The 115,343-nt window shown below is 51.9% G+C and carries 106 protein-coding genes, 1 tRNA gene, 2 pseudogenes and 2 riboswitches (2 of these 111 running past the window's edge); of the genes and pseudogenes, 81 read left to right on the top strand and 28 right to left on the bottom strand.

Going from position 1 to position 115,343, the window contains the following annotated elements; all coding sequences use genetic code 11:
* Positions 1-430, bottom strand: the beginning of a protein-coding gene (gene gcvT, locus AC3ZPD_RS04765; protein ID WP_490983122.1) for a glycine cleavage system aminomethyltransferase GcvT. The gene continues 692 nt to the left of window position 1, outside the view; only the first 430 of its 1,122 coding nucleotides appear in the window; its start codon is at positions 428-430; its stop codon lies off the left edge, out of view.
* 106 nt (positions 431-536) lie between these two features.
* Positions 537-652, bottom strand: a riboswitch (glycine riboswitch).
* A 3-nt stretch (positions 653-655) separates the two neighbouring features.
* A riboswitch (glycine riboswitch) is annotated at positions 656-760 on the bottom strand.
* 262 nt (positions 761-1,022) lie between these two features.
* Here gcvT and gcvH point away from each other — a divergent pair.
* The gene (gene gcvH / locus AC3ZPD_RS04760; protein WP_490983121.1) at positions 1,023-1,415 is read left to right on the top strand and encodes a glycine cleavage system protein GcvH; all 393 of its coding nucleotides are present in this window, start codon (positions 1,023-1,025) and stop codon (positions 1,413-1,415) included.
* Positions 1,416-1,653: 238 nt separating this feature from the next.
* On the opposite strand, the pseudogene AC3ZPD_RS04755 reads toward gcvH, so the two are convergent.
* The 4 genes and pseudogenes from AC3ZPD_RS04755 to proB all read right to left on the bottom strand — a co-directional run bounded on the left by AC3ZPD_RS04755 (position 1,654) and on the right by proB (position 6,289).
* Positions 1,654-2,873 (bottom strand): annotated as a pseudogene (locus tag AC3ZPD_RS04755) (2,3-diketo-5-methylthiopentyl-1-phosphate enolase).
* Positions 2,870-3,730: a pyrroline-5-carboxylate reductase gene (gene proC / locus AC3ZPD_RS04750; protein ID WP_490983120.1), complete on the bottom strand. Its 861-nt coding sequence runs from the start codon at positions 3,728-3,730 to the stop codon at positions 2,870-2,872. Before proC ends, AC3ZPD_RS04755 begins: the two are co-directional and overlap by 4 nt.
* A gap of 127 nt (positions 3,731-3,857) precedes the next feature.
* A complete protein-coding gene (locus AC3ZPD_RS04745; protein ID WP_490983119.1) occupies positions 3,858-5,105 on the bottom strand; it encodes a glutamate-5-semialdehyde dehydrogenase in 1,248 nt (415 codons plus the stop codon).
* A gap of 80 nt (positions 5,106-5,185) precedes the next feature.
* Positions 5,186-6,289, bottom strand: coding sequence for a glutamate 5-kinase (proB, locus tag AC3ZPD_RS04740; protein WP_490983118.1), 1,104 nt, complete (start codon positions 6,287-6,289; stop codon positions 5,186-5,188).
* A gap of 500 nt (positions 6,290-6,789) precedes the next feature.
* On the opposite strand from proB, the gene AC3ZPD_RS04735 reads away from it, so the two are divergent.
* Complete coding sequence (locus AC3ZPD_RS04735) at positions 6,790-7,602, top strand: carbon-nitrogen family hydrolase (RefSeq protein WP_490983117.1); 813 nt, start codon at positions 6,790-6,792, stop codon at positions 7,600-7,602.
* A gap of 27 nt (positions 7,603-7,629) precedes the next feature.
* On the opposite strand, the gene AC3ZPD_RS04730 is transcribed toward AC3ZPD_RS04735, so the two are convergent.
* Entirely contained in the window at positions 7,630-8,544 is a 915-nt protein-coding gene (locus AC3ZPD_RS04730; protein WP_490983116.1) for a LysR family transcriptional regulator, read from the bottom strand.
* Between the two features lie 326 nt (positions 8,545-8,870).
* Here AC3ZPD_RS04730 and lepB point away from each other — a divergent pair, with 326 nt between their 5' ends.
* From lepB to mglC, 21 genes are all read left to right on the top strand, one after another.
* The gene (gene lepB / locus AC3ZPD_RS04725) at positions 8,871-9,425 is read left to right on the top strand and encodes a signal peptidase I (RefSeq protein ID WP_490983115.1); all 555 of its coding nucleotides are present in this window, start codon (positions 8,871-8,873) and stop codon (positions 9,423-9,425) included.
* A 267-nt stretch (positions 9,426-9,692) separates the two neighbouring features.
* A complete protein-coding gene (leuC, locus tag AC3ZPD_RS04720; RefSeq protein ID WP_490983114.1) occupies positions 9,693-11,117 on the top strand; it encodes a 3-isopropylmalate dehydratase large subunit in 1,425 nt (474 codons plus the stop codon).
* A 47-nt stretch (positions 11,118-11,164) separates the two neighbouring features.
* Positions 11,165-11,767 (top strand): 3-isopropylmalate dehydratase small subunit, encoded by a 603-nt coding sequence (gene leuD / locus AC3ZPD_RS04715; protein ID WP_490983113.1) that lies wholly within the window; start codon positions 11,165-11,167, stop codon positions 11,765-11,767.
* Between the two features lie 114 nt (positions 11,768-11,881).
* On the top strand, positions 11,882-12,553 hold the full coding sequence (gene ung, locus AC3ZPD_RS04710; protein ID WP_490983112.1) for a uracil-DNA glycosylase: 672 nt from the start codon (positions 11,882-11,884) through the stop codon (positions 12,551-12,553).
* 201 nt (positions 12,554-12,754) lie between these two features.
* A complete protein-coding gene (locus tag AC3ZPD_RS04705; protein WP_490983111.1) occupies positions 12,755-14,287 on the top strand; it encodes an N-acetylmuramoyl-L-alanine amidase family protein in 1,533 nt (510 codons plus the stop codon).
* Between the two features lie 204 nt (positions 14,288-14,491).
* Positions 14,492-15,937 (top strand): N-acetylmuramoyl-L-alanine amidase family protein, encoded by a 1,446-nt coding sequence (locus tag AC3ZPD_RS04700; protein WP_490983110.1) that lies wholly within the window; start codon positions 14,492-14,494, stop codon positions 15,935-15,937.
* Between the two features lie 27 nt (positions 15,938-15,964).
* On the top strand, positions 15,965-16,609 hold the full coding sequence (locus tag AC3ZPD_RS04695) for a GerMN domain-containing protein (RefSeq protein ID WP_490983109.1): 645 nt from the start codon (positions 15,965-15,967) through the stop codon (positions 16,607-16,609).
* 65 nt (positions 16,610-16,674) lie between these two features.
* Complete coding sequence (locus AC3ZPD_RS04690; RefSeq protein WP_490983108.1) at positions 16,675-19,419, top strand: S-layer homology domain-containing protein; 2,745 nt, start codon at positions 16,675-16,677, stop codon at positions 19,417-19,419.
* A gap of 76 nt (positions 19,420-19,495) precedes the next feature.
* On the top strand, positions 19,496-20,173 hold the full coding sequence (gene nth, locus AC3ZPD_RS04685) for an endonuclease III (protein WP_490983107.1): 678 nt from the start codon (positions 19,496-19,498) through the stop codon (positions 20,171-20,173).
* A gap of 24 nt (positions 20,174-20,197) precedes the next feature.
* A complete protein-coding gene (locus AC3ZPD_RS04680) occupies positions 20,198-20,476 on the top strand; it encodes an NAD/NADP transhydrogenase alpha subunit (RefSeq protein WP_490983106.1) in 279 nt (92 codons plus the stop codon).
* Between the two features lie 229 nt (positions 20,477-20,705).
* The gene (locus tag AC3ZPD_RS04675; RefSeq protein ID WP_490983105.1) at positions 20,706-24,614 is read left to right on the top strand and encodes a dynamin family protein; all 3,909 of its coding nucleotides are present in this window, start codon (positions 20,706-20,708) and stop codon (positions 24,612-24,614) included.
* Between the two features lie 371 nt (positions 24,615-24,985).
* The gene (locus tag AC3ZPD_RS04670) at positions 24,986-26,746 is read left to right on the top strand and encodes an ABC transporter ATP-binding protein (protein WP_490983104.1); all 1,761 of its coding nucleotides are present in this window, start codon (positions 24,986-24,988) and stop codon (positions 26,744-26,746) included.
* Positions 26,747-26,750: 4 nt separating this feature from the next.
* A complete protein-coding gene (locus tag AC3ZPD_RS04665) occupies positions 26,751-28,625 on the top strand; it encodes an ABC transporter ATP-binding protein (RefSeq protein ID WP_490983103.1) in 1,875 nt (624 codons plus the stop codon).
* Positions 28,626-28,780: 155 nt separating this feature from the next.
* Positions 28,781-29,959, top strand: a complete 1,179-nt coding sequence (gene purT, locus AC3ZPD_RS04660) for a formate-dependent phosphoribosylglycinamide formyltransferase (protein WP_490983102.1) — start codon at positions 28,781-28,783, stop codon at positions 29,957-29,959.
* Between the two features lies 1 nt (position 29,960).
* Positions 29,961-30,416, top strand: coding sequence for a GNAT family N-acetyltransferase (locus AC3ZPD_RS04655; protein WP_490983101.1), 456 nt, complete (start codon positions 29,961-29,963; stop codon positions 30,414-30,416).
* Positions 30,417-30,664: 248 nt separating this feature from the next.
* Entirely contained in the window at positions 30,665-32,341 is a 1,677-nt protein-coding gene (locus AC3ZPD_RS04650) for a response regulator (protein ID WP_490983100.1), read from the top strand.
* Positions 32,338-34,119 (top strand): sensor histidine kinase, encoded by a 1,782-nt coding sequence (locus AC3ZPD_RS04645; RefSeq protein ID WP_490983099.1) that lies wholly within the window; start codon positions 32,338-32,340, stop codon positions 34,117-34,119. The genes AC3ZPD_RS04650 and AC3ZPD_RS04645 overlap by 4 nt, the downstream gene beginning before the upstream one ends.
* Before the next feature lie 3 nt (positions 34,120-34,122).
* Positions 34,123-35,100, top strand: coding sequence for a substrate-binding domain-containing protein (locus AC3ZPD_RS04640; RefSeq protein WP_490983098.1), 978 nt, complete (start codon positions 34,123-34,125; stop codon positions 35,098-35,100).
* Between the two features lie 208 nt (positions 35,101-35,308).
* On the top strand, positions 35,309-36,331 hold the full coding sequence (locus AC3ZPD_RS04635) for a galactose ABC transporter substrate-binding protein (RefSeq protein WP_490983097.1): 1,023 nt from the start codon (positions 35,309-35,311) through the stop codon (positions 36,329-36,331).
* A gap of 19 nt (positions 36,332-36,350) precedes the next feature.
* Positions 36,351-37,853, top strand: a complete 1,503-nt coding sequence (locus tag AC3ZPD_RS04630; protein WP_490983096.1) for a sugar ABC transporter ATP-binding protein — start codon at positions 36,351-36,353, stop codon at positions 37,851-37,853.
* Between the two features lie 25 nt (positions 37,854-37,878).
* Positions 37,879-38,886, top strand: coding sequence for a galactose/methyl galactoside ABC transporter permease MglC (gene mglC / locus AC3ZPD_RS04625; RefSeq protein WP_490983095.1), 1,008 nt, complete (start codon positions 37,879-37,881; stop codon positions 38,884-38,886).
* Positions 38,887-39,016: 130 nt separating this feature from the next.
* Here mglC and AC3ZPD_RS04620 read toward each other — a convergent pair whose 3' ends face one another.
* Both AC3ZPD_RS04620 and AC3ZPD_RS04615 read right to left on the bottom strand, forming a co-directional pair.
* Entirely contained in the window at positions 39,017-39,985 is a 969-nt protein-coding gene (locus AC3ZPD_RS04620) for an NAD-dependent epimerase/dehydratase family protein (protein ID WP_490983094.1), read from the bottom strand.
* A gap of 121 nt (positions 39,986-40,106) precedes the next feature.
* A complete protein-coding gene (locus AC3ZPD_RS04615; RefSeq protein WP_490983431.1) occupies positions 40,107-40,634 on the bottom strand; it encodes a TetR/AcrR family transcriptional regulator in 528 nt (175 codons plus the stop codon).
* A gap of 425 nt (positions 40,635-41,059) precedes the next feature.
* Between AC3ZPD_RS04615 and AC3ZPD_RS04610 the strand changes: the two genes are divergently transcribed.
* The 5 genes from AC3ZPD_RS04610 (at position 41,060) to AC3ZPD_RS04590 (ending at position 44,836) form a co-directional block, all read left to right on the top strand.
* Positions 41,060-41,731 carry a PspA/IM30 family protein gene (locus AC3ZPD_RS04610; protein WP_490983093.1) on the top strand — a complete coding sequence of 224 codons (672 nt, stop codon included), beginning with the start codon at positions 41,060-41,062 and terminating at the stop codon, positions 41,729-41,731.
* A 152-nt stretch (positions 41,732-41,883) separates the two neighbouring features.
* Positions 41,884-42,390 carry a DUF4178 domain-containing protein gene (locus AC3ZPD_RS04605; RefSeq protein ID WP_490983092.1) on the top strand — a complete coding sequence of 169 codons (507 nt, stop codon included), beginning with the start codon at positions 41,884-41,886 and terminating at the stop codon, positions 42,388-42,390.
* Positions 42,391-42,400: 10 nt separating this feature from the next.
* The gene (locus AC3ZPD_RS04600; protein WP_490983091.1) at positions 42,401-43,162 is read left to right on the top strand and encodes a DUF4247 domain-containing protein; all 762 of its coding nucleotides are present in this window, start codon (positions 42,401-42,403) and stop codon (positions 43,160-43,162) included.
* Between the two features lie 167 nt (positions 43,163-43,329).
* Positions 43,330-44,217 carry a GNAT family N-acetyltransferase gene (locus AC3ZPD_RS04595; RefSeq protein ID WP_490983090.1) on the top strand — a complete coding sequence of 296 codons (888 nt, stop codon included), beginning with the start codon at positions 43,330-43,332 and terminating at the stop codon, positions 44,215-44,217.
* 91 nt (positions 44,218-44,308) lie between these two features.
* Entirely contained in the window at positions 44,309-44,836 is a 528-nt protein-coding gene (locus AC3ZPD_RS04590; protein WP_490983089.1) for a CAP domain-containing protein, read from the top strand.
* 192 nt (positions 44,837-45,028) lie between these two features.
* On the opposite strand, the gene AC3ZPD_RS04585 is transcribed toward AC3ZPD_RS04590, so the two are convergent.
* Positions 45,029-45,101: transfer RNA gene (locus AC3ZPD_RS04585), tRNA-Lys, on the bottom strand.
* 178 nt (positions 45,102-45,279) lie between these two features.
* On the opposite strand from AC3ZPD_RS04585, the gene AC3ZPD_RS04580 reads away from it, so the two are divergent.
* The 6 genes from AC3ZPD_RS04580 to AC3ZPD_RS04555 all read left to right on the top strand — a co-directional run bounded on the left by AC3ZPD_RS04580 (position 45,280) and on the right by AC3ZPD_RS04555 (position 53,309).
* The gene (locus AC3ZPD_RS04580; protein WP_490983088.1) at positions 45,280-46,095 is read left to right on the top strand and encodes a GDSL-type esterase/lipase family protein; all 816 of its coding nucleotides are present in this window, start codon (positions 45,280-45,282) and stop codon (positions 46,093-46,095) included.
* 61 nt (positions 46,096-46,156) lie between these two features.
* Positions 46,157-47,209 carry an ABC transporter ATP-binding protein gene (locus AC3ZPD_RS04575; protein ID WP_490983087.1) on the top strand — a complete coding sequence of 351 codons (1,053 nt, stop codon included), beginning with the start codon at positions 46,157-46,159 and terminating at the stop codon, positions 47,207-47,209.
* Positions 47,202-48,191 (top strand): ABC transporter permease, encoded by a 990-nt coding sequence (locus tag AC3ZPD_RS04570; protein ID WP_490983086.1) that lies wholly within the window; start codon positions 47,202-47,204, stop codon positions 48,189-48,191. Before AC3ZPD_RS04575 ends, AC3ZPD_RS04570 begins: the two co-directional genes overlap by 8 nt.
* Positions 48,192-48,275: 84 nt before the next feature.
* Positions 48,276-50,255, top strand: coding sequence for a DNA topoisomerase IV subunit B (gene parE, locus AC3ZPD_RS04565; protein WP_490983085.1), 1,980 nt, complete (start codon positions 48,276-48,278; stop codon positions 50,253-50,255).
* A gap of 13 nt (positions 50,256-50,268) precedes the next feature.
* The gene (gene gyrA / locus AC3ZPD_RS04560) at positions 50,269-52,728 is read left to right on the top strand and encodes a DNA gyrase subunit A (protein ID WP_490983084.1); all 2,460 of its coding nucleotides are present in this window, start codon (positions 50,269-50,271) and stop codon (positions 52,726-52,728) included.
* A 173-nt stretch (positions 52,729-52,901) separates the two neighbouring features.
* Positions 52,902-53,309 (top strand): MarR family winged helix-turn-helix transcriptional regulator, encoded by a 408-nt coding sequence (locus AC3ZPD_RS04555; RefSeq protein WP_490983083.1) that lies wholly within the window; start codon positions 52,902-52,904, stop codon positions 53,307-53,309.
* A gap of 130 nt (positions 53,310-53,439) precedes the next feature.
* Here the strand turns inward: AC3ZPD_RS04555 and AC3ZPD_RS04550 are convergent, their stop codons facing one another.
* From AC3ZPD_RS04550 to AC3ZPD_RS04540, 3 genes are all read right to left on the bottom strand, one after another.
* Complete coding sequence (locus AC3ZPD_RS04550; protein WP_490983082.1) at positions 53,440-54,171, bottom strand: RluA family pseudouridine synthase; 732 nt, start codon at positions 54,169-54,171, stop codon at positions 53,440-53,442.
* Between the two features lie 2 nt (positions 54,172-54,173).
* Complete coding sequence (locus AC3ZPD_RS04545; RefSeq protein ID WP_490983081.1) at positions 54,174-55,037, bottom strand: class I SAM-dependent methyltransferase; 864 nt, start codon at positions 55,035-55,037, stop codon at positions 54,174-54,176.
* Positions 55,038-55,197: 160 nt separating this feature from the next.
* The gene (locus AC3ZPD_RS04540; RefSeq protein WP_490983080.1) at positions 55,198-56,049 is read right to left on the bottom strand and encodes a GNAT family N-acetyltransferase; all 852 of its coding nucleotides are present in this window, start codon (positions 56,047-56,049) and stop codon (positions 55,198-55,200) included.
* A 217-nt stretch (positions 56,050-56,266) separates the two neighbouring features.
* Here AC3ZPD_RS04540 and AC3ZPD_RS04535 point away from each other — a divergent pair, with 217 nt between their 5' ends.
* The 12 genes from AC3ZPD_RS04535 to AC3ZPD_RS04480 all read left to right on the top strand — a co-directional run bounded on the left by AC3ZPD_RS04535 (position 56,267) and on the right by AC3ZPD_RS04480 (position 69,229).
* The gene (locus AC3ZPD_RS04535) at positions 56,267-56,569 is read left to right on the top strand and encodes a PHP domain-containing protein (RefSeq protein WP_490983079.1); all 303 of its coding nucleotides are present in this window, start codon (positions 56,267-56,269) and stop codon (positions 56,567-56,569) included.
* Positions 56,570-56,881: 312 nt separating this feature from the next.
* Positions 56,882-57,661 carry an ABC transporter ATP-binding protein gene (locus AC3ZPD_RS04530; protein ID WP_490983078.1) on the top strand — a complete coding sequence of 260 codons (780 nt, stop codon included), beginning with the start codon at positions 56,882-56,884 and terminating at the stop codon, positions 57,659-57,661.
* Between the two features lie 270 nt (positions 57,662-57,931).
* Positions 57,932-58,219, top strand: a complete 288-nt coding sequence (locus tag AC3ZPD_RS04525; RefSeq protein ID WP_490983077.1) for a PilZ domain-containing protein — start codon at positions 57,932-57,934, stop codon at positions 58,217-58,219.
* Positions 58,220-58,230: 11 nt separating this feature from the next.
* Positions 58,231-59,901: a putative bifunctional diguanylate cyclase/phosphodiesterase gene (locus AC3ZPD_RS04520; protein WP_490983076.1), complete on the top strand. Its 1,671-nt coding sequence runs from the start codon at positions 58,231-58,233 to the stop codon at positions 59,899-59,901.
* Positions 59,902-60,116: 215 nt separating this feature from the next.
* Positions 60,117-60,806, top strand: a complete 690-nt coding sequence (locus AC3ZPD_RS04515; protein WP_490983075.1) for a hypothetical protein — start codon at positions 60,117-60,119, stop codon at positions 60,804-60,806.
* A 119-nt stretch (positions 60,807-60,925) separates the two neighbouring features.
* Positions 60,926-61,117 carry a hypothetical protein gene (locus AC3ZPD_RS04510; RefSeq protein WP_490983074.1) on the top strand — a complete coding sequence of 64 codons (192 nt, stop codon included), beginning with the start codon at positions 60,926-60,928 and terminating at the stop codon, positions 61,115-61,117.
* A 193-nt stretch (positions 61,118-61,310) separates the two neighbouring features.
* Positions 61,311-62,075: a response regulator gene (locus AC3ZPD_RS04505; RefSeq protein ID WP_490983073.1), complete on the top strand. Its 765-nt coding sequence runs from the start codon at positions 61,311-61,313 to the stop codon at positions 62,073-62,075.
* Complete coding sequence (locus tag AC3ZPD_RS04500) at positions 62,068-63,225, top strand: sensor histidine kinase (protein WP_490983072.1); 1,158 nt, start codon at positions 62,068-62,070, stop codon at positions 63,223-63,225. Before AC3ZPD_RS04505 ends, AC3ZPD_RS04500 begins: the two co-directional genes overlap by 8 nt.
* A gap of 95 nt (positions 63,226-63,320) precedes the next feature.
* Positions 63,321-64,262, top strand: coding sequence for an ABC transporter ATP-binding protein (locus AC3ZPD_RS04495; protein ID WP_490983071.1), 942 nt, complete (start codon positions 63,321-63,323; stop codon positions 64,260-64,262).
* 11 nt (positions 64,263-64,273) lie between these two features.
* A complete protein-coding gene (locus AC3ZPD_RS04490) occupies positions 64,274-65,398 on the top strand; it encodes an ABC transporter permease (RefSeq protein ID WP_490983070.1) in 1,125 nt (374 codons plus the stop codon).
* Positions 65,399-66,547: an ABC transporter permease gene (locus AC3ZPD_RS04485; RefSeq protein ID WP_490983069.1), complete on the top strand. Its 1,149-nt coding sequence runs from the start codon at positions 65,399-65,401 to the stop codon at positions 66,545-66,547.
* Between the two features lie 252 nt (positions 66,548-66,799).
* Positions 66,800-69,229 carry a bifunctional diguanylate cyclase/phosphodiesterase gene (locus AC3ZPD_RS04480; protein WP_490983068.1) on the top strand — a complete coding sequence of 810 codons (2,430 nt, stop codon included), beginning with the start codon at positions 66,800-66,802 and terminating at the stop codon, positions 69,227-69,229.
* Positions 69,230-69,344: 115 nt separating this feature from the next.
* Here AC3ZPD_RS04480 and AC3ZPD_RS04475 read toward each other — a convergent pair whose 3' ends face one another.
* The gene (locus AC3ZPD_RS04475; RefSeq protein ID WP_490983067.1) at positions 69,345-70,121 is read right to left on the bottom strand and encodes an alpha/beta fold hydrolase; all 777 of its coding nucleotides are present in this window, start codon (positions 70,119-70,121) and stop codon (positions 69,345-69,347) included.
* A gap of 8 nt (positions 70,122-70,129) precedes the next feature.
* On the bottom strand, positions 70,130-70,612 hold the full coding sequence (locus tag AC3ZPD_RS04470; protein WP_490983066.1) for a DinB family protein: 483 nt from the start codon (positions 70,610-70,612) through the stop codon (positions 70,130-70,132).
* 124 nt (positions 70,613-70,736) lie between these two features.
* Between AC3ZPD_RS04470 and AC3ZPD_RS04465 the strand changes: the two genes are divergently transcribed.
* From AC3ZPD_RS04465 to AC3ZPD_RS04455, 3 genes are all read left to right on the top strand, one after another.
* Positions 70,737-71,708 carry a helix-turn-helix transcriptional regulator gene (locus AC3ZPD_RS04465; protein ID WP_490983065.1) on the top strand — a complete coding sequence of 324 codons (972 nt, stop codon included), beginning with the start codon at positions 70,737-70,739 and terminating at the stop codon, positions 71,706-71,708.
* Between the two features lie 38 nt (positions 71,709-71,746).
* Positions 71,747-72,106, top strand: a complete 360-nt coding sequence (locus AC3ZPD_RS04460; protein WP_490983430.1) for a DUF6886 family protein — start codon at positions 71,747-71,749, stop codon at positions 72,104-72,106.
* 78 nt (positions 72,107-72,184) lie between these two features.
* Positions 72,185-72,793 carry a TetR/AcrR family transcriptional regulator gene (locus AC3ZPD_RS04455; protein WP_490983064.1) on the top strand — a complete coding sequence of 203 codons (609 nt, stop codon included), beginning with the start codon at positions 72,185-72,187 and terminating at the stop codon, positions 72,791-72,793.
* A 73-nt stretch (positions 72,794-72,866) separates the two neighbouring features.
* Here the strand turns inward: AC3ZPD_RS04455 and AC3ZPD_RS04450 are convergent, their stop codons facing one another.
* From AC3ZPD_RS04450 to AC3ZPD_RS04420, 7 genes are all read right to left on the bottom strand, one after another.
* Positions 72,867-74,621: an adenine deaminase C-terminal domain-containing protein gene (locus AC3ZPD_RS04450; protein WP_490983063.1), complete on the bottom strand. Its 1,755-nt coding sequence runs from the start codon at positions 74,619-74,621 to the stop codon at positions 72,867-72,869.
* A 19-nt stretch (positions 74,622-74,640) separates the two neighbouring features.
* A complete protein-coding gene (locus tag AC3ZPD_RS04445; protein WP_490983429.1) occupies positions 74,641-75,705 on the bottom strand; it encodes an ABC transporter ATP-binding protein in 1,065 nt (354 codons plus the stop codon).
* A gap of 15 nt (positions 75,706-75,720) precedes the next feature.
* Entirely contained in the window at positions 75,721-76,509 is a 789-nt protein-coding gene (locus AC3ZPD_RS04440) for an ABC transporter permease (RefSeq protein ID WP_490983062.1), read from the bottom strand.
* Between the two features lie 6 nt (positions 76,510-76,515).
* On the bottom strand, positions 76,516-77,337 hold the full coding sequence (locus tag AC3ZPD_RS04435; protein WP_490983061.1) for an ABC transporter permease: 822 nt from the start codon (positions 77,335-77,337) through the stop codon (positions 76,516-76,518).
* Positions 77,338-77,366: 29 nt separating this feature from the next.
* A complete protein-coding gene (locus tag AC3ZPD_RS04430; RefSeq protein ID WP_490983060.1) occupies positions 77,367-78,299 on the bottom strand; it encodes a nucleoside hydrolase in 933 nt (310 codons plus the stop codon).
* Between the two features lie 235 nt (positions 78,300-78,534).
* A complete protein-coding gene (locus tag AC3ZPD_RS04425) occupies positions 78,535-79,629 on the bottom strand; it encodes an ABC transporter substrate-binding protein (protein WP_490983059.1) in 1,095 nt (364 codons plus the stop codon).
* Between the two features lie 304 nt (positions 79,630-79,933).
* Entirely contained in the window at positions 79,934-80,281 is a 348-nt protein-coding gene (locus AC3ZPD_RS04420) for a DUF2294 domain-containing protein (protein WP_490983058.1), read from the bottom strand.
* Positions 80,282-80,528: 247 nt separating this feature from the next.
* Between AC3ZPD_RS04420 and AC3ZPD_RS04415 the strand changes: the two genes are divergently transcribed.
* From AC3ZPD_RS04415 to AC3ZPD_RS04280, 28 genes are all read left to right on the top strand, one after another.
* Positions 80,529-82,136, top strand: coding sequence for a spore germination protein (locus AC3ZPD_RS04415; RefSeq protein ID WP_490983057.1), 1,608 nt, complete (start codon positions 80,529-80,531; stop codon positions 82,134-82,136).
* Between the two features lie 13 nt (positions 82,137-82,149).
* Entirely contained in the window at positions 82,150-83,310 is a 1,161-nt protein-coding gene (locus tag AC3ZPD_RS04410) for a Ger(x)C family spore germination protein (protein WP_490983056.1), read from the top strand.
* 10 nt (positions 83,311-83,320) lie between these two features.
* Positions 83,321-84,427, top strand: coding sequence for a GerAB/ArcD/ProY family transporter (locus tag AC3ZPD_RS04405; protein WP_490983055.1), 1,107 nt, complete (start codon positions 83,321-83,323; stop codon positions 84,425-84,427).
* On the top strand, positions 84,424-84,642 hold the full coding sequence (locus AC3ZPD_RS04400; protein WP_490983054.1) for a hypothetical protein: 219 nt from the start codon (positions 84,424-84,426) through the stop codon (positions 84,640-84,642). Before AC3ZPD_RS04405 ends, AC3ZPD_RS04400 begins: the two co-directional genes overlap by 4 nt.
* Before the next feature lie 724 nt (positions 84,643-85,366).
* Positions 85,367-86,362: an SPL family radical SAM protein gene (locus AC3ZPD_RS04395; protein ID WP_490983053.1), complete on the top strand. Its 996-nt coding sequence runs from the start codon at positions 85,367-85,369 to the stop codon at positions 86,360-86,362.
* Between the two features lie 162 nt (positions 86,363-86,524).
* On the top strand, positions 86,525-87,085 hold the full coding sequence (locus tag AC3ZPD_RS04390; protein WP_490983052.1) for a DEAD/DEAH box helicase family protein: 561 nt from the start codon (positions 86,525-86,527) through the stop codon (positions 87,083-87,085).
* 45 nt (positions 87,086-87,130) lie between these two features.
* Positions 87,131-87,274 (top strand): DUF2569 family protein, encoded by a 144-nt coding sequence (locus tag AC3ZPD_RS04385; protein ID WP_490983428.1) that lies wholly within the window; start codon positions 87,131-87,133, stop codon positions 87,272-87,274.
* Positions 87,275-87,301: 27 nt separating this feature from the next.
* Positions 87,302-87,820 carry a GNAT family N-acetyltransferase gene (locus tag AC3ZPD_RS04380; RefSeq protein ID WP_490983051.1) on the top strand — a complete coding sequence of 173 codons (519 nt, stop codon included), beginning with the start codon at positions 87,302-87,304 and terminating at the stop codon, positions 87,818-87,820.
* 21 nt (positions 87,821-87,841) lie between these two features.
* Positions 87,842-88,024, top strand: a complete 183-nt coding sequence (locus AC3ZPD_RS04375) for a hypothetical protein (RefSeq protein WP_490983050.1) — start codon at positions 87,842-87,844, stop codon at positions 88,022-88,024.
* Positions 88,021-88,614: a DJ-1/PfpI family protein gene (locus tag AC3ZPD_RS04370; RefSeq protein WP_490983049.1), complete on the top strand. Its 594-nt coding sequence runs from the start codon at positions 88,021-88,023 to the stop codon at positions 88,612-88,614. The genes AC3ZPD_RS04375 and AC3ZPD_RS04370 overlap by 4 nt, the downstream gene beginning before the upstream one ends.
* Before the next feature lie 403 nt (positions 88,615-89,017).
* Positions 89,018-90,031: a glycoside hydrolase family 130 protein gene (locus AC3ZPD_RS04365; RefSeq protein WP_490983048.1), complete on the top strand. Its 1,014-nt coding sequence runs from the start codon at positions 89,018-89,020 to the stop codon at positions 90,029-90,031.
* 438 nt (positions 90,032-90,469) lie between these two features.
* The gene (locus AC3ZPD_RS04360) at positions 90,470-91,783 is read left to right on the top strand and encodes an extracellular solute-binding protein (RefSeq protein ID WP_490983047.1); all 1,314 of its coding nucleotides are present in this window, start codon (positions 90,470-90,472) and stop codon (positions 91,781-91,783) included.
* A gap of 100 nt (positions 91,784-91,883) precedes the next feature.
* Entirely contained in the window at positions 91,884-92,756 is an 873-nt protein-coding gene (locus tag AC3ZPD_RS04355) for a carbohydrate ABC transporter permease (RefSeq protein WP_490983046.1), read from the top strand.
* Positions 92,757-92,777: 21 nt separating this feature from the next.
* Positions 92,778-93,608 carry a carbohydrate ABC transporter permease gene (locus AC3ZPD_RS04350; RefSeq protein ID WP_490983045.1) on the top strand — a complete coding sequence of 277 codons (831 nt, stop codon included), beginning with the start codon at positions 92,778-92,780 and terminating at the stop codon, positions 93,606-93,608.
* A gap of 43 nt (positions 93,609-93,651) precedes the next feature.
* Positions 93,652-95,439: a sensor histidine kinase gene (locus AC3ZPD_RS04345; RefSeq protein ID WP_490983044.1), complete on the top strand. Its 1,788-nt coding sequence runs from the start codon at positions 93,652-93,654 to the stop codon at positions 95,437-95,439.
* Between the two features lie 11 nt (positions 95,440-95,450).
* Positions 95,451-97,037 (top strand): response regulator transcription factor, encoded by a 1,587-nt coding sequence (locus tag AC3ZPD_RS04340; protein WP_490983043.1) that lies wholly within the window; start codon positions 95,451-95,453, stop codon positions 97,035-97,037.
* Between the two features lie 8 nt (positions 97,038-97,045).
* Positions 97,046-99,358 carry a glycoside hydrolase family 3 N-terminal domain-containing protein gene (locus AC3ZPD_RS04335; RefSeq protein WP_490983042.1) on the top strand — a complete coding sequence of 771 codons (2,313 nt, stop codon included), beginning with the start codon at positions 97,046-97,048 and terminating at the stop codon, positions 99,356-99,358.
* Between the two features lie 214 nt (positions 99,359-99,572).
* Complete coding sequence (locus AC3ZPD_RS04330) at positions 99,573-100,064, top strand: tetratricopeptide repeat protein (RefSeq protein WP_490983041.1); 492 nt, start codon at positions 99,573-99,575, stop codon at positions 100,062-100,064.
* A gap of 56 nt (positions 100,065-100,120) precedes the next feature.
* Positions 100,121-100,435, top strand: coding sequence for a hypothetical protein (locus AC3ZPD_RS04325; protein WP_490983040.1), 315 nt, complete (start codon positions 100,121-100,123; stop codon positions 100,433-100,435).
* A gap of 2 nt (positions 100,436-100,437) precedes the next feature.
* Positions 100,438-100,971, top strand: a complete 534-nt coding sequence (locus AC3ZPD_RS04320) for a GNAT family N-acetyltransferase (RefSeq protein WP_490983039.1) — start codon at positions 100,438-100,440, stop codon at positions 100,969-100,971.
* A 48-nt stretch (positions 100,972-101,019) separates the two neighbouring features.
* Complete coding sequence (locus AC3ZPD_RS04315; RefSeq protein WP_490983038.1) at positions 101,020-101,568, top strand: GNAT family N-acetyltransferase; 549 nt, start codon at positions 101,020-101,022, stop codon at positions 101,566-101,568.
* A 155-nt stretch (positions 101,569-101,723) separates the two neighbouring features.
* On the top strand, positions 101,724-102,617 hold the full coding sequence (locus AC3ZPD_RS04310) for a helix-turn-helix transcriptional regulator (protein WP_490983037.1): 894 nt from the start codon (positions 101,724-101,726) through the stop codon (positions 102,615-102,617).
* Between the two features lie 92 nt (positions 102,618-102,709).
* Positions 102,710-103,510, top strand: a complete 801-nt coding sequence (locus tag AC3ZPD_RS04305; protein ID WP_490983036.1) for an SDR family oxidoreductase — start codon at positions 102,710-102,712, stop codon at positions 103,508-103,510.
* Positions 103,511-103,537: 27 nt separating this feature from the next.
* Entirely contained in the window at positions 103,538-103,879 is a 342-nt protein-coding gene (locus tag AC3ZPD_RS04300) for a nuclear transport factor 2 family protein (RefSeq protein ID WP_490983035.1), read from the top strand.
* 27 nt (positions 103,880-103,906) lie between these two features.
* Positions 103,907-104,194: a Dabb family protein gene (locus AC3ZPD_RS04295; protein ID WP_490983034.1), complete on the top strand. Its 288-nt coding sequence runs from the start codon at positions 103,907-103,909 to the stop codon at positions 104,192-104,194.
* Positions 104,195-104,412: 218 nt separating this feature from the next.
* A complete protein-coding gene (locus AC3ZPD_RS04290; RefSeq protein ID WP_490983033.1) occupies positions 104,413-105,162 on the top strand; it encodes a nucleotidyltransferase family protein in 750 nt (249 codons plus the stop codon).
* Positions 105,163-105,333: 171 nt separating this feature from the next.
* Complete coding sequence (locus AC3ZPD_RS04285; RefSeq protein WP_490983032.1) at positions 105,334-105,837, top strand: GNAT family N-acetyltransferase; 504 nt, start codon at positions 105,334-105,336, stop codon at positions 105,835-105,837.
* A complete protein-coding gene (locus AC3ZPD_RS04280) occupies positions 105,838-106,182 on the top strand; it encodes a GNAT family N-acetyltransferase (protein ID WP_490983427.1) in 345 nt (114 codons plus the stop codon). It abuts the gene before it with no gap.
* A 36-nt stretch (positions 106,183-106,218) separates the two neighbouring features.
* On the opposite strand, the gene AC3ZPD_RS04275 is transcribed toward AC3ZPD_RS04280, so the two are convergent.
* Genes AC3ZPD_RS04275 through AC3ZPD_RS04265 form a run of 3 tightly spaced genes read right to left on the bottom strand, consistent with a single transcriptional unit; the run spans position 106,219 to position 109,733 of the window.
* Positions 106,219-107,298 (bottom strand): Ger(x)C family spore germination protein, encoded by a 1,080-nt coding sequence (locus tag AC3ZPD_RS04275; RefSeq protein WP_490983031.1) that lies wholly within the window; start codon positions 107,296-107,298, stop codon positions 106,219-106,221.
* A 19-nt stretch (positions 107,299-107,317) separates the two neighbouring features.
* Positions 107,318-108,391: a GerAB/ArcD/ProY family transporter gene (locus AC3ZPD_RS04270; protein ID WP_490983030.1), complete on the bottom strand. Its 1,074-nt coding sequence runs from the start codon at positions 108,389-108,391 to the stop codon at positions 107,318-107,320.
* Positions 108,384-109,733, bottom strand: coding sequence for a spore germination protein (locus tag AC3ZPD_RS04265; RefSeq protein ID WP_490983029.1), 1,350 nt, complete (start codon positions 109,731-109,733; stop codon positions 108,384-108,386). Before AC3ZPD_RS04265 ends, AC3ZPD_RS04270 begins: the two co-directional genes overlap by 8 nt.
* 276 nt (positions 109,734-110,009) lie before the next feature.
* Between AC3ZPD_RS04265 and AC3ZPD_RS04260 the strand changes: the two genes are divergently transcribed.
* Positions 110,010-110,447, top strand: a complete 438-nt coding sequence (locus tag AC3ZPD_RS04260) for a MarR family winged helix-turn-helix transcriptional regulator (protein ID WP_490983028.1) — start codon at positions 110,010-110,012, stop codon at positions 110,445-110,447.
* Positions 110,448-110,653: 206 nt separating this feature from the next.
* A complete protein-coding gene (gene trxA, locus AC3ZPD_RS04255) occupies positions 110,654-110,965 on the top strand; it encodes a thioredoxin (RefSeq protein WP_490983027.1) in 312 nt (103 codons plus the stop codon).
* 157 nt (positions 110,966-111,122) lie between these two features.
* Here trxA and AC3ZPD_RS04250 read toward each other — a convergent pair whose 3' ends face one another.
* From AC3ZPD_RS04250 to AC3ZPD_RS04240, 3 genes are all read right to left on the bottom strand, one after another.
* Entirely contained in the window at positions 111,123-111,641 is a 519-nt protein-coding gene (locus AC3ZPD_RS04250) for a hypothetical protein (RefSeq protein ID WP_490983026.1), read from the bottom strand.
* A complete protein-coding gene (locus AC3ZPD_RS04245; protein WP_490983025.1) occupies positions 111,641-111,985 on the bottom strand; it encodes a hypothetical protein in 345 nt (114 codons plus the stop codon). Before AC3ZPD_RS04245 ends, AC3ZPD_RS04250 begins: the two co-directional genes overlap by 1 nt.
* A gap of 110 nt (positions 111,986-112,095) precedes the next feature.
* A complete protein-coding gene (locus AC3ZPD_RS04240; RefSeq protein ID WP_490983024.1) occupies positions 112,096-112,581 on the bottom strand; it encodes a CBO0543 family protein in 486 nt (161 codons plus the stop codon).
* 163 nt (positions 112,582-112,744) lie between these two features.
* Here AC3ZPD_RS04240 and AC3ZPD_RS04235 point away from each other — a divergent pair, with 163 nt between their 5' ends.
* Entirely contained in the window at positions 112,745-113,704 is a 960-nt protein-coding gene (locus tag AC3ZPD_RS04235) for a metallophosphoesterase (RefSeq protein WP_490983023.1), read from the top strand.
* A 58-nt stretch (positions 113,705-113,762) separates the two neighbouring features.
* Here AC3ZPD_RS04235 and AC3ZPD_RS04230 read toward each other — a convergent pair whose 3' ends face one another.
* The gene (locus AC3ZPD_RS04230; RefSeq protein ID WP_490983022.1) at positions 113,763-114,758 is read right to left on the bottom strand and encodes a serine hydrolase domain-containing protein; all 996 of its coding nucleotides are present in this window, start codon (positions 114,756-114,758) and stop codon (positions 113,763-113,765) included.
* A 460-nt stretch (positions 114,759-115,218) separates the two neighbouring features.
* Here AC3ZPD_RS04230 and AC3ZPD_RS04225 point away from each other — a divergent pair.
* Positions 115,219-115,343 (top strand): annotated as a pseudogene (locus AC3ZPD_RS04225) (aminopeptidase) (its annotated part continues 250 nt past the right edge of the window); the annotation flags it as partial.

The raw sequence follows: 115,343 nt of genomic DNA, 5'->3' as shown, positions 1-115,343 counted from the left end.
TTTCAGAGGAAATGTCGGTCATCTGCACCTGCTCGGGCTGGTGATCGCGCAGCCAGTTCCAATCCTTTTGGATATTGGAGGCGTTGACGACCAGCATGTAACGATTTTCCGAGAGGTAATACACAAGCAGGTCATCCACCACGCCGCCGTCCGGGTAACACATCAGCGTATATTGGGCGGCGCCGGGTTTCAATACGGAGACGTCGTTAGTCAGCGTGTTTTGCAGAAAAGCAAGCGCGCCTTTGCCTTCGACAAGAAACTCGCCCATGTGGGAAACGTCAAACAGGCCGGCTTGCTGGCGAACGGCATCATGTTCTTTCTGGATGCCTTCGAATTGAACCGGCAGCTCCCAGCCGCCAAAATCGATGCATCGGGCGCCGGAAAAATCGGCATAACAGGGGAAAAGCGGTGTTCTCAACAATTCTGACATTTTCTCACCTCATGAATGCTTATTCAAATTTTAAGGCAGCACAAAAAGGACAGGCCCAAGAATCCGTGTCACATGCGGCTCATTCCGCAGTTACGGATTCTGAAGGCTCTGTCCTTGGTACCTGAGAGTGTCCCTTGCGGCAGCGGAAGTCAGCCGACTTCCGAGCTTCCAGGTTTCCCCTTGGGTGATCCGGCGGCTTCCGCTGCCGAATGCTCTCCAGAGATGCGTCCGGTAAAAGTCCTTTTGCCTGAGAGATTCACTCCAGCGCTTGGCAAGAGCTTGCTCCTTCGGCGTCGCCGCTTGCGCGGCAATCTCTCCCTTTACGTTCACCCGCTCTTCATAATCTCATTAAAACGGGTAAACCCGAAGGATGTCAACAAATTTATCTTTAAATTTTCGGATTATCGGCAGGGAATGTCGAATTATAGCGTTATCATTGGGAGACAAGTCGGGAAAACGAAAAAGTGTAAGCTATATTGACATTTGCTAGGGAAATGAATAACCTAGACTTGTAAATCTATGCCCTGGATAAAGCTTGGATCAAACAGAGTGATTAAAAATTAAGTTCACAAGATTGGAGCGAAAGAAAGCGATGAGCGAAATTAAACAAGGACTTTGGTACAGCGAGGAACATGAATGGGTACAAGATATGGGAGACGGCACCGTGCTTGTCGGCATTACGGATTTTGCCCAGGACCGGTTGGGGGACATCGTATTTGTCGAGCTGCCTGAAACCGGAACCGAGGTAGGCGCGGAAGACGGCATCGGCACCATCGAATCTGTGAAGACGGTATCCGATTTGTTCTCTCCGGTCAGCGGCACGATCGTCGAAGTGAACGAAGAGCTGACAAATGCTCCTGAACGCGTGAACGAAGAGCCATTTGGCAGCGGCTGGATGGTCAAAATCAAATTGTCCGCTCCCGCCGAAGAAGCTTTCGCCAAGCTGCTGAACGCAGAAGCCTACGGGAAACACACCGAAGAATAATCGATCATCCGATATAAGTTAAAGAGCCCTTGCTGATTCGCTGGCGAACAGAAGGGCTTTTGTTAATGGAATCAGGCCAGCCGGAAACTCCCGGCTGGCCTTTTTTTGCAGGGTTTATAAATCCTAAATTAGTCTGGTAAATGCCCGAAAGAGCGCTGATGATAGATTATGAGCTAGCACGAGAACTGGGTTTGTTAAGCCTGTTAAGTCTACTAATTTTGCTAAGCCTGTAAGCTTGTTACGCCCGGTTTCCCCAAAGCTCAAGCGCCTGTTTCAGTTCCGGCAGCTTTTGCGCAGCTTCTTCGAGCGGAACGCCGTTCACAGCGGCGTCAATCGCCTGTAGGAAAGCTTGTCCTCCGGCTTGGATGCCGCCGGGATGAGCCTGTATGCCGCTGCTGCCGTCCAGGATCACATCAGGCCATAATCCTGCAGAATCTGCGGGACGAGACCTGGATGGACCGATCAGCAAGGCGCCGGAAAGCTGGCGGGAAGCGGCAGGCTGGTGCGGGTCAGCTCCTCTTTGACCTCGAAGCTGTCCTCACGCGTCAGGTTGGATGAACCCCTGTACGGAGAAGGGAACAAAACAAGATCCGCTCCCGCTACGCGCATCAGCTTTCCTAGCAGCAGGGCCGGAGCAATGCCGAAATGCCTGGACGGATAAAGCGCTCCGGCCAAAGAAGGATAAGCCATGATGGGCACGTGAATATCCGGATCGGCGGCCAACTCCTGAAGCACATCGATGCCGTAGGCGAGGGGGCTGAAGAGCAAAGCGGCGGCTCCTGCATCGACGGCCCGTTTGGCCCTGCCCCTCAGCTCCGAAGGTTTGCCGGTGAGGTTCACGGCGTACAGCAGTTTTTTGCCGGTAAATTTCTCGGCTTCCTCCGCCGCCAGCTTGGATACCTCCGCTCTCCGCTCTAATGAATCCGCATGCTCAAACCGGGTTTCCTCATCCAGGATCAGATCCGCTCCGCCGAGCGCCTGCACCATAAACTGGGTTTTCATGCTGTTCAAATCAAATGCGGCGTCCGGCTTTACCCGGCTCATCAGCAGAGGAAGGGACGGACGGCCGAGCATCTCCCGGATGCCCGAAATGCCGAATTTGGGCCCTGCAAAGGCGGACAGGAAAGATTCGGACAAACCCAAATTCAGCAGACGGATGCGGCCATCCATCGAAAGATTGCCGAAAGCGGCCAGCAGCAGGGCGGTAAGGTCTTTGGTGAACCAATTATCCGGAAAAGCGATGAGCATGTCGGCATAACGTTCACCGGGAGCCGCTCCTTCAGGCTCAAAAATAGAAATGTTTTCAACCCGGCCCTCGCGATCAAGCGAAGTTTCCCGCTTGAGCTCCGCAAGCCCGGCCCAGCTTCGAGCAGTCAGCCCGGCGGCTATCGATTCGGCTTTGCTGTGGAAATCGGCTTGGTCGTCATGAATGCGATAGGTTGCCGTGCAGTAGCTCATTTCAGATCCTCCTCGATTGCCGCCCCCATTTCGCGAGACCGTGATGCGGCGCGGTTGACGGCGGCCTTGACCGCTTCGGTGAACTGATATTGCGCCAGCACTTCCAGCGCGGCTTGGGTAGAACCGTTCGGAGAGGTAATCGCCTTCCGCAGATCGGCCGGCTTTTCCCCGGTTTCCTTCATCATGGTTGCGGCTCCAAGCACCGTTTGCACGGTTAATTCGCGGGACTGCTCCGGAGAAAGGCCTCCTTCAATGCCGGCTGCAATCATTGCTTCCATCATGTAATAAACATAAGCGGGACCGCTGCCGGAAACGCCTGTCAAAGTTTCCATTTGCGCTTCGGGAATGATGCTGACGATACCGACGGCTTCAAAAATAGCCAACGTCCGTTCGCGCAGTTCCAGCGTCACTTCCCCGGAGAAGGAAATTCCCGTTGCGCCAAGTCCGATCGTGCTGGACGTATTCGGCATTGTGCGGGCAACGGGAAGTTTATGCCCCAGCAGGGCTTGAAGGGTAGGGATGGACAAGCCGGCAATGACGGATACGATAAGCTGGCTTTCGTTAACGAGCGGGGTCAGGCGTTTGATTGCGGCGCCTGCATCTTTGGGTTTCATGGCGAGAACTATAATGTCGGCTTTGGCGAGCAGTTCATTTTGGGCTTCCGTTTCCGAAGCGGTTTGTACCCCGTATTGGGACGACAGGCGTTCCAGGCGTTCGGCATTGCTACGGTTAAACATGGCGATTTCGCCCGGCTGGGCCGCAGAAGTGGAGATAAGTCCGCGGACAATGGCTTCAGCCATGGAACCCGCGCCGTAAAAGACGATCGTTGGAGTAGAGGAAACGTTTGAATTTGACATGTTAAAAAAACCTCCTGCTCAAGTCTCTGATATGGATTTGGAGAAAAAAATGGCCGGACGCGCCCCGGCAAACGAAAGTTTGGGTGTTCTGGAGCTTGTCCGGTGAGGGGAAGAGGGCCGCGGCGGGTTATCCGCGGATTTGCCCTGATCCCTTAATCGTGTATTTGGTTGACGTCAGCGCAGGGAGGCCCATCGGTCCTCTGGCATGAAGCTTTTGCGTGCTGATCCCGATCTCGGCACCGAAGCCGAATTCGAATCCGTCGGTAAAGCGGGTCGAAGCATTGTGATAAACGGCGGCTGCGTCAACCTCGTTGAGGAAACGGGCGGCAAGCTCTTCGTTTTCGGTTACGATGCACTCCGAATGTTTGGTGCTAAATTTGGCAATGTGATCCAAAGCATCCTGCAGTTCATCCACTATTTTAACATTTAAAATGTAATCGTTGTATTCCGTGGCAAAATCCTGCTCCGCAACCGGCTTGGCTTCCGGAAGCAGCCGGCGGGTTCGCTCGCAGCCTCTTAGCTCCACGCCGGCGGCTTGAAAAGCTTCGCCCAGCTCAGTCATATGCCCTGCCGCAAAATCCCGGTGCACCAGCAGCGTTTCCATCGAATTGCAGACGGATGGGCGCTGGGCTTTGGCGTTAACGGCAATGCGGACGGCCATTTCCGGATCGGCGGAAGCGTCCACATAGGTATGGCAGATCCCTGCGCCCGTTTCGATAACGGGAACGGTTGCATTTTTAACTACATGCTGAATCAGCGAACTGCCGCCCCGCGGAATGATGACGTCCAGCAGGCCGTTCAGCTTCAGCATTTCATCGACGGAGGACCGCTCCGAGTCATGGACCAGCTGCAGCGCCTCTTTCGGGAGCCGGTTTTTTTCAAGCGCCTGTTGAAACAACTCGGCGATTTTGACGTTGGAAGAAAGGGCAGCGGATCCGCCGCGCAGCAGGACGGCATTGCCCGTCTTAAGGCAAAGACCGGCGGCGTCGACGGTAACGTTGGGCCGCGCTTCGTAGATGATGCCGATCACGCCGATCGGCACGCGTTTTTTGACAATGTGCAGACCGTTAGGCCGATCCATGGTTTCCAGCACCTCGCCGACGGGGTCGGGCAGCTCCGCGATTTGACGGAGGCCTTCAGCCATGGCCGCGATCCGCTCCGGATTTAAGGCCAGCCGGTCGAGCAGGGAAACGGAAGTGCCGTTTTGTCTGCCGCGTTCCAAATCCTCCCTGTTTGCGGCGAGGATGTCCTCCGTTCCTGTAACTAAGGCGTCTGCGACCGCCAGCAGGGCGCGGTTTTTATGCTCGGTGGTCAGCCAGGCCAGCTGGGGAGCGCTTGCGGCCGCAAGCGCCGCTTTTTCTTTTACTTCACTCATCACGGCAACCTCCATTCGGCGTATTTCGCCTTTGTTTATAAAAAGGATTTGGATCCATCTTTATTTCTTCTAAGCTCTGTCTATTTCAAAGAGATCCATTCATCGCGGTGAATGACCTCAAGCCGGTGGACAAGGTCGATCTGCTTGACGACGTCGGCGCTGCTGAGCCCCTTGATCGTATCGAGTTCCTCCGCGTCGTAGTTGATGATGCCCCGGCCGAGCATGGACTCATCAAGCCCGTAAACCTCTACGACATCTCCGGCGTGAAAAGAGCCTTGAACCCGCTTCACGCCTACCGGCAGCAGGCTCCGCCCGCCGTGGATCAGCGCTTCGGCGGCTCCTTCGTCCACGTAAAGCCGGCCCAGCGGGGTGGACAGAAAGCCGAGCCACTGCTTTTTCCGGGGCAGGTTGGACAGGGAAGTGCTGAAGTAGGTGCCGTGGCCGTCGCCGCGGACGGCGGCAAGCATTTCGCCCGGGCTCTTCATGCGGCCCACAAAAACGGGAATCCCGCCGCGGGTGGCGATGCGCGCCGCATCCAGCTTGGAGCGCATGCCGCCCGTGCCGATGCTGCTGCCGGCCCCGCCAGCCGCATGGTACATCTCGTCGGTGATTTCTTCGACCCGGCTGATTCGCACCGCTGCCGGATCGATCCGGGGATCCTGGGTGTATAATCCATCCATATCCGTCAGGATGAGGAGATGATCGGCCTTCAGCAAATTGGCCACAAGCGCGGAGAGCGTGTCGTTATCGCCGAATTTCAGCTCGTCGACGGAAACCGTGTCATTTTCGTTGATGATCGGTATGACGTTTTGCTTCAGCAGCTCTTCCAGCGCCATGCTGGCATTGCCCATGCGCTTGCGGCTGTTGAAATCCGCCCGGGTGAGCAGCACCTGGGCCGACCGCACCTCATGCAGGGCAAACGCTTCGCGGTAGGCCTGCATCAGCAGCGCTTGGCCGACTGCGGCTGCGGCCTGTTTCTCGTGCAGCAGCTTCGGCCGCTGCGCGTAGCCGATTTCCCGGAACCCGGCGGCTACGGCCCCGGACGTGACGAGCACAGGCTGATAGCCCGCAGCTGCGAGCGAAGCCAGCTCGGCCGCGAAAAAACGGGTGGCGTGTTCGTTCAGCCCGCCTTCCTCAGAAGTAAGGGAGCTGCTGCCGATTTTGACAACAATTCTGTGCAGCATAAGCGTAACCTCCTGATTTTTCTGGAAAATGATTAATCCGGCATGCGGGGCGATGGGGAGGCAAACAACAAAAAAAGCCTCCGTCCTCCGCATGCAAATGCAAAGGACGAAAGCTTGGCTTCCGCGGTACCACCTTTATTGATGAACAGCTCCGTTCATCCGACTCAGGGCCTGTTAACAGCTGGCGGCTGTCCGGCATGAGCCGGCCGTTCGGGGGTAGGTTTCCGCAGCAGCTCCGGCAAATTCTTGCAGCCCAAGGAATTTGCTCTCTGAGAACGGAGTATTGTCCGCGTACTGGTCCCGTCATCACGTTTCCTAAATTTATTTATTGCTAGGATAACATGAGCTTTCTGACTTTGCAAAGGTGAATAAGCCTTGAAACCCCGTAATTATGCCAATTCTTTCGGACAGCTTCATATTAAAAAATGAATTCGACCTTTTCTGAGAAGGCAAATAAAATAGAGGAAGAAGGACGAACGAAACGGAAAGGATAGGTGCCTATGGGACAACATCCCGATTATTGGAATCTGGCCCTCATTCAGGCGGACATCAGGCTGGGCCAGCCTGAACGAAACCGGAAACACTTGGAAGCCCTGATGAAGCAAGCGGTTCAAGCAGTGCCCAAACCCGATGTTATTATGCTGCCGGAGATGTGGAACACCGGGTATGCCCTTGACCGCATTCAGGACCTGGCCGATCCGGGGGCAAGGACTGCAAGCGCCTGGTTGAGCCGATTTGCGGCCGAGCATGGGGTTCACGTTGTCGGCGGTTCGGTGGCCGAAAAAGGCGATGACGGCCTGATCCGCAATACGATGCTGGTCTTCGACAGAAACGGCCGGGAAGCTGGCCGGTATTCAAAAATCCATTTATTCCGTTTGATGCAGGAAGAAAAACATCTGGCGGAAGGTCTGGACACCGTTACTTTTCATCTGGAAGGGATACTGTCGGGCGCTTCGATCTGCTACGATCTCCGTTTCCCCGAGCTGTGCCGGAAGCTGGCTTTGGCCGGGGCAAAAATATGGTTTGTGCCGGCGGAATGGCCGCATCCCCGGCTTCACCATTGGCGGACGCTGCTTCAGGCCCGGGCAATTGAAAACCAGATGTATGTAGTCGCCTGCAACCGGGTGGGAGAAGATCCCGATAACCGCTTCTTCGGCCATTCGCTGATTATTGATCCTTGGGGCGAAATCGTGGCCGAAGGCGGAGAACGGGAAGACATTGTGACGGGGCGGATCCGTTTGGCGCTGGTTGACGAGGTGCGCGGGCGGATTCCGGTCTTTGAGGACCGCCGTCCGGATTTATACCGGTTTTAAATGCCGCTGAGCGCTTCGAATCCTGAGCTATTCTTCTTCCTTCCAGCGGTTGTTGAAGGTTTGCTTGAAGGTTTGAATAAAAGCTTCGGCGGCTTTGGACAAATACCGTCCTTTCCGGTAAGCGATTACCAGCGTCCGGCTGGGGGCGGGCTCGGCCAGCGGGACATAAACCGGGATCAGCTCGCTCCGCTTGGCCCTGGCGATAAAACGGGGCACCAGCGTAATGCCCATGCCGGCGGCGACCAGGGACTGAACGGTTTCAATGTTGTTGCTTTCAAAGACAACGTTTGGCTCAAAACCGGCTTCCTGACAAAGTCCCACAGTCAGCTTGCGGAAGCCTTGGCCCTTTTTCAGAACGACAAAAGGCTCCTCGCGCAGCTCCTCAATTCGGACGCCGTCGTCTTCGCTCCGTCCGGCCAGCCTGTGTCCGGGGGGAACGGCTAGCAGAATACGCTCTTCGCCTATTTCCTCATACGCGAGGGAAGTCTCCTGAAGCGGCAGCGAAAGCAGGCTCAGGTCAGTCCCGCCGCTGGCGGTGAGCTTTTCCAGATTCAGGGACGTATCCTCCAGCAGTGAAATTTGAATGCCCGGAAATGCTTCCTTAAATTCGGGGAGCACGTAAGGGAGCAGGTGCGAACCCGTAATTGGCATGCTTCCGACGACCACCCGGCCGCTGCGCATCTGCGAGATGTCGTCCATCTCCTGGCGCAGCTCCTCCACCGCGTCCATGATCCGGCGCGCATGGACTACAAAACTTTCGCCGGCGTGCGTCAGCTCGACGGAACTTGTGTTGCGCTGAAACAGCAGCACGCCGAGTTCTTTTTCCAGCTTGGACAGCTGCTGGCTGAGGGAAGGCTGCGCGATGTGCAGCTTGTCCGCCGCCCTTGAGAAATTCCGTTCCTCCGCAATCTGCAGCGTATATTGAAGTTGTCTGAATTCCATGAAGGCCTCCTGAGATTTTAAATTACTTATAATTTTAACCTATAAATGAGGTGAGATAAATAGTTATTGCTCGTATGCCCGTTCATCTTTCAGGGATTAAACTCAGATGAAGAAAAAGGACATGCGCCGCTCACTGAGGAGAGCAAAAAATTCAATAGAGAGCCCCTGCGTTTCCTGCAGACCGGGAATTTTTCCTTATGAAGCGGTTTGGCCGATGATAGGCCGAGAGAGTCACACGGCGTGTTTCCTGGCTTAAACCGCATGATTTCCCATGTCTTGTGAGAGTGTGCTATAATGGCCCCATGATAGATGTGGAGGTTGTATGAATGAAGGTGTGGAAGGAAATCCGCGGATGGCTTTTTTCCATCGGGATCGCATTTGTACTTAGTTTAATCATTGGCATCTTTGTGATTCAGCCTTACAAGGTAGACGGGCATTCCATGGATCCTACTTTGCATGACAAGGAACGCATTTATGCCGAAAAATGGTCGCATGCGCTCGGCAAGGTTCCCGACTACGGGGATATCGTCATTATCGACAGCCGCGTTGACCGCTCCCGCTCTTTCTGGGACGATCTGAAGGAACACCCTTTGATTGCGCTCCTGACGGGAGAAAATAAACAGGAAATCTTTTTCGTAAAACGCTTGATCGGCAAACCCGGTGATAAAATCGAAATCAAGCAGGGCAAGGTTTACCGCAACGGCCAGCTGCTCGATGAGCCTTACATCAAGGAGCCTATGCGGATCGAGCCCGATCAGGAATACGATGTTCCTGCAGGCAGCGTTTTTGTCATGGGGGATAACCGCAACAACAGCAAGGACAGCCGCATGATCGGCTTTGTTCCTATTGATCATGTAATGGGGATCAAAGGACTGAAATAAAGATTGGAAGTTTGGAAGTTGAAGGACAAATAAGAGTTTTTCCGGCAGTCCGCTGCCGGGGAAGCTCTTTTTTGCTGCGCTTTTTTAGGGCTTTGGTCAACTTATAGTTTAAACCTATGAAGGTAATTGTATTTATGTATTTCTCAAATAACACTGCGGCTTGTTATAGTAAATGCAATCAGTCAGGCAAAAAAAATTTATCGGATCCTCAGACCGGTGAATCAGCTGCCTGAACCAAGGACGAATTTTTAATCGGGAGTGATACAAATGAGTCAGAAGAAAACGATGTATGAGAAGATTTGGGATAACCACGTGATTTATCAGGAAGAAGGCAAACCGAGCGTATTGTACATTGACCTTCATTTGGTTCATGAGGTTACTTCCCCGCAGGCGTTCGAAGGATTGCGGATGTCAGGACGCAAGGTCCGCAGACCGGAATTGACCTTTGCCACGATGGACCACAATGTGCCGACCAAAGACCGGTTTAACATTACGGACCCGATCTCCAAACAGCAGATCGATACGTTGACCCAAAACTGCCGGGATTTCGGCGTTACGCTTTATGATCTGGATACGCTTGATCAAGGTGTCGTGCACGTTATGGGGCCTGAACTCGGTCTGACGGCTCCGGGCAAAACGATCGTCTGCGGCGACAGCCACACATCGACGCATGGCGCGTTTGGCGCATTAGCGTTCGGGATCGGAACAAGCGAAGTGGAGCACGTGCTGGCAACGCAATGCCTGCAGCAGGTCAAATCCAAAACGATGGAAGTCCGTTTTGTCGGCAAACGCAACCCAGGCGTTACGGCGAAAGACCTTATCCTGGGCGTCATTGCTCAATACGGCACTGATTTTGCAACCGGTTATGTCATTGAATATACGGGTGAAGCGATCCGCAGCCTGACGATGGAAGAACGGATGACGGTCTGCAACATGTCGATCGAAGCGGGGGCCCGCGCCGGTCTGATCGCGCCGGACGAAACGACTTTCAATTATTTGCGCGGACGTCAGTACGCGCCGCAGGGCAGCGCCTATGACGAAGCGGTTGAAGCGTGGAAGCAGCTGGCGACGGACGAAGGCGCCGAATATGACGTCGTGGTCGAATTTGACGTCGATTCCCTGATTCCGCAGGTGACCTGGGGCACAAGCCCGGGCATGGGCACCAACATTACCTCGGCTGTCCCTGATCCTGCTGCTTTTGACAGCGAAAACGAAAGAAAAGCGGCCAAACAGGCCCTTGAATACATGGGGCTGGTTCCGGGAACGCCGATGTCGGAAATCCCTGTGGATTACGTGTTTATCGGCTCCTGCACCAATGGACGGATCGAGGACCTTCGCGCGGCGGCTTCCATTGCCAAAGGCTACAAGGTTTCAGGCAAGGTGACGGCTATCGTCGTGCCGGGTTCCGGACGCGTCAAATTGCAGGCTGAGGAAGAAGGCCTGGACAAAATCTTTACGGAAGCTGGTTTTGAATGGCGCGATGCGGGCTGCAGCATGTGCCTGGCGATGAACCCTGACGTGCTGAAGCCGGGTCAACGCTGCGCGTCTACCTCCAACCGCAACTTCGAAGGCCGTCAAGGCCGCGGAGGACGCACCCATCTCGTATCTCCGGCCATGGCAGCGGCAGCGGCGATCCGTGGACATTTTGTCGATGTCCGCGACTGGACGTTTAAAACGGAAGTGGTCAGCTGAGCGCTGCCGGACTTCAAGACAGAATAAACCAAGGGAGAGATTGAGAGATGGAAGCTTTTAAAACCTTAAACGGAATCGTGGGTCCGGTGGACCGCGTCAATGTCGATACAGATGCTATTATTCCTAAGCAATTCTTAAAAAGAATCGAACGGAGCGGCTTCGGCCAGTTCCTGTTTTTCGAATGGCGTTTTGACGAAGAAGGCAATGAGAATCCGGATTTCGAACTGAACAAACCCCGCTATAAAGGGGCTTCCGTTCTGATTTCCCGCGTTAACTTCGGCTGCGGCTCTTCCAGGGAGCATGCGCCTTGGGCGATTCAGGATTACGGCTTCCGCTGCGTGATCGCCCCGTCTTTTGCGGATATTTTCTACAACAACTGCTTTAAAAACGGCATCCTGCCGATCAAGCTCTCCGAAGAGCAGGTGGAGGAGCTGTTCCAGAGAACGGCGAAGCACGAAGGCTACAAGCTGAACGTAGACCTGGAGAACAAGAAAATCACCGATGAATTCGGGCTGGATTACAGCTTTGATCTCGACGAGCACCGCCGCCAGTTTTTGCTACAGGGGCTGGATGACATCGGCCTGACGCTCCAGCATGAGGATCTGATCTCCGCTTACGAGGCTAAACATAAAGACCGTCTGTTTGCCTGATGAGGGTCAAGGTGCAAAGGATTCATTGACAATTCCGAACGTCGTTCCTCATAATCGACAGTGACTTGTTTGACACAACGCTTACGACACTGCCCGAAAGTAAGGAGGAACGACATGTTTGATAATGATTGGGACGAGGTGCTGGCGGAGGAGATCAAAAAGCCCTATTTTCAGGACCTCCGCTATGCCTTGGCCAGAGAGTACAAGCTACATACCGTATATCCGCCCAAGGAGCTGCTGTTTTCCGCGCTTAAATTAACGCCGTATCGGGATACTAGGGTAGTGATCCTGGGACAGGATCCCTATCACGGACCCGGCCAGGCGCACGGCCTCAGCTTTTCCGTTCAGCCGGGCGTTCGGATTCCGCCGTCCCTGCAGAACATTTACAAGGAGCTGGCGGATGACGTTGGCGCAGCTATTCCGAACCACGGTTCCCTTTTGCATTGGGCCCATCAGGGCGTGCTGCTGCTCAATGCCGTGCTGACGGTCCGGCAGGGACAGCCCAATTCGCATAAAGGGCTTGGCTGGGAAGCTTTTACCGATGCGGTCGTCGAAAAGCTGAACGAGCGTGAAACGCCGCTGGTGTTCATCTTATGGGGCAGCCATGCCCAGCAAAAAGGCGCATTCGTGGATGCCGGACGGCATAAGGTGATCCGTTCGCCGCATCCGAGCCCCTTTTCCGCCCATCGCGGATTTTTGGGTAGCAAACCTTTTTCGTCGGCCAACCGCTTTTTAACGGAACAAGGGCTTAAGCCTATTGATTGGGCCGTTCCGCCATTGGATTAGAAGAATATGTCTTTTTTTTCTGAAACATTTGCGAAATCCGCCGTCCGGCGGATTTTTTTTTGCGGACAAAATTGGAAATTGTCTATCAACGGCAATTTTTTCCTGATAAAATGTTAGATAAGTGCAGCTTTTCATAGATTGTGTCGTTCCGCTAGAAGTAATTCAGTCATTTTCATAGAAACGGTAGGGGATGAGTAACGGATGAAAAAGTACGGATTTATCGCGTTTTTGCTGCTATTTTTGCTGATGATTCCCGGGCTTGGACATGCGGCGGCCAACGCTGCTCATATCAACCTGGACGGTAAAGACCTGGAAATCGGAGACGATGCCGGGATCGAAACGATTGACGGCAAGATTATGGTCCCGCTACGGCTGGTGACGGAAAACATGGGCTACAAGGTGGATTATGACAACAAGTCGCGCACCGTCACCATCCAAAAGAGCAAAACGGTGCTTAAGCTGATTGTGGGGCAGCCCACCGCTCAAGTGAACGGCAAGGAAGTCAGAATGGCGGGTCCCGCCGTATTCGGAGGCAGCGGAGCAAATCAGACCACGCTGGTTCCGCTTCGTTTCATGGGAGAGCAAACGGGCTCCGAGGTCAGCTGGGACAATATCACCAAAACCGTATACATAACTTCAAGCATCTCGGGCAGCCAGGAGACTGTTCTGCCTGAAACGGGCAGCACAGGCGGTTCAGACAGTCCGGTCTCCGTCCCCGATCCTTCCCAAAACGCTGGCGATACGGCCTCTGACGAAACGCAGCCTCTCTCCGGAAACACGGCCGAACTTTCCGGGATCAGTTTTGGTGAAGGAAAGCTGGTGTTGGCCGTGAACGGAGATGTAACCCCGTCTGTCTTCACCATGAATGCTCCGGACCGGATCGTAATCGACCTGCCGGACACCCGATTCGCCCCGGATTTTGGCGAACGTTCGCCTTTAAGCGCGACGCTGAACGGGCAGATCAACGTGGAGGAAACCTCCAGCGCAGCGGATGTGCGCTACGCGCTGTTCAGCAGCAGTCCCTCAACCGTCCGGGTTGTCCTTGACATGAACAGCCCGTCCGCTTACCAGGTGACCGACAACAACGACGGTTTTGTCATCGTCGACCTGAACGCATCGTCCGGCAGCGGAGACCCGGCAGGAAGCGGCCAAGCGACCCCGTCGCAGCCTTCACAGCCCCAAACCACCGGCAAAAAGGTGATCGTCATCGATGCCGGACACGGCGGAAGCGATCCCGGCGCCTCCAGCCTTCACAACCGGAACGAAAAAGATTTTACGCTTTCGACGGTTCTGAAGCTTCAGCAAATTTTGGACCAGGACAGCAATATCGAAGTGGTGCTGACCCGGGACAGCGATACTTACCCGACGCTTGAGGACCGGGTGAACCTGGCCAACAGCCTGAAAGCTGACGTTTTTGTCTCGATTCACGGCAATAAAAGTCCGGATGGGGGGCCGGGGCCAAACGGGATAGAAACGCATTACACGAACAAAAACAGCGAGGCACTGGCCAAGATTATGCAGAAATATATCGTGCAATCCAGCGGCATGACCGACAGGGGACTTAAAACAGGCAACCTGTACGTGACGAAAAATACTAAAATGCCGGCGGTTCTTCTGGAGTGCGGATTTTTGAGCAATCCCAAAGACGAGGCGGCTATGTATTCGGACGAGTTTCAGCAGAAGCTTGCCCAAGGCATCGCCTCCGGACTGAAGGAATTTTTGGGCATCAAATAGTTTGGAGCCATCCTCAAATCCTATGAAATAAAAGGGAATTCGGTTTTCTTTCATCCTTCCTTTCTATTTTGTACCATTAAAATTGCCATAATTTACGCAACTTTTGATAGATTATGGCGTCTAATGAGTGAGTCTGTTGATGTTCCGACAGTGCTGCGGCAGCAATCATCAGGAACCACAAAATTATGAATGGAAGGGTGAAGAATGAAGAAATTTAGCTTTTTAATCGTTTTGTTTTTATGCGTGTTGGCTTTTCCATTGACGGGACATGCTGCCTCCACGGCCACTCACATTCTCCTGGATGGCAAGGAGATTGATTTAAGTCAGGACAGGCAGGTCCAGATTGTCAACAACAGCGTAATGATTCCGATTCGTGTCGTCGTAGAGGAACTTGGATTTAATGTGGACTGGGACAGCAAGACGGGCACGGTAACCATACAGCATTCGGACAGCGTCATCAAATTGCTTACGAACAGCACTGCAGCAACCGTAAACGGCAAAGCCGTTACGCTTACCACTCCTGCTTTTGTTAAAAATGGGACTACCTTTGTTCCGATCCGGTTCGTCAGCGAACAGATGGGAATAGCGGTAGATTGGAACAACACCACCAAAACCGTCAATCTGACCACGCAGACTTCCGGCAGCGGAAGCGGATCCCTGCCTGGCGGAAATTCCGGCGGCAGCGGATCAGGAACAAACGGATCGGTTCCCGATCCAAACGCTAATCTGGTTTCCTTGACGGGACTCAGCTACAGCGACAACCGGCTCATTTTGGCCGTGGATGGCAAGGTTACGCCGAATACGTTTACCTTGACCGGTCCCGACCGGCTTGTCGTTGATCTGCCGAACGTCAAATTTGCGTCTGATTTCTCGTCAGGGTTTCCTTTGGACGTTAATCAGACAGGCTCCATACCTGTGACGGGTTATCCGGACGTATCCCAGATCCGGTATTCCTTGTTCAACAGTCAGCCTTCCACCATCCGGGTGGTTCTCGACCTGAACTATGCCAAAGGTTTCGAGATGACGAATGCAAATGACGGCTTGATCATCATCGATCTGAACAAAGAGGCGGCCCCTTCCAATCCTACGCCGGCAACCCCCGGCAGCGGAGGCAAAAAGCTGGTGGTCATCGATGCCGGCCATGGCGGATCTGACCCGGGTGCGATCAGCTTGAACGGAAGAAAAGAAAAAGACTTCACTCTGGCCGTAGTGCTTAAGGTTGAGAAGCTGCTCAAAAACGAGCCGAACATCGATTATGTGCTGACTCGCAGCGGAGATACTTATCCGACGTTGTCTGACCGCACGAATCTTGCAAACAAGCTGAAAGCGGACGCTTTTGTATCGGTACATGGCAACAGCGGACCTGCGTCGGCTTCGGGCGTTGAAACGTATTACACACGGAGCGGCAGCAGCGCTACCTTCGCGAATATCATGCACAAGTATCTGGTGAAGGCAACAGGCCTTCCGGACCGCAAGGTCCGTCAGGAAAGCCTGCATGTAACAAGGGAAACGACGATGCCGGCTGTTTTGCTGGAATGTGGTTTCCTGAGCAACAAAGGGGATGAAGCGAAAATGTACAGCGCGGATTTCCAACAGAAAGTTGCGGAAGGTATCGTTGCCGGAATTAAAGAGTTTCTTGGAGTGAAATAAGGAATTTGAATGAAGGCAGGTGTACACGTGAATAAAAAACGTTTGACGATTGTATGTAGTGTTCTATTATTGGCTGTACTTGCAGGCTGCGGGCAAAAACCCGCGGCCTCTCCTGCTGAGAGCGGCAATACAAATGCCGCCGGAAGCAGCAGCGCTCCCGTGGTGAGCGCCGATGACCAGCAGGGGGCGGGCAATTCGCAGTCCGGCAATTCAGCCCCGCCGGCTTCCGAAGCTCCTGCTTCGGCAGATCCGTCTTCCTCGGCAGACGCGGAAACGACAGCATCCATCAAGCTTTATTATGCCGATCAGGATTTTATGGAGCTGAAGGAAACGACCCGGGACATCAGTTATAAGGCTTCCGGAGATAACGCGGATAAATATAAAGCCGCTTTTGAAGGACTTCAAGACAGCGGGGACAGCGGACTCGTATCTTTGTGGGAGAAAATGCAGCTGCTCAGCGTGAAATTCGCAGACGGTGAAGTCACGCTGGACATTCATATGCCGGACGAAGCCCGTTTGGGTTCGGACGGCGAGCTGATGGCGCTGGATTCCCTGCAAAAAACGATGTTCCAGTTTGACGAAGTCAAAAGCATCGAATTGCTTGTAGACGGCAAACAGCTTGATACCTTGATGGGACATGCCGATCTGCTGCACCCGATGACCCGTGAATAACAGGAATTCGGGCCCGTTTTGCCGAATCTCTTTAAAGTGACCAAAAGCCAGAAAGGGAGACTAGGATGACTGAAGAGAAAAAAACAAGCCGGAATTTAAAGCGTACAGCAGCTACTCTGCTGCTGACCTTGACTTTTATGACAAGCGGGCTGGCCGCATTTGCCGCCGACCCTGCCGATTCTGCGGCGGGAGCTGCTGCCGGGGCATCAGCGGTCAGCGACTCGGCGACTACGCCGCTGTTTAGTGACGTAGCGAGCGGGTATTGGGCCGAGAAGCATATTTACAAGCTTGCATCTGAGGGGATTATCCTTGGGGATAACGGAAAATTCCGTCCCAACGATTCCGTGACCCAACAGGAGGCTATCACGCTTGCCCTCCGGTTTATGAACGTAACGGATCAGCTGACGGATGGCGCAAAAGGGCCGGATAAACTTCAGGTATCCGCTTATTTCGAGCCTTATGTGGCACTGGCCGTTAAGGAAAAGCTGATCAATGCAGATGAAGAAGCGGCTGATCTTAAATCGGGAGAAAACTGGGGAACCAAGAAAGCAACCCGGGAATGGATTGCCAAAATCCTTGTCCGTGCACTCGGACGCGAAGATGAAGCCCAATCCGCTGCCGGAAAAGGAACTACCTTTGCCGATAACGCCACCATTTCCGCAGATGCACGCGGTTACGTCAACGTAGCGGTAAGCCTGGAATTGACCAAAGGCGTGGACGGGAACCGGTTTGATCCGCTTGGCACGGTGACCCGCGCGCAAATCGCCACTTTCTACAGCAGAGGCCAAGCCTATGTGAATCCTGGTTACGCGAACGTCTATGACGGTGTTGTGACCTCCTTCGGGAATGGTAAAATGACGCTTTATACGGATGGCCAAAGCCGCAGCTTTACGTTGGACAGCCGGACCGCTTATTTTACGAGCGCATCCGAAACCAAAGCGGCGCAAAGCGACGTGGTTCTGTATTCCAAAGCAATGGTTATCGACAAGGTGGGGACGGCGGCTTACGTGGAAATCACGGATCCGACGCCTCAGCTCGAGACGGTGGACGGAACTTTGCTCAGCTCGCTGAGCGGTAACAGATTGCTGCTTCTGGTGGGCGGTGAGCCGGAAACTTATACTTACGACAGCTCTACGATTTTCTATGACCAGAATGGAAACGTCATTAAACCGGAAAGCCTCTCCAAAGACAGCACGATCGAGCTGAAACGCGAAACCTTTACGGCAGACAAGAAGCCGGTCATCGTGCAGGTGAAATCCGGCGTCGTCAATAAGTCCTCTAGCGGAACGGTAACGGCAGTAGATACGGCAAGCAAAACTATTACGGTGAAAGAGGCATCCGGCAACGAAGATAAACTCGTGTTGGATGGCACCGTAAAAATCTTGTATCAAGGTCAAGTCATGGAGCTTGCCGATTTGAAGGCGGGTTCGGTTATCAGTTATACGATTAAGGACAATGCCGTCATCAGCGTAGAAGTGACGTCGAGCGTTGAACGCACAGTGAGCGGAACTCTGATCAGCCTGGGAAGCGGGAAACTGCTGACCTATAAAAAATCGGACGGTACTTATGCCACCCTGCAAATGGCTGATGATGTTCAGGTTTCGATCGACGGCATTGCTGCGCCTACGGTTTCCGACCTGATTGCGGATGTGAACGGCGGCGACAAGGTTGAGCTTACGCTTGACAGCGAAGGCACCGTAACCCAAATTGCTGTACTGGGACGCCAATCGGAGCAGTTGTCCGAGGTTAGCGTCGTTTCTTACGATAAAACCCGCAAGCTGCTTACGGTTGTAGACAGCGAGGATAATCCTTACGTGCTGGAACTGGACGATAAGACGGCTGTTGAATACAACAGTACAGCTCCAACCTTGTCCGGTTTGGAGTCTCTGCTGAATGCCGATCGGAAGGTGACTTTGACGCATATCGGCAAACGTGTGCTTTCCATCAGCGTGATTTCCCAATATGAGGGCAGCTTTGCTGGCATAGATACGGCTAACAAAAAGATCAAGCTGACGGATATTTCGGGCAAAACCCGCGAATTGTCTTATACCAATGCTTCTTTGCCGGTGTACATTTACGGTCAGGCTGCAGCAACCTTGTCCAGCTTAAAAGCAGGCGATTCGATTACGGCCGTGCTTAGCAGCAATCAGGACGTAGTCCAGTCCGTAGCGGTTAAAACGACGAAACAGTTTGTCATTTCGTCCGTAGATACGACTAACAGCCGTATTACAGCCGTTTCCGACAACGTTTCGCAAAGCTTTTACGTGAATCAGGCTACTTTGATGAACGACAGCGGCGCGGCAATCAAGGTTACCGATCTGAAAGCAGGAGATTATATTAATGTAGCTTTCAACGGAACAACGGCTTCCAGTCTGCAGCTTGTGAAGCTGACTTATGGCCAGGTAACAAGCGCGGATGCCAATTCGGTGACCCTCAAAACCTTCGGCGGCGCAACGACGACGATCCCTGCGGTCGGAACAGTTAAAGTTGTTCGGAATTCGGCAACCAGCACTTCGCTGGCCACCTTGACTACTGCGGACCATGTGATGGTTAGAAAGGCTGCCGACGGCTCAACGCTGGTAACCGTCTTAACGCCTCTGACCCGTACTTACTGGCGGTATGATTCGGGCGCCAATGAGGTTTACATGAAGAGAGACAGCCTTTCCGATACGAATATCCGCTTTACTTTAGGCTCGGATGTATATATTCATCAAGGAGACAACACTTTAACCGTGCAAACTCTCCAAGAAAATGATAATATTGTATTGTATTTCGCCGGGGACAAGCTGGTCGAGATCGCAAAACAATAACATTTTCTAAGATTCACCGTCTTGATACGGGATCTGCCCGTATCAAGATTTTTTTTGTGCCGGGAGGAAAGAACTTATGAATGCAGCAGGTGTCAGACATATATTGGATACAATCGGAACGATGTTTCCGGATGCGGCTTGCGAGCTGGTCCATTCCAATGCTTTTGAATTGACGATTGCTGTCCTGCTCTCAGCCCAGTGTACGGATGCGACGGTGAATAAGGTAACCGCCGATTTGTTCAAGAAATACAAAACACCGGCGGATTATGTTGGAGTGCCGCTTGAGGAATTAGAGCAGGACATTCGTAGAATCGGGTTATATCGGAACAAAGCCAAACATATTCAAAATTTGTGCCGGATTTTGATGGAACAGTATGGCGGCGAAATACCGAGCGAACATGATGAGCTTGTCAAGTTGCCCGGCGTAGGCCGGAAAACGGCAAACGTGGTGGTCTCCAATGCTTTTGGAGTTCCCGCGATTGCCGTCGATACGCACGTGGAGCGGGTAAGCAAACGGCTGGCACTGGCCGGCTGGAAGGACAGCGTGCTGGAAGTAGAGAAAAAGCTGATGAAACAGGTGCCAAGGGAGGAATGGACACTTACACACCATCGGCTGATCTTTTTTGGCAGGTACCACTGCAAAGCCCAAAACCCGAAGTGTCAGGTCTGCCCGCTTCTGGATGTGTGCAGGGAAGGCAAAAAGCGTATGAAAACCTTAAAAATCAGACAAGATAAAGAAAACAATTCCAAATGATATGATAGTAGAGGATGAGACCCCATGAGATGTATTTCTGTTTACACGGACAATTTTGAGCAGTTTTCCGATTTGTTTGAGGATGTTCTGGCGCTTCAGCTGGGTGAAAACGATGAGCGTGAAGTGGAAGGCGTTGTAGTCAGCGATTCCGGTGAAGTGCCCGAGCATTACATTGAGCGTATGTCTGCCAAACCCGAAGTTGTGGTTATGAAAGACAAAACAAGAGGCATTACGATTTTCCAGCACGGTAAAGTATTTGAAATTTTGCTTCCGACAGAAGAAACAGCTGAAATTGTTGGATAAAGATAAGCTTCAATAAACAAGGGGCAGCAGATCCATTTTGCAGCCCATATAAGCAGGACGAGGATCGCATTTCCTTGTCCTGCTTTTTTTCTGAAGCAAACCAATATCAGCGACGGACATGCCGTTTTTATTTTGCTTCGGGGTTTCCCGGAAGGAGAAACCGATGTTAAAATGAGGATGTTTCTTAGAGACAGATCATTGCCAAATGGGAAGGCGGGAAAACCTTTTTATGAAACCGATTACAGTAGATCAGGAACAAGAGCTTTTGCAGCGGCTTGAACGCCTGGCAGAGCTGCTTTTGAAGGAGCAGGATCAGCAGGCCGCAGATATCCTGCAGGAATTAAAAAAGAAATGGCTCGACCAGGAGCTTGCTGTAGCTTTTTGCGGGCATTTTTCGGCAGGGAAGTCCAGTTTGATCAATCGGTTGTGCGGAAAGCAGGTTTTGCCTTCCAGTCCGCTGCCTACAAGCGCCAATATCGTCATGATCCGCAACGGAGCCGAACGCGCTCTGCTGACCTCTTCGGACGGCACGCGAAAAATAGAGGTGCCTTTGCTGGAAGCCGCGGATTACTGCCGCAACGGAGAAGACTACACGCGTGTGGAGCTGTGGGCTGATCTGCCGTTTCTGGGGGAGCGGGGGGTTCTGCTGGATACGCCCGGCGTAGATTCCAATGATGCCGGACATGCCTTGGCTACGCATTCGGCGCTGCATTTGGCCGATGTGGTTTTGTATGTGATGGACTACAATCACGTTGGTTCGGAAAGCAATTTGACTTTTGCCAAAACGTTAACGGATTACGGGAAACCTTTATATATGGTCGTCAATCAGATCGATAAACACCGCGAGGAAGAGCTTTCGTTTGAAGCTTATAAAAGGACTGTCAGCCATGCCTTTGAGGTATGGAACGTAAAGCCGGCCGGTATTTTTTATACTTCTTTAAAAGTGGATCAACATCCTTATAATCAATTTCGGGTTCTCCGGTCGGGAGTGGCGGGCTGGTTTGGAGACGGCGGGAATTTGCTGGCCTACAGCACTTATACAGCGGCAGCCCAGACGGTTAAGGATCATTTGCAGCGTCAGCGAAGCGAAGAAAACGAGCTCCGCGAGCAGCTCTTGGAGCAATCGGGCGGCGAGACGGATTATGACGCTATGAAGCAGGAACTGGAGTCTCTCGGCAGCGGAGTTTCGGGAGCGTGGGAAGCTTTTAGAATAGAGAGGCTCGGCCAGATCGGGCGGATGCTGGATAACGCTCAGCTGATGACGCCAGCGCTTAGAGAACTGGCCGGACTGTATCTGGAAAGCCAGGCAGCGGGATTTAAGGCTAAAGGCTGGTTTAGCGGCGGCAAAACGGCGGCGGAAAAAGAGAAAAGGAAAGAGGATTTTCTGCGTTCGCTTGCGGAGCAGACGGAAGCCCAGGTGGACTGGCATGTCCGCAGCGAGCTTAGAAAGGTCGGGCAAGAGCTGGAGTTGTGGGACGAAGAGTGGGAGTCCAATCTTGAGCAGCGGATGCCGCGGGCAGAGGAGAGCTGGATTACGGATCCGCTGCCGGGCGGCGCCGTTGTTTCAGGCGAATCGACGCTGCACTACGCTGCGGCGGTCGCCGCAGGCGTTACCGCCAAATTCCGCCGGGCAGCCGCCGAGGTGATCGAGGCGCTGCTGGCGGCGCCGTCGCCGCTGCGCGAACGCCGGCAGGCAGCGGCAGCCGTGCGGCGCGCCGAGCTGGAGGCGCGCCTGCCAGCGGCGCGGCGTCTGGCGGAGCTTGACGCCGCCGCGGATGCGCGCGCAGTGCGCTACGGCGCGCTGCTGGGCGCGCCGGTGACGCTCACCTCCGGGCTGCTGCCGGAGGTGGGGGATGCTGCGCCGGAAACGGACGGCGCAGCAGAGGGCGGCGTGCCGGCTTCGGGCACGCCGCTGGCAGCGCCTGCCGGGCACACGGACGTTGTGCCCGGCGCTGGCGCTGCTGGTCCGTCCCCGGGCGCGGAGCCTGCCCGGGGGCGGACGCCGGCTGCCGGCCGCGCGGAGGAATCCGCGCCAGCCGGCACCGGGCCCCGCCTCCCCGCTGACGCGGGAGGCGCCTCCGCGCCGCGCAAGCTGCGGCGGCGCGCGCTGGAGTCGGCCGCGCGGCTGGAAGCCGCGGCCGGGCTGCTGGCTCCCCACCCCGCCTTCGGGACCGGGGTGGAGGAGCTGCGCAAGCGGGCTGCGGAGCTGCGCCGCGGCCGGTTTACGGTCGCGCTGTTCGGTGCGTTCAGCGCGGGTAAATCCTCGTTCGCCAACGCTTTGCTCGGCGCCCCCGTGCTGCCGGTATCGCCGCATCCGACCACCGCGGCGATCGGCCGGATTCTGGCGCCGGAGGACGGATTTGCCCACGAAACGGCCCATATCCAATTCAAATCGGCTCAGTTGATGGAAGAGGATCTCTCTTATTCGTTCAGCGCTCTCCAATTGGGAGAATGGACATCCGAAGGCTGGCTGTCTACCGTCAGAAAGCTGCAGGCCGATCAGATTCCTGCCGCGGGCAGGGCTCATTTCAGTTTTCTGAAAGCCGCTGCCGCAGGCTGGGAGGAAATGGCTCCGCGCCTTGGACAAGCTCATTTAGCGGGACTCGATGAATTTAGAAGTTATGCGGCCGAGGAGACCAAAGCTTGTTTCGTATCTTCCATTGATTTGTATTACAGCTGCCCGTTAACCGATCAGGGGATCGTGCTGGTGGATACGCCGGGGGCGGATTCCATCCATGCCAGACATACCGGCGTTACGTTTCAATATATGAAAAATTCGGACGCAATTTTGTTCGTTACTTACTATAATCATGCTTTCTCCAGGGCGGATAAACAGTTTTTGGCCCAGTTGGGCCGGATTAAAGGCAGCTTTGCGCTGGATAAAATGTTTTTTATCGTGAATGCGGCCGATCTGGCTTCTTCCGAGGAAGAGCTTAACCAAGTGGTGGAGCATGTTAGGGACGGCCTAAAAGGGGCTGGGATTTCAAATTCGCAGATTTATGCGTTATCGAGCCATCAGGCCTTAAAGCTGAATCAAGGCGGAGCCGCTTTGTTTGCTGCGGGAGAAGATCTTCCGAATCGTTTATCAGACGAAACAGGGGAGCGGATGGACGGCTCGGTTAAGCTGGGACAGCGGCCAGATGCGGCGGCGGTGGTGCCGCACTCAGAAGGAATGGGGCATTCCGAGGAGCTTTCGCAGACTGAATATGGATTCCGACGTTTCGGCAGGCATTTCTCCACCTTCCTTGAAGAGGACCTCAGCCGCCTTGCCGCTGCAGCTGCCTCTGCCGAGCTCATTCAATTGACCGAGCGGCTGAAGAAATGGATCGTGTCGGCTGAACAGCTGCTCCAGAACAAAGAGCAGCAGGTGGAGCGGCTTCGCCGGGAACGTTCCTCTTTTGAAGCAGCGGTTGCCGAACTGAAAAATGCGGACATTCGTCAGGAGTGGTCGCAGGAATGCGAGGAGCTGCTGTATCATGTCGTGCAAAGATTGCGCCTGCAGGCGCTGGATATTTTTGCGGAATTTTTCCATCCTTCCCTGCTGCAGGAGGGACAAGGGCCGATGAAGCGCAATTTTGCGATCGCCCTGCGGGGCTGGCTGGACCAAACCTCCTCCGAGCTGGAACGCGAACTGCTGGCCACCTCTCTGCGGCTGGAGCGGAAAGGTGAAGCCCTGCTTCTTAGAGAAGCAAACGGATGGTGCCGAAATTACGGTACGGCCTTTGAAATGCCGCTTACGCCTCCCGCTAAGCTTGAAGCCTGGGAAACGGCGGACATTCCGGAGGGACTGCTCAGATCGGACAATATCGTTCCCGCCGATTATTGGTCCCACTTCAAAAATCCGAAATATTTCTTTGAGGGAGAAGGAAGATCTGTCCTTCGCGAAGTACTCGAGAAACCGCTGATTCAAAATTTGAAAGAAGCGGTGAGCAAAGGAGAGGAGCTTTTTAAATTCCATTACTTAAACGCGTTTGCGGACAAACAGGAAGAATTAGCCCGATATTTCCTGCAATTATGGGCGGAATGGGAAGGCAGCATCCAAAATTCCGGGGCTTCAGAGGATGACTTGAAGGCATGGAAAAATGCAGTTGTTCAATTAGGCCGATATTGCGAGGAAATGGAAGCATTTTATAAGTGATAACACGTTTTATATAAGGCAGATGGCTCATTATTCCAAAATAAAGGGGAATACGCGAATTTCTCCCCTTTGCCGCATTAAAATGAGAGTGATAAACTGCTAAAAGCTAAGTAAAGCAAAGCCAAATTTCAAAAGGGGGACTCTGCTTCACACGACTCGGATCAGAAAAACCATGCGCATGTTTTGGGTCAAGTTGATATTGGTCTCTGGGCCCTAAGCCCTGCGCATTAAAACTTAAGCGAATGCTTTCGGAGCAAGTTTTGCCCGCTTCGGCAAAGCCTTCGCGTAACAAAACTAAGCAGATGCTTCCGAAGCAAGTTTTGTTTGCTTTGGCAAAGCCTTCGCTTTACAAAACTTTTAGGAGGAGAGACATGGAAGTTCTCAGGCAATTGCGGCGATATTACCGGGAGAGGATGAGCTATCTTGTCCTTTCGATTCTTTGTTTGGCCGCCGCTACTGCAGTGGGGTTGATCACCCCAAACCTGTTACGGATTTTGATTGATGACGCGATTGTGCCGGGGGATTACCAAAAAGTGCCCATGCTGGCCATCACCGTACTTATTGTAGTCATTATTAAAGGTTTACTTCAGTTTTCGCACGGATTTTTTGGAGGGCGGCTCGGGAACTATTTGGCTTACCGGCTGCGCAATGCCTGTTATGAGAAGCTGCAATTTTTATCTTTCCGTTATTATGACAAAGCCAAAACCGGCGATTTGATGTCCCGCCTCACCGGGGATCTGGAAGCCATCCGTAACTTTATCGGTTTTGGATTTGCACAGCTGCTGAACGTATTTTTTATGGTCTTGTTCGGCTGCATCGTGATGTTCTCAATCAACTGGCAGCTGACGCTGGTTACGCTGATTTCGATGCCGTTTCTGGCAGCGGTTGCTTTGCGGTTCGAATCAAGGATTCACCCGGCGTTCCAGGAAATGAGACTTGCGTTAAGTTCCCTGACAACTGCGGTGCAAGAAAACATTACAGGTGTAAGAACAGTTAAATCTTTTGCCAGAGAAGATTATGAAGTTGACAAGTTTTCGAACCGGAACGAACGCTACAAAGTGAACCAAATTTCGGCTTCTGAGCTTTGGAGCAAGTTTTTCCCGGTGATGGAGCTTCTCGCCTCGGTCAGTGTAGCTATCCTGCTTGGCTTTGGCGGTTCCCTGGTTATTCACGGTAAAATGAGCATCGGCGAGCTGGTAGCCTTTTTCAGCTTGATCTGGTACATTATCGGGCCGATGTGGGGATTGGGTTTCCATATCAACAACTACACCCAGTCCAAGGCTTCCGGAGAGCGGGTGCTGGAAGTGCTTAACCAGCCGATCGATGTCGTCGATAAGGAGGACGCGATTGAGCTTGACAGCTACAAAGTGCAAGGCCATGTGACTTTCGATCATGTCACGTTTGCTTACGGAAATAAAATGCCGGCTGTCGTCGATATCAACTTCGACGCGAAACCGGGATCGGTGATTGGTTTCCTGGGCGGAACTGGTTCAGGCAAATCGACCATTATCCAGCTGATGATGCGGGCTTATGACGTGAACAGCGGTACGATCAAGCTTGATGGGATCGACATTCGCGATTACGGCGTCCGCAGTCTGCGGTCGCAAATCGCCACCGTATTCCAGGAAACGTTCCTTTTTTCGTCGTCGATCCGCAACAACATCGCTTACGGAATTAACAATGTTTCGATGGAGGATGTCATCCGGGTGGCCAAACTGGCCAAAGCCCATGATTTTATCATGGAAATGCCGGACGGGTACGACACGGTTGTCGGCGAACGGGGCATGGGGCTGTCGGGTGGTCAGAAGCAAAGAATCGCGATTGCCAGAGCGCTCCTTAAAAATCCTCGCATCCTTGTGCTTGACGATGCTACAAGCGCCGTGGACATGGAAACCGAACATGAAATCCAGGCCGGTTTCCAGGAAGTTATGAAAGGACGCACCACCTTCATTATCGCCCACCGGATTTCATCGCTCCGCCATGCGGACGAAATCATGGTGCTGGATCAAGGGCGCGTCGTTCAGCGCGGCAAACATCATGAACTGATTCAGGTGCCGGGCGCCTACCAGGACGTTTACCGGATACAATATGCGGATTATTTGGCGAAAGTGAACGCCGGGGAAAGGGAGTGAGCAGATGAGCAGCGATCCGAAACTGAAAACGAACAAAGGCGGCTCATCCGCCCCGGACGGCGGGGAAGCGGCCGCAGCGGCTACTACCCAGGACCGTTTTGTTTATAAAGACGACGACGCCATCGACAAAGCGTTTGACTGGAAGCAGTTCTCCAGATTGTTTGGCTACATGAAACCTTACGCCAGACAAATGCTGCCGTTAGTACTCACGATGATGGTGCTGGGAACGGTCACGAAACTGGCCGTGCCTTTCTTGACAAGTTTGGCCATCGATAAAGCGATCGACCCAAAGGACGGGAATACCAGTCTTACCTTGTTATATAGCATTACGGCCATTGTTATTGTTTTGTATCTGATTCAATGGATCTCGGGTGTGTACCGGATTAAATTTACGAATATTATCGGTCAAAGGGTAATTTACGATCTTCGTTCGGATTTGTTTAAGCATATTCAGAAGCTGTCGTTTAATTTCTTTGACAAACGGCCGGCGGGTTCGGTGCTGGTGCGCGTCACGAATGACATCAACTCGCTGCAGGACCTGTTTACCAACGGGGTCGTCAACCTGATGATCGACTGCGTCCAGCTGCTCGGCATTGTCGTGATTTTGCTGGTGATCAACTGGAAGCTGGGGCTTGCGGTGATGGTTACCGTTCCGATCATGTTTTTCGTATCCACGAAACTGCGCCAGAAAATCCGGATTGCCTGGCAGGACGTGCGGATGAAAAACTCCCGCATCAACTCCCATTTGAATGAATCCATTCAGGGAATCCGGGTTACCCAGGCTTATACGCAGGAACAGGAGAACATGAAGTTCTTCGACCGGATGAACCTGGACAGCCGCAAATCGTGGGATAAAGCTTCAGCGATGAACCAGGCGTTTGGACCGATCATTGAAATCACGGGCGGCCTCGGGACGTTGATCCTGTTCTGGCTCGGGGCTTATCTCATCCAGCAGGGCCAGCTCACCGTTGGTTTGCTGGTAGCGTTCAGCAGCTACGTGAGCAACTTCTGGGACCCGATTAACCGTCTGGGTCAAATGTATAACCAGCTGCTCGTGGCTATGGCTTCTTCCGAACGGATTTTTGAATACCTGGATGAAGAACCGATGATCAAAGACAAACCGGGTGCGGTGCCTATTCCGCAAATATCGGGCGACATCCGCTTTGAAAAGGTCGTGTTTGAATACGAAAAAGGCCGGGCCGCTTTGAAAGGCATCGATATCGACGTTAAAGCCGGCCAGTCAATCGCTCTTGTTGGTCATACGGGATCGGGCAAAAGCACGATCATCAACCTGATCGGAAGGTTTTATGACATCACCAGCGGCAAAATAACGATCGACGGCTACGACATCCGCGACGTCACCGTGCAAAGCCTTCGCAAGCAGATCGGGATCGTCCTGCAGGATACCTTTATCTTCTCCGGCACGATCCGCGACAACATCCGTTTCGGACGGCTGGATGCCACGGACGAGGAAGTGGAACGTGCAGCCCGGGCGGTTAACGCCCACGAATTTATCGAGAAGCTGCCGGCCGGCTACGAAACCGAAGTCGAAGAACGGGGCAGCGCCCTGTCGATGGGACAACGCCAGCTGCTTTCCTTTGCGCGGGCCCTGCTGGCCGATCCCCGGATTTTGATCCTGGACGAAGCAACGGCCAGCATCGACACGGAAACGGAGCTTAAAATTCAGGAAGCCTTGAAGGTGCTGCTCCAGGGACGTACCTCCTTTATCGTAGCGCATCGCCTGTCCACGATCCGTCATGCCGACAAAATTATCGTGCTGGATCATGGTGAAATCAAAGAGGAAGGCAACCACAAGGAACTTGTTGACAAAAATGGCATCTACAACGGATTGATTGAAGCCCAGTTCCGATTCCTGTAAAGGAATTAATGGGAATGCGTAAAAATTTACCCAATAAATTGTAAAACGATGTCGAAAAGTTTGTAAATTTCTTAAAGAGCACTCTTGCATTCTGGACAAGAAACCCCGAAAATAGATGATAGACGACAGATTATCATTAGGGGGTTTTACGGCCGATGTGGGGTGCTCCTTTTCATGCACGCTCCAAGACAATCATGCTGCTGGGCAGCGGAGAGCTTGGCAAGGAAGTGATTATCGAGGCACAGCGCCTTGGCGTTAAAACCATAGCCGTGGACAGGTACGCTAATGCGCCGGCTATGCAAGTAGCACATGAAAGTTTTGTAATTGATATGTTAAATGGTGAAACCCTTAAAAGTTTGATTCGAGAGAAACGTCCGGATGTCATCGTGCCCGAAATCGAGGCGATTGCGACCGAAGCGCTGCTGGAACTGGAGAAGGAAGGTTTTCATGTAGTGCCGACGGCTAGGGCAGCTCGTTTGACGATGGACCGCGAAGGCATCCGCCGTTTAGCAGCCGAAACGTTGGGACTGCCAACGGCGGCTTACCGTTTTGCCGACAGTTTCGAAGAGCTGCAGGCGGCTGTCAAAGAACTGGGTGCTCCATGTGTGGTGAAGCCGCTTATGAGCTCCTCCGGGAAAGGCCAGTCGGTCTGCAAAACGGCGGACGGTGCCGCGGCGAGCTGGGAAGCTGCCGTTCAGGGAGCCAGAGCCAAAACCACGCGGGTAATTGTGGAATCCTTCGTAAATTTCGACAGCGAAATTACGCTGCTGACGGTTCGTTCGGTGTCCGGTACGATTTTTTGCCCGCCGATCGGGCATATTCAGAAGGACGGAGACTACGTGGAGTCCTGGCAGCCTCATTTTATGTCGAAGGCTCAGCTGGAAGAAGCCCAAGACATTGCCCGTAAAGTAACGGACGAGCTTGGCGGATACGGTTTGTTCGGCGTTGAATTGTTTGTGACTCCGGACGGCATCGTGTTCAGCGAGGTTTCCCCGAGACCTCATGACACCGGCATGGTAACGATGGCCACCCAGGATTTATCCGAATTTGCCTTGCATGTCCGGGCCATTTTGGGACTTCCGGTTGAAGAGGTGCATTTGCTTACGCCGGGCGCCTCGGCCACTTTGAAAGCCGACCGTGAGGGCACTGATTTTATCATTTCCGGCATAGATGAAGCTTTGAAGCAGCCCCGCACGCAGGTCCGGGTATTCGGCAAGCCGGATACGAAACCTGGACGCAGAATGGCTGTAGCCCTGAGCGCTGCGGAAGACGTGGAAACCGCACGAAGCCGCGCAAAAGAAGCGGCAAATCTATTAAAGGTGGAGTGGTCTTAAAATGGGTAGTGAGATAGGTTCACCAACGCTGGTCATTCGGAAATGCTGTTCCAATGATGCGCCTGCTCTGACGTCTCTGATGCGCCAATTGAGTTATCCGACAACACTAAACGTAATGAAAGAACGACTCATTATGATGGACCGGCAGTCCTCGCTATATTCGTTTGTAGCCGAACTGGACGGCGAGGTGGTAGGAACGGTAGGTTTGGAAGTGGTTCGCAAGCAGGATATGGAAAGACCTGTTATGTTTATTACTTCGCTTGTCGTCGATGAAAGATTCCGCAAAATGGGCCTGGGCAAACGTCTCATCAGCCAGGTGGAAACCATCGCGTCCGAGCTTTCCTGCAGCCATCTCCTCGTAGGTTATAAAGCGGAAAGAGGTCCGGGATCGGCCAAATCCTTTTATCTCAAACAGGGTTTTGAATGTACCGGATACCGTCTGAGCAAAGCGTTGTAACAGATATAGACACTTCTCTTTAATAGACCCGTTTGCTTCCTAGTAAATAAAGGAAAGACATGTAGCCCGTATGCTGCGTGTCTTTTTTTTGCCTTTCAGGAATTTAGCATATAAGTAACATTCCTTGAATGAATTTGCTAGGTTTACATTTTTGCGAACATAAGCTATCATCGGGAATGGCATTATAGTAAGCGTTTGCAGTGCTGTCCAACATACCTATATTTAAGAAGAAAGGCGGATGGCCGGACATGTATAAATTAATTCTTGCGGACGATGAAACGGATGTGCGGGAAGGACTATTGGATCAGATTGATTGGGCTTCGCTGGGGTTCGATTCCGTGGAAACCGCCGAAAACGGCAAAGAAGCCGCTGAATTGATTGAGAAAACAAGGCCGGATGTTGTCGTTACCGACATTCAAATGCCTTTTATGAACGGACTTCAGCTTGCCGAATGGATCCGGGAATTTTCCCCGTCCACCCGGATTATTATTTTAACCGGCTTCGAGGAGTTCGAATATGCCCAGAAAGCGATCAAACTACAAATTGACGAATATGTATTAAAGCCGTTTTCCTCCAAAGATCTGGAGCAGGTCATCACCAAGGTAAAGCAGAGCATCGACCTGGAGCTGGAGCAGCGAGAGAACCTGCAGGAGCTGAGGGAGCATTACCGGCAAAATCTGCCGATGCTGCAAAATTTGTTTTTGGCCGGTATCGTGACCCGAAAGTACGGTCCTTCAGAGCTGGAGGAAAAATGCAGAAGCTACCAACTAAATCTGCAGGGCAGCCAGTTTGCGGTCGCCGTGATCAGCCTGGACCGGATGCTCACCCGGCTGCAAGGGGCTCATCAGCCGCCTCTAACGGAGCAGGCCAACCTTCCCGCCGGGGAGTCGGGTTCGCTGCGCGATACCCCGAACGTGGAGCTGAAGCAGTTTGCGGTGCTGAATGTCGCTCAGGAAACGATGGAGAAACACCGGCGCGGATACGCGTTTATACATGCCGGCGAGGTGGTGCTGCTCATGCTGGGGCAGGAGAGCCGGCCGGATCTTTTTATGGAAGAAGCTTTGCGTCTGCTTGAAGAGATCAGACATAACGTCGAGCGTTATTTAAAGCTCACGGTTACGGTTGGGGCAGGTTTAGCCAGCCCTCAGGTGACCGACATGCCGAAAAGCTACGGGGAAGCGCGGCAGGCGCTCGATTACCGGATGATTTTAGGCACGAATAAAGTCATCTGGATTGGCGACGTCGAGAAACGGACCGTTCGTCCCCTTGTTTTTGATGAAAGCCTTGAGCAGCAGCTGGTCCGTAAAATCAAGCTTGGCAGCGATATCGAGCTTCTAAGCATGATGGATGAATTGTTCGCCGAATTGATTGGCTCCGGACGTTCGGATGCCGATCTACAGCTGTTTCTGCTGGAGCTGCTGACGACGCTGGTGAAGACGGCCAAAGAGCAGGGAACGGACCTGGATGTCTTATTTGGGGACAGCGGGACGGGACTGGCAGCCATTGCCCATTTCACGCTCGCCGAAGAGGCAAAGGAATGGTTCACCGGCATCTGCCTGAGACTTAGAAGTTTTATTGCGGCGGACCGGCAGTCCGGTTATCAAAGGATCGTAGAAGAGGCCAAAAATTACGTCAAAGCCCATTATGCCGACGAGGATATGTCGATTGGGCGTTTATGTCAGCATCTGCACATCAGCACCGGGTATTTCAGCAATATTTTTAAGAAAGAAACGAAAATGACCTTTGTCGGCTACCTGATGAGCATCCGGATGGAGGCCGCGCAGGAGCTGCTTGTTTTAAGTGATTTGAAGGCCTTTGAAATTGCGGAAAAGGTCGGCTTCAGCGACCCCAATTATTTCAGCTTTTGTTTTAAAAAGCATTTTGGGGTTTCACCGAAAGAATACCGGAACGGCGTGCGGCAATGAGAACCGGGCTGAGGAAGATTTTAGCGCTGCCCGGCAGGCTGCATGTCAAACAGATTCAGGTTATTGTGACCTTGACGTTTCTGATGGTGACCGCCTTCTCCGTGCTGATTGCCAGCCTGATGCTGTACAACAAGTTTTCGTCCTCTGCCGAAGAAAATACGTATTTGAACATCGGACAGATCATTGAACAGGTCAGCTCCAATCTGGAGCTTTACGTTGGAGGAACCCAGGACATTTTTGAAATTATTGAGAAAAAGATCGACGAATCCGGCTCGCTGGGCGACAAACAAACCCAAAGCCAGCTGGCGACGATTCTTGAAACGAGAGCCGACCTTGTATCCGCGGCTTTGTTTAAGCCGGACGGTTCGCTTGTGCTGAACGTGCCGTCCGTCGGACTCCGGCAAAATACGAAGCTGCAGGAACAAAGCTGGTTTACTGCCGCCTGGAAGTCTCCCGGGGTTCTTCAGTTCTCGCCTCCGCATATTCAGAATCTGTTCAAGTGGCAGTACCGCTGGGTTGTTTCTTTAAGCAAACAGATCCAATACAACGACAATGGCCAGTTGAAGCCGGGTGTTTTGGTGCTGGACGTAAACTTCCGGACGATCGATGAGCTGAGCCACCGGATCAGTTTAGGCAAAAAAGGTTACATCTACATCATCGATCCGCAGGGCAACATCGTATACCACCCACAGCAGCAGTTGATTTACGCCGGATTGAAATATGAAAATCTGGAGCCGGTATTGAAATATAACTATGGGACCTATCAGGACGAATCCACGGGCGAGAAACGGATTATCACGATCCAAACCGTAAATCCGACGGGCTGGCGTGTGGTCGGCGTCTCTTACACGGATGAGATCATGACCACGAAAAAGGATCTGAACGCTTTTATTTTCCGTTTTCTGGTGATTGCCATCGGGTTGGTAACGTTGATCTCCATCGTTGTGTCCTATAAAATCGCCCAGCCGATCCGCAGGCTGGAGAAATCCGTGAAACGCATCGAAAGCGGCGATTTCCGTACCCTTGTCCCTGTCAGCGGGCCTTACGAGGTCGAACAGCTGTTCAAACGGTTTAATCTGATGCTCCGGCGCATCCGGGAGCTGATGGATCAGATCATTCATGAGCAGGAGGCTAAACGCAAAAGCGAGCTGGATGCCCTGCAGGCGCAGATCAATCCGCATTTTTTGTACAATACGCTGAACGCGATGACGCGGCTGGCCGAAATGGGCAGGAGCGAGGAGGTCGTGACGACGATTACGTCGTTGTCGAAATTTTTCAGAATCAGCTTAAGTCAGGGGAACAACATCATTCCGCTGAGGGATGAACTTGAGCATGTACGTCATTACCTGGTCATTCAGAAAATCCGTTTTAAAAATAAATTTGAATTTGTCATCGAAGCCAGCGAGGAGGCTTTGGCCTGCTCCTGCCTGAAGCTGATTTTACAGCCGCTTGCCGAAAACGCCGTATACCATGGCATCGAGGTGCTGGCTGAAACCGGCCATATCAAGATAAGGGCGGAAGTGGTCGGCGAGCAGCTCAGGATTACGCTGCAGGACAACGGCATCGGCATGGCGGAAGAGGTGCTGGCGGGCATTTTGAGAGGGAAGAAACGCACAAAAGGAAGCGGCTCCGGCGTAGGCGTACACAACGTGCATGAAAGAATCAGGCTCTACTATGGACCGGAATACGGGCTTCATTTCGAAAGCGAGCTGGAGGAAGGCACCACAGTGACCATTACGCTGCCGGCCGTCAGGCTGGAGGGCGCATCGGAGGGATAAGCGGTGAGTTTTAAAAAATCTGTCAGGCTGACAGCGGCGGTCTGCCTGCTGCTCTTATCCGCCGGCTGTTCCTCCGCAAACGGAGAACAACGGGCGGAGAGCGGCGGGCCCGTCATCGACATGATCGTGAAAATGGATCACGGCGATTATTGGAATACGATCCGCATGGGCGCGGAAGTCGCCGCCAAGGAATATAACGTCAATCTGAGGTTTAAGGCTCCGGCCAATGAAAATGACACCGACGGCCAGATTCAGCTTATGGAACAGTCGATTCAGGAAAAACCGGATGCGATCATTTTGTCCGCCAGCGATTACATGGCTTTGGCCCAGGTAACGGACCGCGCGTCCTATGCGAGGATTCCCGTCATTTCCATGGATGCGGAGGTGGCTTCGACCAAGGTGAAATCCTATATCGGGGCCAATAACTACGAAGCGGGACAAAAAGCGGCGGAACGGCTGATTCAGCTCACTGGCCCGTCGGCGAAAATAGGGATCGTCAATTTCGTGAAAGGCGCCCGCAATGCGGATCAGCGCGAAGAAGGTTTTACCGATTATACGGCCCGGTTTCCAGGCGTCCAAATCGTGGACACCGTGTACTGCGACTCAGACGAAGCGCTGGCTAAGCGGCTCACCATCGAAATGCTGAAGCGTTTCCCCGATTTGGACGGCATCATGGCGATGAATGCGGAAGCCTCCATCGGGGTCGGCAAAGCGATAAGCGAATCCTCGCTGAATCACAGCCTTCAGCTGATTACTTTTGACAACCCTCCGGAAATGCTTGAGCTGCTGCAGGAGAAAAAAGTTCAGGCGATGGTGGTGCAGAACCCATTCAGCGACGGGTATTTGGCTGTCGTTACGGCGCTGAAGGCCGCACGAGGCGAAAATGTCGAAGAACGTTACGATACCGGCATCAAGGTCATTGACCTGGATAATATGCTTTGGCCGGAGAACCAAAAGCTTCTTTTTCCTTTTGTGAAGTAGGCTGATATTCGGGCAAATAGATTTTTACGACGGCGGGCCGTACAAGGCTTGCCGTTTTTTCTTCGGATTTTTCAGCTGACCTCATTAGAATTTTAATAAAACATCTCAGAATTTTTAATTCGCAAAACGTTTCCGAAACCGCATAATGAAAGCGTATCCAACAGAGGATGCGGGGGTAAACATTCGTTATTTATCAGGAGGTCAATTTATGAAAAAAATGGTTAGCGTATTGGCGGCAGCATCTTTGCTCGGCGGAGCGCTTGCAGGCTGTGGCAATTCGAGCAGCAGCGGCTCCAGTTCCGAACCGAAAGTCGGCGTTGCGATTTACAAATTTGACGATACCTTTATGACAGGTGTCCGGAATGCGATTGAAGATTCCGCCAAGGGCATTGCCAAAGTGGACATTGTAGACAGCCAAAACTCGCAGGCAACGCAAAACGACAAGGTCGATCAATTCCTCACCAAAAAAGACAAAGCGCTGGTCGTTAACCCGGTAGACCGTACGGCAGCCGGTGTCATTATCGACAAAGCGAAAGCGAAAGAAGTGCCGGTCGTGTTCCTCAACCGCGAACCGATGCCGGAAGATATGAAGAAATGGGATAAAGTTTATTATGTAGGCGCCAAAGCGGAGGAATCCGGCACGTTGTCCGGTCAAATCGTGGCCGACTACTGGAAAGCTCATCCGGAAGCCGACAAAAACGGCGACGGCGTTTTGCAGTACGTTATGCTGAAAGGCGAACCTGGACACCAGGATGCCGAGCTGCGCACAAAATATTCCATCCAGGCCTTGGAAGACGCCGGCATTAAGGTAGAAAAGCTTGCCGAAGATACGGCGATGTGGGACCGCGTTAAAGGCCAGGATAAAATGGCCGCATTCCTGGGCTCCAACGGTGATAAGATTGAAGCGGTTTTTGCCAATAATGATGATATGGCCCTCGGCGCCATCGAAGCTCTGAAAGCTGCGGGTTATTTCAAGGACGGCAAATACATGCCGGTTGTAGGCGTTGACGCAACGGCTCCTGCGGTGCAGGCGCTGCAGGAAGGAACGCTGCTCGGCACCGTTCTCAACGACGCTAAAAACCAAGGCAAAGCGGCAATCACATTGGCTTCCCTGCTGGCTCAAGGCAAAGAAATCACCAAAGACAGCGTTGGCTTTGACATTACCGACAACCAATATATCTGGATCCCTTACAAAAAAATCACGAAAGATAATATAGACGACGCGAAATAAGTGGGGAGTGGAGCAGGCCATGTCTGAACAATTTTTGCTCGAAATGAACAGCATCACCAAGGAATTTCCCGGCGTTAAAGCGCTGGATAGCGTTACCCTGCAAGTGAAAGCCGGAACCGTTCACGCCCTTATGGGCGAGAACGGCGCCGGTAAATCTACCTTAATGAAATGCCTGTTTGGGATCTATCATCCGGACAATGGCGAAATTCTGCTGAACGGCCAGAAGACGGTCATCAACAATTCCAGCGAAGCGCTGCAGCAGGGCATTTCCATGATTCATCAGGAGCTTCACCCGATCCCTCACCGCAGCGTGATGGAGAACATTTGGCTGGGTCGTTTTCCAACCAAAGGCCCGCTTAAATTTATCGATCACAAGAAAATGCGCGAGGATACGATTCAACTGTTCAAACAGCTGGACATCGATATTGATCCTGACGTCCTTGTCGGCAAGCTGTCCGTCTCCAAAGTCCAATCGATCGAAATCGCCAAAGCCGTTTCGTTCAACTCGAAGATTATCGTGATGGATGAACCGACCTCCTCGCTGACCAGCGTAGAGGTGGAGCATCTGTTCCGGATCATCAACGAGCTGCGGAGCAACGGTGTGGCGATCATATATATTTCGCACAAAATGGAAGAAATTTTGCGGATTTCCGATGACGTAACGATCATGCGGGACGGCAAAAAAATCGGCACCTGGCCAGCCAAAGAAATGACCACGGATCTAATCATTTCCCGCATGGTAGGCCGCGATCTGGAGCAGCGTTTTCCGGAACGCCATAACCATCCCGGCGATGTCATTCTGAAAGCAACCGGCTTGACTTCGGTAGACCCCAAATCTTTTAAAGATATATCCTTTGAGCTTCGCAAAGGCGAGATTCTCGGCATCGGCGGTCTGGTAGGCGCGCAGCGGACAGAACTCGTGGAAGCCTTATTCGGGCTGCGGGAGATTTCCTCGGGGAGCATTTCGATTCACGGCAAAGAAGTGAAAATCAAATCCCCCGGCGATGCCAAAAAATACGGCATGGCCCTGTTGACCGAAGAACGCCGCGCAACCGGCATTTTGCCGGTGTTGTCCGTGCATGAGAACGGCGCCGTAGCGAATCTTGATGCTTACGTAACTCCGTACATGCTGCTTGACGAGCGCAGAAAGAAAGCGGAAGTCAACGAAAAAATCGAGAAGCTGCGGACCAAAACGCCGAATATGAAAGCTTTAATCATGAATCTTTCCGGAGGCAACCAGCAGAAGGTGCTGCTCGCCCGCTGGCTGCTGACCAATCCGGAAATCCTGCTGCTCGACGAACCGACCCGGGGCATTGATGTCGGCGCCAAATTCGAGATTTATTCCATCATTGCGGATTTGGCCGAGCAGGGGAAAAGCATTGTCGTCATTTCCTCTGAAATGCCTGAGCTGCTGGGAATGTCTGACCGCATCATGGTCATGTCCGAAGGCCGGCTGACCGGCATTCTGGACAGGGAACAGGCAACAGAGCAAGAAATCATGCGTTTGGCGGCCCAGCACTAGGGCAGGAGAGGGAGGAAATAGAAAGATGAATACACAGAAATTGAGAGGTTCAATCTCTCAGAATGCGATTTACATCGTGCTTGTTGTTTTGCTGATTGCGATTACCGCATACGATCCGTCATTTTTTGCCGTAAGCACTCTGCGTGATATTCTGATTCAATCCGCGACCCGCGTTATCATCGCGCTTGGCGTTGCGTTTATCCTGATTACCGGCGGAACGGACTTGTCCGCAGGGCGTATGGTCGGTTTGACCGCCGTTATTTCGGCTTCCATGCTGCAGGTCAGCGACTATGGCCGCCGGTTCTTCCCGGATCTGCCGCAGCTGTGGGTAGGCATTCCGATCCTGATCGCATTGGTTGTGGGTCTGCTGTTCGGTTTGCTGAACGGTTTTATCGTTTCCAAATTTAAAGTGCCTCCATTTATCGCGACGCTCGGTACGATGGTAGCGATCTATGGCGTCAACTCGCTTTATTTCGATACGAAGCCGAACCAATCCCAGCCGATCGGCGGTCTGCGCAAAGACTTTACGGATATTGGCTCCGGCAGCATCGGAAGCGGCGATTACTCGATTCCTTATATCGTTTTGATTGCGATTTTTGTCGCTTTTATCGTGTGGGTGGTCTTCAACAAAACCAAACTCGGTAAAAACATGTACGCCATCGGCGGTAATGAACAGGCAGCGCGGGTATCCGGCATTAACGTTGCCAAAAACCTGCTGTGGATTTACGGAATTGCCGGCGCTCTGTACGGCCTGGCAGGTGTGCTGGAAGCCGCCAGAACCGGCGGCGCCACCAACAACTACGGGAACATGTACGAACTTGACGCCATCGCGGCCTGCGTGGTCGGCGGCGTTTCCACTACAGGCGGAATCGGTACCGTTCCGGGCGTCGTCACGGGCGTGCTCATCTTTACCGTCATCAACTACGGTTTGACCTTTATAGGCGTCAGTCCTTACTGGCAGCTGATTATCAAAGGTTTGATCATCGTGGCTGCGGTTGCGTTTGATATGCGTAAATACGCGGCTAAAAAATAAACGGGCGCTGCTGCTTAAAGCGCCAGCCTTAATAAAAAACCGGTTCAGCTGCACGAGCGGCGGGGCCGGTTTTTTAATATTTTTAGATCGAGCTTTAAATGAGTACCGGCGGCTCGACTCTATCTGCCTATTAGGAGCGCTTTGCCGCTTTGGCCTGGATGGCCTTGATCGTTTCAGCAATGCCCGCCTGATAAGGCGTAGCCCGCAGCGGACCAATGTGACTCTCGTATTTGCTGCCGTCCAGAATGACGGGGGTTTTCGTCAAATAATACATCTCTACAATTTCACGAATGACCGGATCAAACCGGCCGATAAACGTGAGCAGAGGTTTGGTTAGCGGCAGAACGGGTTTGGTAACGCCGGCCGCCTGGCGGGCGATGCGCAGCAGCTCTTTTCCCGTAATAATACCGGCGCCCGGGAGATTCCATTCCTGACCGTAGGTTTCTTCCCGGATAGCGAGCTCGACGATCATGGAAGCCGCATCAGGCAGGTAAATATATTCCCGCGGGATGTTCAGGCTGCCGATGAACATGGCAGCTTTGCCCAGTGCGGCCGCTTCCATCGTCAAACCCAAATAAGAGGATTTATTGGCGGTCGGCCCGTAATAGTCAGGCAGCCTTACGATCATCCGTGGGGCCGCCTGCCAGCGATCGCTGAACGCCAGCTGTTCAAATTCGAGTTTGGTTTTGCCTTTTCGGGTGTGGGGCTGTTTGGGATGGGTTTCGGCTACCCGCGGGGTCAGGGCTATTCCATACGGATAAATGCCGTCTATGATCACTAATTTTTTGCCCAAGGCGGCCGCGGCTGTCAAAACGGCTTCGCCGAGAGGAAGCTGCCGGGTAACCATTTCGGGATAAGGGACCGCTACGCAATGAAAAATGATGTCGGCATCTGCAGCGGCTTCCTGAACAGACGCCGGATCAAAAGCATCGCCGGTCGCTAGCTTTAGAAGAGGAGGGGATTTAAGAGACTGCTGCAAATTTTTCAGATTGCCGGGCGTTCGGCCAAAGGCGGTCGTTTCAATGTTTCGGCGCAGCAGCTCCTCCACGATTGCGCTTCCCGTTCCGCCTGCGGCTCCTAATACGATAGCATTTTTCATGTAAAAGACTCCTTTAATAAGTTGTATAATTAGTGATTGATCAATAACGAAAATTCAAAAAAACAAGCGCTAATAGCTATGGTTAGTGATCAATCAATTACTTATCTGTAAAATAAACGATTTACTCGTTTATTTTCATCAACAGCGGCAGATTAATCGCCATTGCGGTATTGCATAACATGCCTCGGGCCAGGAACAGCATCGTTTTTTCCATGGGGGAATCCAGCCCTGCTTCGGAAAAAGCGGAATAAACTTTATCGTGGATTCGTGCGTAGGAATCCCGCATCAGCTGAGAGACCGTCTCTTCCATGACCGTCTGGGCCTGCATTTGCAGCAGAATTTCACTGCGATGCCGGTCCATAATATGCTGATAAGCCCCGATCAGATCCTGCTCCAGCTTCTCCTGGGGCGCCGATTGAATAACCTGGGAGAAAGCTTCCTCAATCCGTTCAAAGGATACTTTGAGTGCTTCGATCAGGAGGGCTTCTTTGGTTGAAAAAAAGCGGAAAACGTAAGGCTGGGAAATGTTGGCGCGTTCAGCTACTTTAGCGGTAGTAGCGCGGTAATAGCCCATTTCGGCAAATACTTCGATAGCCGCCGATACGATATCCTTCTGACGGTTGACAGACGTTGAATTGCTTTTGGCCATGGGGGCTCCTTTCATGATGAAGACCTCCGGATGGAGACTCCAATTAGTAATTGATCAATCACTAATTGGAGTCTAACGCATAAAATTCAAAAAATCAATATCGAATTATAGCTAAATCAGAAAGCTAGGGCTGACTATAGAGGGGAAATAGAGAATAAGATGAGTGAGCAAATCGAGCAAAAAAATCTAAGGGGTTGTGACGACCCTCTTGGGCAAAATTTGGGGCAAAACTGGCGGTTTATAAACGTTGCCAGCGCGCCTACAAGCTTTAGAAAAGGAAACTTCGTTTTTGGACCGATTAAGCGCAGGGATAACCGTAATGATCTTTGATTTTTAAATGATTTTGTGGAAAAATGAAACTGAACTTGAGGTCACACGTAAATATGATCATAAAAACCATTTGATACTCGGGAGGAATTTAAACCATGTCCATTTTCAAAAGACTTCGTGATTTAACCATGTCCAATATCAACTCGATGATCGACAAAGCGGAAGATCCGATTAAAATGACCGACCAATATATTCGCGACATGCAAGAAGATCTTGAAGATGCGGAGAAAGCCGTAGCGGCTCAAATCGCCATCGAAAAAAGATTCAAATCGCTTTATGAAGAACAGGAAGAGCTGGTGAACCGCCGCAACGAGCAGGCGCATACGGCAGCTAAAGCCGGCAATGCGGACCTGGCCCGCCGTGCGCTGGAAGAGAAGAAAACCGCTGAAGAGAAAGCGGCTGAATATAAAGCGAATTATGATCAGAACAAACTTGCTGCCGACAATCTCCGCGACAAGCTGGACGAAATGCGCAAACAGCTGGGCGAGCTGAAAAATAAACGCGAAACGCTGGTAGCCCGCTACAATGCGGCCAAAGCTCAGCATCAGATCAACAAATCGATCTCCGGCTTTGATTCCGACAGCGCGTCTGCGGGCATGAAACGTATGGAAGAAAAAATGCTGCAAATGGAAGCCCAAGCCGAAGCCTCCGGCGAAATCCACGCCAAAGGCAAATCGCTTGACGATGAAATTGATGCCCTTGGCAAAGACAAAGAGGTCGAAGACGAACTCGCCGCTTTGTTGAAACAATACGATAAACAATCCTGATTCATCGTTTCGTTCGGCTTTGACGGGCAGGCAAACAATACCGTTCTAAATAAGATGCGTTCTGCGCAACCTGAAGGAGAAACGATTTTGGTTTCTCCTTCTGTTATGACATCCCCTGCACCGCAGGGTTAAGCACGAGAGGGGAAGCGACAATGAGCCTGGTAAAAAGAATTGGACGTTTATTCGCCAAAGAGGAACCGCCGCTGCCGGAGAAAAGCATGCTGGATCTCGGGCCCGGCGATATCTGCGAGGTGGAGCTGGTCACTTATCAGGTGACGGGCAGCGTCCGCAATCCGAGCCGAAATGCGGTCGTTTTGACCCTGCAGGACGGTGGCCGCATCAAATATCTTCATATAGAAGAACGAGAGAAGCTCGAATATGTGCTTTATGAGGAAATCGACGGACGGCTTGACAATCCGGCAGAGGTTCCGACCGAGCTGGAACTGGATGGCAAAATTCATTATTTGGAAGAAGAATATGAGGGGCGGGTTATGGTGCAAGGCAGAGCCCCTTTCCGGCAGGGCGGGGAACAGCATGTATGGCAGTTCCAGGCCGATGATTTCTCCCTGCTGCGCATAGAGTGGCAGGACGGAAGATTTATGCTGTATGAAGGAACCAAAGTCATCCCGGGAGATGTTCAAGTCATCCGCTCGAAATAGGAGTGGGGATATGGGAAAACAACCGAGTTTTTACGTAAAAATAGCTCTGCTGCTAAGCCTGGTGGTCGGCCTGCTCAGCGGGTGCGGAAGTCCTTCTGTCGTGAAGGATAACTATCCGCTCGAGTCGGTCAACAAAAACGGCGGCTCGACCTCCTATGTTTACAGGGCAGCGGGTCAAACCGTGCCGGAAGTGGCCGCCGATCTGGCCGGACAAAGCCAACCGGATCAAATGTCGGCAGAAAATTCTGATCATATGTTTCTCGTTTACGGGAACGAATATTATCACCTGCAGCAAGACCCTAATAAACCCGAAGATACGCTTATTGAAGTGGATTCGGAAAGTTATGTGAGACAAAATTACGACTCCAGCTTTCTGCAGGGATATTTGACCGCGCAGCTGATCGGCAGCTTGTTTAATGGTTTTGGCGGTTACGGAGGCAGCTACCGCGGGTATACGAGCAGGGACATTTATGAACCGAATCAAAGCTATCATACGCCTTCAACCTCTGAGAAAAAAGCGGCTCCGCCGCTGACCGTAGAGAAAAAAGGATCGGTAAACCGACGCGGCTCCACGACCGGAGGCAGCACAGGCGGTTTCTTCGGCGGAGGTGGAACGGGAAGCGGTTCGGATACCGGCACGGGCAGCCGCGGCAGCATCCAGTGGAACCCTGGCAGCGACAGCGGTACCGGAAGTTACACCAAACCGCGTACCTCGATCAAGAAACCTTCTTCCCGATCAGGAAGGGGAGGTATTTCAAGGCGGCGACGATAGCCCGTTCTTGATGAGAACCGCCTATTTCTTATAAAAATAGCCGGATCCGCTGCCGCGGATTTCGGCTTTTTTTCGTTGTGGGTGGCCTTATGAAGGGTTTTGCCGCTGCTTTGCCGAAAAAACAAGCTGAGAAGCGGTCAATTTTTAAAAATCGAGGGGGAACTTCCTTGCTGGAGATCAAGAAACTTAGAGCCTGCACCTTGGAAGAGGCCGTCAAAGCCTGGAACGACGGATTCGAAGGGTATGCTTTTGATGCCACGACTACGCCGGACGCGTTTCTGAAAAGGATGGCGGCTGAAGAGCTGTCCAGCGAATTATCCATCGTTGCTTTTCAGGACGGCATTCCGGTCGGGATTGTGCTAAATGGAATCCGGGAGACGGAGGGCCAAAAAATCGGCTGGAACGGCGGAACCGGCGTGGCTGCCGCGGTTCGCGGCACCGGGGTCGGACGAAAGCTGATTGAAGCGGCATTAACTCTTTTACAGGAAAACGGGGTGCGCCTCGCTACGCTGGAAGCGCTCAGCCAAAATGCGCCAGCCATCGCTTTATACCAAAAAACGGGTTATATCCAGGCGGATGAACTGGAGCACCTCAGCTTGAAAGGTCCTGCCGAGCGGCCGTTCGACAAGCCTGAAACGGAGGGGTGCGATTTTGTCCACATTTCTCCGGCGCAGATTCCCAGAATTCCTTTTTACAAAGCTTTGAATCCTTGGCAAACCCAATGGCAAAGCGCAAAAGAAGGACAAGCAGCGGTTGCCAGGGACAATGAAGGCCATATTGTCGGATATGCGTACTGGAAAAAGATTTACAATCCTGCCGGCGAACACGCGGCAACCGTGCTTTATCAATGCGAAGCGGCATCCGGCCACCCTCAGGCCGTTGCGATTATAAAAGGTCTGGTCTGGCAGGCGTTTGGCAGCCTTCAGGATGCCATCAACAGGACGATTCCCAATCTCCCCAAGCATGGAAGCACACTTACGGGGCTTGTGATGAGAAGCCTTGGTTTCACCCCGGTCGTTGAACAGGTTTATATGACAAAAAGCCTGCAAAAATGAGCATTTCAGGGATGACCAAGCGGACAAAACATGTTAAAATGTGACAAGAACACCGTTTTCTACTGGTAAAAACATGCATAGGAGAGACAAGATGCAGAAGAACAGACGTAAAAACATTTGGTACAGACGCGCAGCATGGACAGCCGTTTCTTTAGCCCTCTCTACTATGTTGGCCATAGGGCCCAGCCAGGCCGGAGCCGCTCCGGTTACCGCCCTATCGACGACCCAGCTGAAATATGCCAAGATCCAGGCCGACAATTCGGCCCAGGTGGTCAAGCTGGTCAATCAAATCCGGCGGAAAGCCGGGTTAAAGCCTTTGGTCATTCACACCAACCTGACGAAGATGGCCAAAGCCAAAGTAATGGATATGTACAATCACAAGTATTTCAGCCACACCTCGCCGAATTACGGATCTCCTTTTGACATGATGGACAGCTACAAAATTTCGTTCAGTTATGCGGGGGAAAATCTGGCCCGGGGTCAAAAAACGCCGGCGGAAGTCGTGAAAGACTGGATGAACAGCCCGGATCACCGGAAAAACATGCTTAATCCCAACTACACGTTAATCGGAGTCGGCTATTATAACGGGTACTGGTCCCAGGAATTCATCGGGAAATAAAGGATCGCTATAAAAGGAAATCCGCTTGTGAGGCACCTTCCGCAAACCTTTTGCGGAGGGTGTTTTTAATATGCGCTGAACCTAATAATGCCGCCGGCTGGAGGGTGAGTGAATGGAGGACTTATATTTTTACCCCAAAAAACAAAAACTGCTTCTCGAAAGAGAAACAGTTTTTACAAAAAGAAAACACAATGGGTTATGCAGGGGTCGAACCTGCGACCTGCCGATTAAGAGTCGGCTGCTCTACCAGCTAAGCTAATAACCCGTAATTACCTTGCTTTTGTTAGTATACGCCTGTCCGAAACAAAGAACAAGCCCCCATTTTTGAACGATTTGCAAATTCAGTTGAGAAGAATTATGTTAAGTAAAGGTTAAAGGAAAACCGTGCCAACAGACCGAAGTTTAACCATCATACGGAAAAGTTTACAGACAGGAGGGCAATTATGCGTTCATCTTCCAAGCTCTGGGCGGCAGTCGGCCTCGTTTCGGGGATTGTGACCCTGCTGCTGCTTTGCGGTTTTATATATGCGGTAAAAGATATTGCCAATCCGGCTTCGGCGCCGCAGTTTGCGTCTGAACCGGCAAAAAGTTCATCAGGTCCGTCGGGATCAGCCCCTCCCGGGCAGATGGGTATTGTAGTCATCGGCGATTCGCTTGCGAAAGGGACGGGGGATGACGAGGGCAAAGGTTTTGGACAGCGGGCGGTTGACCTGCTGCAGATACAAAATAACGGACGCGAAGCCAAGCTGCTGGGCAATTTGGGCATTAACGGGCTGCTTACCGCCGGTTTAACAGATGAATTAAAGGAAAACGGCGTGCAGCACATGCTGAAGGAAGCTAATGTCATTCTTTTGTCGATTGGCGGAAACGACTTGTTTCAAGGGGCAGAAGCGATGGAAAACGGCGGCGATCTCCCTACGGCGGCCGAGCTGGACACGTCCATTGATCAAGCTTCCGTCAGATTTAAATCGATCGTTCAGCAGTTAAAGAAGATCAATCCCGGCGCCACGCTGGTTTATATCGGTTTATATAATCCTTTTTCCGATCTTGAGGAGATGAGGATGATTGGGAACAGCGGAGTGTCCCGCTGGAACACGGCGGCCCAGACGGCAATTAACAAGTATGACGGAGCGCTTCTGGTTCCGACCTACGACTTGTTTGCCGGGAATCTGGCCGCTTATTTGTCCGGGGACCATTTTCATCCGAACAGTGACGGTTACGAGCAGATTGCTGAGCGGATTGTGCAGAGCTTGAAGTGACCAAAAGCAAAGGAAAAAAATGTCCGATGCGCTAACATAAGAGCAAAAGGAGGGAGCGACCATGCGGGAGCAGACGTTAAATAACCGCAAAAACGGTGAAAACCGGGAGAACCTTGAAAACCGCGAATACTTGGAAGCCCAAGAAAACCAGCTTATCCGGCCGGGGAAATCCGTCTTGGAGGTGCGCCATCTGCGGAAAAAAATCGGCCGGAGATGGATTATTGAAGACGTTACGTTTAACGTTATGGCCGGTGAGATTTTTGGATTCCTGGGGCCAAACGGCGCCGGAAAAACGACCACTATCCGCATGCTTGTGGATTTGATCAAGCCGACCGAGGGCTCCATTGAAATCGGCGGCTATAATGTCCAGCGGAATCCCGAGCGGGCGCTCGGTCAGATCGGCGCTATCGTGGAAAATCCGGAGGTTTACCCGTATTTGACCGGCTGGGAAAACCTCGAACAGTTTGCCCGGATGCTGCCTGGCGTCGACAAAGCCCGCATCCAGGAGGTCGCGGAAATGGTCCGGCTGGACCAGCGGATTCATGATAAGGTGCGGACCTATTCGCTCGGGATGCGGCAGCGGCTGGGCATAGCCCAGGCTCTTCTGGGCAGGCCCAAGCTGCTGATCCTGGATGAGCCGACTAACGGGCTGGATCCGAAAGGGATTAAGGAGATGCGGGAATTCATCCGCAGGCTGGCCGAACAGGGTATGGCCGTATTTGTGTCCAGCCATTTGCTCAGCGAGATTCAGCTTTTGTGCGACCGGGTAGCGATTATAAGCTCGGGTCGGGTGCTGGCGGTAGGCAGCGTCGACGAACTGATTGAGAATAAATCCAATTATGTCGTATGGGAAGCGGAGCCGCGCGCCCGCGTGATTGAGCTGCTGGAGCAGTCCGGATTTCCTATTGTCTGGCAGCCGGAGACGGTGCTGGACGACTCGGTGATGGCCGGCATTGCGCCCGGGGCAGTCATCTGCCAGATGGAAAGCGGCAGGATGGCCGATTTTGTGGAAAGGTTTACGGCTGAAGGGCTGCGAATCCAGTCGGTTTACAAACTTAATCCTACGCTGGAACAGCTGTTCCTCGAGATGACGGAAGGTGAAACCATTGAATAACCTCCTCCCGCTGATTAAAAACGAAACGATAAAAATGGTCCGTAAAAAGCGTTTTTACGTGATTTTGCTTGTTCTTGTTGTCCTGGTCCCGATGTTCACCTATGCGCAGATGAAGGTAGCTGAGCGGAACAAGGAGAAATTCGGCGACGACTGGCGCAGATCCGTCCAGCAGGCGATCACGGACAACCAGAATTCGCTGGGAAGTTCCCGGATTCCGGATGAATGGAAGAAATATCGTCAAATCTATATCCAGCAGATGAAATATTATCTGGATCATGACGTTAACCCGCAGCAGCCGGGCGGCGTTACTTTTACAAGGGAGTTTATGGACAACGCGTCTTCCCTGTTTATTCCGCTGCTGATCATGGGTATTGCTTCGGATATCGTATCCTCGGAACGGACAACGGGAACGATTAAAATGCTGCTGACCAAACCGGTCCGCAGGTGGAAGGTGCTGCTCAGCAAGCTGGTGACCCTGTTTATGTTCGTTTCGTTGACCGTTGTGGCAGCTTTTGTGATCTGCTATGCGATTTCGGGGCTGGTGTTCGGGTATGAAGGTTTCGGCATGCCCGTATTTACCGGGTTTCAGCTCAGCGGCAGCGGTGTCGACCTTTCAGCGGTGCATGCGGTGCCGCAGTGGCTCTATCTGTTTATGCAGCTCGGACTCATCTGGTTCGTCAGCCTGGTCGTGGCCATGCTGGCGTTTATGATTTCCGTCCTGGTACGGAGCACGGCAGCCAGCATCGTCATCATGATGGCGGCGCTAATTGCCGGCAGCATCCTGACCAATATGGCTTCCGCCTGGCAAAGCGCCAAATATTTATTTATGGTTAACCTCGAATTAACCGATTATTTATCTGGGACGCCTGCGCCGATTGAAGGCATGACTTTAGGGTTTTCGCTCGCCGTTTTGGCGATTTGGGGGGCCGCTTCGCTGGTTGTTTCTTTCATTGTCTTTACGAAACAGGATATATTGAATTAAAATGTACAAGGATTAAGAAAACATTTGTTTGCATTCGGGGCCATGCAGCCCTACATAGAGCAAAAAATCAAAGGGGGAGCATGAATGGCCGAGCAAATCGATTTGTTCGCGGCAAACTCCGGGAACGGGGCAGGACAGGCAGGATATGACGCGGACGATATTCAAGTGCTCGAAGGACTTGTCGCGGTAAGAAAACGGCCAGGGATGTATATCGGCAGCACAAGCTCATCGGGATTACATCATCTGGTATGGGAGATCGTCGACAACGCCGTAGACGAACATCTTGCCAAATTCTGCTCAAGAATTGACATTACTCTGCACAAGGACGGTTCGGTAACGGTACTGGACAACGGGCGCGGGATTCCTACGGGTATGCACAAAACCGGGATTCCTACACCGCAGGTCGTTTATACGATTCTGCATGCAGGCGGCAAGTTTGGAGGCGGCGGATACAAAAAGTCCGGAGGACTGCACGGCGTAGGCGCATCCGTAACGAATGCATTGTCGGAATGGCTTGAAGTGGAGATTTACCGTGAGGGCAAAACGCACCGCATGCGGTTTGAATATTGGGTCGATAAAGCAGGGAAAGAACATGTCGGCGAACCGGTAACGGGGCTTGAAGTGCTGGGCAATACGAACAAGACGGGCACCAAGGTTACTTTTAAACCGGACATCCGCGTTTTTCAGAACGGCATTGCTTTGAGTTATGATACCCTTGCCGAACGACTGCAGGAAATCGCGTTCCTGAACTCGGGTTTAAGAGTTGTTTTGAAGGATGAACGTTCCGGCCGCACGGACGAGTTTTATTATGAAGGCGGAGCCAGCCAGTTTGTCGAATATCTGAACGAAGGCAAAGACGTGCTCCATGACGTCATTCATTTTAACGCCGAACGGGACGAAATCGAAGTGGAAGTCGCCATGCAGTACAACGCCGGCTACACGGAGACCATTGCCTCTTTCGTCAACTCGATTCCGACCCGCGGCGGCGGTACGCATGAAACAGGCTTTAAAACGGCGTATACCCGCGTTATGAACGAATACGCGCGCAAGGTCGGAATACTGAAAGAGAAAGAAAAAAACCTCGAAGGTTCGGATTTGCGTGAAGGCATGATGGCCGTAATCAGCGTCAAGATGTCCGAGGTGGAGTTCGTGGGACAAACGAAGGATCAGCTGGGAAGCGCATCCGCGCGCAGCGTGGTGGATGCCACCGTAGCCGAAAAGATGCAGCTGTTCCTGGAGGAAAATCCGGGCGTGGCCCAAACGCTGATCAAGAAAGCCGTTCAGGCGTCCAAAGCCCGCGAGGCGGCGCGCAAGGCGCGTGACGAAATGCGGACCGGCAAGAAGCGCAGCGAAAGCTCGAACCTGGGCGGCAAGCTGACGCCGGCGCAGTCCAAGGATTTTACGCGGACCGAGCTGTTCATCGTGGAAGGCGATTCAGCGGGCGGATCGGCCAAGCAGGGCCGCGACTCCAAAATTCAGGCGATTCTGCCGCTGAAGGGCAAACCGATGAATCCGGAGAAAGCTAAACTGGCCGACATTTTGAAAAACGAGGAATACCGGGCCATCATCACGGCAATCGGTGCCGGGATCGGGACGGAGTTTGAACTCGAGGACAGCAATTTTTCCAAAATCATTATTATGACGGACGCCGATACGGACGGCGCGCATATTCAGGTGCTGCTGTTGACGTTCTTCTACCGCTACATGAAAGAGCTGATCGATGCGGGCAAGGTTTATATCGCGCAACCTCCGCTGTACAAAATTACTCGCAAATCCGGCAAGCTGGAAACCATCCGTTATGCCTGGACGGACGAGCAGTTGCAAAACTATCTAAAGGAATTCGGCAAAAATTTTGAACTGCAGCGCTACAAAGGTCTTGGGGAAATGAACCCGGACCAGCTCTGGGAAACAACGATGGATCCGGAGACGCGGACCCTGCTGCAGGTGCAGATTGAAGATGCGGCGAAAGCGGAGCGGCGCGTATCCACGCTGATGGGCGACAAGGTAGAGCCGCGCAAACGCTGGATCGTCGAAAATGTAGATTTCACAGAGTTTGAGGAATAGAAGGTGAATGGGCATGGGAACGCTTGAAAATTTTCTGCCGGCCTTTCTGGAAGAGGTCGTAGGCGATCGTTTCGGCAGATATTCCAAATATATTATTCAAGACCGGGCGATTCCGGATGTAAGGGACGGGCTTAAGCCGGTACAGCGCCGAATTTTGTACGCCATGTACGATTCGGGCAATACGCCGGACAAGCCGTACCGGAAATCGGCTAAAACCGTAGGGGACGTTATGGGTAACTACCATCCTCACGGCGACTCCTCCATTTACGACGGGATGGTCCGCATGGCGCAGCCATGGAAAATGGCGCACGTCCTGGTGGACGGGCACGGCAACTGGGGTTCCCAGGACGATGATCCGCCTGCGGCCATGCGGTATACGGAAGCGCGGCTTTCGCCGATTGCGCTTGAACTGCTTCGTGACATCGAGAAACGTACGGTGCTGTTCAAGGACAATTTCGATAACACGGCGAAAGAGCCCGTGGTGCTTCCGGCCCGTTTTCCAAATCTGCTCGTTAACGGCGTAAGCGGTATTTCATCCGGTTTTGCCACGGAAATTCCGACGCACAATCTCCGCGAAACGATCGATGCCTGCATCGAGCTGATGGAGAAGCCCGACACTACGCTGGAGCAGCTGATGCAGATCATCAAAGGCCCGGATTTTCCGACCGGCGGCATCATCATGGGGGAAGAAGGCATCCGCGAAGCTTATGAAACGGGCAAAGGCCGGATTTATATCCGCTCCAAAACGGAAATCGAGGCGGTCCGGGGCGGCAAACAGCAGATCATCATTACCGAAATCCCTTATCAGGTGGTTAAATCCCGCCTTGTAACGGCCATGGAGAACATCCGGCTGGAGAAAAAAGTGGAAGGGATTGCCGAGGTCCGCGATGAAAGCGGCCGTGCCGGTCTGCGGATCGTTGTCGAGTTAAAGAAAGATGCGGATGCAAACGGCATTTTGGCTTACCTGCTCAAGAAAACGGATCTCCAGGTGACGTACAACTTCAATATGGTTGCTATCGTTAATAAAGCGCCGCGCCAGCTAGGGGTGCGCGAGATTTTGCAGTCATATATCGCCCACCAGCGGGAGGTTGTGACGCACCGGACCCAATTCGAGCTGGAGAAAGCGCAGGACCGGGCCCATGTACTCGAAGGCCTCGTCAAAGCGCTTAACATTCTGGACGAAGTGATTGAGGCCATCAAAGCTTCGAAAAACCGCCAGGATGCGCAAAACAATCTGCAGTGGATGTTCGGGTTCTCCGAACGTCAGGCGGATTCGATCCTGACGCTCCAACTGTATCGGTTGACCAATCTGGAGATCACGCAGCTCCAGAAGGAGCTGGATGAAACGCAGAAGAAAATCGCTTCGCTCGAAGCGATTCTGAACAGCGATAAAAAGCTCGTTTCGGTGATCAAAAAAGAACTGGTCGAAATCCGCGACAAATACGGGATCGACCGCCGTTCCGTCATCCAGGGCGAAGTCGAGGAGCTGAAGGTAAACCTCGAAGTGATGGTCACCCAGGAAGACGTACTGGTAACTTTGTCCGGCGAAGGTTATATCAAGCGGACCAGCATGCTGTCGTATACCCGTTCCGGCGGCGAGATTGGCAGCGCCGGCGTCAAGGAAGGCGACTATATCAAATATATTCAAAGCGTGAACACGCTGGAGAATTTGCTGATCTTCACGCAGCGCGGCCAATATTTCCTGCTGCCGGTGCATCAGGTTCCGGAGTTCAAATGGAAGGATAACGGCACGGCGATCGTAAACGTTATTCCGCTGACCAAGGAAGACCGGATTGTCAGCGTCATCCCCGTAAGGCATTTTGACCAGCCGGAGCTTAGCCTGGTGTTCGTAACCAAACGCGGGCAGATCAAGCGGACGGCGCTTAGCGAATACGAGACCAAACGGTCTTCCGCCGTTGCTGCCTGCAAGGTCGGAGCTGACGATGAAATTATTTCGGTTGCGACAAGCAAAAGCGATCAGGATCTTATGCTGGTTACCAAGCAGGGTATGGCGATCCGGTTTAACGAGCAGGAAGTCGGAACGATGGGCCGGGTAGCGGCCGGCGTTCGCGGCATCCAGCTGCGCGATGAAGACGAGGTTGCGGCTTCGGTTTGGCTGAGCGGCGACGAAGGCGAAATCATGGTCATCAGCGACTTGGGCTACGCCAAACGTTCGCTGCTGCTCGATTATCCGACCCAAAGCCGCGGCGGCAAAGGTATTCAAACCTTTGAATTCAAGGAAGGCAAACGCGTAAAACCAAACGGTACTGCAATCATCGGAGCCTATTGGACCAAAGAACCGCTTGAGCTTACCGCCGTTACGCGCGAAGGACAATCCTTTACGTTTTCGTCCGAGCAGACGCCGCTTGCCGACCGTAAATCGATCGGGAAGGCCGTGGTCAGCCTGGAGAAAAACGACTCGATCATGGACCTGCTGCAGCTCCCTCATTACGGGGCATCTTCGGAAGCCTGAAGCTCACACATAAGATTGACGAAAGAGAACTTTTCCTGACGGATCGGCTGAAAACGCCTGAAGGAAAAGTTCTTCTTTTGTCGTCTGCTGCGGTGAAGAAGGAATACAAAAGCCGGGCGGAGAAGGTTAAGGCAGTGAAAGAATAGGAATGCTGATTATTGGAGGGATCATTAGTGTACACAGAAGAATTTGCCAAGCTTTGGTCGAAATTGTCCAAAGACTATCAGTCCCATATGGAAAACGAGCTGTCGCCATCCCTGACGGAATCGCAGTTAACCGTTCTGGAGCTGCTGGGAGACCAGCCGAAAATGAAACCTTCGGATATGATTCCGTTTTTGGCTACCACACCTGCCGCGGTAACGATGCTGCTTGACCGGATGGAGAAAAGCGGGCTGATTTCCCGCGAGCGGGATGAAAACGACCGCAGAATCGTATGGATTTCCATTACGGAAAAAGGAAAAGAACAGGCCGAACGGGGACGCGAGGTGCGCACTGAATTTCTGGGCCATATGCTGGACCGGATTTCGACGCATAACCAGCAGCTGCTGTTGTTTCTTCTGGGGAAAATCACGGCCGTATAATACGATTTAATAAATATAGCGATCCCATTTCAAATCGGATCCGTAACCCAAAAAGGGCTGATTCGCAGGACGGCATTGCAGGATGCCTCGGCGAATCAGCCCTTTTTAATTAAAGAGGAACAGCAAGCTGTTAGAAACGGAGCTGCCCGATTTCCCGGGTCCAATGGGACCAAGGCTGCTGCTCCGGCGGAGTGGACACAAGCTTGACCAGCTCTTTGGTCACGGGATGCGGAAAACCCGCAAACGCAGACCACAAAGCAATCTGCTGCCCCGCTTTGTTGACGCGGGCCCCGTATTTCTGGTCCCCGTACAGCGGAGTGCCCGTATGGCTGAACTGGACGCGGATCTGATGAGGCCGGCCGGTGTGCAGTTCCACTCTCACCAGGGATAAGCCGTCCACCGGATTGCCAATCACGCTGTATTCCAGAATCGCTTCTTTGGAACCATTTGTGCCTTTGGGAACGACGGAAACGGTGTTGGTCCGTTCGTCCTTCAGCAAATAATGCGTCAGCCGTCCTGACCGGACGGAAGGCACGCCGTGAACAACGGCAAGGTAAGTCTTCTCAAATTGGCGGCTGCGCACCGCTTCCGACAGACGCGAAGCGGCTTTGGACGTTTTGGCGAAAATCATGGCCCCGCCGACCGGGCGGTCCAGCCGGTGAACCAGCCCCAAATAAACGTTGCCGGGTTTGTTGTAGCGCTCCTTCAAGTCTTCCTTCAGCAAAGTCAGCATATCCGGATCGCCGCTGGCATCCTCCTGCACCGGCACGTTCACCGGTTTCTCGACGCCGAGCAGGTGATTATCCTCAAATAGAATCGTCATGGAAGGCGTGCTCCATGTGCGGGCTAGCGGTTCGGACATGTTTATTCCTCCCAGCGTCCCAAAATGCCGCAGGGCAGGGTGAGGCCGGAACGGGTGATCGGCAGGCCAAGCTCGCCGGCCGAGATGCGCCCGCCGTAGCGGCGCTGAACGGTCATGGACAGCATGTTGTGCAGCACGGTAGGGGAAATCCCGGTCGTGTACGAGTTAATCAGGAAGAAAAGCGGCTTGTCCGACAAGATGCTGAGGCAGGATTCCAGGAACGGGTACAAGCTTTGCTCCAGCTTCCACATCTCGCCGCCGGGTCCTCTGCCGTAAGAAGGCGGGTCCATGATGATCGCGTCGTATTTGTTGCCTCTGCGCTGCTCGCGCTGCACGAATTTGAACACGTCGTCGGTAATGAACCGGACGGGCCGGTCGCTAAGGCCGGACAGCTGCAGGTTTTCTTTCGCCCACTGCACCATGCCTTTTGCGGCGTCGACGTGTACGACCGAAGCGCCGGCAGATGCCGCGGCAACGGATGCCCCGCCGGTATAAGCGAACAGGTTCAGTACGGAGATTGGACGTCCCGCCCCTTTGATTTTATCCATCATCCAGGACCAGTTGGCGGCCTGCTCAGGGAACAGTCCCGTATGTTTAAAGCTGGTCGGTTTAATATAAAACTTGAGATGATTATAGGAAATTGTCCATTTGTCCGGGAGCGGTTTCTTCATATCCCAGCTGCCGCCGCCGGAAGAGCTGCGGTGGTAGTGACCGTGCAGGTTTTTCCACTCGCCGGTTTCGTTCTCGATCGGCCATATGATTTGCGGATCGGGTCTGCGGAGGATAACGTCTCCCCAGCGCTCGAGCTTGTCCCCGGCTCCCGTATCGATCAGTTCGTAATCTTTCCAGTCTGTTGCCATGTACATGTTTTTCATTCCATCCTTCCAGCTACAAACCATCGGCTCCGCCTGCGTATGCAGCGGAGCCGATGGTTTGATCAATTACCTTATATTGTACCTCATTTCAAGGGCTTGATGCCAGAAGATCCCGTTCTATTTTTCAACCGTGCTCGTATTAAGGGTTAAATCATGGCCGCCAGCTGTAATAGTCCTGAACCTGGATTTGTTCAAAGCCGCAGGACTGATAGAGCTGCAGGGCCCGTTCATTTTCCAGCGCCACCTCCAGGAATAAACCGCTGCCTTTGGCCTGCGCTTCATGCACCATTTTCATCAGCACGGAGCGCCCGATCCCTTGCCCGCGATAGGCGGGGTCTATGACAAATCCGTATATCCAGCATTCTTGCGGGCCGTCATGGACGCGGATTTTTCCCGCATCGTGCCCGTCATGCTCAATGACATACATAACGGCGTCCGCGTCGTCTGCTTCGTTTTGCTTTAAGGATTCGTCGTTCAGCTGGCCTGCTTCCTCCTCCGTCAGGCCAAATCCCTGCATGTCGAGCCGGTTCAGGTAGCCGCTGTCGGACAACTGCGCTTTTCGGAGCGAAACCGCGAGAGGGGGCGGCGCCAAACGGCCGATCACCTCCGGGTTAAACCTCATTTGATATTCGGTCAAAGCAACCTTAAGGCCAAGCCGTTCCGCAAATCCCTTTCCGGAGGCAGAAGCGGCCGGAATATTAAGCAGAATTTCCTTGTACCCTGCCGCGCGTTCCGGCGGGAGCGCCTCCGCCAGCAGCGAGCGGAAGAGGCCTTTTCGCCGGCAGGACGGGGCGACCATGCCGCAAAGCTCCAGTTTGGAGGCAAAGTCGTACAAGCCGAGAAAAGCGGTTATTTTTCCATTCTCGCGGTAAACGAAATCGTAAGGATCCTCCGCTTTGCGGGCGCGCAGCATCTCCCAGTTCAGCTTGAGCGAAATGCCGTCCGCCTGCTCCACTTCCTTTTGCAGCGTTTTAACCTGCTCCCAGTCTTCAGAAGTTAACATGTTTATGCTTACAGCCTCCCCTCGTTTTTCAATCTCTTAAGTTTAAAGGGAAATGTCCGGCCGGAACAGGGAAAGCATGCTTTAAAGCGTTTTTTCATAGAGCCGCGGGTCAGTTGACGGCCCGGAACAGAGCTTTTTATAAATTTTAATGGCTGCTTCGATTAAGAAGCGGTCGTTTTGTTTTTCCGGGATTAATCAAGTTTTACAAGAAAATTACATGGCATTTGAAGAAACGGCGGAGCTGGCGCTTCGGGAACAGGTGCGCTATCTGGCCGTTACGAATCACGATACTACCTTTGGTCTGGACCAAATGATGGAGCAGGGAAAAACGAGGGGATTGGAGGTCATTCCGGGCATAGAAATTTCAGCCTTCGATTTTGACCGCGGCCGCAGGGTTCATATTCTGGGTTACTATGTCGAGCCGGGTGCCGCCCCAATATCCGCTTTATGCGAACCGCTGCTCGAGCAGCGTCATGAAGGGTGCCGCATCGCGGTCGAAAAATTAATCGGAGGGCATTGAAGTCAAACACCGCTTTACAGCGGGGGGAAGAGGAGATCGGAGCCAAGGAAACGGCCACGGAAAACGGCCTGCTTGAAACCGGGTGAATGGATTTCCACGGATTTTACGGGAAGACGGAAACCCGCTAGGGGCAGCAGGAGGAGACGCTGGAATACAGCAAAACGATTTACTCAACCCTCTTCCTTATCCTCATTCTTGACAAGCCCGCCTGAGCGGGCGTAAGTTTGTTACTATTAGTGTGCATGGCAGCTTGCTGGTTTACAGTGAAGCGGCGGCACTGAACAACACCAAAGGATGTTAAGGAGGAGAAGCATGGGCAATATCATCGAACTCAAACATGTATCCTGGCGCCGTGACGGCAAAACCGTTCTGGACGATATCAATTGGACCGTTAAGGAAGGCGAAAACTGGGCGGTATTTGGCCTGAACGGTTCCGGAAAAACAACCATTCTGAACATGCTCAGCGGCTACCTCTGGCCTTCGGAAGGCGAAGTGCATGTTCTGGGCCATAAGCTGGGGGAAATCGATGTCCGGGAGCTGCGCCGCTCGATCGGCTGGGTAAGCTCCTCGCTCGAGGAGAAGGTTTACGGCACGGAGAAAGCCCAGGACCTGGTGGTCAGCGGGAAATATGCATCGTTTGGACTTTATGAGAAGACGTCGGAAGAGGATTATGAGCGAGCGAAAAAACTGATGGAGCAGCTGCGCTGCGGTCATTTGCTGGACCGGACTTACCAGACCTGCTCCCAGGGGGAAAAACAGAAGCTGTTGATCGCCCGGGCGCTCATGGCTTCGCCTAAACTGCTCATTCTGGACGAAGCCTGCAACGGGCTGGACTTCATTTCCAAAGAAGGACTGCTGGAAAGCATCGAGCAGCTGGCTCAGGGCCCGGATGCGCCACATCTGATGTTCGTCACCCATCATACGGAAGAAATCTTGCCGGCCTTCAGCCACACGCTCCTCCTGCGAAGAGGGCAGGTCTACGGGCAGGGGCTCACCCGGGACATGATGAGCAGCGAGGTGTTGTCCGAATTTTTTGAGCTGCCTGTCGGGGTTTCCTGGAGCCATGATCGGGCTTGGCTGTCCAAACGCTGATTTTGTTTTAAGCCGCCTGTTCAGGCGGGGAAACAGGGATATCCAGTCCTCATGCGGGCTGGATTTTTTTCTTGCTCCCGGGTCTCCCGAACTAGAGGGTTTCAGAATTTGGTAAAAAGAACTTTTTCATGAAAGGAGTTTTAATAAAGTGTTACAAAAGTCCTATAAAATGCCGATTTCTTTAGTATAGGCATTTAATGCGGGCAGCTGCTTTTTGCAACTAAATAGAAGGATTTACGGGATAGCAGGGATAAAGGAAAGAGGCGCAGCATGGAGGAAAGAAGAAAATTTGAACGCTCGAAAATACCGCCGCTTGCGATTGAAATCGATCGTATGGAGGGTGAAAACGGCATTTATGAGAAAGTCAAGATCATTATCGAAGAAGTAAGTGAAGAAGGAATGCGTTTTTGGACATCCGTTCCATTCCATCAGGGTGAAATCATCTCGTTTGATTTGCCGGCCCTCGAAATGGACTCCTTTATACAAGGGCGTATTTCCTGGATCCGCGGGGATAAGGAGGACGGTTATCTTTGCGGGCTTCATTTAATTAACGAATAGGGGGACATTCCATGACGCCATGCAGTAGGAATCATTCTGCGGAAGCGGAAATATTAAACACTCTGGCCAAATATTCAACGGATGCCGTGATCTGGATGGACAACGACGGCGTAATTGCGAAGGTAAACGATACGCTGCTTGCGCTCTCCGGTTATCCGGAGGATTATTTTATCGGCCGACCGTTCGGCCGGTTTTTTGGGGTACAGATGCTGCATCAGCTGAAAAGGACAAACGTCTACCTCCGGAATCTCCACGGCAGGGAGCTGGGATTGGAGATGACGATCGCTCCGGTGGATCATGACGGGCAGCGGATCGGCATTTTGGCGATGGGCCGGCCTTCCACGCCGGAACGGATTCATGAAGAGGCGCTCATGCGCCAGATCCGCCAGCTTACCTATTACGACAGCCTTACCGGCCTCCCGAACCTGACGAAATTTAAGGAAGTTTGGAGCGGTTTGCAGGGGATGCCTTCCAACGGCAGCTCCATCGCCATTGTGCTGCTGGATTTGGACCGTTTCGGCATCGTCAATCATTATGCCGGTTACGACCGCGGGGATGATTTTCTCGTAGCCGTTTCCCAGCGTCTGACTTCCATTATTCGACAGGAGGATCCGGTCTTCCGCTGGACGGGCGACCGGTTTCTGATTCTGCTGCAGGACGTGAACAAACAGCAGGTCCGGCAGATCGCGGAACGGATTCTGGAGCAGTTCCAGCTTCCTTTTGTCGTCAAGCAGATGGAGATTTCCATTACGCCGAGCATTGGGATCACACTTAGTCCCGAGGACGGGGAAGACGTGGACAAGCTCCTGAACAATGCTTCCACGGCAACTTATTATGCCAAGGAGGACGGGAAAAACAGCTACCGGTTTTACAGCCGTAAAATGGACAACGGGGTTTCGCTGCTGCTGGAGCAGGAGCTGCGGAAAGCGCTAGAGCGAAACGAATTTGTGCTGCATTACCAGCCCAAAGTAGACATCGATTCCGGCGAAGTGACCGGCGTCGAGGCGCTGCTGCGCTGGAATCATCCCGATTGCGGGCTTATTCCGCCGAGCCAGTTTATCCCGCTTGCGGAAGAAAGCGGACTGATCGTGCCTATCGGGGAATGGGTGCTGGAAACGGCCTGCCATCAAAACAAGGCTTGGCAGCTGGCGGGTGAAAAACCTTTTAAAATGTCGGTCAATCTTTCGCCGCGCCAGTTCAAACATGGGGGCATCGTCCAGACTGTGGAGCAGGCGCTTGCCAAATCCGGGCTTGCCGCCGAATATCTGGAGCTTGAAATTACGGAAAGCATGATGCTGGAGATGAAATATGCGGCGGACACGCTGAATCAGCTGAAAGATCTCGGCGTTCATACCTCGCTGGACGATTTCGGCAAAGGGTACAGCTCTTTGACTTATCTGAAGTCGCTGCCTCTCGATATCCTGAAGGTGGACAGCTCCTTTATCCGCAACTGCACAGAAAATGAGCAGGATGCAATCCTGCTGAAGACGATCATCAACATGGGGCAAAATCTGGATATGACGGTGGTGGCCGAGGGGATCGAGGAAACGGGGCAGCTTGAAATGCTCAGGGATTTCGGATGTCACCAGGCCCAGGGATATTTGCTGAGCAGACCGGTTCCGGCTGAAGAAATTCCGGCGGTCGTTTCGGGGATCCATACTAGATTCACAAGCAAAAAATGAGCATAGCTTTACATAGATCAGCATAATTGTAGATAGATTCCGTCTGAAGACGGCCTTACGTCATGGTATTTGGTAAATGGGCATAAAGGCTCCGGAGAACCGGCAGCCTTTTTTTCTATTTCCTTTTTGCCCGATTCTTTTTCAGGTCCTGGGGGAATATGCTGGTTAACGTACAGTTTTTCTGTCGCCAGTCTAAAGCAAGGAGCCGAAGCCAAATGGATGCAGCCGTCAGTTGGTCGGAATTTTGGAACACATTCCGGTTATCAATCCTAATCAGTCTGCTTGGTGCGCTTATCGGTCACTATTCCAAAAACGGAGTTATTCAGTTTCCTTTGTTTGTCATTCCCTATGAACGGAGCAGCTGGTTCTCGAACTGTCTGGAATATCAGCTGAAGTGGGGAAACCTTCCTAAAAGAATATTGGTTTATGTGCTGTTAGGTCCCGTTGACCTCCTCTTGTTCATTTTGGGTTTGCGGGAAGAGCAGTATGGAAGCAAACGGGTTTACCTGGAGCTTGGTTTAATGGGCGATATTCTGATCGGCATCGGCACCGGCGTCCTTGCCAAAACGGCGGTGGAGATGGCCGGCAGCCACAATTTGTTTGCCGAAGTCAGCGCCGCCTTTATTGCCGGGTTTGCAGGCCTGTCTTACATACGGGAACGCCAGCGCAAGGATTTGGGCATGGATCAGACGCTGGATCCAAGCGTCATGGTGGAGCCGGTTCAGCCCCAAGCCTCACGACCTCAGACGGAGCAGCCTCAAACGGAGCAGCCGCAGACGGAGCCACCCCAAACCGCGCGGCCCCAAACCGAAGTCTCCCAATCCGCGCAGCCCGGCCCTGCAGCAAAGTCTTCCGGCCCTGAGTCTGCCAGTGAGAAGCCGCCGGGAAACCCGCCGGGGAATTGACGCGGCCGGAGGATGCACGGGGGAGCCCGGCACGGGTTTGTACTTGGGCGGTTTACAGCTTTATCGTGATGCACCATCAGGTGCACTTTCCATATGATATAGCAAAAGGAGGGATTTTCTTGGCCAAAAAAATCAGTGTGACCGCCCATGAATATCAGGAACTGGAAAAGCTGGCCGACATCGTGAACAACCTGAACGTGCCGGCAGGAAAAAGAAAAATCGCCAAAGCCCAATACGAAGCGATTTTGCGGCTCGCCAAAAACAGACCCAATGAGCCGAGAATCGGCGAGAGCCGCAGCAGCATTGTGTGAAAAACGGCGCGCCGGGACAAAGTCCCGTATTGGCTGATGTAAGCCTGACTCAGGTGAGGGTTAGGCTTTTTTGCTGTTTGCAACAGGAAGAACGTAGCAAAGCTGACGATTTAAAGCTTATAATAGATTCCACATAAGCATGCTGGAGAGGTTTTACATAAGGGACGTTATTTCTGCATAAGGAGTTCTGGGAATGAAAATTAAGGTCATGATTGCGGACGACAATTCTTTTATCCGGGAAGGGATGAAAATCATCCTGTCCAGCTTCGAGGAATTTGAAGTGACGGGCACCGTGCAGGACGGGGCGGAAGCCGTAGCATTTTGCCGGGAGCACGAGGTCGACGTCGCGCTGCTGGATATCCGCATGCCGAATATGACCGGGGTGGAGGCCACCCGGATCATTACGTCCGAAGGGACAGCCAAACCTTTGATCTTAACGACGTTTGACGACGACGAGTTTATCGTCGATGCCATTCAGGCCGGCGCCCGCGGTTATCTGCTCAAAAACAACGATCCGGAGCAAATCCGCGACGCGATTAAAAGCGTTTACCACAATCACCACGTGCTGCAGGGCGTTGTCCTCGACAGGCTCAAAACCGGGCTTCAGGAACCGGGCCGGACGGGCTCGGAAACGGGGAGCGAGAGCAGCCGGACCGAAGCAGAACAGGGAGGCCGAACGGAAGGCAGCGGGGGTGCTGCGGGGGTTCAGGACGGTCCAAGCGCTGATTCGGCCCTGCACGGGAGTCTGGACCTCAGCCCCTTCACCGAACGGGAAATCGAGGTAATGACCCAGATCGCCAAAGGGCTGTCCAATAAAGGCATCGCCAAAAAGCTTTTTCTGTCCGAAGGAACCGTCGCCAATCATATTACGTCGATTTTAAACAAAACGGGACTTGCGCACCGGACGCAAATCGCCATCTATTTTCTGACCGGAGAAGTGTTGAACCAAGATGAATAGCCATAAAATGATGCTGGAAGTCTGGAGCATCGTCAGCAAGCTGCTGCTGCTCGTTTATGTCATATGGGAGTCGTATTTCCTGCAAAACCGGACCGGCAGTTGGCCGGTGTTAACTTATTTGCTTTATGTTTGCTCCATCTTTGGAGTGCTCGTGTTCAGGAACAACAGAAACAGACAGCTTGCGGCGCTGCTTACCGTTTGTTATCTTGCGCTTAGCGCCTGGCTGCTCGATCTGCCGCTGCTCGGGCTGCTGATTCCTGCAAGCCTGACGGAAGCGGCGGAATCTTTCCGTCCGAGGGGGATCTCGCTGGTGCCGATCCTGCTTGCCGCCTGGTTCATGCCGCACGAGCTGCTGCCCTTGTATATTCTTACAGCAGGAGTAAGCTGGACCGCCTACAGCCTGATCCGGCATGGCGGGGAAAAGCTCGGCCGGCAGAACAGCCGGAATGAGGAGCTGAGCGCGGACCTGCAGCGGCTGACCCGGGCGTTAAGCGAGAACCGGGAATATGCCCGGCAGTCGGAATACACCATCAAGCTGGAAGAGCGGAACCGGCTTTCCCAGCGGATCCATGATGAAATCGGGCATTCGATGGCCGGGGCGCTAATTCAGATGGAGGCCGCCAAACGGCTGCTTGCGGCCGACCCCGGGAAGGCGGCCGAGCTGCTGGGGAATGCGATCACCATTTCCAAGGAAGGGTTGGAGCAGATCCGTCTGACCTTAAAAGACATGAAGCCAAGATCCGAGGAGCTGGGCCTTAACCGGCTCCGGCTTTTTGTGGACGAGCTGACCGCCAAGCAGGCGCTGACGGCTTCCCTGACCCACGAGGGGAATCTCGACCTGATCTCGCCAATCCAGTGGAAGGCGATCCAGGACAACGCCACCGAAGCGGTGACCAATACGATCAAATACGCAGGAGCAGACCAGGTTCATATCCATATTCAGGTGCTGAACCGGCTGATTAAAGTCCAGATTGCCGATGACGGCATCGGGGCGGACAAAATCGTTAAAGGGCTGGGCATGATCGGCATGGAAGAAAGGGCCGCATCGCTGGGCGGAACGGTGATCATCGACGGCTCGGAGGGCTTCAGCGTCATCACGCTGCTGCCTTTGGAGAGCGGCCGGGAAGTTTCTCATGAAGCCAGGTCGTGAAAATTCTCATAAGCAAAGGATGAACTTATGCACTGTCGTAAGGGCGTCCTTTTTCTTTATGATTAGTGCATAACAAAAACAGGAGTGATTTGGGAATGAACGTGCTTGAAATTCGGGACCTGACCCGTAAATTCGGCGATTTCGTCGCCGTGGACAACATGAACCTGAAAGTCCGGGAAGGCGAAATCTTTGGATTCCTCGGTGCGAACGGGGCCGGGAAAAGCACTACGATTAACATGATTTCTTCCCTGCTGCGCATTACAAGAGGAGAAATTTTGCTGCTCGGGAAAGACATCACCAAACATAACAGATTCGCCAAAATGAACATCGGCATCGTTCCGCAGGATCTGGCGATTTATGAGGAGATGACCGCATATGAGAATATTCACTTTTTTGCGGGGTTATACGGACTTCGCGGGAACGAGCTTAAGGAACGGACGATGGAGGCGCTGGAGTTTGTCGGTCTGGCCGACAAGGCGAGGGATCTGCCGAAAAATTTCTCCGGCGGCATGAAACGCCGCCTGAACATTGCCTGCGCCATCGCGCATAAACCGAAGCTGATCATCATGGATGAGCCGACCGTCGGAATCGATCCGCAATCGCGCAATTATATTCTTAATTCGGTACGCAAGCTGAACCAAATGGGCAGCACCATTATTTATACGAGCCATTACATGGAAGAGGTCGAGGAGCTCTGCACCCGCATCGCTATTGTGGACCACGGCAAGGTGATTGCCGAGGGGACGAAAGAGCAGCTCGAATCGAGCATTACGGACACCAAAGACATTTGGATCGGCTACAAGTCGGAACAGAAGCCGGATGTCGAGCGCATCAGACAAATACCGGGCGTCACCCGGGTGCTGGACGATGAGCAGGAGCAGATGCTGCGGGTGAATTCCAAAACGGAGGTCAACAACCTAAACACGATCCTCCAGCAGCTTATCCAAAACGGCATCGAAATCCGTTCGGTCGACGAAAAAGCTCCTAACCTGGAAACCGTCTTTCTGACCTTGACCGGCAGAAACCTGCGGGATTAGGAGGGACTGCCGTGAACACCTTACGAATTGTCCGCAAAGAGCTGCTTATTCAGCTCCGGAACAAACAGACCTTTTTATTTATGATCGCTTTTCCGATCGTGCTTATCCTGATTTTGGGGACGGCGCTCACAAACGCTTTTTCCGCCGGTACCACCGTTGATTCAATGAAGCTGCTATACCGGGATAACATTCAAAACGAGCAGCTCAACGCTTCCTGGACTGATTTTTCGCAAGTGCTAAAGCAGGAGGGAGTGCAGTTGACCGTTTGGAGCGCCGATATGGACGGTCAGCAGGAGATCCGGGATGACCATTATACGGGATATGCCGAACTGGACGATAACGGGATCCGCTATTACGGCACCTCGCAGCATCTTGTGGAAAACAACATCGTTCAAGGGATGCTTTCGGTTTATGCCGACCGGTATAATCTTGCGGCAGCCGCCCTGAAGGCCAACCCGGCTTCCGTACAGCCGATTGTCACCGGAGTGGATTCGTTCGGCGATTTCATTAAAGAAACCTCGCTTGCGAAAGATAAGCAGCCCAGCTCTATCGGTTATTATGCAATCGCGATGTCGACCATGATCGCTTTGTATGCAAGCATGTCCTCAACCGGGCTGATTCAATGGGAGCAAGCCAGAAAAACCTCTATCCGGCTAAGCGCCTCGCCGGCGAAGAAAAGTGAAATTTTTGCCGGCAAGGTTATCGGCGCAACGCTGATAAATTTTGTATGCGTTATGGCGGTCGTGCTTTTCAGCGGCCTGGTTTTCAAGGCGGACTGGGGTTCCCATTACGGCGCAGTGGTTCTTGTTTTATTCACTTTGGTTGCCCTGGCGGTCAGTTTCGGGCTGCTCTGCGGTTATTTGTTCAAAGGCGGAACCAGCCGGACTTTTATCGTCATCGTTATTCAGGTCGTTTCGTTTATCGGCGGGGCTTATTTTCCGCTCGGCGAAACTTCGGGTTTGATGGGAAAAGTCGTTTTGCTTTCCCCGCTCCGCTGGGCGAATCAGGCTTTGACGGATATCGTTTATGCGGATCATGCCTCGGCCGCCCTTCCGGTTGCGGCGCTTAACGTGGCGCTGGTTGCGGTTTTTCTGATCCTTTCCGGACTATTTATGCGAAGACAGGAGGCCATCTAAATGAAAGACCTGATCTGGCTTGCGCGAAGAATGATTTCGGCCACCTTCCGCAAGAAATCAAGCTGGATTATGCTGATTATTCTGCCTGTGGCAGGCGTATTGGTCAGCATGATGATTTATGGCGGCGGCACCAGCAGTGTGCTCCGGATAGGGATCGTCAACCAGGACGGGGATAACCCGATCGCGCAGAACACCGTTGCTTTTCTCCAAGCCATCAATCAGGCGGAGGTCAAGGTAACTGACGAGGGGACGATGAAAGCCGAAATCGCTTCCGGATCGCTGGATGCCGGGGTTGTGCTGGAAAGCGGTTTTGCGGAAAATGTCCGGAGCGGGAATCCCGAGGGGCTGACCCTCGTCTCGGTCAAAGGGGCGCAGGTGACGGCCTACGTAAAGTCCTTGCTGCAAAACTATGTGGCCAATATGGCCTCGATCGGAGCCGCGACTCCTGATGATCAAAAGTTGTTCAATCAAATCTATCAGGAATACAGCCAAAAACATTTCAGACTGGATGCGTCTACCGTTGAAGATACTTCCAAAGCCAAAAATATGACCTACCAGTCTCTCGGGTTTCTGATCGCCTTTATGATGTTTTCGGCCTGCAATCTGACCGATCTGATCCTCAAAGAGAAGGAAAACCGGACGTTTCTGCGGCTGCTGACTTCACCCGTCTCGGCCAGAATGTACGTGCTTTCCAACGTGGCTGTAAACATATTGCTGCTTATGCTGCAAATCGCGCTGACGTTATTTATGCTGAAGGCGGTGCTTGGCGTCGACTCCGGCGTTCCCGCTGCCGACCTGATTTTGGCGCTGTTCGTGTACGGTTTGGCTGCGATCGGGTTGTCGCTTGTGATCGTCGCTTTTGCCAAAAATTCCAACATGGCGGGTGCGCTTCAGAACCTGATTGTGACCCCGACCTGTCTGCTGGCAGGCTGCTACTTCCCCGTGGACATCATGCCGGACAGCATCCGAAAAATCGCGACGTTTCTCCCGCAGCGCTGGCTGCTGAAGACGGTAGATGATCTGCAGAACGGGACCGCTCTTGGAGGTCTATATCTGAATCTGCTCATTCTGCTGGCGTTTGCGGCCGCCTTCACCTGCATAGCCGTTTACCGGTTCAGCCGCAACAATGATACCCGTACTTTCGTTTAAATATTTTTTCAAGGATTTCACAAGGTTTCCTGATCCTGTTACAGGGATTCGGGAAGCCTTGCCGGATCCTTCAGCCTCCTTTCCTTATGCGAAACATTATCTTTACAAACCCTTTGTTCATCTTTTAGACTAATGGCAATGGGGGAGTAGACTTTAATCAGGGTTTTCATTTCTGGTGAAATTTTTTACCGGATTTTTTTGTGTTTTTTAAATCCAACCTCAGGGCGATCAACAGGGAAAGAAGGTTGGCTCATGAATGATGTACACGGCTCCTTTGAACCGGAGCTGGTTTTATTTTCATATGGCTTGGCAGTGCTGGCTTCCTATACCGTTTTGGATCTGGTGGACAGACTGAGTCACTCCAAGGGCCGGAATCGTCTTCTGCGGCTTTTTTTCGGGGCGGTGGTCATGGGGATCGGCATCTGGTCGATGCATTTTGTGGGCATGCTGGCCATGTCGCTCCCGATGGAGGTCGAATATGACCTGAGGACGATAATGCATTCGGTTCTGGCAGCGATTGTTTCCTCCGGCGCAGCTCTTCATCTGGTTGGCCGGACACGCGTGTCAAGAGGGCATTGGCTGGGAGGAGGCCTGCTGCTTGCTTCAGGAATCATAGCCATGCATTATATAGGCATGTCGGCGATGAATCTCGATATTTCCTACGATTATAGAATGGTGGTGTTTTCTGCCGTATTTGCCGTTGCCGCTTCGTTATTCGGGTTGTCCTTTACGTTCCGGAAAGAAGGCAGGGGCCGGGGATTCAGGGGCAAGCTGGCCGGGGCATTGATTTTGGGAGCCGCCATAGCGGGTATGCATTACACCGGGATGTGGGGAGCTTCCTTAAAGGAAAGGATTGAACCTGCCTCAAACGGGATTGTGCTCAGCTATCATTGGCTGGCCTATTTGATCGGCATCGGCACGGTGCTGACCCTCGGATTGTCGCTGCTTGGCATGGTCGTAGCCAGAAGATTTGAACGGCAGCGTTATTTATTGACCGAAAACGAAAAAATGTTCCGTTCTCTTTATGAGAACAACCAGGACGGCATCCTGACCCTTGATCTGCAGCAGCGGATTATCGGCATCAATTCGGCAGCGGCGGACATTTTTGGGATTGAAGATAACCGGTATCATTATGAGCCGCTGGCGGCTTTAATGACGGAACCCGTTAATGCCGACAATCTGCGCTGTATAGCCGGCAGTCTGGGCCCCGAATCCGCCAGCTTTGAATTGACGTTTAGCCTGGCCGGCAGCAAAGAAATCGATTTGCATCTGATGACCGTTCCGCTTGAAGTCGACGGAAGCCTGGTGGGCCATTATTTGATCGTCCGAGACATCACCGCGGAGAAGCAGGCCAAAAGGCAGATCAGCTACCTCGCTTTTCACGACGAATTGACGGGTCTGGACAATCGGCATAAGTTTAACCAGCGGCTGATCGAAATGATCGAAAGCCACAGCAGGACCGGCAGCAGATTTGCCATGATGGTGATGGACTTGGACCGTTTCAAGATGATTAACGATTCGCTGGGCCATTTGTACGGCGATTTGTTCCTGCGGGAGATGAGCCAGCGGATCCAGGAGGTTACCGAAGACTGTAAAATCAGCCTGGCCAGAATCGGAGGGGATGAAATCACGGTTCTGTTCGAAAATTGTGATGAAGGAATGGCCGCCACGCTGGCCGAAAAGCTTATTCATGTGATCCAAAAACCGTTCCGGTTAAAGGATAACGATTTTTATGTCACCGCAAGCATAGGCATTGCGATGTATCCCGACCATGGGCAGGATGAGCGGTCGTTGGTGAAACATGCCGATGCAGCGATGTATGAGATAAAGAATAACGGCAAAAACGGCTATTGTTTCTTCACGGACGAGCTGGACGGGAAACTTCAGCAAAAGAGGGAGCTGGAAGCGGATCTCCGCAAGGCGCTGCACCAGAAGGAGTTCATGCTTTATTACCAGCCTCAGATTCAGGCGGAGGATCACCGGATGATCGGCGTTGAAGCTTTAGTACGGTGGAACCATCCGAGGAAAGGGATTATAAACCCGGATCAATTTATTCCGCTGGCCGAAGAGATCGGACTGATTATCGAGCTCGGGAACTGGGTGCTGCGGGAGGCCTGCCGGCAGCTGAAGGAATGGCACGAAAGCGGGGGGCCGCTGATTTCCGTTGCGGTGAATTTATCCTCTCACCAGTTTCAGCAGACGAATCTGGTCAGCTTTATTTCGGAGGTGCTGGCTGAAACCGGGCTTGAAGCGAAATATCTGGAGCTTGAAATTACGGAAAGCATGATGATGGATCCGTCCACCTCCATTACGATTTTGCAGGAGCTTAGCAGGCTCGGCATCCGGATCAGCCTGGACGATTTCGGAACCGGCTACAGCTCGCTCAGCTATTTAAAGCTGTTTCCGATTCATAAGCTGAAAATCGATCGTTCCTTTGTCCGTGATATCGTGGCCAGCAAAAGCGATCAGGCTATCGTGTCCACGATTATTTCGATGGCCCGTCACCTGGAGATGAACGTTATTGCGGAAGGAATCGAAACGAAAGAGCAGCTTGAGATCATTAAGGACAATGACTGCAGGGAGGTTCAAGGTTATTATTACAGCAAACCTTTGTCGGCCAAAGACGTGGAGGAGAGCTTTTTTATTCCGCAAAGGCTGGCCTTGGGCGGTTTGAATTTGTAACGGTACCAGGTGAAAGGAACTGTTCTGCTCCTAAATAGCCAAAGCCTGTCCGCATGCCGGACAGGCTTTGTTTTGCGAATGGGAGGTTTCCGTCGCCAGTTAAGCCAATTAGCAGTTAAGACAGAAACTGTGTCACCACTTCCAGAAATCGTTCAGGTTCTTCAAGATTTGGCGCATGGCCGGAAAAACCGAATTCCACAAAAGCGGCGTCCGGAATCAAAGAAGCGATTTCCTGCCCTTTTTCGGGCGGGTTCATTCCGTCGTGTTTGCCGCTGATCACCAGCGTGGAGGCTGTAATTTTATAAAGGTGTTCCCTGAAATCAAATCCCTCCAGCGCTTTCATCGCGGCCTCCTGCTCCCTGGGATCCGTCAGTATTCCCTTTCTTTTGTAGAAACCGTTAAAGGCTTTGTTGACCTTCTCCTGGTTGTGGAACGTGTATTTAGCAGCCTGCTTGAATTTCGCTTCATAAGACAATCCAGCCAGCTCATCGGCATGGCGGTCGAACAGCTCCTGCATCGACGAGGTTTTGCCGCTGCTTTTCGGCACGACGAGGATCAATTTCTTAATCCGCTGCGGAATTGCAATCGCTACCCCTTGCGCGATATAGCTCCCCATGGAAGTCCCCATCAAGCAGGCGGAATCAAGCTCCAAATGGTCCAGCAGACCGATCACGTCCCGGATATGCTCGTCCAGCGTGTAATGGGCAGGTTTATCGGATAATCCGTGGCCGCGCGCATCCAAAGCGATGACCCAGAACCGGTTTTTGAGCTCGTTGATCTCGCGTTCAGCCGTGACGCTGCTGCCGTGAAGGCCATGCAGGATCACGAGTGGTTGTCCGCGACCGTGGTCTTCGTAATAAAGAGCGGCTCCATTCGAATTGAAAGTGGGCATATTCACCTCTAGTACAAGTCAAACATGTTGACTTCGTAACCTTTCATTTTCAGGTAAGTAAAGAGCTGTCCGCGGTGGTGCTGGGCATGGGTCGTAATTTCGATCAGCCATTTGGCCTGCGAGGCACCGTGGTCCATGTAGAAGGGTTTTGTTTCCTTATGCAAAAAATCTTCGTCGGACAAAGCCTCCATGTACTTTTTCAGTTCCTCCAGCCCTTCCGCCATTAAGGTTCCCAACGAAGGTAGGGCGGCTTCGGCAAATTGTCCTTCCAGCCGCCGGATATCGGCTTCCGGATGCTCCTGGAGAATGAGCAGGTCCACTGCAGGAACAGCGGCAAGATGCTCGGCCAACTCTTTTAAGGTTCTCATGTTCTCACGGGGACGGAAAGACCCGTCCTCCGGTTTGATTTTAGCGATCAGGCCTGCGGTTGTCCGGACAATTAGCTGGAGCTCTTCAAAAAGCATTTGTTTCATTTCCTGTACGGCGGTCATAACATCACTCCATTTCAGATGGGTGTCCAGCGGAGCGGAAAAGCGGCTGGGCTTAATACCCATTATAAATTATAATGGTGACAAGTATTGTCATGAATGCAAGGAAAAGATGAGGAGCACAACTATGTCCAAATCCAAACGGCTGATGGAGCTGATGCTTGCGGTTCACCGCAAGCGTTCTTTTACCGTAAAAGAGCTTGCGGAGGAATTCGGCGTTTCATCCCGCACGATGCTGCGGGATTTGCAGGAGCTTGGCGAACTGGGAGTGCCGCTTTATTCCGAGGTCGGGCCGCACGGCGGCTACCGGCTGTTGAATGAACGGATGCTTCCGCCGATCGCGTTCAGCGAGGAAGAGGCGGTTGCGGTTTTTTTTGCAAGCCATGCCTTGAGGCACTACCGGAATATTCCCTTTCAGACGGAGATTTCTTCGGCCCTGAGCAAGTTTTATCTGCATATGCCGCAGGAGGTCCGCGATAAAATCGACGGCATGCGAAACCGGGTCGATTTTCAGGTGCCCCCGAGACAGCAGGAGTCGCCTCATTTGAGCCTGCTGCTGAAGGCGGCTATCGAGCGGAAGGTGGTCCGCGCCGAATATGAAGGCCGAAATGAACGGGAAAGACGGGAGATTTTACCGGTAGGGATTTATGCCAGCGGCGGATTATGGTATTGCCCGGCTTACTGTTTCGGCAGGCAGGATTACCGCCTGTTCCGCTGCGACCGGATCAAGGCGGCCGAGATTATCGAAGTATCGGAACAGCGTATAAAACCTCCGGCCTTGGAGCAGATCCATCTGGAGAATTGGAGAACGGTCCAGCATGAACATTCCGAGTTTATAGAGGTTTACGTGGAGCTTAGCCGCGAAGGCTGCCGCAGATGCGAATCGGAGCTGTGGCCGCTGCTGAAAATCGATAAAAGAGAGGACGGGAGCGGATGGATCGACAGCCGGATTTTGAAGACGGATATTCCCTTTTTTACGAACTATTTCATGGGACTGGGAATGGACGCGAAGGTGAGCGGGCCGAAAGAGCTGGTGTCGTCCATCCGGCGGCAACTCGCCGACATGCAGAAGGCATACGGGGACCAGGGGAAAAGCTAAACCCCAATCCATCGAGCGGAAGGGGAGGACTATGAAGCATCGCTTACAGAAGGAGTCCCGGGATTTCTTCTGCCGACGAGCAGCGGTTTTTCGGGGATACGGCAAGCTCTGCGGTGCTTGTATTTGAAACCGGCTGGTACAGCCGGCTGGCAGAAGCCGTATTGTACAGATATGAACTTCCGCGGGATACGTTCGAAAGCTTTGATGAAACCGCCGGATATTACATCTCCAAAGAGACGGTTGTTCCCAAGCAAATGGATGTGATCCGGAATCCGCTCCAAAGGCTGATGGAGATGTCTATCGATGTCAGGTTTACCCCCGATCTGCGTCCGCTTAGGGACGCGCTGCCGGTTTCGACCGTCAAGCTTTTCGGGATTCACCGGTTCAGTCCAAGTTGACAAATCGATAAAGCCGGTTTATTCTGTGCATAGAATGAACGTTCTATGCCGGCATGGATAGATGATGGAGGAATGCAGGTGTTTAACCAATACAACAAAGTGGAACAGGCTGTGCTTGAAACGACGCTCCGGTTGATCATCGAGAAGGAGCTTCAGGCTACTTCGATGTCGCTGATCGCCAAGGAATCCGGCGTTTCGACCGGCAATATTTATCATTATTTTTCGAGCAAGGAAGAAATCATAAACGAGCTGTACAAAGGCATCGTCAAATTCAACGGGGAGTTTGTCACCCGGAACCTGATGACGGACGAACCCATTCAAACCCGTTTCGAGCGGGCCTGGCACCATGTGGCCGAGCTTTGCCTGAACTATTCGGAAGGGTTTCGGTTCATCGAACAGTATTCTTTTTCCCCGTACATTACGGAAGCAACCAAACAGGAAGCTTATCAAACGGGCTGGTGCACGCCTTTGGCCGGACTTTACCAGGAAGCGGTGGAGCAGGGGCTGTTTATCGGCCTCGATCCGGAGATGATGGTGCAGATGCATTACGGTTCCATGGTTTATTTGATTAAAGGCCAGCTTCAAGGTTATCTCCCGACCGGGGAAGACCAGCTTCGCCAGGTAATCCGGTCGTTCTGGGCTTCCGTAAGCCAAGAGAGGAATCAATCAGCGGAAGCAGTGAACTAACGGGTTCATCCCGAAAAAGTTAAAAAAACCGCGCTTAAGCTTAGCTGCTTGAGCGCGGTTTTTTAGTATGAAGTTATTTTGCCGATTTCGGCTTCGATTCCGATTCCGAACCGGACTCCGAATCCACCAGCAGCGGAACCACTTGTCCTTTGTTTACATCAATCAGACCCCAGTCGGTGATCTTAAGCGCCGGGCTGACGGCCAGCGAATGCGTGCTGATCGACATGATCGGATTGTAATGCTTGTAGCCGAGCGATTTCATCGCCGCCCGCAGCTTCTGCACCTTCAGGCCGGCCGTTTCCAGCGGCTCCTCGGTCAAAATGCCGCCGACCGGCAGCTCCATCATCGACAGAACCTCGCCGTTCTCTACGACGCAGAAGCCGCCCTGGCTTTGGATAACCGCGTTCGCAGCGATCTTCATGTCATGGGGATTGCGGCCGACGACCAGCAGATTATGATTGTCATGCGAATAGGTCGTGGCAATCGCGCCGCGCTGGATCGTATCGCCGTCAATGAGGCCGTAAGCACGGTTGCCGTTTTTGCCGTAACGTTCAAACGTAGCGATCAGGCCATGCCCGCTGGCCTGCCAATCCAAAACGCCTTCGGCTACCGTCACCGGAACATGGCGTTCTTCGGTAAAAGTCGAACCGTCCTTTACGATCATCATCCGGGCCGTATGTTCCCCGTCCCCGGCATCGAGCCTCACGACGAAATCGTCTTCAGTCAACGGGTTAAGGCGGACGCTGGCATAGAAATGCGCCGGAAACTGGCCGGAGAGGGCGGTTTGCCCGTAATTTTTCTGCCGGTCATATACCAAGGCCCCGTTTTTATAAACCTCGTCGATGACCAGTTTCTCGAGGTCCGAGACAAGCAGAAAGTCGGCGATTTTATTCGGCGCGATGCTGCCGCGGTCATGCAGCTTCATCCGCCGGGTCGGCGTATATGTGGAGGCATAGATGGCGTCTTCCGGCTTCATGCCCATGGCAATCGCTTTACGGACGATATGGTTCAAGTGGCCGTCTTCGATAAAAGCGTCGGTCATCACGTCGTCGGTCACGAAACAGAAGTGTTCGGCCACGTCATGGTCAATCAGGTAATCCATGACCTCACGGGTCATCGATTTCTCCTGGATTTCGATGAACATGCCTGCCGCGATGCGGGCTTCCATGCCTTCGATGCTTTGGTGCGTATGGTCGGAATCGATACCTGCCGCGATCAGCTGATGCAAATCCAGATCCAGCAGCTTCGGCGTATGGCCTTCGATGATCAGATCGGGATAATGAGAGCGAATATGGCGCAGGATCTGGTTCGTTTTGCATTCCGGATCGCGGATGACGTCGACGTAATTCATGATTTCTCCCAGGCAGGCGATCGTTTCCGTCCGGAGAAGCTCGTCCATGTCTTCGATTTCGATCGAACCGCCTGTCGTTTCCATCGGCGTTGCCGGAACGGAGCTCGGAATGGCATAAATCATGTCGGCCGTGCAGTCTTTGCTGGCGGCCATCATTTGTTTGACGCCTTCAAGGCCAAACACGTTGGCCATTTCATGCGGCTCGGGAACGATAGTGGTGACGCCGTTTTGAATCAGGCCATGGGAGAAGGAAGCAGGCGTAACCATCGAGCTTTCAATATGCAGATGAATATCGACCAGGCCCGGGAGCATCCAGCGCCCCTCAGCATCGATAATTTCTTCGGCCTTAAACGTTTCGGTGCCGCGGCCGCCGATATAAAGGAATTTTCCGTCCTGTAGAGCGACGTTGGCCGCTTCGAACCTCTTGTAATAACTGTTGTAAACCCTCGCGTTTACAATGAGCTGCTGTACGTTCATGATTTTACTCCTGCCTACCTTAATCCACGAGCACCATTCTGTCTTGTGGGAATGCAAGGTTTATTCTTTGTCCGCTGAAATAAGGGGAATCCATTTCCTGATTGACCGTAAACTCGCCGAATTCGGTATCCACGACGTATTGATAGCTGCGGCCGAGATAGGTGCTGACTTTGATGATGCCCGGCAAAACGTTGCCGACTTCTTCCGAAGCGGCATTTTGCGGCAGGAGCAGCAGATCGTCGGGACGGAAAGCGCCTCGCAGCGCTGCCGGTTCAGCCGTGCCGGGATTGACGGAAGCCTTGAACTGCCGGCTGCCGAGCGTCAGCCAAATCTCGCCGTTTACCTGGCGGCGTTCCGAAAAGTCCAGGAAATTCTGGAACCCGATAAAGCGGGCCACGTAATCGCTGGCCGGATAACGGAATATTTTTGCCGGGGCGTCGAGCTGCTCGATATTGCCTTTGTTCATGATGGCCACCCGGTCAGAGATCGAAAAACATTCCTCTTGATCGTGGGATACGTATACGGTGGTGATGCCCAGCTCCTGCTGGATGCGGCGGATCTCCACCCGCATATTGACCCGCAGATTGGCGTCCAGATTGCTGAGCGGTTCGTCGAACAGCAGCAGCTCGGGTTCAATGACGAGCGCCCGCGCAATGGCTACCCGCTGGCGCTGCCCGCCGGACAGCTCGCGAGGATAACGCTCTTCAAAGCCGCCGAGGCTGACCACTTCAAGAATGCGCAGAACCCGCTGCTTCACTTCCGCATCTTTCACTTTGCGCATGCGCAGGCCGAAAGCGACATTTTCATATACCGTCAGGTGTGGGAACAGGGCATAGCTTTGAAATACAAAGCCGAAATTGCGTTTGTTCACGGGCACCCGGGTATAATCCTTGCCTCCGAACATGAATTTGCCGTCTTTGGAATCCAAGAAACCCGCGATCAGGCGCAGAGTGGTTGTTTTGCCGCAGCCGCTGGGGCCGAGCAGGGAAACGAGCTGCCCTTTTTCGATAGTCAGGTTAAAATCCTTTAATACAAGCTGGTTGTTATACGCAACCGATATATGCTCCAAACTTAAGAGCGACATCATTTATCGCCTCCATTAGCGTTTTGTAAAATAGGACAAGCCCATCAGTCTTTCGATGCCGAACATCAATATGCCGGTCAGCACCATCAGCAGCACGGAAATGGCCGCGATCGTCGGATCGAAATAATTTTCCACATAGGTCAGCATTTGAATCGGCAGCGTGCTTACGCCCGGTCCCGTCATAAAGAGGGAGATGTCGACGTTGTTGAACGACTCCAGAAAAGCGATCAGCACGGCGGCGATAATGCCGGAACGGATGTTGGGCAGGACCACTTTGAAAAAGGTTTTAAGAGGTCCCGCGCCCAGACTGAGCGCTGCTTCTTCAATCGCGAAGTCGAAGCTGGACAAGCTGGAACCTACGACCCGGATGATAAACGGCAGCATGATGACGGTATGTCCAACAAGCAAACCCGCATAAAGAGGCAGGTGATACGCGACAAGCAGATATTTCAGCATGGTGAAGCCGAGCACGATGCCCGGAATCAGCACGGGGGAGAGGAACGCCGCGTTCAGCGCGTCTTTGCCCCTGAAGCTGAACCGGCTCAGCGCATAAGCGGCCGGGATGCCGAGCAGCAGCGCCAGCAAATTGCCGAGCAGCGAGATGATGATGGATGTTCTAAAGGTTTTCGGGAACATTTCCACTTCAAAAATGTGCCGGTACCAGTGCAAAGAGAAGCCGTCCGGCGGAAACTTAAGCACGGTTCCGGGTTCAAAGGAGGTGATTGAAATAATCAGAAGCGGGCCCAGCAGAAAAAGATAGACCAGCAGACTGATTAGACCAAGTCCCCACTGTTTATTCCGCATCGCTATTTACCCCTTCGGATTTAATTTGTTAGCCCATTTGTTCATCAGGCCGACTACCACAAAAGTGATGACGATCATGATGGTTGCGATAATGGAAGCCGAATACCAGTCGTTCAGCGTCATGGCGTTCTGGTACAGGAACGTGGAGATGACCCGCTGTTTGCCGCCGAGCAGGGCGGGCGTCGTATACGCGGTTAAGCTGCCGACAAAAACGAGAATGCCGCCGATGATCAGTCCAGGCATGGCGAGCGGGAAGACCACCTTGAAAAAGGCTTTGGCGCGGGAGGCGCCTAGGCTTTGCGCGGCGGTCACCAGATCGCCGTCAATGTTCTCCAGCACGCCGACGAGCGAAATGATCATCATCGGCAGGAACAGATGCAGCATGCCGATCATCATCGCCACAGGCGTGTACAAAATCGTCAAAGGTTTGTCAATCAGCCCGATATCGACCAGCAAATTGTTGATCAAACCTTTGCGTCCCAAAATGACCATCCAGCTGAACGACCGGACGACCGGGCTGGTCAGCAGCGGGAAAATGGCCAGCGCCAGCAAAATGCCTTTCCGGCGCGGCGCTTTCTGCGAGATGTAATAAGCGACCGGCAGGCCGAACAGGACGCTAAGCAGGGTGGCGGCCACGCTGACTTCAAGCGTGGTCAGCAGGATTTTTAAGAAATAGGGATCTTTGAAATAGTCCCAGTAACCGCTAAAGGTGAAGCGGCCGGCTTGAAAAAAGGTCGAGCCGATCGTCAGCACGATCGGGATAATCATAAACACGGACAAAAACAATAAGCCTGGCAGCAGCAGCCAGTAAAGGTACGTTTTCTTCATATCCAACTCCTGTTCCCGTCATTTTTGTGTCAGGGACGGTTTAAGGTATCGACAAGCAGCTGAATGAAAGCCTGCTCGTTAAGGTCCATACATACTTGCAAATTGGCGGGTCGCATGAGCCGGTTCTGGAAATCGCAGACCGTCTGGCCGTCGCAAAGCTCGCTGCGCGTTTCTACATCGACGTAGTAGGCTTTGGCGGTAACCAGCCCGGGATCAATGGCCGCGGCTACAGCCAGCGGATCATGCATGGCGCAGGCGCGCACGCCGTTGCGTTCTTCATAACGGTCGAAATAAGCCGAGGTGCTGTCCGTGACGTAATTCCGGATGCGGGGGTCGGTAAGTTTGGCGATATCTTCGGCCCGCAGCAGCGCCCGCCGCGTGACATCAAGGCCGACCATCGTCAGCTTCGGGAAACCGGCCTGCAGCACCGTACGGGCTGCCTCCGGATCCACATAAATGTTGTATTCCGCCGTAGGGGTCACGTTGCCGAAGCCGCCGGCCACGCCGCCCATGAAGATTACTTCCGCTACCTTGTCCACCAGTTCCGGGCATTTGTGGAGCGCAAGCGCCAGATTCGTCAGTGGGGCGGTCATAACCAGCGTGACTTCACCCGGATGGCGTAGCACGGTCTCCACGATAAAATCCGGTCCAAAGCCCGCTGCGGGGCGTTTCGACGGCTGCATGTCGGACAGGGCGCCGCCAAGCCCGTCATTGCCGTGGACCCGGTGCTCAAACACGGGTTTGCGGATCAGAGGACGGTCAGCACCCGGGATGACCGGGATGCCGGAGGCCCCGAGGAATTCCGTGATTTTGCAGGTGTTCAGCGTAGCCTGTTCCAGCGAAACGTTGCCGTTTACGGTCGTGATGCCTTCGATCCGGAATTCGCCGCTTTTGACGGCGAGCATGATGCCCAGCGCATCGTCGATGCCGGTATCGACATCCATAATCAATCGTCTGGTCATAACGTTGTTCTCCTGTCAGCGATAATAGAACCTGCATCCGCCATTGACGGATGCAGGGGAAGAGATAGCTATAGAACTTTTTGAATGGCTGGTAAAGCAGCTAAAAAGGCTGATCAAGCTAAAGAACTTTTGGAACTGCTGGAACTGCTGGAACTGCTGTTCCACTTAGATTCTATTAAGGCTATATTCCATTAAAGCTATATTTGTTATTTAGTACCGTCTTATCGCTTATCGCTTATTGGGCCAGTTCGCGGTTCCAGCGGTCTGTCCATTCCTTGATGTTGTCATTAACGAACTTCATGTCCAGTTTGACCAGACCGTTGATCACATCCGCGCCGTAAGTGATGCCTTCGGTTTCGGAGTCGCTCAGCTGAACCTGCGAATTCACCGGGGAATCCACTTTGGCTTTGGCCGAAGCTTCCTGAACTTCTTTGCTCAGATGCCAGTTGATGAACTCCTCGGCCAGATCTTTGTTTTTGCTGCCTTTTACAACGTTGACGGTGTTCATGATGGCATAAGCGCCTTCTTTAGGAGATACGAATTTAGCATCAGGAATCGCGGCTTTCAAATCTTTGAAATAGGACTCCATGATCGGCCCGCCGGCAATTTCCTCCTGGGAGAACATGTTCACGAAATCGGAGGTTTGCGTGTAGTATTTCACTACGCTGGGGTTCAGCTCTTTCAGTTTCTCAAAAGCGGCGTCTTCGTTGAAAGAGGTTTGCAGGGCGACGTTGGAAGCCGCGTCAAGAATCATAGGACCGGCAGTTGCCGTGATGTTCGGGAGGGCCAGGTTATTTTTGAAATCAGGACCCCACAGGTCGCTCCAGGACGTAACTTCTTTTTTAACCATCGACGGGTTATAAACGATGCCCAAGCGGCCGACGGTGTAAGCCGGACCGTAGTCTTGGCCGAGCGGCGCCTGCGCGATGCCGAAGATATTTTCAAGGTTAGGGATTTTGCTGCGGTCGATCTTCTCGAACAAACCTTCATTAATCGCCTGCTGCGCATAGTAGTCGGACAGGTACATAACGTCCACATCGGAGCTGCCTTGGCGGATTTTGTTCAGGCGTTCGGCGTTGTTTCCGGTTTCGACGACGATTTTTACATTGTGTTCTTTCTCAAATGGTGCATAAACCTCTTTATCGAAGAAATCCTCGGAGAATCCCCAGGTAGAAATGACCAGCTTCGTTGGTTCGCCGCTTGCGCTGGCGTTAGCCGAGCCTTCTGCGGCAGTGCTGCTGCCCGTGTTAGCGGCGTTGTTCGAGCCGCAGCCGGCGAGAAGTACAGATACGAGTGCTGCGGAGACAAGTCCGCCCATCCATTTTTTCATTTGTGATAACCCTCCATCAATATAGTCATTTTTGTAACAAGACGTTGGTCCCGGCTGCTTCTGTCTGTCTGCAGTTTGGTTCCGGTTCCGTTTAACTCCGATCCAGCTGTCCATGCACCCCCTAAACGAAATTCAAAACCTTGTCCAAGCATGAAATAACCTATATTTGGAAAATAAAAAAAGAAAAGCATTCTTGTAGAGACAAGAACACTTTTCCTTTGTAAACAAAGTCAAGCGGAACCCGCTAATAGAAGGGAGGTCTTTCCTTAAGAATAGATCAAAAAGAAAAATCCGTCCTATAAAGTTATGATGGTTCTCTTACGATGACATTGGTGACCGCCCATTGGGTTGCAGCGTCGTAATCGCGAAGGAGTGTCTCAATTTCCAGTCCGAGCTGCTCTTCCAATTTCTCGCGAAACTTCCGTTTATACAGCTGCGACATGCGGAAGTCCACTTCCAGCTTCAAGCCGGGCGCTTCATCTTCCAGAGCTGCAGAACGGGGAGAACGACGATGTTTGGCGTAAAAACTGATGATGTTGCCTTCCACGTTAGCTCTCAGCAGGGTTGTTCCGAAACCAAACAGTTCTTTCGAAATTTCGTTGTAAATCTGGCACATTCTTTTCTTGCTTTCATTGCTGTCCAGCAGCGTCATAATCCACCTGCCTGATTAGTTCGCCTTCTTGTAACGTTTGTTATTATACAAGCTATTTGGCGAACAAGCAAGAAAAATAAGCGATTTCTTCAGAAATATGCAACCGGAAAGCGAACATAGTGGTGAAAGTTGAAGGAAAATGTACGGTTTTGTTGGCGGCAAAAGGAAGCAGGAGAAAAAACGGAATAGGATTGGGCGGGCTGGGGATGATAAGAGGGATATTTTCCTAAATCAGGAGGAAATGGGTATGCTCCGTTACTTATATAAAAAGCTGCGTTTCGGGCATGTGCTGTTGAAGCATATTCAAGAGCAGCAGGTCGCAGCCAAGGAATCTCCCTCGTCTTTTTCACACGAGCTCAACCGGAACCTAATGACGCTCAGAAAAATAATGGGCACAAGCGACGACATCGTGATCCGCCAGATTACGCTGGGGAACCAGGGGCAAATAAAAGCCGCGCTTATCTTTGTAGACGGGCTTACCGACGTAACCATGGTCAATGACAGCATCATCAGACCTTTAATGTATGACGCCAAGTCGAGCGAAGGGTTTGCGCAGGGAAGCAGCATGGACATGATCCGCAGCGCCATGCTTTCGGTTGGCAATGTGGAGCAGACTTTCTCGGTCGGGGAAGCCGTAGACCATTGTTTGTCCGGAGATACGCTGTTTTTGATAGACGGTTCTCCCGAGGCGCTGATCATCTGCGCGCGCGGCTGGGAGACGCGGGGGGTAGAGGAAGCAAAAACCGAATCGGTCGTTCGCGGCCCGCGCGAAGGTTTTTCGGAAACGCTGAGAACCAATACGGCCCTGCTGCGCCGGATCGTCAAAAGTCCGGATTTGACGCTGGAAACGTTAAAAATCGGCCGGAGAACGCGGACGAATGTCAGCATCGCTTATCTGAAAAATCTCGTGAATCCGCAGTTGGTCGACGAGGTGCGGGGGCGGCTGCTCAAAATCGACACGGACGCGATTCTGGAATCCGGTTATGTCGAGCAATTTATCGAAGACTCGCCCCTTTCCATTTTTTCCACCATCGGCAACAGCGAGAAGCCGGATACCGTTGCGGCAAAAATACTGGAGGGCCGCGTGGCTATTCTGGTAGACGGAACCCCTTTTGTGCTGACGGTCCCCTTATTGTTTATCGAAAACTTCCAAGTATCCGAAGATTATTACTCACGGCCTTATTTTACGACCTTTGTAAGGATGCTGAGGTTTATCTCGTTTATGATCAGCATTTTGGCGCCTTCCGTTTACGTAGCCTTAACGACTTTTCATCAGGAGCTGATCCCGACGGATCTTTTGCTCACGATGACGGCCGCTCATGAAGGAGTTCCTTTTTCCTCCTTTGCGGAAGCAGGGCTGATGATCGTAACCTTTGAAATTCTCCGTGAGGCCGGGGTCAGGCTGCCGAGGCCGGTTGGCCAGGCCGTCAGTATCGTCGGGGCGCTGGTGATCGGGGAATCGGCCGTGTCCGCGGGCCTGATCGGCGCGCCGATGGTCGTGGTGGTGGCGGTAACCGCCGTATCCAGCTTTGTCGTGCCCGCTCAAACCGACTCTGGCGCGATTTTGAGGCTCATCATGCTGGTGCTGGCCGGTTTTGCCGGCGGCTTCGGCATTGCCATCGGCCTGCTGGGCATGCTGATCCATCTGGTTACTTTAAGATCGTTTGGCGCGCCGTACCTTTCTCCGCTGGCCCCCTTAAGTCCGGGAGGCCTGAAGGATGTGCTGATCAGAGTGCCTCTCTGGCTGATGGTCACCCGTCCCAAAGTCCTCACCTGGGAGGATTCGCAGCGTCAGGACGTCGTGATGCCGGCGCCTCCGGCAAACCCTTCCGAACCCCCTACTAAAGAAACCTGACGAGGTGAAGTTTGTGAGAAGCCGGCTTTTAAAATTTGTTGTATGCATCTTGTTGCTGCTGGGCCTGCCCGGCTGCTGGAACCGTCATGAGCTGGATACGCTGGCGATCATTATGGGAGTGGGCGTCGACAAACCCGAGAAAGCCGGCGAGGTGCAATTGACGGCCCAAATTATCAAGGCGGAGACGCTTAAGGATCCGGAAAGCGGTACGGGAACCACGGGGGAAAAAGCCTACTGGAATACGCAGAGCCAAGGCAGAACCGTGTTTGAAGCGGTCCGCGGGTTTACGCACGAGTCCAGCCGGAAGCTTTTTTTTCAGCATAATCAGGTTTTGATCTTCAGCCGTGACATCGCCAAGCAGGGCGTACAGAAATATATCGATTTTTTTGTGCGCGACCACGAAAACCGGCTTAATGTGTGGACCCTGGTCGCCCGGGATAAAGCCAGCGAAATTTTTGAGATCGAACCGGAGCTGGAACCGACGCCGTCGCAAAACATCGCATCGCTTGTCAGCGACCAGGGGGCGACATCCCAGTCCAGCATGGTGAACCTGAAGGATTTTTTAGCCCGCTTGATGAGCAAATCCACGGCGCCGATCGCCCCTTTGATCGAGGTGAATGAAGATAACGGGGAGAAGACGCTGTCTATCTCGGGAACCGCGTTCTTTAAAAAAGACAAGCTGGCCGGGGAATTGAACAAAACCGAAACCCGGGGACTTTTATGGGCGATCGACGAGGTGAAAAGCGGGATCCTCGTGGTCAAATGCCCGAACGGCGACGGAAAGGTCAGCATGGAAATTACGGGCTCCAAAACCAAAATGATTCCGAAGATCAAAGGACAGCAAATCCAAATGCTGATAAAAATCAAGGAACAGGGCAATTTGAGCGATCAATCCTGCATGGATAATTTGACTCTGCCTCAGGCTATTGCGTCTTTGCAAAAGGAAGAGGCGGCGGCTATCCGAAAGGAAGTCATGGCTGCCTGGGAAAAAGCAAAACGGTATCAAGCGGATCTATTCGGCTTTGGAGAGCAGCTGCACCGGCATTACCCGAAACAGTGGAAGCAGCTTAAAAAAAATTGGGATCAGGAGCTTCCGAAAGTTACGGTAGAGGTGCAGGTGGAGGCCAAGCTGCATTTGTCAGGCAAAATCAATAAACCCGCCAATTCGGAATAGGAGCGGTTGGATGAAAATCGAAAGAGGTCAAATTTCAAGCTCACAGCTGACATATTTGAATATCGGATTCATACAGGGGGCGCATTTGCTGCTGGCTTTTTCGGCGGCGATCACCAAACATGATACCTGGCTGACCGTTTTGGCGGCCATGGCGATCAGTTTGCCTTTTGTCCTGATTTATGTCTCTCTGGCGCAGCGTTTTCCGGGTAAAAATCTGATGGAAATGCACGATGCGATTTACGGTCCTTTTCTGGGAAAAGCGATTTCCGTGTTGTATGTAGCTTTTTTCCTGCTGCTGGCCTCCCTGAATCTGCGAACCGTCTATAACTTCTTCGGTACCTACATCATGCCGGAAACGCCGATGGCGGTTTTCCTGATTATGTTCATGTTTATATGTGCCTGGGCGGTAAGAAACGGGATCGAGACCATCGCCCGCAGCAGCTTCATTTTGATTGCTGTGGCGGCGGTGCTGATTTTGTCCGGTTTTATGCTGCTATTCAGCGAGATGGATTTTTCCAATTTCCTGCCCGTTTTTGAACTGCCTTTGTCCAAATTCATACAGGGAACGCATATCGTGGCCACGCTTCCTTTTACGCAAACCGTCGTATTTCTGATGGTGATGCCGTACATGAACAAAATCAAGCAGGCCAAAAAGGCCATGCTGCTGGGATTTTTTATAGGCGGCCTGCAGCTGCTGATCATAGTTGTGCAGGACACGGCCGTTTTGGGGGTGGTGGGCTCCATCATGGTTTCGCCTTCCTTTGAATCCACGCGGCTGATCAACATCGCGGATATTCTGACCCGGCTGGACGTGCTGGTAGCGATCGTGCTGCTGGTCACTTTGTTTCTGCGGGTAAGCTTATATTATTACGCAACGGTATTAGGGCTTGCCCAGCTGTTGAAGCTGCGCTCTTACGTGCCGCTCGTGACCCCAATAGGCATTATTACGATCAGCCTTTCCGTTTTGCTTTATCCTTCCAGCATGGAGCATGCCTTTGACGGGGCGACGATTTATCCGTTTTACAGCTTTCCGTTCCAGTTCCTGCTTCCGTTTCTGACCTGGCTGATCGCTGTCCTTAGAAGATTTCCCAAGCAGCAGGGAGGTGATCGGGCATGATCATTATGTTGTTAGTGGTCTTCGCTGGAATCGTGATTTATGAAGTACCCAGTCTTTTAAGAGGAACGTATTGGAAGGAGCTGGCCGCCTTTTTTTCTTTTCTGCTGATCGGGTTTGTGATGAGCCTGCTGCAAGTTTTGGGGATCCTCAAGCCCGGACTCATGAAAGGGGTGGATTATTTGTTCAAGGAGATTCTCCATATTTATTATAAATAAGCTTTATTCCTTCAAGGAAGAGCGCTTTTTTTGGCTAAAATGAGCAAAATACCACTATCATATCCGAATATGTCGAAAAAGAGAGAATGGCCTAATTTCCTAAAGATAGGCTGCCGAACTAGTTCAAAGCCTTGATTAAAACGTATACTATCTTGTATTTGAAATATGGGAGGTAATGGAGAAATGAGGAGAAAGTGGAAAGATCACTGCATTGACAAGGACCCTATCAGAAAATGCTATGTTAAGAAATTCGTTGTCAAAAAGTATATCACGGTCCGTTACGATCCGGTTATTGAAAAAACTTGTAAAAAGAAAATTTTCGTAGGCTGCAAAAAGGTTCCCTGCCACCATGTGCCCAAACACTGCAAGCACTCCAAGCATTGCAGAGTTCACAAGCACTATCATCATTCCTATTAAGGAAGTAAAAGCAGGAGATTCGTAACCGACGAGCGCTAAGCCCAATCGTTATCATCGTGATCTGCCGGGCCAGCAGGGAGACGGAATCTCTGTTCGGACTAACCGGACAGCCGGGCAGGGATTCCAATCCGGAGCAGTCATCTCTATCGGATTATAGGGGGTTTGCAAGAGACCGTGGGCTCCGTGCCGACGGTTCTTGGAACGTCATTCGAGTCCCCTTCCATAAATTTTCATGCTGCCGAAACGGATAAAAGCGGATTGTTGTGTTATAATAGGAACAAATGTTCCTATTTGGAGGGCGGAAATCATGGCTAAAACGTACGAGACGATTTTTGCGAAACAGACGTTGACCAAAGTTAAAGAAGAACGAATGCCCTTTGAATGGTCCATTAATCCGTACAGAGGCTGCGCACACGGCTGCAGCTTTTGTTATGCCCGCGGTTTTCAGGGGTTTATTGATAGACAAGCCAATGACGAATTCCAGAACCATATTATGCTGAAAATAAACGCAGCTGAAGCGCTGGAAGCGCAGCTGTCCAAGCTTGCCGTCCGGTACGCTCACGATTTGGAGGCGGTTCGCCGTCATATCGGACGTGTGGCGATCGGAACGGTCACCGATCCTTACCAGCCGGTCGAGGGCAAAACCCGGATTACCCGCGAATGCCTGAAGGTGCTGGCTAAATACCGGATTCGTACGTCGATCACGACACGTTCCCCGCTTGTGCTGCGGGATCTTGATCTGCTGCAGGCGATGGACGATATTTTGGTCAATATCAGCATGGGTTCGCTGGACGCAAAGCTGATCCGCTTGCTGGAGCCCGGGGCTCCTTTGCCTTTCAAACGGCTTGAGGCGCTGGAAGCGTTAAGCGGAAGCGGTATAAGGACGGGCGTATTTATTGCACCGATCCTGCCTTTGCTGACGGATGACAAGGAGGGGCTGGAGGCCATCTTTGCAGCAGCCCGAAAGGGCGGAGCAGATTTTGTGATGACTTCGCTGCTGAGGTTATCTCCCGATGTCAAGGGCTGGTATTACAAGACGTTACGCGAACATTTTCCGGAGAAGCTGCAGGTTTACAGGGATTTATATCAAGGAGGGGCCTACACGGACGAAAGTTACCGCGAACGCATCCGGCGGATAACCGACGAGCTGCAGCTGAAATATGCTTTAACGGAAGATGAAACCTCTATGCCTAAGAGGGAGAAGTCAACTGCCGATGGCGGCGGAGCCTTATTGTCCAAAGCAATGGCCCTGGAGGAAATTGCCGGAGAGCTGCCCGTGGAGCAGCTGTCGTTTGGTTTCTAGCGGGGATTCAGCAACTATTAAAATCTAAAGAAAAAAAGATCCGGATGACAGAATTGAATCTGCCCGGATCTTTTTTTGGATCAGGACAACAAGAAAGCACAAATGGTATAATCAGGAAAGTTATATTTGGTTTAAAAATACAAATTAGGGAGGAGGAACCGAATGCATTTCGTGATTCTTTTTGGGCCGCAAGCGGTAGGAAAAATGACGGTAGGGCAAAGTTTGGCAGCCAAAACCGATTTCAAGCTGTTTCACAATCATATGTCGATTGAATTTGTGACGCCATTTTTTGAATATGGAACGCCTTCCGGTAATCGGTTGGTGAGCTTGATCAGGCAGGGGATTTTTGAGGAAGTTTCGCAAAGCGGTATGGATGGCTTTATCTTCACGTACGTTTGGGCATTTGACCTGCAGCAAGACTGGGAGTTTGTCGAAGGAATCACGAATTTGTTTGAGTCCAGAGGCTGGACGGTTTATTGGGTGGAACTTGAGGCGGAGCTCGAAGAACGGATCTACCGCAACAAAACGCCAAACCGGCTTGAGCATAAGCCAACCAAACGTCAAATAGAGAAATCGGAAGCCAATTTGATCAGAACTCATGAGAAATACCGACTGAACTCTTTGCCGGGAGAAATAACGAGGGACAATTATCTGAGAATCAATAATACGAAGCTTGGCCCGGACGAAGCAGCGGAAATGATTAGAGGGCGATTTCAATTTTAATTTAAGGAACAAGGAAGGTGAAGGTATGAAATCCAATTCAACTAAATCCGACCTTCTGGAGCAGCCTCTGTCCTTGGGGATGAAAATGCTAATACCTTGGGAGGTATAGTCCGCAGCGCCGTGACATGCGCGATTTGGATTCCTTATTTCATCAGGTCGCAAAGAGTGAGAAATACGTTTGTGAAATAAAGTTTCTAAGCGGAGAGAGTCAAACGAATGAACAATAAACCTGAACCGGAAAATCTAGTTCTCAGACCTATCACTATAGACGATTTGGATGCCGTTATGGCCTGGAGCCAAGACGAGCTTTTTTGTTCGGCTAACGGATGGGAGCCCGACAGAACAACGGACGAGATGAAGGAGTGGTGGAGCCGCTGTGTAAGCGGTCAGACGGAGTACTTTTTGCGGATGGGAATTGAATACGAAGGCAAGCTGATCGGCTATGCGGATTTGGCTTTTATTCAGGGGAATTCGGCTGAACTGGGCGTTGCGATTGGGGATTCTTCATTGTGGGGGAATGGCATTGGAACCCGGGCAGCCCAGCACCTGATGGCGTATGCTTCGCGTGAGCTGGGGCTTAGTCTTTTCCTGGCAGAAGCGGAGGAAACCAACCTGAGATCCAGAAGCATGCTGGAGAAAATCGGGTTCAGGGAAGTTGGCAGGGGGACAAAGTCAAACGGTTCGGGAGACGAACAGACGATGATCTGCTATCAGTTTATTTTTGCCCCTTGCTAAAGATTAGAGGCAGGTGACTTTGTGACAAAGATTCTGATTATCGGAATTGTGGTCAGCGGCAAAACTACCTTGGTGAAACAGTTATCCAAACAATTGGACATTCCCTGGTATGAGCTTGATGCTATTGTTCAGGACTCTCTGGATCGGCATAAAGATAAAGTCATTCAATTATTCTTCGCCAAATGGAAAGGACGGATCAGATGAAAATCGCTTTCGTTTTGTTTAATGGAGTTACTTTTCTTGATTTTGTCGGGTTCTACGATGTTGTCAACCGGCTCCGCCAATTTGAACGGACTGACAGTACGACGTGGGAACTCTGCGCCATGTCGGAGGAGGTTGAGGATGAGCTGGGAATGCGGGTGAAGGTGGATGCCGTAAAACCGGATTTATCGGGTTACGATCTTGTTTTTATTCCGGGAGGAATGGGGACCAGGAGGCTGAAGGATGATCCTGATTTCATCGATTGGATTCGTACGGCCGAGCCTGCCGAGTATAAAGTCTCTGTATGTACGGGATCATTAATATGGGGAGCGGCGGGTTTCTTGAAAGAGAAGCAGGCTACCACCCATCCCAATGTCTATGAGCTCTTGGAACCTTACTGTGAAGAGGTAATCAAGGCACGGATCGTCATGGACGGAAAAATCATCACGGCCGGAGGCGTGGCCACCTCTATCGACCTCGGATTGTATGTCGTTGGGCTGCTTGCCGGGCCGGAAGCGGCAGCTGTAGTGAAGAAACAGATCGATTATCCTTATTCGGCAGTTGGCATTGTGGAAAATCGAGTCCACCGCTGAGACAAAGACAGCTCTCAATGAACCGCCTTCATGGCGGTTTTCTTCTGGCTAACTAGAACATTAGAAGCGAAAGCAGCCTTTAAACTACATAAAATTAACGGATAGAATCGCAATTTTACGGGATGTTTTCAAATCGCGGGCCGGTTTATTATAGAATTAATCCGAAGAGGATAAACAAAAAAACAACATTAAACATTATAACGTTATACTTTATTAGGGGTGGTGAAGAGGGGATCAAATGGAAGAGGGTTGCTCTTTCGGTGTTTCGCCCCTTTTTCTGAGAAGGTGTTCCAAACCCATCGCTAGATTTCGGATGATTTCGAAACTTTCTGGGATATGAGCAGCCGGAAGGCGGGGCTATAATGGCTTTAATTCTATGTACTGGAACAAGGAGGCGGAATTCATGAAAATTACTAGACATCCTGAAAACCCGATCGTCGTCCCCGGCGAATATGAATGGCGGCTTGCGACTGTGTTTAACCCGGCCGTGGTGAAGGATAACGGCAAATATTACATGATCGAACGGACCGCGGGTTCGCTGACACCGTGCAAAAACTTCCTCGGTTTGCTGGAAAGCGAAGACGGCGTGCATTTCAAGCATGTTACCGATCAACCGGTTGTAACTCCGGATATGCTCGGTTTTCCGTACGGAAGCGTACAGGATCCCCGGATGGTCAAAATCGAAGACACATTCTACATGACCATTGCGGTCCGTCCTTGCGCCATGAACTATTACCCTACGGGTACTGGTATTCCGGAACGTTCGATTCCGACTTATCCGGATGGCTGGGGCGAAGAGGAAGGGCACTGGCTGACCCGCTCCGTGCTGATGTCCTCCCGCAATCTGATCGACTGGGAATATGTCACGACTACTACTCCGCTTGAGATCAACGACCGCAACAATGTATTGTTTCCGGAGAAGATCAACGGCAAATACGTCCTGCTCCGCAGACCGGAAGAATACATCGGCGAAGCGTTCGGCACTGACCAGGCGGCAATCTGGATTACTTATTCCGATGATCTGATCAACTGGGATGAACCTGTTCTGCTGGCTAAGGCGGAGAATGAATGGGAAGGCAAAAAAATCGGCAGCTCTACGCCGCCAATTCGCACCGAACATGGCTGGCTGCTGCTGTATCATGGGGTGGATCAGAATACCGTTTACCGCGTAGGGGCCATGCTGCTGGATCTGGAGAACCCGAATAAAGTGCTGGCTAGAACTTCCAACTTCATTATGGAGCCAGAAACCTATTACGAGAAATTCGGCTACCAAATTCCAAATGTCATTTTCCCGACTGGCTGTGTATTGGACGAAGGCATTCTGCACATTTATTACGGGGTTACCGATACGGCGATCGCTTTGGCGACCGTTCCGCTCGAAGACATGCTTAACCATCTGCTGGAGCAGAAGGCATAGAGAAGAAAGCATAAAGACAGTCCTGATATTGAAAACCTATATTATGGAGCATCTGAAAAAGATAGGAAAGGACAGGCTTAGCTAAGCTAAGCATAGTCAAACCTCCTTCCCTAAGCATCGATGTTATATTTAATAACCGCTTGCAACAAGCGGTTATTAAATAACAAATAATGCAACCGCTTACTATATTTTAAATACTAAATTTATTACATTGTATGTTATGATTAATCACTTAAAAGTTTGTTTTCCTTTAAAAAAAGAGCCGTTTTCGCAAATCAGCTGAAGAATTCCGGATATAATCTAACATTTATGGGATATAGCCTGGCGGGCTTACCATCTATAATTGAACCAACAGATCGAAAGCATGAAACCAAACACCCAAGAGATCTGGGCATAGGGAAAAGCAACGATAAAACTTTAGAGAAAGAGGGTTGCACAATGAAAAACAGAAAGATAAGCAAAAAAGTAGCTCTTTTAAGTCTGGTTGGCCTGCTTGCCTTGTTCACCGCGGCTTGCGGAAATAACAGTTCGGGAAGCGGAAATGGAGCATCGGGTGACGGTGATAAAGTCACGTTGACCATGATGCATCCGTGGACGACGCCGAATATCGACAATGACGTGTATAAAGCACGGATCGCCGATTTTGAGAAGGATCATCCGAATATCATCATCAAAACGGACGAAGTGCCATCCGCTCAGTACAAAACGAAAATCCGTACGCTGGCCGCAGCCAACAATCTGGCGGACATCAACGTCGTTTGGCCGGGAGCGGAAATGGATCCGCTCATCGACGGCAACCTGCTTGAGCCGATCGACAGCCTGATGGACAACTGGAAATCGATTCTGCCGGAAGCCGCGCTGGAAGGCTTCAACGTGAACGGCAAGCAATACGCCGTACCGACCAAACAAACCTTTGTAGACATTGTTTATTACAATAAGGAGCTTCTTGCCCAAGTCGGCTATACCGAGTTTCCTAAAACCTACGATGAATTCATCGATCTGATCAAAAAGCTGAAAGCGGCAAACATTACGCCGATCGCCCTCGGCAACAAAGAGCAGTGGCCGCTGCAGTCCTCCTACCTGTCGATCATCGGCGACCGCTTTACGGGCAGCGATTTCCTGCAGAAGGTCATAAATAAAGAAGCAAAATTCACCGATCCCGAATTCGTGAAAGCTCTCGGTGTCATCGACGAATTGTCGAAGCTGGGCGCGTTTAACGTGGATGCAAACAACATGGATTCCGTACAAGGACAGGATTACCTGATTCAAGGGAAAGCCGCCATGCACATTTCCTCTTCGACGGTTGACGCCCGTATCCGGATCAACAACGAAAACGGCGACAAGTTCGGCATTGCCCTGTTCCCAAGCGTGAACGGCGGCAAAGGGGATCCGAAGAAAAGCGCTGGCGTCGTGCAATATGGTATCGCGATCAAGAGTGGTCTCGACGAGAAAAAGAAAGCCGCTGCCGAGGAATTCCTCAAATATTTCGTAAGCGAAGATTTGTATAAAGCCTTGATCAGCAACGGCGTAGTGGTTCCGGCCAAAGTGGACATTCCAGAAGACGCCAGCCCTTACCTGAAAGAGATGCTTGAGCTGACCGGCAACGGAACGGCTCCTGTCTTCGACAGCATTATTCCAACCCAGGTGGTGGACGTTATCCAAAACGGCCTTCAGGCCTTGACTGTAGGACACGGTACACCGGAAGAAGTCGCGGCGGATGCGCAGAAAGCAATGGACAACATCACTAATTAAGTTAAGGCTCAGTTGAACAGGCTTAAACGATACAAAGAAAACCCGGCTGCCGGGTTTTCTTTGTATCAAAGCCAAGGGCTGAACGAAAGGAGAACGGCTCATGCAAACCTTGAAACGAAGCAGATTCGCCATCTTTATCGGCTTGTTCCCCGCACTGGTGATCTATCTAGGCATAGCGATCGTGCCGATCGGCATCTCGCTTTATTATTCGCTCATGAACTGGAACGGCATTGGTTCCATGAAATTTATCGGACTGGACAATTACGTCCAGATGCTGCAGGACGACACGTTTTGGCTTTCGGTCAAAAACAACGTCATCATCATGGTCACCGGCCTGATCGGCCAAATCCCGCTGGGCCTGCTGATGGCGCTGCTGCTGAACCGCGGCCTGAAAGGCTCGGGCTTTTTCCGGACAGTCGGATTTATGCCGGTCGTCATTTCATCGGTTATGGTATCCCTGATTTTTGGCATGGTCTACAATACCGAATACGGTCTGCTTAACAACCTGCTGGGCATTTTCGGGCTTGGAAGCTGGCAGCAGAACTGGCTGGGCGATTCCAAATGGTCCATGTTGTCCATCAGCGTCGCTTATATCTGGCAGAACTGCGGTTTATACATGGTCATGTTCCTGGCCGCTTTGCAGAACATTCCGGATGAGGTGAACGAAGCCGCCGAACTGGACGGGGCGACCGGATTTAAAAAGACGCGGTTTATCACGATTCCGATGCTCCGCAGCACTTTGATGGTCACCATCGTATACAGCATAAGCAACTCGTTCCGGGTATTTGACCTCATCCAGGTGCTGACCGGCGGCGGCCCGGCACACCAGACGGAAGTCATGACGATTTACATGTACAACAGCGCTTTTATGAATCTTCGTTACGGCTACGGAAGCGCGGCTTCCATCCTGATTTTGCTGTTCAGCCTTATCGTCATATCTATTGTGAACCGGATCGCCAGGGAGAAAGATTAAGAGGGGAGGAGGAATACGCATATGAAGAAAAAATCTCCGGTATTCCAGATATTCGCATACACATTTTTGAGCCTGTTCGCTATCATGAATATAATCCCGATTTTTTGGATGGTTATCAATTCGTTTAAGTCGGAGCAAGAGTATGCGGCGGATCCGTTTTCGCTGCCGACTACCCTGCAATTTTCAAATTACGCGGAAGCGTGGAAAATTGCCAACATGAACGTTTATTTTCTGAACAGCCTTTTGATTACCTTTACCTCGCTGATCGTTACCGTGCTGCTCGGATCGCTGGCCGCTTATTTTCTGGCCCGCTTCTCCTTTAAGCTGCGCGGACTGACTTACAGCTTGTTTCTGCTCGGCATGTTGGTACCGATTCATGCCACGCTGATTCCGATCTTTCTGATTATGCAAAAGCTGAGCCTGATCGATACGTATCTGTCGCTCATTTTACCTTATACGGCGTTCCACCTGTCTTTGACGGTGTTTATTCTGGAAGGTTTCATGCGGGGCTTCCCGAAAGACCTGGAGGAATCGGGCATCATGGACGGGGCCGGCATTTTCCGGATCTTCTGGTCCATCATCCTGCCGATCACCCGTCCGGCCATGGCCACCGTAGTTATTCTCAATTTTATTTACAATTGGAATGAATATTTGTTCGCGCTTGTTCTGATTACATCCAACGCGCTGAAGACGCTGCCGCTTGGCCTGGCCAACTTCGTCGGCATTGAAACGGCCAGCTATACGCTGCAGATGTCCGCGCTGACCATCGCGCTGATTCCTATTATTATTTTCTATCTGCTGCTGCAAAAGCAGCTGGTTACCGGTATGACGGCAGGTGCGGTGAAAGGCTGATCCGGCTCCGGCAGGCCTACCCCGACAGCAAAGGAGAGATGGCATGAAGACAAGCTATATCAGACGCCTGGGGAGTTTAAGCTTGAAACGCAAGGCGCTCGTCATCTTTTTGCTGTTCGTCATTTTGCCGACGATCGGGGTAGGCGTCGTTGTGCAGTACAAATACAATCAGGTGCTGCGCGAGCAGTTTATCAATTCCACGCGCCGAAATCTGGACAATGTGACCAGCCAGCTGTCGGAGCAAACGAAGATGGTCGAGGACATCGCCGACTATCTCATTTTAAGTCCGGATATGCGGAGTTACTTAAGGAGCAGTCCTCCGCTTGGCAATGACCTAAAAAGCGATCTCAAAAATAATATCGAAAACTTTCTGACCTTCCAGCTGATGTCCAAAAGTTATATCCGTTCTATCGAAATTACGGGGTACAACGGGAACGAGATCCGGATGGGCGAACCGTTTACCGGGGACGAAAGCCGTTGGGAGGAGGAAGCCAGGCAGCGGAAGGGCGGCATTCTCTGGAGTGAAGGCCATACCCTGGAAAGCTCCTGGAACGGTCAGGTGCGGGTGCTTTCCATGATCCGCATCTTAAATTCTTTTATCAAGATTACGGAGCCGCTCGGGCAGCTGACGATCCATCTCGACGAGGCCAGCATCGTTTCCCAGCTGGAGAAAGGGGTGCTCGAAGCCGAAGCGGGTGGCGTGTTTATCGTAGGGCCGGAAGGCAATCTGATTTTATCGTCCAAGGTTAAAATGCCCGGGGGTTACGTTCCGGATGAATCGCTGCTGAAGAAGCTCGCAGCCAGCAAAAACGATTTTCTTAGCTACAAGGTGCAGGGCAACCGTTATCTGACCTTGTATAACCAGATGGAAAATACGGATTGGAAAATTATCGTAATGATTTCCGAGACGAACATTTCCGAGCAGCTGCGCGGGGTTCAGGCTATTATGCTGTTCATTTTGACGGCGATCCTGCTGCTTGCTTTAATCGCTTTGTTCGGTTTTAATCTGACGATCATCCGGCCGATCCTGCGTCTTAAGAAAGAAACGGGACGGGTGGCCGGCGGCGATTTCAGCGCCAGGGTTCCCGTGGATTCGCAGGATGAAATTGCCGAACTCAACCGTAAATTTAACGAAATGGTTATGACCATAGAAGAGCTGATCGAGCATAAATACAAGCTGGAGCTGAGGGAGAGGGAAACCGAGCTCAAGCTGATGCAGAACCAGATGGATCCGCATTTTCTCTATAATACGCTAGACATGATCCGCTGGACGGCCAGGCTGGAGAATGCGGATAAGTCTAGCCGGCTGATCGAGATGCTGTCCAAGTTTTTCCGTTCCAGCGCCGGCAATAAAAACTACCAGACCACGCTAGCCAAAGAAATAGAGTTTGCCCAGGCTTATTTGTATCTTCAGCAGTATCGTTTGGGCGATAAGCTGATGTACAAGCTGTATTTGGAGCCGGGCATTGAAGAGACACCCGCTTTGAAGGCTTCGATTCAGCCGCTGGTGGAGAATTTCATCAAACATGGCATGGACAGGAAGAAACCGGTCTGCATGATCGAAGTGATCGGTTACAGATCGGGAGGCGAAGTTTGGATCGATGTGACGGATAACGGAAAAGGCATGCCTGCCGAGCGAGAGCGTGAAATCAGCGAGGCATTATCCAGCAGGCGTCTGAATCGTTCCGCGGGCCGGATGGGAGCGCTGCTGAATATCCATGAGCGGGTGACGATCTTTTTTGGACAGCAATACGGTTTGGAGATCATTCATAATTCGGCTGAAGGCACCGGAATTCGTTTAAGGCTTCCCGGGCCGGAGCTGGAAGGTTAGGGGGGCATCTCATGGGCAGAGAGGAAGCTGCGGAGCAGCGGCGGATCAAAATGCTGATCGTGGACGACGAGCCAATCATTTGCAAAGGGCTGCGCTGTACGATCGATTGGGAGGAGCTGGGCGTCGAAGTTATCGGTGAAGCCTATGACGGGGAAGAGGCGCTCCGCAAAATGGAAGAGCAGCCGGCCGATTTCCTGCTGTCGGACATCCGGATGGACGGCATGGACGGCTTGGAGCTGGCCGACCGGCTTAAACAGCTTTATCCGGAAACAAAAATGGTCATTATCAGCGGGTACGAGGATTTTGGCTATGCCCGTCAAGCCATGCGTCTTGGCGTCAATGATTACCTGCTAAAACCCGTGGAAGTAGAGGAATTGACCAAGGTCGTGCAGAAGGTAGTAGAAGATATCCGGCGCAGCGAAAAGGAAGACGGAACCCGGGAGGTCAAGCTGTGGCTGGCGAATATGGCCCGGAATGGAATCGCTTACGGCAAAATGGCGCCTCCTCCCCTGCACGGCGCCCAATTCCGGATCCTGTCCAGCCAATTGGCCTGCTTTCATGAGCTGTATGAGGATATGCCGCCCGATCAGTATGAACGGATCCAGGAGCAGTGGGTACAGACGCTGCACCGCCGGCTGGAATCGCCCGGGCTGCGTCCTTTTTCCATCTTCGACCATGAAAATTTGCTGATTACCCTGGCCGTTTCGGACCGGCTGATGGAGGAGGAAGATTGGGTGCGCCTGCTGCGGCATGGCGTTTTGCTGCCTTCCGGGCAGCCCCAGTTCTACTGCGGGGTTTCGGAGCCCTATAGGATTCTGGAAGAAACAGCCGAGCGTTGTGCGGAGGCGGCGTCCAGGCTGAAATATTACGTGCTGGAACAGGAGCCCGTATTAAACGCCTCCTACGAAGCGAAATGGCGGAATAAGCGGCGGCCCGAAGCCCTCGATGTATCGGCAAGCGTGCAAAACCTGGTTGCCGCTTTGTTCAAGCAGGACGAACAGGAACTAAAGACGGAGGTGGCGCAGCTGTTCCGCTTCTTTAAGCAGGAAGCATACCTGCTGCAGGAAGTCCTCGCCTCCTGCGAGGAGCTGTTTGCGCTGCTCCGCCAGCGGCTCAGAAAAAGCGGCATGACCGGGCTTGAAAGCAGCCGCCCCCTGCCGGATTTGAACCTATATAATTCCTACCTGGCGCTGGAGGAAGCGGTAAATCGGGATCTGTCGGAGCTGCTGGCGCTGATTGACCGGAGCGGCATAGACCGTTCCTACTGGATCATCGAGAAAGCCAAACGATATATCGAGGAGCAATACCGGAGCGATCTGAAGGCTTCGGAGGTAGCGGCCTGGCTGAAGATTACGCCGAGTTATTTCAGTTATATTTTTAAGCAGAGCACGGGCAAAGGGTTTACGGAGTATATGAACGAGCTGCGCATCGAGCAGGCGAAAACGCTGCTGGCAACCACCCATGATAAAGTGTTCGAGATTGCCGATCAGGTCGGCTACAAGGAATACAAATATTTTGTTTCGGTCTTCAAGTCGTTTACAGGCATGACGCCGAAGGAATACAGGGGCCTTCGGGCAAGTAAAACCGATAAGGAGTGAAGCGGAAGGTGGAGAAATATAAACTGGCCGGGCTTCCGGCCTCGGAGCGGGTTCAGGACCTGCTGCCCCGGATGACGTTAAAGGAAAAGGTCGGACAGCTGAACCAGCGAATGTACGGCTGGGATGCTTACAAGATCGAGGATGGGGAATTCAGGATCACGGAGGCTTTTGAACAAGAAGTGGCGGCTTATGGCGGCATGGGCGCATTATATGGCCTGTTCCGCAGCGACCCATGGTCCGGGGTGGATTATTCAAACGGCATTACCGCGGAGAAAAGCGCGGCGGCGGCCAATCAAATCCAGCGTTACGTGATCGAGCATTCGCGCTTGGGTATTCCCGTGCTGCTGACCGAGGAATGCCCGCACGGCCATCAGGCGCTGGACGGCACGATGCTGCCGGTGAATCTCGGAGCGGGCTCGACCTGGAACCCGGAGCTGCTCGAACGGGCGTACGGCGGCGTAGCGGCCGAGATCCGCAGCCGCGGCGCGCATATCGGGCTTGTGTCCGCGCTGGATATTCTCCACGACCCGCGCTGGGGGCGTTCCGAGGAATGCTACAGCGAGGACCCTTATTTGGCGGCCGCCTTTGCGGCGGCGGTGGTACGCGGCATGCAGGGCGGACCCGCGGAGGAACTGGCAGGACCGGACCAGATTGCGGTCGTGCTGAAGCATCTGTGCGCGCAGGGAGCGGGTCAGGGCGGCCGAAACGCCGGGCCGGCGGAGATTGGCGAACGCGAGCTGCGCGAAATCCATCTGCCGGCGGCCAAAGCGGGCGCCGCAGCTGGAGCGGCCGGATTTATGGCCGCTTATAACGAAATCGACGGCGTGCCTTGCCATGCGAACGACAAGCTGCTGACCGGCATTTTGCGGGAAGAATGGGGTTTTGACGGCGTCGTCATGGCGGACGGCCAGGCGGTTGACCGCCTGCTGGCCTTAACCGGCAGCCACGAAGGGGCCGGAGCGCTGGCTTTGTCGTCCGGCGTGGATTTGAGCCTTTGGGACAAGGCGTTTACGACGCTGGAGAAAGCGGTCGTTCAAGGGCTGGTCTCCGAGGCGTACATAGACCGGGCGGTTGCCCGCGTGCTGACGCTCAAATTCAGGCTGGGCTTGTTCGACAGCCCTTATGCCGACGAGCAGCGTCCGGCTTCCGTGGTCGGCAGCGACGACATGCGCGGCCTCAACCTGCAGGTGGCCCGGGAATCGGCCGTCCTGCTGAAGAACGAGGAAGCCATCCTGCCTCTGAAGGCGGATAAGCAGCGGCGCATCGCGGTCATCGGTCCCAATGCGGACCGGCTGTATAATCAGCTTGGCGATTATACGAGCGTGCAGCGCAAGGGCCGCGGCTGCACCGTGCTCGAGGGCATCCGCCAGGCGGCACCCGCCGGCGTGGTGGTCGAGCACGCGACGGGCTGCGGCATCCGCGATACGTCGGATGCCGGCCTGGCCGCGGCGGCGGAGCTCGCCGCGGGAGCGGACGTCGCCGTGCTGGTGCTGGGCGGCAGCAGCGCCCGCCAGTTCGGCGGCGACTTTGACGGCAACGGGGAAGCCGTCATTTCCGAAGGCAGTCCATCGGAAATGGACTGCGGCGAAGGCGTTGACCTTGCCGACCTGCGTCCGGGCGGCCTCCAGCAGCAGCTCGCGGAAGCGGTGGCCGCGACCGGGACGCCGGTCGTCGCGGTCCTGATCCAAGGCCGCCCGCTGGAGCTGACCGACCTGGAGCCGCTTGCGGACGCCCTGCTTTGTGCCTGGTATCCCGGCATGGAAGGCGGGCTCGCCATCGGGGAAATCCTGTTCGGCCAGGTGAACCCGAGCGGCAAACTGCCGGCTTCGCTGCCGCGCTCCGCCGCGCAGCTGCCGGTTTACTACAACCAGAAAGCGGCCCACCGGCTCCGCAACTACGTGGATCAGCCTTCGGCGCCGCTGTATCCGTTCGGTTACGGGCTCAGCTATACAAGTTTTGCCTACAGCGACCTGACTCTATCGCAAACGGCCATTACTTCGGCTGAGCTGGCGGAGGGCGGAACGGTCAAGATCGGCGTCAAAGTGAAAAACACCGGCTCCGTCAGCGGCGCGGAAACTGTACAGCTGTACATTCAGGCAAGCGAATCGGGCATCACCCGCCGGTATGCGGAGCTGAAGGGATTCCGCAAGATCAGCCTGCTTCCTGGCGAAGAGCAGCTTGTCCAGCTGGAGCTTGGGTTTGAAGAGCTGGCCGTATGGAACCGGCAAATGACATTTGCGGCTGAACCGTGCCGGATCGAAGTCAGGGTAGGCGGCAGCCAAACCGAAACGCTTTCCGCCGAATTCCAGGTAGTGCGATAATTTCAATATTTGTATCGTGTAAACGGTCTGCGTCCCCTAAAGGGCGCGGGCCGTTTTTCATCGAGCTTGAGCCGTCAGTTGTCCTGAAGCAGGCGAGAATAAAGGATTTCAACCTTTTTAGCTAGAAACTATAAAGTATAAAGATGGGGTTATGAACACGATGAAGAAACGTTCCTAATAGAGGGTGTATCAAGAATAGAGGGTGAATGCAGCGATGAATATAAATGAGAATCTGGAAAAGGCGATCGGGCTCCGGCAGTCCGGAAATCCCGCAGAGGCCAAAACGCTGCTGGAGCAGCTGCTGGGGCTGGAACCCCTAAATGCCTCAGTGTGGTACCAGTGCGCCTGGACCCATGATGGAATGGGGCTGGAGAAAGAGGCGGTGCCTTTTTACGAGAAAGCTTTAGAGCTGGGCTTACACGGGGAAGAAAGAGAAGGGGCGCTGCTCGGCCTTGGCAGTACTTACCGGACGTTAGGATTATATGATGAGGCCGAAAAGCTTTTTGCACAAGCAATCCTGGAATACCCGGAGAACAAGGAATTTCAAGTCTTTCGGGCGATGGTGAAATACAATCTCAAAGCCTATAGCGAGGGAATGGAGCTGCTGCTGAAGCTGCTCGCCGAAACCAGCGCCGATCCGGGCATTCAGGCTTACAAGAAAGCCATCCTTTTTTATGCGGACAAACTGGATGAGCGGTGGGATTAACCTTTTTTGAAACGTTGTTGCTATAACTACCCGAACTACACGAGAGGGAGGCGAACATGAGCAAAAAAGCCATCAATATCCTTTTATTTATAGCAGGCGGCCTGCCGCTGCTGGCTTACCCCTTTTTATTGGTTGCCAATCTGATGCAGCTTGCGGCCGGAGCCGGCGAACCCCTTACTTTTATCCTGGCGGTTGTTTATCTGTTTATTTTCCTGAGCATCACCTACATAATAACGTACCTGGTCAGTCTGATCGTTTTCCTGGTCAGGAAAAATAAAAATTCTCTGACCTCCCTTATTCCGGTTGCTCATCTTGTTTTGACCGCCGTTGTTTTTTTGCTTTGGATGGTTCTGGATCAGGCGGGAGGTTAATCATGCTTATAAAAATTTTGCAAAAAGAAGATGCCGCCGCTTACAGGAAGCTGCGCCTGGAGGGGCTGCTGAACAGCCCGGATGCGTTTGGTTCAACGTATGAACGGGAGGTGGCTTTCTCCTTGGATCAGTTCATTGAACGGGTTACGCCAACCCCGGACAAATTTGTGCTGGGCGCTTTTCTGGAGAAGGAAACGGTACAGGACGCGGAGCAGGAGCTGGCTGGAATCGTCACCTTTATAAGGGGAACGGGCCTCAAAACCGCTCATAAAGGACATATTTTTGGGATGTGTGTAGCTGCCGAAGCCCGGGGGAAAGGAATCGGCCAAAAACTTCTGCTGGCGCTCATTGACCAAACCTCCCGGCTTTCCGGACTGGAGCAGCTGCAGTTGACCGTCGTGGCAGGCAATGATGCCGCCAAACGGATGTATTTGTCCGCCGGCTTTCAGGTTTTCGGCGTGGAGCGGCGGGCGCTAAAGGCCGGGGAGCGGTACATGGATGAGGAATGGATGGTTTTGCATTTGATTTCTGATTAGTCAGCCGCATAAGAATATCTTAAACGATATAAGGAGATGAGGACTGTGATGATCACCCGTTCAAAAAATCTCGTAATCAGAAGCCTGGAGGAACAAGACGATCTTCTTCTCAGCAGGTGGCTCAGTGATCCGGCGGTACTGGAATATTATGAAGGCCGGGACCGGCCGCATGATGTAGCTTTGGTGAGGGAGCATTTTTATCAAGACAGGGAAGGGATTACAGCCTGCATCATCCGGCATTACGGGCGGGACATCGGCTACATGCAGGTCTATGAAATCGAGGAAGCGGAGCGCAAGCTTTATGGATACGCGGATCTTCAGGAAGTCATCTATGGCATGGATCAGTTTATCGGAGAACCGGATTGCTGGAGCCGGGGACTCGGCACAGAATTGGTCGATGCGATGGTTGCCCATCTGGTCGAAGCGCATCAGGCATCCCGAATCGTGATGGATCCTCAGGCCTGGAATGCAAGGGCGATAAGGGTTTACGAGAAATGCGGATTTGTGAAAAAGCAGCTTCTGCCGCAGCATGAATGGCACGAAGGGGAATACAGAGACTGCTGGCTGATGGAATATGAAGCGGAAAAAGCGATTTAAGCGCTGCGCTTGCGCTATCTTTTTTTTGCTTAGGAGACTGATTGAACTAAAAAAGCCGTTTGCTCCTTCCGGTTTGCGGGAGGGGCTTTTTGAGGTTAACCTGACATCTTATTGTCAAGTTTAAAGGGGTATACTGAACCGTAGAGGTGAGAAAAATGCAGATCAGCCGGCTGTTCCAGGTCATCTATATTTTGCTTGAAAAAGGAACCGTAACCGCAAACGAACTTGCTGAACGGTTCGAGGTTTCGGTTCGGACCATTTACAGGGACGTGGAAGCGTTAAGCCAGGCAGGAATCCCTATCTATACGAGCCAAGGCAAAGGAGGGGGGATTTCCCTTTCCGACCGGTTTATTCTGAACAAATCCCTGCTTTCCGACAAGGAACAGGATGAAATTCTGTTTGCTCTGCAAAGCTTGTCGGCCGCGCAGCATCCGGGCTATGACGACGTGCTGGCCAAGCTGAGCAGCCTGTTTAAGAAAAATAACGCGAGCTGGATTGAAGTAGACTTTTCTTCCTGGGGGAACGAGCGGAAGCAGAAAGAAATTTTCAGCCTGCTGAAAAACGCCATTTTGGGAAGGAAGGTTATTTCTTTTACTTACTATAGCGCCTCAGGTGAAAAAAGAGACCGCAGCGCGGCTCCGGTGAAGCTGCTTTTTAAGAACAGGGCATGGTATTTCCAGGGGTATTGTCTGGAGCATATAGCTATGAGAACCTTCAAAATTACCCGAATGTCGGACGTCCGGCTTGCCGGTGAACAGGACCGGGAAAAGCTGCCGATGCCGGAAAAGAGGGAGACGGTGGAGAACAAGATTACTCTGCGTTTAAAATTCGATGCCGCAGCGGCCTACCGGGTGATGGATGAGTTTCCGGAAGAAGAGGTCTCCAGACTTGAAAACGGTTCTTTTCTGGTCACAACCAACATGCCTGCAGGCGAATGGCTTTTTTATTATCTGCTTTCATTCGGGCCGCTGGTGGAGGTCGCCGAGCCTGAATTGATCCGATCGGAGCTGATTGCCCTCATCAAGAAGATGGCTGGAAAATATTTTTAGGACTGTTTTAAGAGAACTGGACATCCTGTTGTCAGGTTTTGTTCGCTAAACTAGCCGTGTAACCCAACTTCAAGGAGGCGTTCAGCAAACCTATGGATAACAGTCACTTTTTAACGGATATGAGCAAAGAATTTGCAGGCCAACGTGCGCTTGTCACCGGCGGGACCAAGGGCATCGGCAAAGCGATCGTCCAGCGGCTGCATGCGGCAGGGGCAGAGGTTATAGCTACCGCGCGTTCGCATACGGATGATCTGCCTGAAGGCGTCCATTTCATTCAGGCGGATGTCAGCAGCCCGGCCGGAACGGACAAGCTGATTCGGGAGACGCTGGAGAGAGCCGGCGGCCTGGATATTTTGATCAACAATGTCGGGGGATCTTCTACAAGCACCGCCGGTGCGCTTGCTTTGACGGACAAGGATTGGCTGACCACGTTTAACGCCAATTTATTTTCTTCGGTTTGGCTGGACCGCGGATTTCTGCCTCACATGGTTAAACAGCACAGCGGAGTAATCGTCCATATCTCGTCGATTCAGCGCAGGCTGCCGGGCAACATGACCATGCCGTATTCGGCGGCCAAGGCGGCGCTGGTGAACTACAGCAAAAATCTCGCGACCCAATTTGGCCCTGACGGGATCCGGATCAATGCGCTGGCACCCGGATTTACGGAAACGGAAGCGGCAGAACGTTTAATCGAACGAATGGCCGAAAATACCGGAACCGACTACCCTACCGCCCGCCAGCAGTTGATGGATGCGCTCGGGGGCATTCCTTTGGGCCGTCCGGCCAGGCCGGAAGAAGTCGCCGAGCTGGCGGCATTCCTGGCTTCAGGCAGGTCTTCTTACATTACGGGCTGCGAATACGCAATCGACGGCGGAACGATCCGGACCGTTTAACCCACCGAAATAAAGGAGCAGATAAACATGGAGCTTGAACAACTGCCGCAAATCATTAAAGATTTTATGTCTGCGGCCAATAAACCCGATCCGGAGGCTTATGTCGATTGTTTTTCGGAAGAGGCGCTGGTCGTGGACGAAGGCAAAGATTGGCTGGGCAAAGCAGCTATTAAAAAGTGGAGCGACAAACACCATTTTGAACCTAATGTGACGCTGGAACCGCGCAGTTTCATGCAAAACGGCGAGAAAATAGCGGTTCTCTGCAAGATCGACGGCGATTATGACAAAACAGGGCTTCCCGATCCTCTGCTGTTAACCTTCCATTTTGAGATTCAGGGCGGAAAGATCGCAAAATTAACAATTAAATAAGAAAAAGGAAGGGTGGTTACGAGGATCATGATCATCAACCATTTGCTGCTTAAACTTAAGGACCGCTCCCCGGAGCAAATTGAACATACCCGGGCGGTTCTGCTGGGCATGAAAGGGAAGATCAACGTCCTGATCGACATCCGGGCAGAAGCCAATGTGCGCCCGGGTCCGTCTGCCCATGATTTGATTCTGATAACGAAGTTTGAATCCATGGCCGATATGGAAAAATACCTGGCCCACCCCGTGCATCTGGACGTGGCCAAGTTCATCGGCAGCGTGCTGGATACGCAGGCGTCCGTTTGCTGCGAGGTTTGATAAGGCAAAGCTGAAGGAAAAAAATCAAAAAATGAAACGGGGTTCCCGGAAGGAGTTTTCGGGGAACCCTTTTTTATTGGGGGGCTGGTAGAGGGACCTCCGCAGGGCGTGAGGAAGGCATTATTCATTGGATGTCGAAAATTATAAAGTATAAAAGAAATGACGGGAAAGAGCGGAAGGGAGGGTTCCCGCTGCTTAATCCACTAAAGGAGGACCCGATGAAAGCCTTGATCCTAGCCGCAGGTTATGCGACCCGCTTATACCCTCTGACTGAAAACAGGCCTAAAGGCCTGCTGCCGATTACGGATGAAGCCTGTGTTATGGATCTTATAATGGACAAGCTGGAGAAGCTTGAGCTGGTCAATCAAATTTTGATTGTAACCAATCATAAATATGTAAGAGCGTTCGATGCCTGGCTCCAAGGACGGCGTTCCGCCAAGGAGATCCGCATCCTTGATGACGGAACTTCGTCGCTGGAAGACAGACTTGGCGCGGTCGGCGACATGCAGTATGCGATCCAAAGCGAGAACCTGCAGGATGATCTGCTGGTTTTGGCAGGGGACAATATTTTTACGTTTGACCTTCAGGCTTACGTCGATTATTTCTACACCGTAGGCAAGGACTGCCTGCTTGTACAGCAAACGGATGATCTCCGGGAGCTGCGCCGAATCGGAGTGGCCGAGCTTGACGCGGAAGGAAGAGTAACCGGACTGGTGGAAAAACCGGCCGAACCCCGCTCGAATATCGGTGTATTCGCCTTGTACCTCTATAAGAAAGACACCTTAAAGCTGGTCCGGCGTTATTTGGAGGAAGGGCATGATCCGGACTCTCCGACCCGGTTTCCCGAATGGCTGGTCGGTCAGCAGGAGGTCCGGGCTTTTTTCGGAAACGGGGAGATTTACGATATTGGCACACACGAGGCGTATAAGGAAATTCAAGAACGGTTTGCCGGAGGAAAGCAGGGTTAAACATCAAGGAAGCAGGCGGATTGATCAGGTGCTGCTGTCTTTTATTTGAACAGCAAAGCTGAAATCCGCGTTCCCCTGAACCGCCGATCAAAGCGGCAATGACCAAGACCAGCAGGAGATAGGGTTAAAAGGTTTGCTTTATTTTCCAAAAAAAGGAGAAAGGGGCTTTTTATGACGACAGCTTTTCAGTTTCATCCGATGAAGGAGGACTTTGCCCGAGATATCTCCACTTGGAGTTATGAACCACCGTATGCCTTGTACAGCTGGGACGGCAGTGAAGAAAACGTCGCCGAGCTGATGAGCGGAGCGTTCTGGGCCGCAACCGCTGAAGGTGAGGGAATAGGCAAGGAGCTTTCAGGTTTTATGTGCACCGGCGAGTCGGCAAGAGTTCCGGGCGGTTATGCGCAGGGGATTTATGACGAGGACGGCTATCTGGATTTAGGCCTCGGGTTAAAGCCGGACTTGACCGGAAAAGGCCAGGGCTTCCTTTTTTTAAAGGCCTGTATGGCCTTTTGCCAAACCCGGTTCGGAGCTTCAAGATTTAGGCTGGTGGTAGCGGTTTTTAACGAGCGGGCGATAAAGGTTTATGAGCGCGCGGGATTTATCAGGGGAGAAAAGTTCACAAGCCGGATAGAGTCCGGGGAGCTGGATTTTTACGTGATGAAATTTTTATAGATCCGCTACCCCGTTGTTATTCTGCATGCGAACGAGGCGGTCGGCTTTTTTGTACTGCACCTCCATTCGGAGCTGGCCGCACGGGTAGGCAATCCGAAGGCGGTGCTCCTGCGGGCGTTGTGCATGAATTACAAACATCAAGGCAAGGGTTATGCCAAACAGGCCATGCAGGAGCTTCCACGGTTTGTAAAGCGGCTTTTTCCGGAACAGGATGAAATGGTGCTGGCAGTTAATGAACGTAATACAACGGGACGGCAGTTGTACAGCCGGTGCGGTTATGAAGACCAGGGTCACCGGAATACAGGCCGGTCTGGTTTGCAGTTCATTTTGCATTACAAGCTTTAAAAAGCTTTAGAAAAACGACCTATAAACGGCTTGCCGCTAATCCGTGTTGCGCAAATTGCCCAGGTTCTGAATATCCGTATGGACTGAAAAGTTAAGCTGCATGTGCGGATAATACTCTTCCCTCCAGTGGGCAAGCTGGGCCCTTGTCAGTTTGTTGCGGTACAGCTGCCCTAAACCTAAAATATCAGCTTTATGCAGCTGGGTTTTGGCTATCAGCTTTTTGACCCTGGTGCTCAGGAGGTCCTGCACTTCATTTTTGATTTCCTCGACGGATGGATTACCTCTTGTTTCCAGGACGGTCACCTTCAGCTTCATTTTGGAGCGCAAATAGGGAACGCCGTCTTTTAAGGAAGCCTTATGGGATATGCTGCTGCTGGTGATTTGCACCGTCGCATGATTCATCACTTCGATTTTCCCTTCCGTGCTGACCCCGTTAAAAGAATTGATCAGCAGAGTATCCTCCGGGGAAATCTTGCCCACCATTTTGCCGTTTTTGATGATCGCCGAGCCTTTGACATTTACTGCAGTCGTATCTCCCGATCTAACCAGAGGGGCAATCGTATCATGTGTATAGGAATTGATGCTTCGAAAAATTTGCCATACGCGTGTATCCGTCGTTTGCGGACTCCAGCCTGCATTTTTTTGAAAATAATTATACAAGGTGGTTTCTTCGTTTTTGGAGTAATCATTTATGTTTTTGAAAAAACTGTCCAGGTTTTCCTCGGAAACGATCAACACCGTTTTAGCGGAAATTTCTCTCGATCTAATAAACGCATAAATGCTGTCCTTCAGCCCTTTTTTGGCGTATTTTTCATCTACCACGATAATCTTTAAGTGCAGCAGGTCTACTTGGCTTTCCATATCCGCACTGATATTATCGATGATTTGGCTAAGCGTGCTGCCGCTGCTCTTAACCAGCTTCATTTCCCCGTCTTCTTCTTCTATGGAGGGGATGTCCAGGTATAAATCAAATTTGTTGCCGTTCATGGCTACCCCCATAATAATAGGGAGAGAACGGTGGTTGATATCTTTGTTATCCCAGCATCCGCCCAGGAGCAAAAGGCTGAATAACAAGAGTGCGATTTTACAAATGGGAAAGAGACGAGGGAACGGCATCCGGTTTCATCCTTTCTGATCAGATGTACTTTTTCTTGCGAATCAACCCCATGATTAATATGGAAAACGGCAGAACGATGATAATGTACGTGCGGAGCAAGGTGTTCAAGAAAAATAATTTTTCGACGTCCGCCCAGTCCGGAATCAGCAGCGCGATGACAAAAACCACTACTATAAGGGATCCCAAAATGTACCCATGTTTTATTTTGATAATGGTCTTGTTCATGATCGTAACGGCTTCCCACATGACCAGCCCGATAAACAGCATGACGAAAGCGATCAGGCTTTGAAGGAAAAAGATCGTAACCCGGTCAAACATGAGCCAGTTAATTTCCACCGTATCCAAGCTGGTGATATATGGAAATTGAAACTGGGAGGCCGTAGCTTCCCCGAAAATCATGACCGGGACATAAACGGCAAGCAGAAAAAGCGGCAGGAGAATTAAGCTGGAGAGCAATATTTTTTTAGCTTTATAAGGATATTGTTTGGTGATTAATCCTAAATAAACAAAAGCGCCTGTAAAGGCAAACCCTCCTTGGTAAAAGGATTCGTTGTGCAGGTATGAGAAATTAAGCATCTCTTTGCTGAATATAGGAAATACATAACGCCAATCCACATTTTGAAAAGAAGTAACCAAGGCCAGAAAGATAACGGGAATAAAGATCAGCCCCAGGAAAACAGCCGTCCGAAACAAGGATTTGAGGCCTGAATAAGCGATGTATCCGGCTATAAGCAGAAATAAGCTCATCACGCTCCACATGGGGGTCCTGGACAAATAGACGATCGTGATGATTTCGGAGATTGCCCTGGTGGACACAATGGCCAGTACGATTAAATAGACAGTGACGGGAAAAAGAATAAAAATCGCGGCAACTTTGTTGGCCGTCAAAATTTCCACGATATCTTGATTTTTAAAATAACTAAGCCCTTTCATATAGATGCCGATGACTAAAACATGCGCGAGATAACCCGTGACGATGGGCATCCAGTGCCCGCTTGTGGTTGAACTGACAATATTGGTAGGGTACATAAAAAAGATCAAGGACAGATGTGTGAGAATATACATCACGGCGACCGGAAAACTTTTATCCACTTTTATCATCCTTTGAAGGTTTTAATTGAAAATACGGAACGCCAAAGGTCTCTATTCCAGCAATATAGGTGATAATGATCACCAGTCCGGCAACAAGTCCTAATACACCGAATAAGGAACAAAGGAGCAAAACGCCGAATTTCAGAATCCGCAAGGAGATGGAATTTTGGTAGCCGACCACCGTGGAGCAGGCAATCGTAGTTGCGGCCAAAATGATGATCAGCAAATTGCTCACCAGTTTGGCAGACACCACGGCTTCCCCTAAAATAATCCCGCCTACCATGGTTAATGTTGGGCCGATGCTTTTCGGCAGGCGGATGCTTGCCTCAAGGATCAGTTCAAGAATGATGAGCAGAAGCAGCGTTTCTATCAATGCCGGATAAGGAACATCCACCCGGCTTTTGGCGATAGATAACGCCAGTTCAATCCGCAGGACTTCAGGATTCACGGAAACGAGCGCCACATAAAGGCCGGGAAACAACAAGGTAACCAGAATGCCCGTGATGCGGATAAAGCGCAGGAAAAGAACAAAGGGGTAAGGAAAATTATTGTCGTCTTCGAGCGCAAACATATCCGAAATCTGATTGGGCAGAATGAGCGCAAACGGGAAACGGTCAAGCAGGATCACAACCTTACCTTTGTAAAGAGAAGCAGCCGTATTTTGAGGCATTTCGGTAGAGTTGAATCGGGTGATAAACTCCCATTTCGGAAATCCGAAAATATGTCTTAATTGCTCGATATCCCCAATGTCTCCGTCCAAGTTGGCTTCGATTTGTTTTAAAATGCTTTTGAGAAATTTGACATCGACGATATCCTTCAGATAGAGAACTACAAGCCGGCTGGCTTTTCGTTTCCCGCAAAGATACGAATGCATTTGCAGCTCTTCGTTTGTGAGATGCTTGCGGATCATGCCGATATTGATATCCAAATCTTCGTTGAAGGAGCTGATGGCTCCGCGGAGTACATTTTCCGTAGAAGGCCCTTCTATTGAGCGGCTGAGCACATTGGGAATTACGGATTGAATGTCGATACAAATCCCCGAAGGCTCATGAAAAAGAACAAGCGAACCTCTAATAATGGCTTCGGCTGCTTTATGGCCCATGTCTTCTCCTTGAAGGACATCCCCCAGTCCGCGGAGAAAAGGCATTATGGCCTCTTCATCTGTGATTGTGGTCAGGTGCTGGGCTTGAATGCTCAGCAGCCGGAGCATATCGGGAAGGTTGATCAGCGTGGAATAACCCGCCAGCGACACAGGGACAGCGCCCAGATAAAAGGTGGGGATAAATATAAAATCAGCATCGTGCTGAAAGCGGCTTGTCAGCCTTTCTTTAAAATCTTGCATAGAAGCCTCCCGCAAGCTGTTTAACCCCATTATCTTCCTTCAAGAGGAAAAGTATGCATAAAGTCTTTATTTCCGATCTCGCTGGCATAAAGACTTAAGCGTACGACCATACTATAGCCGTGCGGCTAGAACTTAATGTAAGATTGTTTGTTGCCTCAAGTAACGATTTGCCAAATAAGTTGTTGACAATATAATCACAATACGTTATATTTACATCGTGCACAATGGAATTACAAAAGAGGGAATTGAAGAGATACACGCGAGGAGGGATTAAGGTTGGAGGAGCTTAAGCTTAAGGATCATTTATGTTTCTCGCTGTATTCCTGCTCCCGGGCTATTTCGCGGATGTATCGGCCGCTGATGGAGAAGCTTGGCATCACGTACCCCCAGTATCTCGTTTTAATGGTATTGTGGGAGCAAGGGGAGTCCTCGGTGAAGGAACTTGGCGAAGCGCTGGATCTGGATACGGGTACTTTAACACCGTTGCTTAAACGGATGGAAGCCAACGAGCTGATTAAACGCGAGCGTTTGAAGCAGGATGAGCGTGTCGTCATGATCAAGCTGACGGAGAACGGAGAGGCATTAAAGCAAGAGGCGACATGTATTCCTTTGTCTTTTCTTTCGGCCAGCTCCATGGATCTGAACCAGCTGCAGGAATTGAATGAAACCATTAAACGGCTTTCGGAGCAGGTCAATCATTACAGCACGAATTAAGAAGATTTAAAGGCAAAGTGGGGTCGACAACGCGACAACGTATAGGGAAGGGCTTGAACAACCAAGCCGGTTCATACGTTGTCCGGATCGTGCCTTAGCCGGTAAAAATTTTTTAAACATATATATTTCTTACAATATGATTTTCAAACATTTAATCGAACGCTATTATTTGGCGATTGCTCAAACATTTTAAGGAGGAATTTACAATGGTATCTCATGTAACAGATCAAACCTTTGAAACGGAAGTAACCGGTCAATCAGGTACAGTGCTTGTTGATTTCTGGGCGCCTTGGTGCGGTCCCTGCAAGGTGATGTCTCCTATTTTGGATGAGTTTGAAAGTGAAATGGCCGGAGAAGTGAAAGTGGTAAAAGTGAATGTGGATGAAAATCCCGAAACGGCCGGTAAATTCGGCATTATGAGCATTCCGACCATCGTCCGCTTTAAAGATGGGGTGCCTGTTCATCAGGTCATCGGCGTTCAATCCAAAGAACAGTTAAAAAACTGGGTGAACAGCTAAAAGTTGTTCCGCTGGACTTTCCTGGACATTTTTTATTAAAAAGATCCATGGATCATCCGGTCCATTTTATATAGATGGTTCCGCTAAAAAGCTGTTTTCCACGGGGTAACCCCCGGGAAAACAGCTTTTTTTGCTGAATTTATTAAACTGCCCGCCCCTACTGCTGATTGGCCGGCGAAGCCTGGGGGTCCTTGGCCAGCAGCCATTGAACAAATTTGGCCTCCAGCATGAAATAGAAGAGGTAAAACAAAGCGGAATGATAGATATTCCAACCCTTCAGGTAAGTATAAATGTGGAACTGGGCTGCAACCCATTCCAGCATTGTAGTCACCAATACCCAGATCAAAGTAAATAAAATGGTTTTTCCGGTCTGATCCTTCCAAAAGCTTAAAAACCAGGCAAAGAAGTAGCCGTAAATCGGATAATGAATCGTGTAAATAAAGAAGTCAAACAGGTCATAACGGTTGGTATCCATCGTGTCATACAGATTCCAAGGAAATGTGGAGCCGAAAGCACAGTCGGTGGTCAGGCTGAAGGCTACATTGTACAGCATGATCGTTATAGCGGCACTGGCGGAAAACCTTTTTGGAGCTACATATAGGAGGGGCGGCAGCACAAGCATCGTTACCAGCACGACCCACTCATTTTCATCAAAATGGACGGGAGTTATGAACATTAGTACCACCTCTTAGAGGTTTGTCTGATATATTGGAGCATTCCGGTCATGCCGGCGATGGCAAACAGCCAGAGGACAACCGCCAGAAGCGGCTGAACGCGCTCGGTATTCAGCATTTGAATCGGGCTTAGCAAAAAGATTCCTGCCGTAAGGAGAAGACTTGCCAGGAGAGCAACCCCCGCTTTCCGGCTGAAGCCCGCTTGTCTGAGGATTAAAATCGCCGTAATCAGCAGAAGCAGCGGATTCATTAAATCCATATAGATGATGAAGAACCAGAAAGTCAGCCAGGAATAGGGCGTTTTAATGACAAAATGGTTGGAAACCACGACAAACAATTCCATCATCACACCCCCCCATAGCCAGGCGGTAAGGAGCGTCCTGAAGCTATAAAGGTTTGTTTTGTATATAACAGCGATGGAGAGGGCCACAATAACCAGCTCGATATAAATCATGATTAATAACCTCTTTCTCTTTTGCCGTCCGGCAAGCGCTTAATCCAAAGATGCAGACGAATCTGAAGAATCAGCATGTAATAGATGGCCGGATACAGGAAAAAAGAACAGATCAAATTCCAATGAATATGCCAGATGATACCCGACCGGAGAGCGATCCCTTCATATAAGGTAGAGAAGACTGCCCACCCCAGTAAATAAAGGACTTTCATTTTCCAGCTGCTTTTAAAGGGAAACCAATTGACGAGCATCATGGCAAAAGCGGGATAAATGCCTAAAATGACAAGCAAGGAAGAGTATTCGACTTTCGTGACCCCAAAAAATCCCCATGCTCTGTAACGAAACGAAGCGAAGCTGTCCGCCAGGTTTTGGGCAAGCAAAGCAAACATTACGTTGGTGTAAAGCACGTCCCAAGGCAGCTTTTTTTTCATTAGGAAAACGATCGGCCAGATGATGATTATGGTTACCCCGATTAGCGCCCAAGCCATTCCATAACCCACTCCTTTAGTGAGATCCCTTTGAGGGGTTAACTTAGTATGGACTTTGAAATCCCTTTTTATGCCTTGTAAGGAAGACGGTTATTTTATGGTGATTTTGGAAAAGTAACAAAGAAAAGCCGTCTGTTTAAATTCAGGGAAGGGGAACAAGGAAATGAAAGGAATGCGAAACAAACGTATTTTAAAAATAGCCGCAGCCTGTTTGGGCCTGGCCGTCGCTTTTAATTTTCAGATGGGGGGAGAAGCGCAGGCAAAGGCGGAGAAACCGTTTGATTTTTCGTTCGTCTGGATGTCGGATACCCAGTATTATTCGGAAAGTTATCCCGAAATCTATAATTCGATCGTCAATTGGACCGCCCTGCACCAGGAGGACCAGAATATCAAATATGTCATTCATACCGGGGATATTGTAAATCACTGGTCGGAGGGCACGCAATGGGAGAAAGCGGACTTGGCGATGCAGGTGCTGGAAACGGGGGAAATTCCATACGGTATATTGCCGGGAAATCATGATGTAGGGGATTCCGGGAAAAATACGTCCAATTTCCGTAAATGGTTCGGAGCGGGCCGGTTCAAGAAAAGTCCCGTTTACGGACGTTCTTATGAAAATAACCACGGCCATTTTGATCTCATTTCGGAAGGCGATACCAAATTTGTAGTCGTTTATATGGGCTGGGGGATCGGCAGCCGGGAAATCGAGTGGATGAATAAGGTGCTTTCCCAATATCCCGACCGGAAAGCCATTTTGGCTTTCCACGAATATTTGCTTGCGGACGGCAGCCGTTCACCGGGTGCGGAGCAGATTTTTAAACGGGTTGTCGTTCCGAACCGGAACGTTTTTGCGGTGCTTTGCGGTCACTACCACAACGCCCAACTTAAAGTGGACGAAGTTGACGATAATATGGACGGACACAAGGACCGGAAAGTGTATCAAATTTTAGCCGATTATCAGGATGGAAGCAAAGGCGGGGAGGGTTTTATAAGACTGCTGCAATTCGATGTAAAACATCGGACGATGTTTGTTCGCACCTACTCGCCGTATCTTGACCGTTTCAATTATTATTCGCCTGTGAAATATCCACAAAAAGACGAGTTCGCGGCGGAATTCAAATAAAAGGATTCAGCCAACAACAGCCCTTGCCTAAGGGATTCCCTTGGGCAAGGGCTGTTGATTAGGAATCGGATGAAACCATGGAGCGCCGCTCTTCTTCAACCAGTAAAGGAGCGATAAACTCCCGGAAAACATCCGGATGTTTGGTGTTTTTCCGGTTGTCATGGGTGAGCACCACGACCATCTCCAGCTTTGGAATCACATGGACAAACTGACCGCCGAATCCGCGGGCGTAGAAATAATCGAGCGGCTCCGGAATGTCCGGGCCTTGATTGGGATAAGGGGCCACCTGATCCGCAGCGGAAAAGGAGTCCGCCCACCAATGCCAGCAGTAATGCCCTCGCCAAGGCTCGTTTACGGCGATGGCCGGCTTGACGGCCCGCTCGAGGGTTTGGCTTGAAATCAGCTGCCGGCCTTCCCAACGGCCGGCATTTAGGATAAGCTGGCCGAATTTCATCAAATCGGCGGGGCGCAGCTTTAAGCCGAAACCTCCGGTGTGCACGCCCTGAGGGTCTTTTTCCCATTCGTAGGCGGTGATGCCAAGCGGTCCGAATACCTTTTTTTCGGCAAAAGCGGCAGCCGGCATTCCGGTGACCTTCACCAAAATGTGCGAAAGCATCTGCGATACCCCGGAGTTGTATTCCATCCGGGTTCCCGGCTGATCCGATAAGGGCTGGTCCCATACATACGCGATCCAATCCGGCGTACGGGTCATATGGGGGAATGAATTTTTGCCGCCGAATTCGGTCCAGTCAAATCCCGCCGTCATGGTCAGCAAATGTTCCAGCGTGATCTCGCGTTTGCGCGGGTCACCGCCGGCAGCAAGCTCCGGGAAAAATTCCGCGGCCGGCGTCGACAGCTCCGGCAGCAGTCCTTGATCCATCGCGATACAGAACAGCAGCGAGAGAACGCTTTTGGTGCAGGAATTAATTTTGGCGATTTCACGGGCTATTTGCGGTCTTCTATAATGCTCAAAAATCAGCTCGCCGCGCTGCTGGATCAAACAGCTTCTCAAATTCACCGGCGCGATGGCGGCTGACAGCTTCGTTAGGTTCATGAGGATCCTTCCTTGTGAGGTTATGTAGTTCTAATTATTAGTCTAAGCCTTGCAAACAAGCGGGATGGCCTGCAAAAGGTATCATACCATCCGCGAAGGCGGATCGAAAACAGCCGGCTTTCAGTCAAGCCGCGTAAATAAGATTTACCCCGTTTGCTGCTCGCCAATCGATAAGCTTTGATGAAGTAAAATCTGAAGCGATACGCCTAAGTTTTAGTTTGCCTTCAAGCCCTTTTTAAATATACGCCGTCCTCCTTTATGGTCTTGAAAGCTTGAACGGTTTTGCCGTAACCTTAACGGGACTGGTAAAATGGGTGAACAAGGAAGAACATGAAAGGAAGTAATTGAGATGAACGACAAACTGATCGAAATCAGCCGAAAGCTGCTCGTAAACTGCCTTGGATTAAAGCGAGGCGAAAGTTTCCTGGTCGTAACGGACGACACGCGCAAGGAGTTGGCCGGTCAGATCCGGATAGACGGCTCCATAGCCGGTATCGGCAAGCTTAATCAACCTCTGCTGTTAACCGTTGAGCAAGGCCGGCTGGTAAAAGCCGAAGGCGGTGAAGAGGGCGAAAAGCTTTTGCA

This window comes from Paenibacillus mobilis, from assembly GCF_058267595.1.
Note: the sequence above shows the minus strand (reverse complement) of the source record. Positions and strands in the feature narration are given on the sequence as shown.

Bases quoted from the DNA above. Each gene is read 5' to 3' on its own strand.
- gcvH (WP_490983121.1), top strand. From the start codon at position 1,023: ATGAGCGAAATTAAACAAGGACTTTGGTACAGCGAGGAACATGAATGG.
- proC (WP_490983120.1), bottom strand. From the start codon at position 3,730: ATGTCAAATTCAAACGTTTCCTCTACTCCAACGATCGTCTTTTACGGC.
- AC3ZPD_RS04745 (WP_490983119.1), bottom strand. From the start codon at position 5,105: ATGAGTGAAGTAAAAGAAAAAGCGGCGCTTGCGGCCGCAAGCGCTCCC.
- proB (WP_490983118.1), bottom strand. From the start codon at position 6,289: ATGCTGCACAGAATTGTTGTCAAAATCGGCAGCAGCTCCCTTACTTCT.
- AC3ZPD_RS04735 (WP_490983117.1), top strand. From the start codon at position 6,790: ATGGGACAACATCCCGATTATTGGAATCTGGCCCTCATTCAGGCGGAC.
- AC3ZPD_RS04730 (WP_490983116.1), bottom strand. From the start codon at position 8,544: ATGGAATTCAGACAACTTCAATATACGCTGCAGATTGCGGAGGAACGG.
- lepB (WP_490983115.1), top strand. From the start codon at position 8,871: ATGAAGGTGTGGAAGGAAATCCGCGGATGGCTTTTTTCCATCGGGATC.
- leuC (WP_490983114.1), top strand. From the start codon at position 9,693: ATGAGTCAGAAGAAAACGATGTATGAGAAGATTTGGGATAACCACGTG.
- leuD (WP_490983113.1), top strand. From the start codon at position 11,165: ATGGAAGCTTTTAAAACCTTAAACGGAATCGTGGGTCCGGTGGACCGC.
- ung (WP_490983112.1), top strand. From the start codon at position 11,882: ATGTTTGATAATGATTGGGACGAGGTGCTGGCGGAGGAGATCAAAAAG.
- AC3ZPD_RS04705 (WP_490983111.1), top strand. From the start codon at position 12,755: ATGAAAAAGTACGGATTTATCGCGTTTTTGCTGCTATTTTTGCTGATG.
- AC3ZPD_RS04700 (WP_490983110.1), top strand. From the start codon at position 14,492: ATGAAGAAATTTAGCTTTTTAATCGTTTTGTTTTTATGCGTGTTGGCT.
- AC3ZPD_RS04690 (WP_490983108.1), top strand. From the start codon at position 16,675: ATGACTGAAGAGAAAAAAACAAGCCGGAATTTAAAGCGTACAGCAGCT.
- nth (WP_490983107.1), top strand. From the start codon at position 19,496: ATGAATGCAGCAGGTGTCAGACATATATTGGATACAATCGGAACGATG.
- AC3ZPD_RS04680 (WP_490983106.1), top strand. From the start codon at position 20,198: ATGAGATGTATTTCTGTTTACACGGACAATTTTGAGCAGTTTTCCGAT.
- AC3ZPD_RS04675 (WP_490983105.1), top strand. From the start codon at position 20,706: ATGAAACCGATTACAGTAGATCAGGAACAAGAGCTTTTGCAGCGGCTT.
- AC3ZPD_RS04670 (WP_490983104.1), top strand. From the start codon at position 24,986: ATGGAAGTTCTCAGGCAATTGCGGCGATATTACCGGGAGAGGATGAGC.
- AC3ZPD_RS04665 (WP_490983103.1), top strand. From the start codon at position 26,751: ATGAGCAGCGATCCGAAACTGAAAACGAACAAAGGCGGCTCATCCGCC.
- purT (WP_490983102.1), top strand. From the start codon at position 28,781: ATGTGGGGTGCTCCTTTTCATGCACGCTCCAAGACAATCATGCTGCTG.
- AC3ZPD_RS04655 (WP_490983101.1), top strand. From the start codon at position 29,961: ATGGGTAGTGAGATAGGTTCACCAACGCTGGTCATTCGGAAATGCTGT.
- AC3ZPD_RS04650 (WP_490983100.1), top strand. From the start codon at position 30,665: ATGTATAAATTAATTCTTGCGGACGATGAAACGGATGTGCGGGAAGGA.
- AC3ZPD_RS04645 (WP_490983099.1), top strand. From the start codon at position 32,338: ATGAGAACCGGGCTGAGGAAGATTTTAGCGCTGCCCGGCAGGCTGCAT.
- AC3ZPD_RS04635 (WP_490983097.1), top strand. From the start codon at position 35,309: ATGAAAAAAATGGTTAGCGTATTGGCGGCAGCATCTTTGCTCGGCGGA.
- AC3ZPD_RS04630 (WP_490983096.1), top strand. From the start codon at position 36,351: ATGTCTGAACAATTTTTGCTCGAAATGAACAGCATCACCAAGGAATTT.
- mglC (WP_490983095.1), top strand. From the start codon at position 37,879: ATGAATACACAGAAATTGAGAGGTTCAATCTCTCAGAATGCGATTTAC.
- AC3ZPD_RS04620 (WP_490983094.1), bottom strand. From the start codon at position 39,985: ATGAAAAATGCTATCGTATTAGGAGCCGCAGGCGGAACGGGAAGCGCA.
- AC3ZPD_RS04615 (WP_490983431.1), bottom strand. From the start codon at position 40,634: ATGGCCAAAAGCAATTCAACGTCTGTCAACCGTCAGAAGGATATCGTA.
- AC3ZPD_RS04610 (WP_490983093.1), top strand. From the start codon at position 41,060: ATGTCCATTTTCAAAAGACTTCGTGATTTAACCATGTCCAATATCAAC.
- AC3ZPD_RS04605 (WP_490983092.1), top strand. From the start codon at position 41,884: ATGAGCCTGGTAAAAAGAATTGGACGTTTATTCGCCAAAGAGGAACCG.
- AC3ZPD_RS04600 (WP_490983091.1), top strand. From the start codon at position 42,401: ATGGGAAAACAACCGAGTTTTTACGTAAAAATAGCTCTGCTGCTAAGC.
- AC3ZPD_RS04590 (WP_490983089.1), top strand. From the start codon at position 44,309: ATGCAGAAGAACAGACGTAAAAACATTTGGTACAGACGCGCAGCATGG.
- AC3ZPD_RS04580 (WP_490983088.1), top strand. From the start codon at position 45,280: ATGCGTTCATCTTCCAAGCTCTGGGCGGCAGTCGGCCTCGTTTCGGGG.
- AC3ZPD_RS04575 (WP_490983087.1), top strand. From the start codon at position 46,157: ATGCGGGAGCAGACGTTAAATAACCGCAAAAACGGTGAAAACCGGGAG.
- parE (WP_490983085.1), top strand. From the start codon at position 48,276: ATGGCCGAGCAAATCGATTTGTTCGCGGCAAACTCCGGGAACGGGGCA.
- gyrA (WP_490983084.1), top strand. From the start codon at position 50,269: ATGGGAACGCTTGAAAATTTTCTGCCGGCCTTTCTGGAAGAGGTCGTA.
- AC3ZPD_RS04550 (WP_490983082.1), bottom strand. From the start codon at position 54,171: ATGTCCGAACCGCTAGCCCGCACATGGAGCACGCCTTCCATGACGATT.
- AC3ZPD_RS04545 (WP_490983081.1), bottom strand. From the start codon at position 55,037: ATGTACATGGCAACAGACTGGAAAGATTACGAACTGATCGATACGGGA.
- AC3ZPD_RS04540 (WP_490983080.1), bottom strand. From the start codon at position 56,049: ATGTTAACTTCTGAAGACTGGGAGCAGGTTAAAACGCTGCAAAAGGAA.
- AC3ZPD_RS04535 (WP_490983079.1), top strand. From the start codon at position 56,267: ATGGCATTTGAAGAAACGGCGGAGCTGGCGCTTCGGGAACAGGTGCGC.
- AC3ZPD_RS04530 (WP_490983078.1), top strand. From the start codon at position 56,882: ATGGGCAATATCATCGAACTCAAACATGTATCCTGGCGCCGTGACGGC.
- AC3ZPD_RS04525 (WP_490983077.1), top strand. From the start codon at position 57,932: ATGGAGGAAAGAAGAAAATTTGAACGCTCGAAAATACCGCCGCTTGCG.
- AC3ZPD_RS04520 (WP_490983076.1), top strand. From the start codon at position 58,231: ATGACGCCATGCAGTAGGAATCATTCTGCGGAAGCGGAAATATTAAAC.
- AC3ZPD_RS04515 (WP_490983075.1), top strand. From the start codon at position 60,117: ATGGATGCAGCCGTCAGTTGGTCGGAATTTTGGAACACATTCCGGTTA.
- AC3ZPD_RS04505 (WP_490983073.1), top strand. From the start codon at position 61,311: ATGAAAATTAAGGTCATGATTGCGGACGACAATTCTTTTATCCGGGAA.
- AC3ZPD_RS04500 (WP_490983072.1), top strand. From the start codon at position 62,068: ATGAATAGCCATAAAATGATGCTGGAAGTCTGGAGCATCGTCAGCAAG.
- AC3ZPD_RS04495 (WP_490983071.1), top strand. From the start codon at position 63,321: ATGAACGTGCTTGAAATTCGGGACCTGACCCGTAAATTCGGCGATTTC.
- AC3ZPD_RS04485 (WP_490983069.1), top strand. From the start codon at position 65,399: ATGAAAGACCTGATCTGGCTTGCGCGAAGAATGATTTCGGCCACCTTC.
- AC3ZPD_RS04480 (WP_490983068.1), top strand. From the start codon at position 66,800: ATGAATGATGTACACGGCTCCTTTGAACCGGAGCTGGTTTTATTTTCA.
- AC3ZPD_RS04475 (WP_490983067.1), bottom strand. From the start codon at position 70,121: ATGCCCACTTTCAATTCGAATGGAGCCGCTCTTTATTACGAAGACCAC.
- AC3ZPD_RS04470 (WP_490983066.1), bottom strand. From the start codon at position 70,612: ATGACCGCCGTACAGGAAATGAAACAAATGCTTTTTGAAGAGCTCCAG.
- AC3ZPD_RS04465 (WP_490983065.1), top strand. From the start codon at position 70,737: ATGTCCAAATCCAAACGGCTGATGGAGCTGATGCTTGCGGTTCACCGC.
- AC3ZPD_RS04450 (WP_490983063.1), bottom strand. From the start codon at position 74,621: ATGAACGTACAGCAGCTCATTGTAAACGCGAGGGTTTACAACAGTTAT.
- AC3ZPD_RS04445 (WP_490983429.1), bottom strand. From the start codon at position 75,705: ATGTCGCTCTTAAGTTTGGAGCATATATCGGTTGCGTATAACAACCAG.
- AC3ZPD_RS04440 (WP_490983062.1), bottom strand. From the start codon at position 76,509: ATGCGGAATAAACAGTGGGGACTTGGTCTAATCAGTCTGCTGGTCTAT.
- AC3ZPD_RS04435 (WP_490983061.1), bottom strand. From the start codon at position 77,337: ATGAAGAAAACGTACCTTTACTGGCTGCTGCTGCCAGGCTTATTGTTT.
- AC3ZPD_RS04430 (WP_490983060.1), bottom strand. From the start codon at position 78,299: ATGACCAGACGATTGATTATGGATGTCGATACCGGCATCGACGATGCG.
- AC3ZPD_RS04425 (WP_490983059.1), bottom strand. From the start codon at position 79,629: ATGAAAAAATGGATGGGCGGACTTGTCTCCGCAGCACTCGTATCTGTA.
- AC3ZPD_RS04420 (WP_490983058.1), bottom strand. From the start codon at position 80,281: ATGACGCTGCTGGACAGCAATGAAAGCAAGAAAAGAATGTGCCAGATT.
- AC3ZPD_RS04415 (WP_490983057.1), top strand. From the start codon at position 80,529: ATGCTCCGTTACTTATATAAAAAGCTGCGTTTCGGGCATGTGCTGTTG.
- AC3ZPD_RS04405 (WP_490983055.1), top strand. From the start codon at position 83,321: ATGAAAATCGAAAGAGGTCAAATTTCAAGCTCACAGCTGACATATTTG.
- AC3ZPD_RS04400 (WP_490983054.1), top strand. From the start codon at position 84,424: ATGATCATTATGTTGTTAGTGGTCTTCGCTGGAATCGTGATTTATGAA.
- AC3ZPD_RS04395 (WP_490983053.1), top strand. From the start codon at position 85,367: ATGGCTAAAACGTACGAGACGATTTTTGCGAAACAGACGTTGACCAAA.
- AC3ZPD_RS04390 (WP_490983052.1), top strand. From the start codon at position 86,525: ATGCATTTCGTGATTCTTTTTGGGCCGCAAGCGGTAGGAAAAATGACG.
- AC3ZPD_RS04380 (WP_490983051.1), top strand. From the start codon at position 87,302: ATGAACAATAAACCTGAACCGGAAAATCTAGTTCTCAGACCTATCACT.
- AC3ZPD_RS04370 (WP_490983049.1), top strand. From the start codon at position 88,021: ATGAAAATCGCTTTCGTTTTGTTTAATGGAGTTACTTTTCTTGATTTT.
- AC3ZPD_RS04365 (WP_490983048.1), top strand. From the start codon at position 89,018: ATGAAAATTACTAGACATCCTGAAAACCCGATCGTCGTCCCCGGCGAA.
- AC3ZPD_RS04360 (WP_490983047.1), top strand. From the start codon at position 90,470: ATGAAAAACAGAAAGATAAGCAAAAAAGTAGCTCTTTTAAGTCTGGTT.
- AC3ZPD_RS04355 (WP_490983046.1), top strand. From the start codon at position 91,884: ATGCAAACCTTGAAACGAAGCAGATTCGCCATCTTTATCGGCTTGTTC.
- AC3ZPD_RS04350 (WP_490983045.1), top strand. From the start codon at position 92,778: ATGAAGAAAAAATCTCCGGTATTCCAGATATTCGCATACACATTTTTG.
- AC3ZPD_RS04345 (WP_490983044.1), top strand. From the start codon at position 93,652: ATGAAGACAAGCTATATCAGACGCCTGGGGAGTTTAAGCTTGAAACGC.
- AC3ZPD_RS04340 (WP_490983043.1), top strand. From the start codon at position 95,451: ATGGGCAGAGAGGAAGCTGCGGAGCAGCGGCGGATCAAAATGCTGATC.
- AC3ZPD_RS04330 (WP_490983041.1), top strand. From the start codon at position 99,573: ATGAATATAAATGAGAATCTGGAAAAGGCGATCGGGCTCCGGCAGTCC.
- AC3ZPD_RS04325 (WP_490983040.1), top strand. From the start codon at position 100,121: ATGAGCAAAAAAGCCATCAATATCCTTTTATTTATAGCAGGCGGCCTG.
- AC3ZPD_RS04320 (WP_490983039.1), top strand. From the start codon at position 100,438: ATGCTTATAAAAATTTTGCAAAAAGAAGATGCCGCCGCTTACAGGAAG.
- AC3ZPD_RS04315 (WP_490983038.1), top strand. From the start codon at position 101,020: ATGATCACCCGTTCAAAAAATCTCGTAATCAGAAGCCTGGAGGAACAA.
- AC3ZPD_RS04310 (WP_490983037.1), top strand. From the start codon at position 101,724: ATGCAGATCAGCCGGCTGTTCCAGGTCATCTATATTTTGCTTGAAAAA.
- AC3ZPD_RS04305 (WP_490983036.1), top strand. From the start codon at position 102,710: ATGGATAACAGTCACTTTTTAACGGATATGAGCAAAGAATTTGCAGGC.
- AC3ZPD_RS04300 (WP_490983035.1), top strand. From the start codon at position 103,538: ATGGAGCTTGAACAACTGCCGCAAATCATTAAAGATTTTATGTCTGCG.
- AC3ZPD_RS04295 (WP_490983034.1), top strand. From the start codon at position 103,907: ATGATCATCAACCATTTGCTGCTTAAACTTAAGGACCGCTCCCCGGAG.
- AC3ZPD_RS04290 (WP_490983033.1), top strand. From the start codon at position 104,413: ATGAAAGCCTTGATCCTAGCCGCAGGTTATGCGACCCGCTTATACCCT.
- AC3ZPD_RS04285 (WP_490983032.1), top strand. From the start codon at position 105,334: ATGACGACAGCTTTTCAGTTTCATCCGATGAAGGAGGACTTTGCCCGA.
- AC3ZPD_RS04275 (WP_490983031.1), bottom strand. From the start codon at position 107,298: ATGCCGTTCCCTCGTCTCTTTCCCATTTGTAAAATCGCACTCTTGTTA.
- AC3ZPD_RS04265 (WP_490983029.1), bottom strand. From the start codon at position 109,733: ATGCAAGATTTTAAAGAAAGGCTGACAAGCCGCTTTCAGCACGATGCT.
- trxA (WP_490983027.1), top strand. From the start codon at position 110,654: ATGGTATCTCATGTAACAGATCAAACCTTTGAAACGGAAGTAACCGGT.
- AC3ZPD_RS04250 (WP_490983026.1), bottom strand. From the start codon at position 111,641: ATGTTCATAACTCCCGTCCATTTTGATGAAAATGAGTGGGTCGTGCTG.
- AC3ZPD_RS04245 (WP_490983025.1), bottom strand. From the start codon at position 111,985: ATGATGGAATTGTTTGTCGTGGTTTCCAACCATTTTGTCATTAAAACG.
- AC3ZPD_RS04240 (WP_490983024.1), bottom strand. From the start codon at position 112,581: ATGGCTTGGGCGCTAATCGGGGTAACCATAATCATCATCTGGCCGATC.
- AC3ZPD_RS04235 (WP_490983023.1), top strand. From the start codon at position 112,745: ATGAAAGGAATGCGAAACAAACGTATTTTAAAAATAGCCGCAGCCTGT.
- AC3ZPD_RS04230 (WP_490983022.1), bottom strand. From the start codon at position 114,758: ATGAACCTAACGAAGCTGTCAGCCGCCATCGCGCCGGTGAATTTGAGA.